This is a genomic window from Streptomyces sp. NPDC086080, assembly GCF_044540255.1.
Classification (GTDB): domain Bacteria; phylum Actinomycetota; class Actinomycetes; order Streptomycetales; family Streptomycetaceae; genus Streptomyces.
Window position 1 is genome coordinate 1 of record NZ_JBITRU010000015.1, and the last position, 114957, is coordinate 114957.

Here is a 114957-nt window from a genome sequence, read left to right on the forward strand (position 1 = left end):
GCGTCCGCTCGGGATACGTCTCACCAGCTATGTGCCCGCTCGCCACAAGATCAGGACCCTACCCGACCAAGATCACACTACGGAAGCGACGTTGACCGCCCTCCCCCTCGGCTCTCTCCCGGTCCGGGGGGTTACTGATCATGACAGTGACCTTCTGCTCGCGCTTGATCCAGTCCGCCTTGCGGGTGTTCTCGACCAGAGGATCGCCATCGGGCAGGAACGTGAAGAGCGTGGCCCTCTCGTAGGGGTCTGCGAGGGTGTCGGCGAGATGGAGCCGCAGATCGCCGAGTTGAGTGTCGGTGACTTGCTTACGGAGGGTCTGGGTGATTCTCATCTGGGCGACCGCGTAGGCGGCCATTTGACGCTCGAAGCCGATCAGCCGTCCCGCCAGCTGTTCCACCGCTTCGCCGCGGAAACCCTCCCCGCGGCGGGAGCGTTCTTCGGCGACCCTGTCGATAATCTCGCTGAGGAACGTGCCGGTGCCCATCGCAGGGTCGACGATCGTCACCTGCTCGTCGGCGAAGCCCTCCACACAGCCCAGGCGGGTACGCAGCACTGCGTCGGTGAAGCGAACCATCTCCTTCACCAGACGGGGCGGGGTGTAGTACGTGCCGGAGCGTTTACGCAGATCGCGGTCGTACTCCTGGAGGAAATCCTCGTAGAGATGAACGTGGGCGTCGGGCGTCCGTGCTCGGATCGCCTCCCAGTCGACAGCGTCGATGACCTGCACGAGCGTGTCGATTCGGCGGGCGAACTCGGCGTCCACCGTCTCCGTCAGCAACTGCAGGGCTCGACCCATGACCGTGTTCTCTGCCTTCAACTCATGTGCAACATCAACGAAGTTGCGGTCGGCGAGCGGTACGTTCTCGATACGGGCCAGCAGCAGGGCGAAGGCGATCGTCTGGGTGTAACGGTCGGCGAAGAGGTGATCGGGGTCTTGCCCATCGGTTGAGGGGAAGAGCACCTTGCTCCAGTGGTGTGCCAAGGCGGTGAACGGCTTGGGGACAAGTCGTCGGCTGCGAGTACCGTCTGGCGTTCTGCGTTCGAGGGCGAGCTGCTCCAGCACCTCCTCGCGCAAGTACTGACACAGCGGAGCGATAGACGACACCAACTGGCCAACAGTCGTGATGCGTCGGGGCTGCCACCCGAGAAATTCCCGCAACAGATCCCGAAACGCCCCTCCATCGGCTGCACTGATACGCAACCGGCTGCCGGACCGGTACAGATCACCTTCGAGCCGAACCGTGCGCAGAGGCCGCGACCCGCCTCGGTACAGGCACCAGGTGTGACCGTTGCTATACAGCACATTCGGCAGTCGGCGCATCAGCTCCCACTGCTCCCGGTCCCGCTTCGTGAAGCCGTCAGGCGTGACGTCGTGCCCCGGGGCCTTCAGCTCGAGGAACCCGGTGATGCGCCCCGATGTCTCCACCGCGTAATCCGGACGCACCCGGGCCTCGGGCAAGGAATACTCAGGATGAAGGCGAGGACGCAGCTTCCAGCGCGCCCCGAATGTCTCCACCAGCTTCGCCACCGGCAAGCTGATGGACGCCTCCGTGTCGCTGACCCGCAGACGCTCCCTGCACTCGGACCCAAAGTCCGACACGAGAGTCCGTATCCACTCCTCCGGCACCTTGTCCCCTCCAAGCTGTGGACGCGGACGGTGGATCACCGCAGACACAGCTTGTTGGAGGCGAAAGGACCGCCTCAGTGCGCACGGGGGGCGCGCGAGGGGCACGGACGGCGCGTTCCGTGACCGCTGGGAAAAGAGGGGCGGATGTTGGTCGGGAAGAGACCTCCAGAGCCCCCCTTGACCGCCCCTCAGGCGGGAAGGCGCTCTCGGGACGCCATTCCCGATTTACTACCGGGGTGCTGGAATCCTTCCTTCATTCCGTCATCGCAGCGATGCACAGTGTGCGAATCACCGAAGGCGAGCGGCCCCTCTGCCCCGCCTCTCGAAAGTCCTACAGATGCTTGCCGCCATACGCATTAACCCGCTGGACGGACGACCCCCAAGGACGGGACCAGCGCCCGGCGGACTGCCAGGAGTGAGCACCGCTCACGGAATAGCAGACTGCGGCAACCAGCTCACCAGGAGATCCGTCCCCGCTCGCTCCGGACGCCAGCTCGCTCATCATGACACTCGCAACGTCTCCGGCCGCCATAATGGAGTCATGCCCTCCAGCCCACAGCACCCCGCACCCACCCCAAGGAACGTCTCGGGAGCGGACGCCGAGGACCTCGCGCTGTACCGGGAGAAGTTCCGTCGCCGTCTGCCGGAGTCGCTGGACGAGCTGCGCGGGCCGACACACGGTGTCGTGGATCTGCCGCTGCACCTGGCCTGGTCCGGGATGACCTCGTACGACCTGGGCAAGCCGCGCCAGCGTATGGGCCTGTACCGCACCGTCTTGCACGAGGGCCTGCACGACGACCTGCCCCGCTACCTCGACCAGGACCTGCTCCTCCAGCTGTGGCCGGTGCTGCGCACCCTCGTCGGCCGCAGCGTGCGCGCCGTATGGGAAGACGCCTTCCCTCAGCTCGCGTCCCGCGCCCGGGCAGCCGCGTGACGGACATGCCGGAGCTGCACACGCGGCTCCTGGCGGATGTGCTCGCGCTCGGCTCCCCGTATCCCTTGGTTCTCACCGGCGGATACGCCGTGCGGGCACACCGCCTCGTGAACCGCCCCAGCCAGGACCTCGACGTCGCCACCGAGAACCCGGCGCCCATGGCCGACATCGCCGCCACGCTCCGCGCCGGACTGGAAGCCCGCGGCTGGAAGGTGCACGCGCTGGAGACCGCCCCGCTGTCCGCCCGCTTCACCGTGACCGACCCGGCCACCGGCCAAGAATGCGAAGTCGACATCCTCAAGGAGATCTTCTGGCGGCCGGTCGCCCAGAGCCCGTACGGGCCCGTCCTCGCGGAGGAGGACGTGATCGGGACCAAGGTCCGCGCCCTCGCCGACCGCGGAGCGCCCCGCGACCTGATCGACGTGTTCGCAGCCTCCCGCCGCTGGACCAGTGCCGAGCTCGAAGAGTTCGGCCGCCGCCACGCCCGCGGCCGCTTCGAGCGCGAGGATCTGCAGTCGAACCTCACGGGCGCCGAGTGGACCGACGATGAAGCCTTTGCCGCCTATGGGCTCGATGACGCCACCATCACCGCTCTCCGCTCCTGGGCCGTGGAGTGGGCCGACCACCTCGCGACCCGTCTCCTCGAAGAGTCCGATGATCCGCACATCGACTGATCACGTCCAAATGAGGGCTCGCGGTGAGGCGGGGCTTGCGCGCTGAAATCCGCCGTACCGTACAGTGCCAGAGTGGTCACCATGAGTGCCCACGGATGCAAGGTGCCCGCCGGGGCCGGCTACAGGTGCAGTCCCACATGGTTCACGATGAACCGCTTCTCCTCGGAGTCGAGGGCGAAGTAGATGCGTCCGACCTCATTGGGCGAGACGGCGTCCCGGACCTTGATGTGCGGCAGTCCGTCCCAACGCTTTCCGTTGAACATGAAGTAGCGCTTGTCCTTGTCCTTGCTGAGTTTCTCGTCGTTGGGCGCGAATTTCAGTCCGTGGTTGTCGTAAAACCACTGGGCCAGCCTGGGCATCCTGCCGGAATTGGAGTACAGGTCCGTCGCAGCCTGCGCAAGGGCGGTCAGCCGGTCGGTCATCTCCTGGGGGTACGGGTAGCGGGAGTCCTTCCAGGTGCGCGCCGCTCTCGCCGTGAACACGATGTGCTCCTCTGATGCCTTAACGAGAGCTTCGAAAGTGGGTACGGCGTCCGTTCCCAGAGGAGGGATCTCGCTCCACGCGTCCGATGTGGCCGCCTGCCCGCTCCCGCCCTTCGACAGGTTTAGGTACTCGTTCTTCCAGTAGTCCCGGTCCTGACGCAGGGCCTCAGCGGTGGCGGCATCGTCTCGCGCCTTGTCGCGTTCCTCCATGCAGCTCTGTGCCATGTCCTCCCAAGATGTGGCGTCCTCTTCGAGCTGCCGGACACGCTTCTGCAGCGCTTCGAGCTCGGCGGTCGTGTCTCCGGCGGCCTGGGCGCGCGACAACTGCTCCGCCGCCCTGCGGGCTCCCGCGCGGTACGACGCCTGTCGCGCACGCTCCCACGCCGTGTCACTGCCGCGGGCGATGACAGAGAGATGGGCGAGCGACGGCATCAGCCGCCGTTCCACGAAGGACGTCTGAGACACCTCCTCCCGTGAGTAGGCGGGGTGCTCCAGGCCGAGGTCGGGCCAGACCAGCCGGGCGCCACCGCTGGGTACGGCCACCTGCTCGTGGGCCCGGCGGACGGCCTGTGCGGTCACGTAGTTCAGGGTCACCACCTGGGCCAGGCCCGCGAGTTGCCCCGACGCATCGGCCGCCGCGCTCCATCCCGCCTGGTCCCTGGGGTGCATCAGGAGAATGGGGAGGCGCGTGCGCAGCGCCAGGACGTCGAGGAGTACGTCAGCGTGACTCTCCTCCCGGATCCTCTCGTATCGCCCCGTGGCGAGCTGGCTCAGCACCCGCACTTCAAGTTGCTCGTCGCCGAGCACCGCCCGCAACAGGTTGGGGCGCTTGAGCGGCGGATCCTGCACCGGCGCTATCCAGCCGTCGGGGATCTCCCTGCCCATGACGATCCTGAGCCCGCCGCCTTCCCCCGACTGGGAGACCGTGACCCGGGTGACAAACTGGGCCGGTCCCGTAGACAGCGGCTGGTGGATGGTCATGCGCAGGGCGCGGGTGAGTTCGTCGCCCGCCACGGTCCAGCTCACTGTGCGGTCACCGTGGCCGGGAATCTTGCCGGCGAGCACCGCCCGGCCATCCCTGTCGAGTTCGGTCGCCGACGGTGCCGGTACACGTCCGTGGTGGCCGAGCCAGTCGGCGAGATGGCCGCGAAGGCTCTCGTAGACGTGGCCCGGCTGCTCCTGGGCGGACCGGATGTCGAAACTGACGGCATACAGCGCCTGCACGGCGGCTCCCCTCACCCCCGATGCCCTGTGCGACGACCGTTTCCCCCTCGAAAGCGGTCAGGGCACCGCTCGGAGAGCAACCGTAATACCGCCACGCCCAGGTGCGTAATGCCCTGGGCGTGGCTTCGGGGCCGACCGTCCGGTCAACCGAACGCCATAGCTGCTGGCCCCGACGGGGCCGATGAAACGGGGCGCCGTCGTGCACTCCGCCAGACCGTCTTGCCGGGCCGGGGCTGTCGCGTACGCCCCAGTCGGCGGCGAGCGCATCGACAAGGCAGTCTGTGGCATCTGCCCTCGTCCGGATCGGGAGCCTGTCGCGCCAGCCGCGTGGGGTGAATGTCGGTCACCTCGATTCGGACGACGCCCAGACTCTCGTCGTGGGAAAGGGACGGGGCGAAGCCCCGCCCGGGACGCGGCCGTGGAGGACGGCGTTCGCGGCGAGTTCGGCGACGACCAGGACGACCGTGTCGTGTGCCTCGGTGCCGTGCGGGTGGCCCCACTCGGTTACTGACTTTCGCACTCCGAGAACTGAGCTGCCCGGTGTGGTGCAAGATACCGAGATCACCCCGCGATGGCCCCAGTAACGCCCAGAGCCCCGAAGCGAGCGTCAGCCGAGCGTCAAGATTCCTCGAAAGAACCCCTGAAAGCGCCGCCGAAGCGGCCGGCTCCCTCAAGAAGTCGCAGGTCAGGCAACCTTCAGGATCGATCCATCCATTCGACCCGCTGCATGGCGAGAAACAGGTCGGTCGACCCGCCTGCGCCACAAAGCCGCAGGTCAAGCACCCTTCACGGCAGGCTCAAGAACTGCCACGCACTCCACGTGCGACGTCATCGGAAAGATGTCGGCTTGGACACAGGCAGGAAAGCCGCAGGTCAGAGATGCATGTGGGTCCCGAATGAGGGCCGCCGGGCGCCCGGAGCGTCAAATGAGCGTCACGGCCCTACATCGATTCGGCGCCGACAATCTGGCGCGTCATGCCTACCTACGCAGCGCCTCCCCCGGTACGGAGCCTCACGTCGGTGGCGTCACGTCGGTGCGCCCAGTGCGTACGAGAGGCTCGCCGTTGAAGGGGCAGTGTGATCGAAATTCGCTGACGAGGCCGCTCCGGGCCTGGGAGGCTTGTCCCGCCTGCTGCACGCCGCCCGGGGACGGAGCCACCTACTTTGATCATCCTGGACACGAACATGCTGTGGGGTGTCTCTCCTGACAACGCGAGTGTCGACCTGCTCAAGACCATCCGGGCGACGGGGGTGCAAGGCGTCGCCGTCCCGTGGACGGTCATGGAGGAGCTGGCCGCGCAACGGGCGCTGAAGTACCAGGAGAAGTACGACGCCGCGTTCCACGCGCACAAGGCGTTGCGCTTGATCACGCCCTGGGAGACCAACGCCGTCATGCAGCCTCTCGAAACCGAGAAGGTGCGGCGGTACTGGCGGGATGCTTTCGCCGCCATCCTGGAGGTGCTGCCTCCGAGCGCGTCGGTACTGCAAGAGGCTGCCTACCGGGAGGCAAATGTCATCCCGCCATGCAAGCAGCTGGAGATGAAGGGGGTGAACAAGCCGGTGAAGACCGGCTCGCGTGATGCCGCGATATGGCTGACCGCCGTCGAGTACGCGCGCGAGCACCCAGACGAGACGGTGTACTTCGTCAGCAAGAACACGAACGACTTCGGTGACGGCTCCTCGTACAAGGGACGGGCGAGACTGTGGCGGGACATCCAGGAGTTGGGGGATCGTTTCAAGCACTATGCATCCCTCGACCCCGTCGTCGCCGAGTTCACTCAGCCCACCGAGGTGGACGATGCCTTGGTGCAGGAGCAGGTGGGTACTCCCGAGGTGGCATCGATCATCGCCCGGGAGGCGGGTGCCAAGTGGGGTGTCGACGTGGAGAGCATGCACGCGTTCGACGCACCCACCTTCCTGGGAACACTCTGGCCCGACTCGGACGACAGCGAACGCCCCCTTATGGGCGGTGCCGGCCCCTGGATTACGACGCCCTACGCCCAGGTGGACCTCGTCAGCGATGTAAGCGCCTACCGCATCGGCGACCACGTATGGTGCACAGCAACGGTGCGCTGGCTGCTCACCGGCCTGGCTCTACTTGGCAGGCAATCGGGGCTCGGACGAGTAGGATGCGCCTGGGAGACGCGCCTGCTGTTGAGCCCAACCAGGGCTGAGTCACAGCTCACTATCCTGCGCAGCAGCTCTCCAAGGCCCCTCACCGCAGATGACTTCCAACGGCTTTCGGTCCCTGCGGCATCCGCCTCTCTCCCCGGCTACTCGGCGGAGGTGTGGCAACAGCTCGCGAAGTGGCAGGAAGCCGAGAAGCCGACTCTCTTGCGGAGCGCTCTAATGGCTATGGCCTTGTGGGCCGGTAGCCGGCGTAAGGACGGGTAGGGCAGCCTCCGGCTGCTCGTCATCGGCCGCTGCACCTGCGGGCGGCCCGGGGGCCACGTCTAAGCGGATGACCTGAAGTTCTGCGTGGAATCGGCGGCGGCGGCGGCGTCGGCCGGGCGCGACGGCCCCGATGGCACGAAAACCTCGCCGGGTGTTGCATCGACGTTGACCAAAACGTGGCAAACCCGGCGAGGTCAAGGTCGGTATGCGTCCGGCATCCGTGTTCGCCAACCCTTCCGGTCCGGCGTACCAGCACCTGTACCACCTGCTGCATCACCGCTGGCGGGAGGCCGCCCGCGTCGTGATGGTGCTGCTGTCCGGGGCCGGCCTGACCGCGGACGAGATCGGCGAGCTGCTCGGCTGCCACCCGGCCACGGTGCGCCGCTGGATCCACCGCTACAACACCGACGGCGCCCCGGGCCTGGCCGACCACCCCCGGCCGGGACGACCCCGGCTCGGCGGGCCGAGACTGGGCGAGCGCATCAGACGGCTGCTGACCCACCCCGGCCCGTGGACGATCCGCCGGATTCACCACCGCCTGGGCCGGCCGAAGATCAGCTCGCGCACCGTCCACCGGCGCACTCGCGAGCAGGCCGCCTGGCGCCGGCCCCGCCTGACGGCCAGGGGCGACCCCGACCGGCGGCGCGTCCTGGCCGCCGTGCGCCGCCAACTGCGGGCCCTGCCGCCCGGGTCGGTGGCCCTGGCCGAGGACGAGACCCACCTGCACCTGCTGCCGCACATCCGGGCGAGCTGGATCCCGCGCGGGACGCGGCAGCAGGTGGCCTCCCCGGGAAAGAACCGGCAGACCACCGTCTTCGGCGCCCTGGAAGTGGCCACCGGCGCCTGGCTCTACACCCTCTCCCGCCGCAATACCGCCGCGTTCATCGCCTTCCTCCAGCTGCTGCTGACCGCCTACCCCGACGCCCCGGCCGTCGCGGTGCTCTGCGACAACGACAGCATCCACCACGCGAAGGCGGTGACCACCTACCTGGCCGACCACCCCCGCCTGCGCCTGCTGTTCGGCGCCCGCTACAGCCCGCACGACAACCCGGTCGAGCGTATCTGGGCCGCACTGAAGGCCCACCTCGCCAACACCGCCGTCACCTGGCCGGGCCGCCAGCGTCAGGTCCACGCCTTCTTCCGGCAGCGCTCACCCACCCAGATGCTGACCACCGCCGCACCCTGGGCCTCGCCCTGGCTACCGAAGCGTTACGCGCAGAACTTCAGGCAAGCCGCTTAGGTGCAGTGGGTGCGGGCTCCGGTCAGGAGATGGGCACGACCCAGCAGCGCGGGTGGACCGCACAGCACTTCACCGAAAGCCGAGCGTCGGTCCTCCAGGCGGACGGTGGGCCAGGGCCGGGCGCATCGGTATGCCCACTGCGGAGTGGACCCACCGCGGGTCAGTCGGCGGGTGACTCTGCCCCCGGCATGTCGTGCTCGATTCCGGCATGCAGGGTGCGGCCGCCCGACGGGATCACCTCGACGAGGCGTTCCTCCTCCTCGCGGGATAGATCCGTGAAGAGTCGGATGGACGTGTTCACGAGCTCCAGTAGTGGGACACTGCCGCGGGGCGGTTTTACCGAGGCGGTCCGGGTGGAGAAGTTGTACCTCACCGGTACGCCACTTGGCGGTAGGGCTTCGAGATTCTTGACCAGGGTTCCCGGTCCGAGGGATTCGCTGAGGTGGCGGAGCCGGTCCCCATGCAAAGCGCCCACCTCTCCTTCGTACGCCACCTTCCCGCCACCGTTGACCAGCGTGATGGCCTTGAGGCTCAGCTCTAGGAGCGGCAGACGATTGCCGACCTCGTCGAGGGCCGGCAGTTCGTACGCCGCCCGTGCCGCCGACGATGTCAGGTGGTCGACCTTCTGGGCGAGCGTGAGAACGAAGCCGGGCGCGTCGAAGCTGAGGGCTCCCTCGCCCTTAGTCCAGTGCAGGGGGGCTGCGCCACGGCGAGCGGCGACGGAGGAGGGGGCTACGCCGCAAACCCGGGCGTTCCATGTGCTCAGCGCGGCGCGCATGAGGTGCTGGAGATTGTCGGTGGCGGTGATCCTGCCGTGCCGCAGCAGATCGGTCAGAGTGATCTCACGGGCGATACGGCTCCAGAAGTTCCCATCAGGGATCTCCTGGCCTTCGAGGAGGTAATCGAGCGACGACTCGTCCAGTTGCTGCGGATACCTGGGAGCGCGTTCGAGCTCGGCTACCGGTGCACCACTAGCGCGCCACAAGGTACCCAAGAAGGCCGTCAGGCGGCGCGCGATCGGTGGGGACAGCGTGTCCGAGGCAAAGGCAAGCGCGTCCTCAGTCCCCCCACGCTCACCGCGGCGGGCTGCCTGCGCGCCGGTCGTCATGGCACGGGCCAGCCGGGACACGGAGCGCTCGTCAAGGAGACCCTGGCCACCTTCAATGACGGTGTTCGCGATCAGACGCCTCAACGCGGCGTCGGCCGACTCGCCAGAGGTCAGCTCCGCGAAAGCCGCCAGGTCCAACACCAGGGTGTGGTGGTCGATCGCGAGCGAATCCAGGGCGCGGGCGTCGAAGGACGGGCGGAGGGCGCCGAGCGCCAGAACAATGGGCCGGTCCTGGCGAGCAAGGCGCCTGATGTCGAATACGAGCTCGTCCGCGTCCGTCGTGCTGCGCAGGTAGACGTATCGGTCGCTGAGGTCGTCGTCGTGTGGCCATCGCATGACCAGGTCCGGCATGTGGGTGTGGTTGTAGTATCCGGTGCGCCTGGTCCGGATCTGCGGATTGATCTGCCGGAGGTGCTGTTCGAGGAGTCGTTTGATCTCGGCGAACGAGCGGTACGGGTCGTCCGCCTCGAGTGCCTCAGCGATCGACGATGCGACGGCGTTCACCACTCCCCCTTTAGGGTCAGCTCGTGCGCCAGGATGGCCCGCCACTCGGTGAGGGGTAGCAGGCCCTCTTGCTTTTCTGACAGGACGATGCGCCACACGCGCTCGGACACGCTCTGCACCGCGATCGCGTCGATCTTCTTCCTGGCCTCGTCCTCGGAGACGTCACCGAAGATGCGTTGCCGGTGCCGGACGACAGCGGACTCGATCCTTTGCGGATCGTGCAGTTGCGACCAATTGTTCACGTTGAACGGGGCCCAGGTGATCCACATGTAGTGATCGCCGAAGAGGTACTTCTCCTGGTGCGCGACGTAGCACTTGGCGAGGAACTCGACGAAGTGAGTGCCCTGGTCCGCCGGCCCCTGATAGTGCTTGACCTCCGCGCAGAACTGGTCGCCATGGTACGGGGCGCCCCGCATCGACCCGCCCAGGTCGAAGGAGAAGGTCTGTCCGCCCTCCGGCCAGGCGAGTGTCAGTTTCCTCGCCCAGGCGTCCGAGTCCGTGTTCGCGAAGGCCCCGCAGATCCGCATCGTGCCCTCGAGGTAGAGCTTGGCTCTCTTCGCTCCCGAGATTCCCTTTAAGTGGGCGTCCTCTCCTACCACGGTGAGAGTCTAAGCGCCGCGGAGGGGCGGCGGCTGATGGCCGTACTAGCGAGCGGTCCCTGATTCAGAGCAGGGGAGTGCTGTGCAGACAACCTGGCGGTGCCGCGAAGGAGCGGAGCGGACCACAGGATCCACGCAGGCAGGGCGACAGCCTCTGCTCAGGCGGCTCCTCCTCCCTGAGTCGTCAGGCGACAATCACACAGACGAGAAGGAGGGAGAGCCCGTACAGGGCTATAGCGAGGTGCAGCCCTACCCACAGGCGGTGAAGCCGAATGCGGTGCAGCCGGGGAAACTTGCGGTAGTGCGCCGCGCGTGCTCGGGCGAGCCCTTCATCGGACCCCAGCACGCCCCGGTCCGCCAGGTCTCGGGTCAACGCCCGTGCCTGGGTGAGGTGGTAGGAGGCCCGCTCGTAGTACTTGGCCACCGCCACAGCCCCGTAGACTCCAGTCGTCGCGACGAAGAGGCACAAAGGCATGACGTTCAGCGTGAACTTCTGCTGGACGATCAGACCGCTCAGGGCTGCCGTGACGATGAGCAGGAGGTTCGTCAATGTGGAGCGCTGGGTCTCACACTGCCGCAGTTGCTCCCGGTGCTCCTTCCAATAGGCGCGTATCGCCTCTTCCGACGTCTCGGCCATCAAACCCCCAGTTGAATGCCGGCACCAGCCACCCGGTTCGCCTCACAGCAGAACCCTCAGCAGTGGAGACACCGTAGCGTGAGGATCTTCATCAGCAGTGCCCGCAAGGGCCTGGAGGAGGAGCGTGACGCCCTTGACGGGCTGGTCCGCGCTCTCGGTCACACCCCGGTCCGGTTCGAGGACTTCTCAGCTCAGACCACGCCGAGCCGGGAAGCCTGCCTGAAAGCTCTGTCGACCGCCGACGCGTGCCTCTTTCTCCTAGGCCCGAACTACGGCCACGTGTTCCCCGAGACAGGGCAGTCAGCAACCCATGACGAGTGGGTAGCAGCCCAGCAAGCAGGTATGCCCCGCCTCGTCTATCGCAAGCTGGACGTGACCTTCGAGCCCAGTCAGCACGAGTTCGTACGCGTAGTGGAGGCGTACGCCACCGGCGTATTCCGCGACAGCTTCCGCACGGCCGCGGACCTGCTCCCTAAGGTCGCCGGGAAGATCCGGGAGCTGGAGTCGGGCCCGTCCCCCCTGGCCTTCGCCAAGCTGGCCCAGCCACCCGCCCTGCACTGGACCCTCGAGGAGGGTACAGGCGGCCTGCAGACCGCCGGCGTGACCACCCTTCTGGAACTGCACGTCCTACCACTGGACTCTGCTGGCTACTCGGCTAGGGAACTGGAGGCGCTCGGCCACTCGCTGCCGGGCCGTGTGCGCCTCACCGGTATGGTCGAGGACGATGTCCCCCTCAGCTCTTCCCGATCGCAGGACCATATGGCCGTCTCCGTCCCGGCCAGCCGCCCCCGTTCGTGGGACACGCCCCGTCCGGGCCAGCTCGTAGAGGTCCGCCTGTACAAGACGGGCCAGCTCTCCACCCGGGCCCTGCTCCCCCAGGACAGTATGGGGCCGATCCTCGATCCCAATGCCCTGCCCAAGCAAATCGCCGAACTGCTCAAGTTCACCGGCTCGTTGAACATCATCAGGCAGGACCGCATCGTGGTGGCTGCTGGCGTGTCGGAGCCCGCTATGACCAGCATCGATACCTTCGACCCACGTCAGTCACGGCGCACAGCCAGTCTGGCTGGCTTCGGCAGGTCATTCGCCCTGCGTACCGAGCCCGACGAGTCCGTCACCCTGGCGGCCCTGCAGGACGGAGCCGAGGAAGTCGCCGAACATCTCGCGCGGGCACTGATCGCGCACCACCCCTCCGCTGCCTGAGGCCGCTTCGACAGCAAGCGGGCACGGCCGCCGCCTGCTCTCGTTTGACGCTTGACAAGGTCCGAACCGGCTTGGCGATCGACGCCCTCTTCTGCCAGCGACTGAAGCGGACGGTCGACCTACTGAGCACACCACCCTGACCGGACCGTCCAGACGAGTTCCACCGCGTGAATCATGTACCGGACGGAAGGGTACAGGTCGAACGCCAGTGTCACTTCGTGTCTCCGGGGCCGCACGGGCCAATCGCGCCCCAGCCTCGACACCGGTGCCCGAGTCGAAGGCGCGGACCGGCCTCCGTACCCGTCGCGCCTCTGTTGGCAGGGCATGATCAGGCGCGATAGCCTGCCGGGCTGCCTTGTTGCGGAAGGCGGCAGAAGGGAGGGGAGCCCCATGCCGAATCACAGGTCCGACATCGCCGAGGTTCGTGCCGCGATGCGTGCCGTCGGCTACACGATTCTGCAGGTCGAACCGCGGCTTGAAAACTTGTCGAACCTTCGGCCGGATGTACTGGCGTGGGCGTCGAATGCCGACGGGGAACTCGTGCCGTGGGCGGTTGTCGAGTACAAGAACAAGAAGCTCCGGCAGCCCGAGCTCGTCCTTCCCTCCCTGGCGGGCAGCCGGGACCTGCTGGGTACGCTCGAGCACTACGCGGTGATCAATGGGCAGTGGTTCAAGGCCGACCGTGGTGTCCGTTCCTTGCAGCCGGTCGACGGCCCGACTCCGCCCGAGCACGGCTCGCAAGGCTTGGTCACCGACCGGTCGCTGGCTACCTCCCTCCTGGTGCAACGTCTGTGGTTCGAGGCGGACCGTCTCCGCAACTCCGGGGTCTCAGCCGACCGGTACTTTCCTTCCGGGGACGTCCTGACGTCTTCCCGAAATGGGAGGCCGGGTATCGAACTGCCCGACGGTGGGTTCGTGCCGGTTCGGGCAGACGTACTCTGGCGCGCGAAGCGGGACGCGTTGACCGAGTTCGCCTCTCGTGGCAGACACCGAGAGTTCAGCTCACCCCGAGTGGTTGCCTCCGCCGTTTCGGCGCTGGTTGAGAAGCATCTAGCTGGCACCGTCTTGGATCCGTTCTGCGGAACCGGATCGTTCCTCTGGACGGCCTTGGACCGTGCTGCGGAGCAAGGCGTCGCGGCGAAGTTCATCGGCTACGAGTTCGACGCACAGCTCGCCGAACTCGCGGCAGGGATCGGTCGGGACGCGCCGAGGCACGTGGTGATCGAGAAGGGCGACTCCTTCCAGAGGGACCTCGCGGATGCCGACGTCGTAGTCACGGCGCCGCCTGTCGGTCTCTCCCTGGCCGACCGCCACCTTCTCCTGGACGGATCGACCACGTCCGACGGCAATGTCGCAGCGCTGGACAAGTGTGTGCGGGCGCTGAAGCCCGGAGGACGCGCTGTCCTGCATATCGCTCACTCGTTCACCTTCGCGGACCGGTACGCGGCATACAGGATGTTCCTGGCCGAGAACTTCCACGTAGCCGCTCTTATCGGGCTTCCGGCAGGAGCGATCACGGGCACCGGTGTCCGTTCCGTTCTCGTCGTCATCGACCGCACTGAGCCCGCGGAGACGCTGGTCGCCCATCTCGGTGAGGACTGGGAGACGCAACTCGGCCCGGAAGGTCCCGGGCTGAATGCCGTCCTGGAGTTCGTCGACGCAGAAGACGACCGGCCACGTACCGCAGGACGGTCATGAGCAGCTTCTTGACAGTTGATCTGCGGGGCGAGGCCGACTGGGATCCAGGACGCCTGGTTGGTTCCACCTTCGCTTGGCCGACAGCGGCGTCGGTGGTCCCATTGCGTGAACTCGTTACCAGTGTCCGGGCGGGGAGTGTCGCGACCGCTGGTTCCCCAGTCATCACGCCCGCCGGCCTGGTGGCGCGGACCGGGGCGATTCGGCGGCGGAGCACCAAGTACCAAGGCAAGGCATTCACCGTCGGAACGCGCGGCCTTCGGCGTGGTGATGTCCTGGTGCCGCCCTCGCCGTCCGGGCCGGCCATTCTTGTCGACGACCGGCTGAACGGTGCGCTCCTCTCATCCCGGTTCACGGCCCTCCGGCCTCTCGATCCGGTGTTTTCCCGGTGGATCTGGGCCGTGTTGAACTCGCGGGCGGGACAGGCTCGTCGGGCGTCGCTCGCCACAGGTACCACTATGGCGTCCGTGAAGACGCCGGATCTGCTGGAGATGGGCGTGCCCCTGCCGCCCCTTGTGGAGGTCCAGCGGCTCGACAGAGTGCTGGCTTCGATCGAGGCGGGAACGCATCGCGAGGAGGAGCCGTCGGAGTCGACGTGGTGGGTCACGGCTGACCTTCGGCTCCGGGACGACTGGGGGATCATGCTCGCCACTCCTCGTCCCGAGCTCCTGGAGGACGGCGAACCGCTCGGTTCCTTCGTACGGGAGATGAAGCCGTCCCGCTCAACCCGCGGCTTCGAGGTGCCGACGGAACTGCCGGGCACGCTTCCGGTCGTGGACGTGAGTGTCCTGGGGGGCCGTCCGACCCGGCGATGGGCCGCGCCGCAGTCCACCACCGTCACCCTCATCGCCCCGGGCGACCTCCTGATCGCCCGCGTGGGCGAGTACTCGTACGCCACCATCGCGCAACGCCCGGCCGTCGCGGATCCGGGCATCTTCGTCCTCCGGCTGCATGACCAGTCACAAGGACCTGCGCTCGCGCACTTCCTAAACGGGCGCGAGGGGCAGACCAGGAGGCGCATGTTCTTGCGGGGCGTGACGGTTCCGTCCCTGCGGAGGACGGACATCGAGAGATTCCCGATCCCAGCAGAAGCCCTCGAGTTCGAAGGAGACGTCGAGCCGGACGTGGGGTTGGCGGATCAATTGGAGCAGGTCTTGTGGACGGTATGAGCTGCACGCTTTCGCCGCTCGTCTACGCCGAGCTGTACCGGTTGCTTGCCGCGGACAAGCAGCGGTACGACGACCTCGAAGAGCGGCTGAGCGAGATCGGGTACGCCCCCGCGTGGCTGAGTACCGCTGCCGACGCCTACGACGAGTACTGGGCGATGCAGCTGGAACTGGCCGGTGCGGAAGGCGTCGAGAACATCTCGGTCGAGAGTGTCGAGCATGCCCTCCTGGCTACCTGGGTGCTGGCCGGCCTTCGCAACACAGGCGACGACAACACGCTGAGTTCGGCGCTCAGGGCGAACGTCCATAGGCGTGCGGTCAGCGAGGTCCCCGATCTAAGAATGCCTCTGCCATCGGTCCTCAACCCGGTCATATACGGGTGGACTCTCGGCAAAGTCGTCAGTCTGAGTTCGACTGACGTACCAGTCGACCCCGTCGCTCCGGCGAGCATGCCTGACGACGATAACCTCGTCGCGGCGTACCTCGGGCTCGTCAACCACGTCCTCGCGCTGGAGGGCATGGCCGAGCCGTGGCCCGAGATGATGCAGACGTCCACTTACTGGCGCGGTTACGGGATCGCAGAGGCACTGAAACCGGGGGCCGGGGATGGCGGCCGAGCGCTCCTGGAACTGCTAGCGGAATCGCGGCCCTTGCTCTCACAGCCAGTCTTCTCCCAGCTCAACAACCACTTCAGCCGCTTCGGGGCGCGCCGGAACGCCCTGTCACACATCACGGACGATGCGCGTCGTCCAGAACAGTTCGTAAAAGTCATCGAGGATACGCACGGCTGGGAGCACCTGCGGGTGACCCTCCGTGGCCTCACGCAGTTCGTCTGCCAGGAGGTCTCTCGCCTGCTGTACGAGGAAGACCCACCACCGGCTCTTCGGAACGATCCGTGGAGCTACCTCGTGCGGGAGATGCCTACGGAGTGGTGGGCTTAGGGGCGTGCTACGAGAGTACGGAAACTGAATGCCCACGGCGTCAGAGAGCTGGGCAGTCCGAAGGGCGAGGGCGGCTGGGACAGGCTGTCCGCCGGGCTCGCAACCATCGCCCGTCAAAGCCTGCTCAACGGCACCACCTCCGATTCAAGGGCTGGGCGCCGACATGCCAAATCGCGAGCCGTCGCCGGGCTGCACACACGGCTCTTGGCGGATGTCATCGCCTCGGGCGCCACGTCTCGGATCGCCACGGCTGGCTGGCCTATCTATCCTCCTCGAGTTGGTACACCCGGCTGTGCGCCCCTCTGATGCCCGTGACCGTCACGCTGCTGCTCGGACGGCAAGTCAGCTGATGGAGCGGCTGCGGGATGATGCGTACGGAGACGGGACCGGTTCCGGCCTCCAGCCCCGAGACGATGACGAGGAAGAAATCGTCGCTCTCCGCTGCTCGCTGGAACTCCGCGGGCGTCAGCAGCACCGTGTCCGGCTCGGCGTCCTTATATGCCTTGAGTTCGTAGAATCGCGACAGTGCGTCCACCGCGTCGGCGCCGAGGCCGCGTTGGGCCCGCAGGTCGCGCAGCCAGTCGTCGTCGGTGGCGAGTGCCTTGCGTACCACGTCCAGCGCCACCTTTTCCTGCTCCGTACCCGTGTAGGGGCGCGGTGGCGTGTGCTGTTGAGGGATCGCCGATCCGGCGCGGGGCTGCGGCAGGCCGGACGTACCCGAGGTGTACCCGCTCGGCCGTGCGCTGGGCGCGCCCGCAGCCGAGGGCTTCGGCGGCGTGATGATGCCGCTCGGATCGACGAGTCGGAGCCTGCCGGGGTCGACGAGCCTCCTCGGTGGAGCGGCGGGGGGCACAGGCGGGGCTGCCGGCCCGGCGGGCGGTGGTGTGCTGGGAGCAGGCAGCAGGATCACTGCCGTCGGTGGGGTACCGGGCATTGTGCTGGCCTCCGCTTTGAACGCGGCACGGCGTTGGTCCACCTCGCTTCCGAGTTCCCGGAGCCGTCGTTCGCGTTCGGCCTCCGCCGCTTCCCGGTCGCGCCGCACCTGGTCGTCGGCAAGGCTCAGTTGTACGGCCGTACGGCCCTTCTCGGCCTGGTCACACGCCGCTCCCCAGGCGAGGGCCACCTCGCGGCGGCTGCCCGGAAACCGGGCGGCGATCGACCGGCCCACCCCGGATGTACGTTTCAGAGCGGCAGTGTCACGTACGTACAACGTGCCCGAGGACCAGTCGATCCCGGCGTCCACGGGCACGTGCACCGTCTCGCCCACGTCCGGAAGATCGAGGCAGCAGGCCAGGTGAGGGGCGATGCATACAGTCAGGTCAGCCAGCTGGTCCCACGAGCAGTCCAGGGACTGCGCAACGCTCGCGGCGTTGCGCTGCAGGTCCTCGCGGAGATGGGTGACGGCTGACCGGACCAGCGCTGTGGCGTCCGGGTCCGCCGGGGCCGGGCCAGGGCTGTACACGGAGACATGCTCTGCGGCGAGCTCGCTCACGCGCAGGGCTCCGATCAACGGTCGGAACTGCTCCAATTCGGCTCCCGGGCACCACACCGCACGTTCCCGGCCCAGCGCCTCGGCTACCACCGGGTCTTCGACGGCGTACACGGGCCGCTTGCTTCGCCAGCCCTGGGTCGTCCAAAGAGGGAGGCGTCCCAGGCGCTTGGCCGTCAACGCGCCGGGATGAGTACGGCCCAGAGCGGCGAGCATCTTCAGGGTCTCCAGGACGATGGACTGGGTCGTCCCGTCCGGCTCGTCCCGACCCTGCTTCCGGTCCCGCTGGGCCAGCTCCTTGATCACGGCCGTGGCGTCGTCCACAGTCGGCAGGCGCACTGCGAGCCGCTGCCAGAACTCCTCGCTGCCTGGAAACGTGGGAGCGAACGCACGGAGCGGACCGAAGAGCGGCGCTCCGCGCAGGCACTGGCTCGGCCGGCACCAGCCGGAGTCCGTGAGGACGAGGCCGCTCCCCTCGCCGAATGCCCGAAGGACCGAGCCCAGGGACATCTCCCCCGAGGCTCCCGCGCCACGGCCGAAGGCGCGCTCGGCCAGGGCTTGGTAGAGGATCAGCGCCGCGGGCACATCCCTGTCGCCGCCCTCTTCCTCCCGTCGGCGCAGGCGCTGCAGACATTCCACGAGGTCCTCGGTGCGGGCCTCCGCAGAAATGCCCAGGGCTCGCAGCACATCACTGCGTCTGCCGACCAGTTGCTGGATCTCGGGATGGAGGAATCGCTCGTCGTCCGCCCCGTACACCGCGACCGTGCCGGTGGTCCGCATGCGGAGTCGAGTCGGGGCGGAAGTTGCGCCGTTACCGGCGTCCAGCCATGGTGTGTCGCGCAACTGCCAGAGCCAGAAAGCTGCGGTCCTGCCCCGGTTCTGCCATGCGTAGTAGTCGTAGACAGCATCCACCTCGTCGTGGTCGGAAAAGCGGCTCCATGCCCGCCCGAGGACATGAAACAGCGCTGCCGCCCTGCGCCTGCGGAGCTGCGGGTCCTGCTCCGCCGCTATGCCAGAGGCGACGGCACGTAGGTCGGGGCTTTCGTAGTCGTCGAGCGTGAAGGTCGCTTCCAGAACGCGCAGGGCATCAGTGCGTGCTCGAGGTCCCGAGATAACTTCCGCCGGCACCCCCTTCGGGCTCTGCGTGAAGCGTTCCCGCGCCCCCGGGTGCCTGCGCAACCTGGGCGCGGTCTCCGCGCCCAGGAGCCTCAGGAACTTACGGGCGCCCATCCCAGCGCCGCCGCGCTGCAGGACCTCGGCATACCGAGGCCGCAGCCACACCAACCCGGCCGTGCGACCGGCGGCAAAGGCGAAGCTCTCCTCGCGTTCCGAACTGTCCAGTCGGGCGGGTAGGTACGCCCGGGCGGGAGCAACGTCGATGTCTTCACGCTTTCCGGCCCGGTCGTAGCGATGCCCCTGCAGCCGGATTGCATGGCCCACGTCCCGCCCCAAGGTCTCACGCTCGTGGTCCGGCACACGTGCGAACCCGTCGCGCAGTTCGATGAGCTGGTCATCTGTCAGCCGCAGTGCATTCGGGCCGCCGCTCCCCGCCGCGCCGATGGCCGCGAGGCGCCGGATCACGGCCACCGCGTCCGCGTCGGTCAGTAGCGCCTCCCGCTTACGGAGCCATGTCCTCACCGACCGCGCCTCGTCGGTGTCGGCGAGGAATGCCGGATGGACTTCCCGGGAGAATCCGAGACTGGCGCCGAGGCCCCGCGGGGCGTCGGTGAACACCGCTGGCTCCGCCGGCCGGGGCACACGGTGACGGCCCCCTGAGCTGTCCACGAGCCAGCGGCTCGACAGCAAGGAAGAGTAGATATTCGAGGCAAGTCCCACCGCGGCGAGGCGGATGTTCGCCTGCGGCGACCGGGTCTCGTCGTCGAGGAGGCGCAACGCGTCGTAAAGGTCCACCGTCACGGGAACCGCACTGTCGTGGTGCTCCCAGTCCGCCAGCACCTCCCGCCATCGACCGTCCTCGTCCCGCGCCACCTTGGGCAGCACGGCGGTCCGCTCGGCGACGCGGGAGATCTCTTCTTCGGTGACCACGCCCACCAGCGTCTCGTCCTCCACCGCGAGATCATCCAGGCCAAGCGGCCCGTACCCCGGGACGTCCAGAACGAGACCGTGGGACACGCCCGCCCTGGCACGGTCGAGGAGTAGTCGCTCCAGCGCGGCGACCGGGTCGCGGGAGTCGCGCACGTCGTCGGGGAGCGGCACGGCGCGCCAGGCCCGTGCCGGATCCCGCCGAAACTGCCACAGGGCGGCGGCCGTCCACAGGTCACCCACCAGTTCATGCAGTGCGCGGTTCCACGGGGTGTCGTCGAGCGCCTGACGGCTGGCGATCGGATCGAACTGGGCGCTGATACAGAGGGACAGAGCGGTGTCCGCGACCGGAAGACCGGCGTAGATCCGCCCAGCGTCATCGGGGCCGAGAGGAAGAGCCACAGCGATTGCGGTGGTGGACCCCACCGCCTTGTGAGACCGGGTGATCCCGAAGGGGCTGGGAACGGTCGTACGGCAGATCAACCACCGGGACCCGTCACCGGCGCGTGCCTCGCCGGTCTCCACCTCGGCGCTCTGCCCGCCCACCACGGCCTCGAACGGCTCGCCGGTCTCACGGTCGAGCGCCAGCCGGTGCCGGACACGACCTTGCTCGTCCAGGTGCGTGACGCTGCCGACACTGCCGAGGAAGAGCAGCGCGCTGTCTCCCCACGCGGCAAGCCACGCGTCCACCTCGTCCGCGCCGAGCACGCCCGGCTCTAGTGGAACCCGGAGAACCGTCCAGGTGTCGCCCGCGAACCAGTCAGGCAACGGGAACGGCCTGGCCACGGCGATGTCAGGATCGCCGACCCGGAACCGGTAATGCCCGCAGTGAACCTCCAGATGCGGGGAGAGGGACTGGAGGGTCATCAGGCCGATCCCGAACCTACCGGTGGATTCCGCCTGCTCTGCCTTGCTCGTCAGCCAGGGCATCGCCAGGGCCAAAACGTCCGGCAACCGTACGGGACTGCCGTTGTGGGCGACGAGGAGTTCACATCCCCACATCAGAATGCGTACGTCCGTGGCGCCGAGGTCCTCGGCGTTCTGCACGATCTCCGAGAGCCCCTGGAGACGGTCGCTCGACAAATTCCCCGCGTGATCTCGGGTACGTCTCAACGCGTGCCGTACTTGGCCGTCCAGTCGCGCGAACCGGCTGCCGAGTCGCTCGACCGCCGCCTCAGTCGCCGCCTCACCCTCCGGCTCCGGTACGACGGCTCCTTTTGGGATGCCCTCCATGGAGAAGAGCGCATCGGCGGACGCAATTGCCTGCTCCACCGCAGCCGTTCGACGCACCGCATCCCCCGTGCTCATCTGCGCCCCCACGTACCTCGACACTCCCTGCGACACAGGGTAACGAGGCCAGCGCAATCAGCACACGTCTATCCGAGACCTGTCGCTGTATAGCTCAAGTCCATAGAGCAGACCTAACGCGCTACTCGACGGGCTGAGCCCGAAAAGTCGATTGGCCCGCGCCATCCGGTCCTAGCACCTCAACCTCACACTCCGTCAGGAACAGCGTCGAACGAGCGTCAAGACATGCCTTGAACCCGTCCCTGACGGAGTTGAGCAGAGCGTTCTGGACTCACGCTCCCGTTGTGAAACCGCAGGTGAACCACGCGGCGACTACCTACAGCAGGCTCCACGCGGTGAACTTCGGAAAACAGGTCGAGCACCGTCGAGCACACCTGAAGAACCCGATAAAACCGCAGGTCAGAGCCCCTTCTGGGCAGGCTCAAGAATCGCCACGCACTCCACGTGCGACGTCATCGGGAACAGGTCGAACACCCGCAGTGTCCGCACCCGGTACCCCCCGTCCCGGAAGTACGCCAGGTCGCGGGCCAGGGCCGCCGGGTCGCAGGCGACGTAGGCGATGCGGCGGGCGCCCAGGGAGGACAGGTGCTCGACCGTCTTGCGGCCGGCGCCCGCGCGGGGCGGGTCGAGGACGACGAGGTCGACGTCGGTGATGCCGGTGCGGGGCAGGACCGACTCGACCTTGCCCTGTTCGATGCGGACGCGCGGGAAGTCCTCGAGGTTGTGCCGGGCGTCCTCGACGGCGCGCTTGCCGGACTCGATGCCGAGGACCGCGCCCGCCTCGCCGACCCGGTCGGCCAGGGCGCCCGCGAAGAGGCCGACACCGCAGTAGAGGTCGAGGGCCATGTCGCCCTTGCGGGGCAGCAGGCCCTGCATGACGGCGGTGACGAGGGTGTCGGCGGCCTTCGGGTGGACCTGCCAGAAGCCGCCGCCGGCGACGCGGTGGGTGCGGCCGTCGGCGCGTTCGCGGACGAAGGGGCGGCCGTGGACGCGGTGGAGCTGCCCGGAGCGTTCGTCGATGCGCATGACCGAGACGGGGCGGTCGAGTTCGACCAGGGGGAGGCGGGCGCCGGGCTTGGGGGTCAGGACGACCTGGCGGTCCTGGGAGCCGGTCGCGGCGATCGCCTCGACGGAGTCCATGCCCGTCCAGTCCCGCTTCTCGATGCCCAGCTCGCTGACACCCTCCGCGGCGATCATGCAGTGGTCGATCGGCTCGACCTCGTGCGACCGGTGCCGGCGCAGTCCCGCACGGCCGTCGGCGGTGACGGCGTACTGCACGCGTGTGCGCCACGCCGGGACCTGGCCGGCCGGGAGCTTGTCGCCCTCGGCCGGCAGCACGGTGCCGTCCCAGCCGGCCTCCTCGGGCGTGAGCCCGGCGAGGCGCCGCAACTGCTCGGCGACGACCTCGCCCTTGAGGCGCCGCTGGGCGCCGGGCTTGGCGTGCTGCCAGTCGCAGCCGCCGCAGCGGCCGGGGCCGGCGTAGGGGCAGGGGGCGTCGATGCGGTCCTTGGAGGCGTCCAGCACCCGCACCGCGTCCGCGCGCAGGAAGCGGGCCCCCTCCTCGCCCTCGGTGACCTGGGCGACGACCCGCTCGCCGGGCAGGGCGTGCCGGACGAAGAGGACCTGCCCCTCGGACGTACGGGCGATGCAGTGGCCGCCGTGGGCGACGGGGCCGATCTCGACCTCGTACTCCTCCCCCACCAGTGATTTCCTCGGTTCTGCCTGCATGGCGGGGTGACTCCACAACATCGGGAACGGGCGGGCCGTCGCGGCCCGGGGCAACAACAGCCCACCAGTCTACGTGTGCGGGGAGGAGTCCTTCGCCCGCTCCTTCGGGCCGCGGCGCACCGAGCCGGGCGCGGCCCAGTCCTGGCGCCTGCGGGCCCGCAGCTTGGCGGCCTCGGAGGATTCCAACTGGTAGGGCACCGAGGTCACCATCACTCCCGGGGTGAACAGCAGCCGGCCCTTGAGCCGCAGCGCGCTCTGGTTGTGCAGCAGGTGCTCGTACCAGTGGCCGACCACGTATTCGGGGATGATCACGGACACCACGGCGCGCGGTGCCTCGTTGCGCAGGCTCTTGACGTACTCGATGACGGGCCGGGTGACCTCCCGGTACGGCGAGTCGAGGATCTTGAGGGGGACGTCGATGCCGCGCCGTTCCCACTCCTCGCGCAGTGCCCTGGTCTCGGCCGGGTCCACGTTGACGCTGAGCGCCTCCAGGCTGTCGGAGCGCATCAGCCGGGCGTAGGCGAGGGCGCGCAGCGTGGGACGGTGGATCTTGGAGATGAGGACGAGGGAGTGGACCCGGGACGGCCGTGCGCTGTCGTCGGTCGGGGTGGCCGGGGCGGCGATCTCGTCGGCGACGCGGTCGTAGTGCCTGCGGATGGCCGTCATGATCGCGTAGAAGATGCACATCCCGAGGAGCGCGACCCAGGCGCCGTGGGTGAACTTGGTGACGAGGACGACGACCAGGACCAGGCCGGTGAAGAAGGCTCCGAAGGTGTTGATGGCCCGGGAGCGGATCATGTGGCGGCGCCTGTTCCGGTCCTTCTCGGTGGCCAGCAGACGGTTCCAGTGCCGGACCATGCCGGTCTGGCTGAGGGTGAAGGACACGAACACGCCGACGATGTAGAGCTGGATCAGCCGGGTGGAGTCGGCTCCGTAGAGCGCCACCAGCAGTCCGGCGGCGCCCGCGAGCAGCACGATGCCGTTGGAGAAGGCGAGGCGGTCGCCGCGCGTGTGCAACTGGCGGGGGAGGTAGCGGTCCTGGGCGAGGATCGAGCCGAGGAGCGGGAAGCCGTTGTAGGCGGTGTTGGCGGCGAGGAACAGCACCAGCGCGGTGGCGGCGGCGAGGATCATGAACAGGACGCTGCCGTGGCCGAACACGGCCTCGGCGACCTGGGAGATCACCGGGTGCTGGACGTAGTCCGGGCCGAGCGGGACGCCGTCGCGGGTCAGGTCCCTGGCCGGGTTCTCGGCCATGCGGACGTCGGTGGCGGCGGCCAGCGCGATGATGCCGCAGAACATGGTGACGGCGAGCAGGCCCATCATGGCGAGCGTGGTCGCCGCGTTGCGCGACTTGGGCTTGCGGAAGGCGGGGACGCCGTTGGAGATCGCCTCGACACCGGTGAGCGCCGCGCAGCCGGAGGAGAAGGCGCGCAGGAGCAGGAAGACCAGGGCGAAGCCGGCGAGGCCGGGGTGTTCGGGTTTGATCTCGAAGTCCGCGGTCGGTGCCCGCATGTCGTCGCCGAGCACGACCGCGCGGAAGGAGCCCCACGCGATCATGAGGAAGACGCCGGTGACGAAGACGTACGTGGGGATCGCGAAGAGTGTGCCCGACTCCCTGACCCCCCGCAGGTTCATCAGCGTCAGCAGCACGATCACGCCGATCGCGCAGGCCACCTTGTTCTCGACGACGAAGGGGACCGCCGAGCCCAGGTTCTCGATGCCGGCGGAGATCGACACGGCGACGGTGAGGACGTAGTCGACGAGCAGGGCGCTGGCGACGGTCAGGCCGGCCCGGGGGCCGAGGTTGGTGGTCGCCACCTCGTAGTCGCCGCCACCGCTCGGGTACTCACGGACGTTCTGCCGGTAGGAGGCGACCACGGTGAACATCAGCAGGACGACCGCCGCGGCGATCCAGGGGCTGAAGTGGTACGCCGACAGGCCCGCGATGGACAGGACCAGCAGCACCTCGCCGGGGGCGTAGGCGACGGAGGACAGCGGGTCGGAGGCGAAGACGGGGAGTGCGACGCGCTTCGGCAGAAGCGTTTCCCCCAGCCGGTCGCTGCGCAGTGCGCGCCCGATGAGGATCCGTTTGGGCACGTCGGTCAGTTTGGACACAAGAGTGGATCGTAAGGCGTCTGCCAGAAGGCGGCCCACCCGCCACCCACATCCATACGGGGTCCATACGGCCTCTGCCCTCCGGGTGAATTCACGCGGGCTCGGGGTGCGGATTCCGCAGGTCGCGGAAGTTCCATGCCTATATGACTGCCCCGGACGACCACACCCGGACGACCGACCCGGCCGCAGTCGCCACTCCACGTGGAGGTCTCATGCACACGACCGCAGAACTGATCGGCGCCGCGGCCGCGCTCGTCGTCCTCGGCATCCTCACCGTGGCGAGCGTGCGCAGCTTCACGCGTCGCTGACCGTGTCAGGGGGCGTACTCGGCGGCTCCGGCGAGCAGTTCCTCCGGTCCGATCGCGGCCACCCGCGTGGACGGCACCGTGCAGGCGTAGGCGCCCGCCACCGCCCCGAGCCGGGCGCAGCGCAGGGGCGGCTCACCGGCGAGGCGGCCGTGAAGGAACGCGGCCGCGAAGGCGTCGCCGGCCCCGTTGGAGTCCACGACGGGTGCCGGGGGCCCGGCGGCGGGGATGTGGGTCAGCTCGTCGTCGGCCAGCAGGTACGCGCCCTGCGCGCCCGCGGTGGCGACGACGATCCGGGCCCTGCCCCGTTCGGCGATCCTGCGCATCGTGGCCACCGGGTCGGTCAGGGCGGCGGCGGAGAGGAAGACGAGGTCCGCGGCGAGGGCGAAGGCCTCGTGATACGGGTTCACGCCGTCCCAGTCGTGCAGGTCGGTCGAGATCGGCACGCCCGCCTCACGCAGCAGCGGGAGGGCGTCCGCGCAGGGCTGGGTGATGACGACATGGGCGTGCCGGCTGACCGCGGCCAGTTCGCGCACCGTCGTCCCGGGCAGCCGGTCGGTCTCCGCCCAGCGGGTCGCGTCGTACAGGGAGACCCGCCTGCCGTCGGGGCCGACGAGGTTGACCGCGCGCTTGGTGCCGCGCGGCTGCGGTACGGCGGTGAGCGCGATGCCGTGGTCCCGGTGCAGGGCACGGACGAGGGCGCCCTCGTGGTCGTCGCCGAGCAGGTCGAGGTGATGGGTGCGCAGGCCCAGGGCGGTGGTGCCGAGGGCGACGAAATCGCCGCTCTGCCCCGCGCGGGTGACGATTCCCGGCTGGATCATATGACTGTCGGCGAGCGGTACGGGCAGTTCGGACACATGCACGATGGTGTCCACCCCGGCGCCTCCCAGGACGAGGACGTCGATCTCGGCGGTCATGGTCCGGCTTTCTCCTTGCCCCGCCCCCGGTGTTCCCCGGTGCAGCGGATACGTTGGTCGCGGGACGCGGACCCGGCGGCCCGGCCCCGGAGGGCGTCAGGATCGCGATCCCCCGGCATGATGTTGCCTGGCGGCCCGCTGTCAGGCCGCGATGTCCGCCGGGCGAGCCGAAAGAGAGACATGAGCACCAAGGTCATGAAGGTCGAAGGGCCTGCAGGAAGCGCGGGGTGACGTGATGCATGTTGTCATCATGGGCTGCGGACGGGTGGGTTCCGCCCTGGCCCAGGCCTTGGAGGAGCAGGGGCACACGGTCGCCGTGATCGACCGGGACCCCACCGCCTTCCGCCGGCTGGGATCCTCGTTCGGCGGCCGCCGGGTCACCGGCATCGGCTTCGACCAGGACACCCTGCGTGAGGCCGGTATCGAGGACGCGGGCGCCTTCGCCGCCGTCTCCAGCGGCGACAACTCCAACATCATCGCCGCGCGGGTGGCCCGGGAGATGTTCGGCATCGAGAACGTCGCCGCCCGCATCTACGACCCCCGCCGCGCGGAGGTGTACCAGCGCCTGGGCATCCCGACCGTGGCGACCGTGCGCTGGACGGCCGACCAGATGCTGCGCCGGCTGCTCCCCTCGGGCGCCGAGCCGCTGTGGCGCGATCCCACCGGTGGCGTCCAGCTCGCCGAGGTGCACACCTCCACGGCCTGGGTGGGGCACCGGATCAGCAGACTGCAGGACCGGACGGGCGTGCGGGTGGCCTTCCTGACCCGGCTCGGCGAGGCGATCCTGCCCAGTTCACAGACGGTGCTGCAGGAGGGGGACCTGGTGCACGTGATGATGCGCACCCATGAGATCGACCGGGTCGAGGCGGCGTTCGCCAAGGGTCCCGAAGAGGAGGGCGGTCACTGATGAGGGTCGCCATTGCCGGGGCCGGAGCCGTCGGCCGCTCGATCGCGGGCGAGCTGCTGGAGAACGGCCACGAGGTCCTGCTGATCGACAAGGCGCCCACCGCCATCTCGGTGGAACGCGTGCCTCAGGCGGAGTGGCTGCTGGCCGACGCCTGCGAGATCACCTCCCTGGACGAGGCGGCGCTCCAGCGCTGCAACGTCGTCATCGCCGCGACCGGCGACGACAAGGTCAACCTGGTCGTCTCCCTGCTCGCCAAGACCGAGTACGGCGTTCCGCGCGTCGTCGCCCGGGTGAACAACCCGAAGAACGAATGGCTGTTCAACGAGTCCTGGGGCGTGGACGTCGCGGTCTCCACCCCGCGTCTGATGTCGGCCCTGGTGGAGGAGGCGGTCAGCGTCGGCGACCTGGTCCGGCTGCTGCGCTTCAGCCACGGTGACGCCAACCTGGTGGAGCTGACCCTGCCGGAGGAGTCGGCGCTGGCCGGCACCCAGGTCGGGGACGTCGAGTGGCCGCAGGACACCTCACTGGTGACCATCATCCGCGGCACGCGGGTGCTGACGCCGACGCGGGAGGACTCCCTGGAGGCAGGCGACGAGCTGCTCTTCGTGGCCGCCCAGGCCCGCGAGGAACAGCTGGAGGACCTGCTCTCGGTCCGCAAGGAGTCGTAGGACCGGTACGCGAGGAGCGGCAGACATACGTGAGGTACCGCAGACGGCGGTACGTGAGGACGTAACGACGTGGGGCGCCCGGACACTCCGGGCGCCCCACGTCTCATACGGGCTAGGACGGGCGGCGGTGGCGGCCGGCCGTCGTCGACCCACCGCTCTCCGGCGCCGCGGCGGCGGCCTTCCGCTCCTCGTCGGCGCGCTCCTGCTCCGCACGCTCCTCGGCCTCCATCTCCGCGAAGACGTCGATCGGTGGCGGCGCCTTCGCCAGGAACACCCAGGTGAGATACACGGCCAGCAGGAACGGCGGGATCTTCAGCGCGACCAGCACCCAGCCCAGCTGGGTCGTGTCCGCCCACCAGTACAGCGGGAAGAGGATCGCGCTCTTGCCGAGGAGGATCAGTCCCCAGGCCCAGCTGGCCTTGGTGTAGGCCTTCTTGCGCCCGGGGTTGCGGTGCCGCCAGGAGAGGTTCTCCCGGAAGACCGGGCCCAGCATCAGTCCGATCAGCGGCACTCCCGCCATCGCCGTCACGATGTACGCCACGGCCAGACCCAGCGTGTAGAGCATGCCCGGGAGATAGAAGTCCTTGGCATTGCCGGTCATCATCGCGAAGACCACACCGAAGGCCACGCCGAAGACACCGCTGAAGGCGTGCTTGACGGTGTCCCTGCGCGCCAGTCGCACGACGACCATCACCAGCGCCACGGTGACCGCCGCGATCGCCGACATGTGCAGGTTCTTGTTGATGGTGTAGATGCTGACGAAGAGGAGCCCGGGCAGCACCGTCTCGACCATGCCCCGCACCCCGCCGAACGCCTCGAACAGGGCGGCCTCCGTCACCGCCCGGGCGTCGTCCGAGGGTGTGTCTTCGGTTGTCGGCTTGTCGAGCGACGTCACCGGCTACTCCCGTCCGAGGGGTCTCAGTTCGTATTTCGGGTTGAACAGCACCCGGCGGCCCCGGCTCATCGAGATCCGGCCCGATGCGATCAGTTTGCGCCCCGGCTCGATCCCGACGATGGAGCGCCGGCCGAGCCACACCACGTCCAGCGCGGCGGAGCCGTCGAAGAGCTCGGCCTCCAGGGCCGGAACTCCCGCGCGCGGCCGCAGCGTGACCGTGCGCAAGGTACCAGTAACGGTGACGATCTGCCGGTCGCGGCAGTCGCCTATCCGCGTACAGCCGGCGGTCTCGGCGTCCTCACGCAGCTCCTCGGACTCCAGGTCCTCCTGGGACGAGGAGAGCCGGTCGAGCATGCGCCGGAACCGGCCTGCCGGCTTCTCGGAACGAGGAACAGCACTCATATCTGAAGCGTACCGGGGTGCACTGACGGTTACGTACCCCCCGCGTCCCCGGTCCGAACCGGCCACCGCCGACCCCGTGGGGCGAACTCCCCCGGCCTTCACTTCTCGAAGCGGTATCCCATGCCCGGCTCGGTGATGAGGTGCCGGGGATGTGACGGATCCGTCTCCAGTTTCCGACGCAATTGCGCCATGTACACACGGAGGTAGTTGGTCTCCGTCCCGTACGACGGCCCCCACACCTCCCGCAGCAGCTGCTTCTGCGCCACGAGCCGGCCGCCGGCCCGCACCAGCACCTCCAGGAGATGCCATTCGGTGGGTGTCAGCCGTACGTCCCTGCCGTCGCGGTTGACCTTCTTGGCGGCCAGGTCGACGGTGAACCCGGCGGTCTGCACCACCGCGTCTCCCCCGTCACCGGCGGGCTCCGCGCGGCGAACGGCGGCCCGCAGCCGGGCCAGCAGTTCGTCCATGCCGAAGGGCTTGGTGACGTAGTCGTCGGCGCCCGCGTCCAGTGCCTGGACCTTCTCGCCGGAGGCGTGCCGGGCGGAGAGCACCAGGATCGGCACACGGGTCCAGCCGCGCAGCCGTCTGATCACCTCGACGCCGTCCATGTCGGGCAGGCCGAGGTCGAGGACGACCACGTCGGGGTGGTGCGCGGCTGCCGCGTGGAGGGCGGCCGCGCCGTCCTGGGCGGAGTTCACCTCGTAGGAGCGGGCCTTGAGGTTGATCACCAGGGCGCGCACGAGGGCCGGGTCGTCGTCGACCACCAGCACACGGGTCATGAGGGCCGCCTTTCCGGTTCTGCGGGGTGCGCGAGTGGAGCGGGTGGTGTGGCTGGAGCGGGGGACGCCGGTGGAGCGGGGGACGCCGGTGGTGCGGGGGACACCGGTGGTGCGGACGGTGCGGGCGGTGCGGTACGCGCGGTGGGAAGGGGCGCGTGGGGCGCTCCCGCGGCGTCCCGCCGCACTCCCGCGGCGCGCAGGGTGAGCGCCATGGTGAGGCCGCCGCCGGGGGTGTCCTCGGCGGCCAGGGTGCCGCCCATGGCCTCGGCGAAGCCCCGGGCGACCGCCAGGCCGAGGCCGACACCGGCTCCGCGCGGGGCGTCGCCGTGCCGCTGGAAGGGTTCGAAGATACGGTCCTTGGCCTCGTCGGGGACGCCCGGCCCGCGGTCGACGACCCGCACCTGGACCCGGTCGGCGAGGGCACTGGCGGCGACCAGGACGGGCCGGCCGGGGGGACCGTACGTGACGGCATTCTCGATCACGTTGGCCATCGCCCGCTCCAGCAGCCCCGGGTCGACGGCGACCATGGGCAAGGCCTCGGGGATGTCCAGGGCGACGCTGCCCTCGGGCACCCCGCCGAGTGCCATCGGCACCACCTCGTCCAGGTCGATCTCGCGGATCAGGGGGGTGACCGTGCCGGTGTGCAGCCGGGACATGTCGAGCAGATTGCCCACCAGGTGGTCCAGGCGGTCGGCACCGTCCTCGATGCCCTCCAGCAGGACGGCGCGGTCCTCCGGTGACCAGTCGACGTCCTCGGAGCGCAGTGAGGAGACGGCCGCCTTGATCCCGGCGAGCGGGGTGCGCAGATCGTGGCTGACGGCGGCCAGCAGGGCGGTGCGGATGCGGTTGCCCTCGGCGAGGGCGAGGGCGCGGCCGGCCTGCTCGCGCAGCCGCCGGCGGTCCAGGACGACGGCGGCCTGCGCGGCGAAGGCGCCCAGGACCCTGCGGTCCTCGGCGGGCGGCACCCGGCCGGTGAGGGCCAGCGCCATGTGGTCGCCGACCGGCACCTCCACGTCCGCGTCCTCGGGCCGTTCGACGGGCCGTCCCCGGCCCGCGTGGCCCGCGCAGGTCCACGGCTCGACGTCGCCCTCGCGTTCGAGCAGGGCGGCCGACTCCATACCGAAGGTTTCCCTGACCCTCTCCAGCAGGACCTCCAGGCCGGTCTCGCCGCGCAGTACGTTGCCGGCCAGGAAGGAGAGGATCTCCGACTCGGCGCGCAGCCGGGCCGCCTGGTGGGTGCGCCGGGCCGCGAGGTCGACCACGGACGCCACCGACGCGCCGACCCCGACGAAGATCACGATGGCGATGATGTTCCTCGGGTCGGCGACGCTCCAGGTGTGCAGGGGCGGGGTGTGGAAGTAGTTCAGCAGCAGGGAGCCGGCCGCGGCGGAGGCGAGCGCAGGCCACAGTCCGCCGAGCAGGGCGGCCGCCACCGTCAGCGTCAGGAACAGCAGCATGTCGTTGGCGAGCCCCAGGTCCACGGCGTTGAGCAGCGGCGCGAGTGCCGCCGGGCCGCCCACGCCGACCGCCCAGCCCCAGGCCAGCCGGGAGCGTCCGAGCCGCGCGCCCCGGGCGCCGGGCAGTCCGCGGCCCTTGGCGACCTCGTCGTGGGTGACGATGTGCACGTCCAGGTCGGGTCCGGAGTCCCGGGCGACGGTCGCGCCGACACCGGGGCCGAAGACGTACTGCCAGGCTCTGCGGCGCGAGGAGCCGAGGACGAGCTGGGTGGCGTTGGCGCCGCGCGCGAAGGCGAGCAGCGCGTCAGGTATGTCGTCTCCGACGACGTGGTGGAAGCTGCCGCCGAGGTCCTCGGCGAGGGTGCGCTGCTCGGCCAGCTCCTTGGGCGAGGCGGCGGTGAGCCCGTCGCTGCGGGAGATGTAGACGGCGAGCAGTTCGCCGCCGGCGCCCTTCTCCGCCAGCCGCGCGGCCCGCCGGATCAGGGTGCGGCCCTCGGGTCCGCCGGTCAGGCCGACGACGATCCGCTCACGCGAGCCCCAGATCGCCGAGACCTCGTGCTCGCTGCGGTAGCGCTGGAGATGTTCGTCGACCCGGTCCGCCACCCACAGCAGCGCCAGTTCCCTGAGCGCGGTGAGGCTGCCGGGGCGGAAGTAGTTCGCCAGGGCGGCGTCCACCCGGTCCGGCTGGTAGATGTTGCCGTGCGCCATACGGCGGCGCAGTGCCTCGGGGGTCATGTCGACCAGCTCCACCTGGTCCGCCCGCCGCACCACCTCGTCGGGTACGGTCTCCCGCTCCCGTACCCCGGTGATCGACTCCACGACGTCGCCCAGCGACTCCAGGTGCTGGATGTTCACGGTGGAGAGCACGTCGATCCCGGCGGCCAGCAGTTCCTCCACGTCCTGCCAGCGCTTGGCGTTGCGGGAGCCGGGCGCGTTGGTGTGGGCGAGCTCGTCGACCAGGGCCACCTGGGGGCGGCGGGCGAGGACGGCGTCCAGGTCCATGTCCGACACGGCGGTTCCGCCGTGCTCGGTCCGCCGGTACGGGATCCGTTCCAGGCCTTCCAGCAGCGCCTCGGTACGGGGCCGTCCGTGCGGCTGCGCGAAGGCGATCACGCAGTCGGTGCCGCGCTCCGCGCGCCGGTGCGCCTCGGCGAGCATCGCGTACGTCTTGCCGACGCCCGGTGCCGCGCCGAGGTGGATGCGAAGTCTGCCGCGTGCCATGGCCTCATTGTGCTGCGCCGCGGCGTCCGGTCGTGAGGCGGGCGCGGGCGGGCAGCACGACCGGGCGGTACAGCCGGGCGGTACAGCCGGGCGGTACGGCACGAGCGGTACGGCCGGGCGGTACGGCCGGGCGGTACGGCACGAGCGGGCGGGCGATACGACCGGGCGCCAGGACCGGTACAGGCGGGCGACGCGACGGCGCGGCGGCGTCCGTGGGCGTCATCGCCCGGCGATCCCGCCGTACGCCCGGCTCCGGCACGCGGTGGGCGAGGTCCGGCAGGGGGGCGTCGTACCGGGCGACGAGCGCGGTGACGTGCTCGCTGCGAAGGACCGCTCGGAGCAGTTCCATGACGGCGGGCCGTGGGTGAAGGCCCCACGACGAAGAGGCTGTCGGTGCCGGACGGGCGGATGCCTTTGGCCGGCAGCCGGGTGTCGGCCGTGGCGCGGCCGAAGTCGCGGCACGGCCGAAGTCGTCGCCCGGGCCGGGCACCGGGTCCCGGCCACGACGCCCGCCGCCGGGACCGCGCATGGGCAAGGGCCGCACCCCTGAAGGCATGCGGCCCTGTGAAGCTGCTGCCCCGTAGGCTCCGGCGGACGTCGGCGACCCGCCTCGGAGGGCTCAGCGGACCCGGGTGGCCTGTCGCCGCAGGCACAGCGCACCCTGATCCGCGCCGCAGGCCCTAGCGGACCTCGGTGATCTCCGGTCCGCGCTGGAGCTGGCCCATACCGCCGGCGAAGCGGGAGCCGCCCTCCTCCTGCTGCACGTTCTCGGGGACCATCTGGGCGTCGTTCGGCAGCTGCAGGACGATCGGGTCGCGCGGCGCCATCGGGCCCTCCCCACGCACGACGACCGTGTCCCGGAAGATCTGCTCGAGCAGTCCGGCGGCCTGCGGCTGCACCGCGCCCTGACCGGAGATCACCCCGCGCAGGAACCAGCGGGTACCGTCCACACCCACGAACCGCACGACCTGGTAGCCGCCGGTGCCGTCCGGCAGCTGCACCGGCACCTGGGCGCGCAGCTCCCAGCCCAGCGGGCCCTCGACCTCGTCGATGATGCCGCCCTGCTGGGTGATACCGGTCGCGATCTCCTCGCGCACCTCGCTCCAGATGCCCTCACGCTTGGGCGCGGCGAAGGCCTGCAACTGGATGGCGCTGTCGCGCAGCACGACGGTGGCCGCGACGATCGCGTCGCCCGCGACCTCCACCCGCAGCTCCATGCCGTCGACACCGGGCACGAACAGACCGCCCAGGTCGACCCGGCCCTCTCCGGGATCACGGACCTCGGAGCTGTCCCAGGGTCCGTCGGGCCGCGGCGCCGGCTCGAGCCTCAGCCGCTCGACCTCCTCGCCGCCCGCCTTCGCGTCGACACCGTCGACGACCTGCTCGGCCTCGCCGGCCGCACCGTCGGCGGCATCCTTCTTCTTGCGACGTCCGAACACGTCACTGTCCTTCCCGGTCGGATACGACCGAAGCGTATCGATTCCCACCCACTGCACCGCCCACGGCGGCCTGAACGCTTGTGCCGCTCTTACCTTCTTCCACCGCGGCATGGCCGCCTGTGGACCCGAAGCCCCCCTCGGCCCGGGCCGAGGAGGGGAGCTCCGCGACCGACACGAAGCGGACCCTCTCGACCTGCTGGACGACCAGTTGGGCAATCCGGTCGAACCGCTCGAACCGCACGGTCTCGCGCGGGTCGAGATTCACCACGATCACCTTGATCTCCCCACGGTACCCGGCATCAACCGTCCCCGGGGCATTCACCAGGGCGACGCCGCAGCGGGCGGCAAGACCGGATCGCGGGTGCACGAAGGCCGCGTACCCCTCGGGCAGCGCCACAGACACTCCGGTCGGCAGCACGGCCCGCTCGCCGGGGGCCAGTTCACAGGCCTCGGTGGTCCGCAGATCGGCCCCCGCGTCACCGGGGTGCTCGTACGCCGGAAGCGGTACGTCGGGGTCGACGCGCCTGATCAGCACATCGAGGGTGCCCCGGCCGGGATCGCTCACGGGTTCACCTCGAAGGCACGCGCCCGGCGGACCTGGTCGGGGTCGCTCATGGCGGCCTGGATCTCCTCCTCGCGGCCGTGGTCGATGAAGTGGTCGACCTTGACCTCGATGAACAGAGCGTCGGCGCGGACCGCGACGGGCCCCTCGGGGCCGCCAATACGGCCGGTGGCCGTGGAGTAGATCTTCCGTCCCGCCACCGCCGTCACCCGCGCCTCCAGGTGCAGCACGGTGTCGACCGGCACGGGCCGGACGAAGTCCGTCTCCAGCCTGCCGGTCACCGCGATGGTGCGCAGCAGCCAGTTGAGGGAGCCGAGTGCCTCGTCCAGGGCGGTGGCGAGCACCCCGCCGTGCGCGAGTCCCGGGGCGCCCTGGTGGGCGGGCCGCACGGTGAACTCGGCGGTGATCGACACGCCTTCGCCGGCGCGGGCCTGGAGGTGCAGCCCGTGGGGCTGCTCGTCACCACAGCCGAAACACTGGCCGTAGTGGGCGCCGAGGAGCTCGCCGGGTGCGGGGGCGTCGGGGTGCCGCACCGGCTGCGCGGCGTCGGCGGGGGGCTGAAGAGCTGCGGAAGTACCACTCACAGGCGCAGACCTTACCCGCGCGTGATTCCACTCCCGACACCGTGCCAAGCTTGGATTCATGCAGCTCTCCGCCGTCCCGTACGAAGAACGCCTCACCGCCCCCCGCTCCTGGTGGCTGCTCTCCTTCCTGGTGGGGGCCTCCTTGGCGCTGATCCTGCTGCCGTTCGGCACGCTGCCGATGCTCGGCGGCCTGGCCGGCGGCACCGCCGCCGCGGCCGTCGTGGCCAGCTCGTACGGCTCGGTGCGCATCCGGGTCGTGGGCGGTCATCTGATCGCGGGCGAGGCGAAGATCCCGGTGTCGGCGCTGGGCGAGGCGGAGATCCTGGACGCCGAGGAGGCGCGGGCCTGGCGCACGTACAAGGCCGACCCGCGCTGCTTCATGCTGCTGCGGGCGTACATCCCGGGCGCGCTGCGTGTGGACATCACCGACCCCGAGGACTCGACTCCCTACGCCTTCCTGTCGACGCGTGAGCCGGAGCGTCTGGCACAGGCGCTGCGGGCGGCCAAGGACGCGGCCGACGCCGCGTAGGGCCTGTCCGGCGGGGCATGCCGGGGACGGGTGAACGGGACCCCCACGGTCCCGAGGCGGGGCGTGCGAACGGCGGCGAGATGCCGTCGCGCCCCTGACGGCGGGAGGGCAGGCCCGCCGCCGATCCCGGGGACGATGGCCGCTGCCGCCGTTCTCCGCTGCCGGCGGAGTCCGGAAGTCGCGCTCCGAACCCGACGTGCGCCCGCCCGACAGGTGGGCGGCCCGGGCGTGGGAGCCGCCCCGCGCAGCGGTCGGTGTGGTCGCCGGTGGCCTGTTCCCTCACGCCCGGCCTCGTCCCCCCGCCGGGCCCCCGCGGCCGTCACCGCCCCGCTCGTCCGGTACGCCGGGCGGGACCACTCCCGCTCCGACGCTTCAGGGGCCCGCAGACAGGCCCCAGGGGCGCGCAGGGGGCACCTCGGGGAGGCATGGGGGTCGCGGGGACGGGAGACGGCTCTCAGGGCGCCTGCCGCTCCTCCGGCCTCAGGGCGCCTGCCGCCCCTCCGGCCTTCCCGGGTGACCGCCGAGTTCCGTGAGGGCGCGCTCGGGTAGGGCGTTCCCCGGGCGGTCGAGGGCGGGCAGCGCCGGCAGGGCGTCCCAGGGCACCTGGATTCTTCGCAGGTCGTCCCGGATGCGCGCGGCGAGCTTTCTGGTGTCCCGGCGGTTCATGACGGCGCCCACGGCGGCTCCGACCAGGAACGGCATCAGGTTGGGGAGGTTGCGGACCGTGCGCTTCATGATCCGCTGGCGCAGTTCGCGCTTCATACGGCTGTTCAGGGCCACGCTCACGGTCGAAGGTCTGGTGGCCTGCACCCCGCGCTCCTCCGACCAGGAGTTGAGGTACACGGTGCTGCGCTGACCGAGGGTGCCGGGCGGTCGTACGCCGTAGACCTCGTGGAGTTCGGCGATCAGCTTGAGCTCGATCGCGGCGACGCCGGTGATCTCGGCGGCCAGTTCCGTCGGCATCGCGGGCGGTACGGGCATCATCGCCGCCGCGCCGATTCCCGCCCCGACCGTCGCCGTGGCCTTCGCGGCACCGGCCACGAGCTTGTCCGCGAGTTCCTCGGGGCCGAGTCCGGGGAACTGCCGGCGCAGCGTCTCGAGGTCGCGTACGGGCACACGCGGGGCGATCTCGATGATCCGGTCCGCCAGGTGCGCCAGTCCGGCACGGGCGCGGGCACCGCCCTTTCGGGCGCCTTCCCGGGCTTTGTCGCGGAACGCGGCGGCCCTTCGGCGCGCCACGGGCGCGGTGACCTCCAGGGATTCCGGGAGGTCACCCCGGCCGGATACCGCTTCGAGTGAGGCCGCCCCGATACCGGTTGAGCCCCGCTCTTCGTCACGCGTGTCGTGCTGCGGGCCCTGTGGGGGCCCTGGGTCCGCTCCCTTCGCGAAGAAGCGGCGCTTCCGCGGAGGGGTCGAGCCGGTCACGGCCGACCCCGCCTCAGTCGCAGTCGCGGCAGATCGGCTGGCCGTTCTTCTCGCGGGCCAGCTGGCTGCGGTGATGCACCAGGAAGCAACTCATGCAGGTGAACTCGTCCTGCTGCTTCGGCAGAACCCGGACGGCCAGCTCCTCGTTCGAGAGGTCCGCTCCGGGCAGTTCGAGGCCTTCGGCGGCCTCGAACTCGTCGACGTCCACGGCCGAGGCGGACTTGTCGTTCCGCCGGGCCTTCAGTTCTTCAAGACTGTCCGAGTCGACGTCGTCGTCGGTCTTACGTGGAGTGTCGTAGTCGGTTGCCATAGTCGCTCTCCCCCTCTGGGTGTATGCGGTGTCTCCAGCGCACGTAACGCGTGAGAGGCCGGACTTGTGCCCGACCTGAGGCGGAGATTTTGCCTCACATCAAGGTCTGTTACTCAATCGACACCCAACCGGATCCCTCATGAGTGATCGGGTTGGATGGCGAGGGGGACCGTACACGGTCCCGAGGCCGTACATCAAAGGCGCCTCACCGTGTACTTCCCGTGATCAGGGCCCCTGAAAACCGGGACTTTCCCGACCTTCCGGTGCGATGCATGATCACGGAGAGTGGATGTCCGGGAAAACACCCCTGTGATCGATCACACAGGCGATTCCCGGAGGTGAGGTCCGAAAATTCCGCGCACAGCGAACACCCCGTTGTGTCGGGGACATGATCTCAGATCGGCAGGGTGACACGCATCACCAGCCCTCCCCCCTCCCTCGGCTGCGCGTAGATGTGCCCGCCGTGCGCCCGGGCGACCGACCGCACGATGGAGAGCCCGAGCCCGACGCCCTTGTCGCTGCCGGTGCGCTCGGTGCGCAGCCGGCGGAACGGCTCGAAAAGGTTGTCGATCTCGTACGCCGGCACGACGGGGCCCGTGTTGGACACCACCAGGACCGCCTGACCGTGCTGGACCTCGGTGGTGACCTCGACCCAGCCGTCCTCGGGCACGTTGTACCGCACGGCGTTCTGCACCAGGTTCAGGGCGATCCGTTCCAGCAGCACCCCGTTGCCCTGGACGACCGCCGGCTTGCGGGTGCCGCGGATCTCCACGTGCCGGGCCTCCGCCTCGGCGTGCACCTGGTCGATGGCCTGGCCCGCGACCTCGGCGAGGTCCACGGGCCCCCGCTCCACGATCTGGTTGTCGCTGCGGGCGAGCAGCAGCAGGCCCTCGACGAGCTGCTCGCTGCGCTCGTTGGTGGCCAGCAGCGTCTTTCCCAGTTGCTGGAGCTCCACCGGCGCAGCCGGGTCGGAGAGATGCACCTCGAGCAGTGTGCGGTTGATCGCCAGCGGGGTGCGCAGCTCGTGCGAGGCGTTGCCGACGAAGCGCTGCTGCGCCGTGAACGCCCGCTGGAGCCGCTCCAGCATGTCGTCGAAGGTGTCGGCCAGCTCCTTCAGCTCGTCGTCCGGGCCGTCCAGCTCGATCCGGCGGGACAGGTCCGAGCCCGCCACCGCGCGGGCGGTGCGGGTGATCCGGCCCAGCGGTGACAGGACCCGTCCCGCCATGGCGTAGCCGAAGGCGAAGGCGATGATCGCGAGACCGAGCAGGGCGAGCAGCGAGCGGCTGAGCAGATCGTCCAGGGCGTGCTGGCGCTGCTCGTTGACGCATTCGTTCAGCGCCCGGTTGAGGTCGTCCGCGGGCAGCGGGGAGCTGCGCAGGTTGCAGGCGTCGCTGGACACCTCGCCCGAGAGGATCCGGAACGGCAGGTCGCTGCCCACGTTGAGCGCGTTGGCGGCGAGCAGGTAGATGATCGACAGCAGCATGATCCCGGCGATCAGGAACATGCCGCCGTAGAGCAGGGTCAGCCTTATCCGGATGGTCGGGCGCAGCCAGGGGAAGGGCGGTACCGGCCTGCGGGGGTCCCAGGTGGGCTTCGGCGGGGCCTGCGGGGACGCCGGCGTGGGGGTGGCGGCCACGGGGATCAGATCCGGTAACCCGAGCCGGGCACCGTCACGATGACCGGCGGCTCGCCCAGCTTGCGGCGCAGGGTCATCACGGTCACCCGCACCACGTTGGTGAACGGGTCCGTGTTCTCGTCCCACGCCTTCTCCAGCAACTGCTCCGCGGAGACCACCGCCCCCTCGCTGCGCATGAGCACCTCCAGCACGGCGAACTCCTTCGGCGCCAGCTGGACCTCCTTGCCCTCGCGGAAGACCTCGCGGCGGTTGGGGTCGAGCTTGATCCCGGCGCGTTCCAGGACGGGCGGCAGCGGCACGCTGGTACGCCGCCCGAGAGCGCGCACGCGCGCGATGAGCTCGCTGAACGCGAAGGGCTTGGGCAGATAGTCGTCGGCGCCGATCTCCAGGCCCTCGACGCGGTCGCTGACATCGCCGGACGCGGTGAGCATCAGCACGCGGGTGGGCATGCCGAGCTCGACGATCCTGCGGCAGACGTCGTCGCCGTGCACGAGCGGGAGGTCACGGTCGAGGACGACCACGTCGTAGTCGTTGACGCCGATCCGCTCCAGGGCGGCCGCGCCGTCGTACACGACGTCGACGGCCATGGCCTCCCGGCGCAGGCCGGTGGCCACCGCATCGGCGAGCAGTTGCTCGTCCTCGACGACGAGTACGCGCACGTCGCTTGTCCTTCCTCATGTCCCGTGCCCGCGCAGCGCCGGAGGGCGCACGCGGGCGGGGGTGCTGGTGGGTGTGTTGCCTCCATCCTGCCCTTTTCGGCCGTAAGTCGGCTGTAAGGCGGGGGGAGGGCCCGTGGCGGGGCGGGGAAACGGCCCGTGGCCGACGGTCGCGCGACCGGGGAACGTCCGGGCGAACGGGGCGGGAATACGAGATTTTCTCGCCCGGTTAGGTTTCCGCGGGAGGGAGCTTGGGGAGGACGGGTTTACATCCCGCGATCACGCTCCGCATGTACCGCACCACCATGCGGTGCGACGCAGTCCGCTTCCGCAGAGCGGGCGTGGATGTCCGGACCGTCGCCGCCCGGCAGGGTGGCGCAGGGCATCCGCTCCGGGCGTGATCAACCCTTCCGAACGGCACACCCCCGTGCCACCGACCCATCCGACCCAGGACGAGGGGGCGCAGCATGGACGCATTCACCGCAGGACTTCTGCAGCGCATAAAGGCGACCGAGTCCGATCTGACGCGGGCTCGCGACGAGGGCGACGACTTCCTCGTCGATGTGGAGCAGGGCGAGCTCGACGACCTGCGCCGCCTCGCCGCCGAGCACGGCGTGGAGGTCGGCGCGTACAGCGTCTGATCGGCTTGTAGGTGAACGGGCCCCGGCGATCCAGCGCCGGGGCCCGTTCCTGTTCGTTCCACCGTCCGGCGCGGGTGAGGCACCACCCCGGGACCGACCGCCGCCGCCCGGGGACCGTCCGTCGCAGGGACACCGCCGGGACGACCCTCGCAGTTCGTGCGCCACGACGTGCCACGACGTGGTGTAGGGGATCATGCAGTGCGCGTTCCGTTTCAGGGCCCATGGCGATCTCCGTGGAGACGGCAGCCCGGGAAGCGTCCCGGTGAGGCGGGTCGGACGTCGGACGACGCATGGGCACCGCCCCTGGCCTGCGGATTCCGACGTCTCGCTCCGCTACACCACCGGGCGGGACGCCATCCCGTCACACGGACGGCCCGCCGCCCGGGGCCGGTCCCGGCGCGCCGACCATGGGGCGGCAAGGGCAGCGCATCGCCTGCCGGGCACGGCCGGACGCCACCGGCCACCTGCACAGGACCATCCGCCATCCGGCCACCGCCCAGGGACCGGCGCCGACCGGGGATCGGCCGTGACGCGCCCTTCGGCCACGGCCGGAGGCCACCGGCACCGCTGCACAAGACCCCGCAGGGGCGCCCGACCCGGCACTGGGTCGGGCGCCCCTGCGGGGACGGGCGGACGCCGGTCAGTCGTGCCAGGCGCCCAGGTCCTCCAGGAGCCTCTGGAGCGGCGCGAAGACGCCAGGACTGGCAGCGACGGTCAGCTCGCGGGAGGGGCCGTCCCCGGCTCGTCCACCGGTCATCGCGCCCGCCTCCCGCGCGATGAGGTCACCGGCGGCGAGGTCCCAGGGGTGCAGTCCGCGCTCGTAATAGCCGTCCAGCCTGCCCGCCGCGACATCGCACAGGTCGATCGCGGCCGAGCCGCCGCGGCGGATGTCCCGCAGCAGGGGAATCAGCCGTTGCACCACGTCGGCCTGGTGGGACCGGACCTCGGTGACGTAGTTGAAGCCGGTCGAGACCAGCGCCTGGTCCAGGGGCGGCGAGGGACGGCAGCGCAGCTCGCGCTCGCCCTCCCAGGCACCGGTGGCCCGCGCGCCGCCACCGCGCACCGCGTGGTACGCCTCGCCGCGCATGGGGGCCACCACGGCCCCGACGACGGTCTCGCCGTCCTGCTCCGCGGCGATGGAGACGGCCCAGGTCGGCAGGCCGTACAGATAGTTCACGGTGCCGTCGAGGGGATCGATCACCCAGCGGATGCCGCTGCTGCCCTCGGTGGAGGCGCCCTCCTCGCCGAGGAAGCCGTCCTCCGGGCGGCGCTCGGCGATCAGCGTGGTGATCAGCTTCTCGGCCGCGATGTCCATCTCGGTGACCACGTCGATCGGGCTGGACTTGGTCGCGGCGACGGCGAGGTCCGCCGGGCGGCCGTCCCGCAGCAGCGTGCCCGCGCGGTGGGCCGCGTCCCGGGCCAGCTCCAGCAGTTCCGCGTGCAGGGGGTCGGTCACGGGGCTCCTCATGCGTAGGGGCTGTCGACGCCCGCCGCGGCGGGACGCGGGGCGCGGGCCGGGCAGCAGCCCACCGGACAGAGGTTGTGGCTCGCGCCGAGCGCGCCCAGGGCGCACGGCGTGACGTCCTCCCCGCGTTCGCTCCCCGCGCGCTCCACGATCAGCTCGCGGATCGCGGCGGCGAACCGCGGGTCGGCGCCGACGGTCGCCGAGCGGCGTACCGGCAGTCCCAGCTCCTCCGCCTTGGCCGTGGCCTCCGTGTCGAGGTCGTAGATCACCTCCATGTGGTCGGAGACGAAGCCGATGGGCGCCATCACCACGGCCGGGGCCCCGGCGGCGTGCCGCTCCTCCAGGTGGTCGCAGATGTCGGGCTCCAGCCACGGGATGTGCGGGGCTCCCGAGCGGGACTGGTAGACCAGCTGCCACGGGTGGTCGACGCCGGTGCGCTCCCGGACCGCGTCGGCGATCAGCCGGGCCACGTCGAGGTGCTGGGCGACGTACGCCCCGCCGTCCCCGTGACCCTCGACGGGGCCGGAGGTGTCCGCGGCGGTTTCCGGGATGGAGTGGGTGCAGAAGGCGATGTGCGCGCCGTCCCGGACGTCCTCGGGGAGGTCGGCGAGCGAGCGGACCACCCCGTCGATCATGGGTTCGACGAAGCCGGGGTGGTTGAAGTAGTGCCGCAGCTTGTCGATCCTCGGCAGCTCCAGGCCCTCCGCCTCCAGGGCCGCGAGGGAGTCGGCGAGGTTCTCGCGGTACTGGCGGCAGCCGGAGTACGAGGCGTAGGCGCTGGTGGCGAGGACGAGGATGCGGCGGCGGCCGTCCCGGACCATCTCGCGCAGGGTGTCGGTGAGGTAGGGAGCCCAGTTGCGGTTGCCCCAGTAGACCGGCAGGTCCAGGCCGTTCCCGGCGAAGTCCTTCCGCAGCGCGTCCAGCAGGGCGCGGTTCTGGCCGTTGATGGGGCTGACCCCGCCGAAGAGGAAGTAGTGCTGCCCGACTTCCTTGAGGCGTTCCTTGGGGATACCTCGCCCGCGGGTCACGTTCTCCAGGAACGGGACCACGTCGTCCGGGCCTTCGGGGCCGCCGAAGGAGAGCAGCAGCAGGGCGTCGTAGGGGCTGGCATCGAGCACGTCAGGCATGCCCCGATCCTGCCACCCGGCAGCGCCGGCCGGGACACGGCGGGGGTGTCCCGGCCGCGCGGCGGTCGCCCCTGGTGCATTCGGGTGACCGCGCCCGTAATCTGTATCGACTGCGGTCGCACCTTACCGAGCCCTCCGGAGACCTCGTGGCCAGCCCTTACCGCGCCCTGTTCGCCGCACCCGGCACCAAGGCCTTCTCCGCCGCGGGGTTCCTCGGCCGGATGCCGCTGTCCATGATGGGCATCGGCGTGGTGACGATGATCTCCCAGCTCACCGGGCGGTACGGACTGGCCGGCGCCCTGACGGCGACGATCGCCCTCGCGGCGGCGGTGGCGGGTCCGCAGGTCTCGCGCCTGGTGGACCGGTACGGGCAGCGGCGGGTGTTGCGCCCGGCGACCCTGATCTCGCTGACCGCGGCGGCGGTGCTGCTGTTCGCCGCGCACTACGCGTGGCCGGAGTGGGTGCTGTTCGCCGCGTGTGTCGGCATCGGGTGCGTGCCGAGCGTCGGCGCGATGGTCCGGGCCCGCTGGGCGGCCCTGTACCGGGGTACTCCCCACCTGCACACCGCGTACTCCTTCGAGTCCGTGGTGGACGAGGTCTGCTTCATCTTCGGGCCGATCGTCTCCATCGGGCTGTCCACGGCCTGGTTCCCGGAGGCCGGCCCGCTGCTCGCGGCCTGCTTCCTGGCGGCCGGTGTCTTCTGGCTGACCTCGCAGCACGCCACCGAACCCGAGCCGCACCCGCGCGAGCACAAGGGGGGCGGTTCGGCGCTGCGTTCCGGGGGACTTCAGGTGCTGGTCGCGACGTTCGTGGCGACGGGGGCGATCTTCGGCGCCGTGGACGTGGTCACCGTGGCCTTCGCCGAGGAGCGGGGGCACAAGGCGGCCGCCAGCCTGGTGCTCTCCGTGTACGCGCTGGGCTCGTGCGTGGCGGGGGCCGTGTTCGGGCTGCTGCGGTTCGCCGGGGCACCGGAACGTCGTTGGCTCCTGGGCATCTGCGCCATGGCCGTGAGTATGATCCCACTCCTACTGGTCGGAAACTTGCCGTTTCTGGCCGTGGCGCTGTTCGTTGCGGGACTGGCCATCGCTCCGACGATGATCACGACGATGTCCCTCATCGAAGAGCACGTACCACGCGCGCAGCTCACCGAGGGCATGACCTGGGTGAGCACCGGGCTGGCTGCCGGGGTCGCGGCCGGCTCCTCCGTGGCCGGCTGGGTGATCGACGCGGCCGGGGCGCGTGCCGGGTACGGGGTTCCGGCGGTGGCCGGGGCCGTCGCGGTCGCGGTCGGTTTCCTCGGGCACCGCCGGCTCAAGCGGCCGGCTCCGGGTCGGGGAGGCTCCGTTGGGCAGCACAGCGAGCGCGAGGAACGGCACATGGCGTAACTGGGGAGGCACCGTCTCCGCGCGCCCCGCGCGGGAGGTCGCGCCCGCCTCGGTCGACGAGCTGACGGCCGCCGTGCGCCGGGCCGCCGAGGACGGCCTGCCGGTGAAACCGGTCGGCAGCGGCCACTCCTTCACGTCCATAGCCGCCACCGACGGGGTGCTGATCCGCCCCCACCTGCTGACCGGCATCCGTGACATCGACCGGGAGGCCGGCACGGTGACGGCCGAGGCCGGCACCCCGCTCAAGAGGCTCAACGTGGCCCTCGCGCGGGAGGGACTGTCGCTGACCAACATGGGCGACATCATGGAGCAGACGGTCTCCGGGGCCACCAGCACCGGCACGCACGGCACGGGCCGCGACTCCGCCTCCATCGCCGCGCAGATCAAGGGTCTGGAGCTGGTCACCGCCGACGGGTCGGTGCTCACCTGTTCCGAGAAGGAGAATCCGGACGTCTTCGCGGCCGCGCGGATCGGTCTCGGCGCCCTCGGCATCGTCACCGCGGTCACCTTCGCCGTGGAGCCGGTCTTTCTGCTCACGGCCCGTGAGGAGCCGATGCCCTTCGACCGGGTCTGCGCCGAGTTCGAACAACTGCACGCCGAGAACGAGCACTTCGAGTTCTACTGGTTTCCGCACACCGGCAACACCAACACCAAGCGGAACAACCGCAGTGCGGGTCCGGAGCGGCCGGTCCCGCAACTCAAGGGCTGGTTCGAGGACGAATTCCTCTCCAACGGCGTCTTCCAGGTGGCGAACTGGGTCGGCCGCGCCGTGCCCGCGACCATTCCGGCCCTCGCACAGATCTCCAGCAAGGCCCTGTCCTCGCGGACCTACACCGACATTCCCTACAAGGTGTTCACCTCGCCGCGCCGGGTGCGCTTCGTGGAAATGGAGTACGCCGTCCCGCGCGAGGCCCTGGTGGAGACGCTGCGGGAACTGAAGGCGATGATCGACCGCTCACCGCTGAAGGTCAGCTTCCCGGTCGAGGTGCGCACCGCGCCGGCCGACGACATCACGCTGTCCACGGCGTCCGGCCGCGACACCGCCTACGTCGCCGTCCACATGTTCAAGGGCACCCCCTATCGGGGGTATTTCACCGCCGCCGAGCGCATCTTCACCGCCCACGAAGGGCGGCCGCACTGGGGGAAGATCCACACCCGGGACGCCGAGTACTTCTCCCGGGTGTATCCGCGCTTCGAGGAATTCACGGCGCTCCGGGACCGCCTCGATCCGGAACGCCGGTTCCGGAACGACTACTTGCGGAGGGTCCTGGGGTCGTAGAAGATTCATTGCGCGGCGCGCCAATCCGCGCACGTGGCCCAAATGGAGTACTGTTGCGAGCCCTGGGTCCGGTCTCCCGTCAGGGTGCCCGGGACCGTAAAGGACCGCCGGGAGGGGGCTAGTTGCACACGCTGACGCAGTTGGTCACTGAGCGTTGCGAATAGATTACCGTGACATAACGGCGTTCCAGGGCCCGCGCCCGACACGCCGGGTAACTCGGCAAGGTTGTGGCAGGCTGCACCCGGGCAGGCCACACTCGACTAGCGGAAGCAGCGACGCACGTGACGTCGGCAGGCACCACCCGGGAGGTCCCCATGCCCGAACTGCGTGTCGTGGCCGTCTCGAATGACGGCACACGGCTGGTGCTGAAGGCTGCGGACAGCACGGAGTACACGCTTCCGATCGACGAGCGGCTCCGGGCCGCCGTGCGCGGCGACCGTCCGCGCCTCGGCCAGATCGAGATCGAGGTGGAGAGCCATCTCCGCCCCCGTGACATCCAGGCCCGTATAAGGGCCGGCGCGACCGCGGAAGAGGTCGCACAGATGGCCGGCATCCCCGTGGACCGCGTACGCCGGTTCGAGGGCCCCGTCCTGGCAGAGCGCGCGTTCATGGCCGAGCGCGCCCGCAAGACCTCGGTCCGCCGCCCCGGTGAGAACTCCGGTCCGCCGCTCGGTGAGGCCGTACAGGAGCGGCTGCTGCTGCGCGGCGCGGAGAAGGACACCATTCAGTGGGACTCCTGGCGCCGCGACGACGGCACCTGGGAAGTGCTGCTGGTCTACCTGGTCGCGGGTGAACCGCACTCGGCGAGCTGGACGTACGACCCGCCCCGGCGGCTCGTCCAGGCCGTCGACGACGAGGCCCGCTCACTCATCGGCGAGTCCGACGATCTCGCCGCGCCCGAGCCCAGCTTCCCGTTCGTCCCGCGGATCGCGCGGCTGCCGCGCGACCGTCCGCTGGACCGCCCCGGCGACCGCGAGCGGCCGGGCCTGCCCGCGCCGGTGTCCGATCCCGCGGAGGAGCCCACGACGGCCACGGCCTCCAGCGAACGGGACTCGCTGACCAGCCTCCTGGAAGCGGTGCCGAGCTTCCGGGGCGACCTGGTGGTGCCCGAGCGCACGCCCGAGCCCGCACCCGAGGAACCGGAGTCCGAGCCCGAGGCGGAGGAGCCACCGGCTCCCGCGGCGTCCGCCGGTTCCGCCTACGCGGACGTCCTCATGCCGCGTTCCGTCGGCAGCCACCGGGACCGTCTCATCGGCTCGACCGACCGTCAGGCCGAGGCGGACGGCGTCCGCCCGGGCCGCCGCGCGGCGGTACCGAGTTGGGACGAGATCGTGTTCGGGACCCGGCGGAAGAAGCAGGAGTAAGCCGTTCGGGCTGTCCGCGAGGGCAAGCGGTTGACGACGGATCGACCTCCGAGGGGCGCACGCCGGATGGCGGGCGCCCCCGGATTTCCCCTCCCGGCTACTGCGGGTCCGGGCCCACCGCCACCGGCCGGTCCGGGTCCGAGGACCACTCCGACCAGGAACCGACGTAGAGCTCCGCCGGGATGCCCGCGACCGCCAGCGCCAGCACCTCGTGCGCGCCGGAGACACCCGAGCCGCAGTACACGCCGACCGGCGCGCTCCCCGACACGCCCAGACCCTTGAAGCGGGCGGCCAGTTCGGCGGCCGGCCGGAATCGGCCGTCGGAGCCGACGTTCTCCGTGGTGGGCGCCGAGACCGCGCCCGGAATGTGCCCGCCGACCCGGTCGATCGGCTCCACCTCGCCGCGGTACCGCTCCCCCGCGCGGGCGTCCAGCAGTACTCCCGAACGCGCCAGCGCCGCCGCGCCGTCGGCGTCCAGCAGTCCGGTCTCCCCCGGCACCGGCGCGAAGTCCCCCTCGTCCGGCTGCGGCACCGACGTCTCCAACGGGCCCTCCCAGGACGGCAACCCGCCGTCGAGGACCCGCACGTCCGGGTGACCCGTCCAGCGCAGCAGCCACCACGCGCGGGCCGCACCCCAGCCCATGCCCCCGTCGTACACGACGACCGGCGTCGCGGACGACACGCCCGCCCGCCGCATCGCCGCACCGAACACCGCGAGGTCCGGCAGCGGATGGCGACCGTGCCCGCCCGGCGCGGACGCCAACTCCTCGTCCAGGTCGACGAAGACGGCACCGGGAAGATGCCCGGCCAGGTACGCGGCCCGCCCGTCGAACGGCGGTTCACCGGCCGCCCGGGACGTGCTGAGCTGCCAGCGGACGTCGAGCAGCACCGGCGGATTCCCGCCCATCAGTTCGCTCGCGAGTTCGGATGCGGAGAGGATGGCGTTCATGGTCACCATCCTCGCCCATGGGGTGGCCGAGTCGCCCGCGTCCCGCTACTCTGCACGGCCGGACAGGACCGGTCACGAGGCGTACGGGACCGGGCACATACGGTGTCGGCATCGGCGCGGAAACGATCCGCCGAGCGGACGGGACACGCCCCCAGGGGCCGAGAGGACACGGCCGCCGCCATGGGCGGCCGGGAAAAGAGCGACGATGACCGACGCATGGTGGAACGCCCGTCCGAACGGTGCGGCATCCGCCCGGCCCACACCCGGCACCCCCTGCTGGGCGAGCCTGATGGTGCACGGACTGGAGGCGACGGAGGAGTTCTACGGAGCTCTGTTCGGATGGGAGTTCCGTCCCGGCCCCAGGCAACTGGGGCCGTACGTACGCGCCTTACTGGACGGGCACGCGGTGGCCGGCATCGGTGTGCTGCCCCCGGACCACCGCCTGCCCCTCGCCTGGACGCCCTACTTCGCCTCGGACGACGTCGACGCGACGGCCGACGCGGTGCGCTCGTGCGGCGGCACGATCGGGGTGGGCCCGCTGGACGCCGCCGACGCCGGACGCCTGGCGATCGGCTCCGACCCCTGCGGCGCCGTCTTCGGCATCTGGCAGCCGGGCGCGCACACGGGCACCGCGGTCACCGGGGTACCCGGCACGCCCGCCTGGAACGAACTGACGACCTACGAGTCCACCCACGTACCCAAGTTCTACGAGACCGTGTTCGGCTACGACGAGGAGCGCACCGTCTCCGCCGACCGCGACCACGTCACCCTGCGCCTGAACGGCCGCCCCGTCGCCGCCGTCCACGGCCTGGGCGACTCCCTGCCCCGGGACCGGGGTCCGCACTGGACGACGTACTTCGCCGTGGCCGACGCCGAGGACGCGGTGGAGCGGGTCCTCCGCCTCGGCGGTCAGGTGCTCACCCCGCCCCACGACGCCGACCACGGCCGTGCCGCCCTGGTGGCCGACCCGCAGGGAGCACGGTTCGCGGTGACGCAGAACCCGCGCTGACGCGCGCCGCGCGGGCGGCCCGGCTCCTCCCGTCCGCCCGCGCCCCATGTACGCGGAGGTCCGTACGGCGGGCGGCGACCACTCCGTGCCGACCACCGTCCGGCCCCGGGTGACGCCCCGGGCTACTCCGCATCAGCCCGTTCCGGACGGGCCCACTGCCCCGTCGTGACGTCGCCGAGCAGTCGCCGACCGACGGCAGTGCAGGGGTGGTCGGTCCCTGGGCCGCGTTCGCGCCAGGTCCACCACGAGAGCCGTCGGCCGCCCGCGCCGCGAGATCCACATGCCATGTGCCGACAGCCCTCTGGGCTCAGGAAACGGCACGCCGGACGTCCACTCCCCCCGCCCTTCGCCCCGGCGGCGCGTCCGGGCGCCCTGTCGCACCCCGTTCCGGCTCCGTGGTCGGCGTTCCGGCGGTCTTGCGGAAAGCGTTGACACCCATGGGGGGCGTCAGTACATTTCCGCGAAACCGATCGATCGATCGATCGATCGGGCTGACGGTGTGACCCTGAGAGCCCTGGCGATACGGAGACCCGGATATGAGAAGTGCTGTCAGACGTGCGGTGATGGTTCTGGCGTGCTGCCTGGTGGCGGCCACGACGACTGCCTGCGGTGGGGGATCCTCCGAGCCCTCCGACTCGTCGGAGTACCAGCTCGTCGAGAACGGCAAGCTGACCTTCGGGATGAGCGGGCAGTACCGGCCGTTCAACTACTACGAGAAGGACGGCAAGCTGGCCGGATTCGACGTGGATCTCGGCGGTGAGGTCGCGGAGCGCCTGGGTCTCACCCCCAACCCCGTCACCGGCCCGTTCAACTCACTGGTCGCAGGACTGAAAGCCAAGCGCTACGACTTGATCATCGGATCGATGTCGCCGACTCCGGAGCGCAAGGAGCAGGTCGACTTCACCAACGACTACTACGTCTCCGGTGCGCAGCTGTTCGTGAGCGACGACTCCACGGTCACCTCGGTCGACGGACTGCGCAAGGCGACCGTCGGGGTGGTGCTCGGCACCACCTTCGAGGACTACGCCAAGAAGCAGTCCGGGATCACCGAGGTCAAGACGTACTCGAGTGACAGCGAGGTGCTGACCGACCTGGCCAATGGCCGGCTCGACGCGGCGATCACCACCAAGCTGCTCGGCCTGTACCAGATCAAGCAGGCGGACCTCAAGATCAAGGCGGTCGGCCCGATCCTGTTCCCGGACCCTGCGGCGATCGCCGGCCGCAAGGACAACTCCAAGCTCACCGCCAAGCTGGACGAGATCCTCGCGGAGATCAAGAACGACGGCACCTACGCCGAGCTCAGCGAGAAGTGGTTCGGGGTGGACATCAGTCAGGGCGACTCCTGATCGGCGCGGCACCATCCGATGTTGACTGCTGAGGAGGGATGCCATGTCCGTTCTGGACGGGTTCAAGAATTCCGCGCCGCTGATGCTCGAAGGGTTGAAGATCACCCTCGAACTGGCCGTGCTCGGAGTGGTGTTCGCCCTGGTCCTGGGGCTGCTGGTCGCCTGGATGCGGATGAGCCGGCTGGCCGTCCTGCGGCTGCCGGCGCAGGGCTACCTTGCACTGATCAGGGGCACACCCCTGGTGGCCCAGCTCTTTGTCATCTACTACGGGCTTGTCACGCTGGTCAACATCTCCGCGTTCTGGTCCGCGGTCATCGGTCTGGCCGTGCACAACGCGGCCTACCTGGCGGAGATCTTCCGGTCCGGTGTGCAATCGGTACCCCGAGGGCAGAGCGAGTCGGCACGCTCACTGGGCATGAGCAAGACTCAGGCCATGCGGATCGTGGTCGCCCCGCAGGCGTTCAGGGCGATCCTGCCCTCGCTGGGCAACCAGTTCATCATCGCGATCAAGGACACCGCGGTCGCCTCGTTCATCACGGTCCCGGAGCTGTTCATGCAAGCGCAGAAGCTTGCCGCGGCGACCTACGAGCCCCTGACGTACTACCTCATCTCGGCCGTCTACTACCTGGTCATCGTGCTGATCCTGACGGCGCTGCTGCGCCGGCTGGAGCGCAGACACACCCGATACGCGATCTGAGAGGCGCGAGGACATGAACAGTCCCGACAACGGGGCCACGGAACCGCTGGTGCGCATGCGGCAGATCCGCAAGGCATACGGCGCGCACACCGTGCTCGACGGCGTCGACCTGGAGGTGGACACCGGCGAAGTCGTCGTACTGATCGGACCGTCGGGGGCCGGCAAGAGCACACTGCTGCGCTGTATCAACGGACTGGAGCGGATCGACTCGGGTGAGATCCTCATCGACGGCCGGCCGCTGCGGTACGAGGAGAAGGCGCTCAACCTGGTGCGACGTCAGGTCGGCATGGTCTTCCAGCACTTCAACCTGTGGCCGCACAAGTCGGTCCTGGACAACGTCATGACCGCTCCCGTCCGGGTCGCCGGGCGGGAGCGGGAGGAGGCCCGGGCCACCGCCACACGGCTGCTGGAGCAGGTGGGGCTCGGGCAGTTCGCCGACCGCTATCCGGCGAGCCTGTCCGGTGGTCAGCAGCAGCGGGTGGCCATCGCACGCGCGCTGGCGATGCGGCCCATGGTCATGCTCTTCGACGAACCGACGAGCGCGCTGGATCCGGAGCTGGTGGGTGAGGTGCTCGCGGTGATGCGGGACCTGGCAGAGGCCGGGACGACGATGGCCGTGGTCACCCACGAGATGCGGTTCGCTCGCAGTGTCGCCGATCGCATCGTGCTCATGGCGGACGGCGGAATCGCCGAACAGGGCTCTCCGGCGCAGGTGCTGGACGAGCCGGGCAGCGAGCGGGGCCGGGCATTCCTCCGCCAGGTGGAAAGGGTCTGAGCCGTGACACACAAGCGGGTTGCCGTGCACGTATCGAACGGGCGAGACGGGGACGGGACGGGCACGGGGGCGGAGGCGGGCCAGGACCCCGAGCCCGTGCGGTGCGAGACACTCGGCTCGGTGGCTGTGATCGAGCTGAACCGCCCGCACCGCCTCAACGCGGTCACCGACACGGTGGCCCGCGCGGTGGCCGCCGCCGTACGGCGAGCCGTCGACGAGGGCGCCCGGGCCATCCTGCTCACCGGGGCCGGCCGGGCGTTCTGCAGCGGCCACGATCTCAAGGAGCCGGTCCCGAAGGAGAACGCGCTGTCGGCCAGAGAACGACTGGAGCGCCTTCAGGATGTCACCCGGGCGATCAAACGGGCCCCGGTGCCGGTCATCGCCGCGGTCCATGGCTGGGCGGTGGGCGCGGGGTGCGAGTGGGCCGTCGCCTGCGACCTGGTCGTGGCCGCGGAGGGCACCCGGTTCTCCTTTCCCGAAGTCGGCGCCGGGCTGGCCGTCACCAACGGCGTCTCCCAGCTCCTGGGCGCGGTACTCGGCCCGCAGCGGGCCAAGTACCTGCTCATGACGGGTGCGGTGTTCACCGCGGAGGAGGCCCACGGCTGGGGAATGGTGAACGAGGTGGTGCCGGAGGGCGAGGAACGCCGGCGGGCGCTCGCCCTGGCCGAGAGCCTGCTCGACAAGCCGTCCATACCGCTGGCACTCGCCAAGGAGGGGATCGACCGCGGTCTGGGCGCCGGGCTGGAGGAAGCACTCACCATGGAGGTGGATCTGTCCATGCGGGTCGTCGACACCGAGGATCCGGGGCGGGACGCGACCGCGCAGGACCGGAAGTGGGGTACCGCGTGACCGGCAACGCATCCGCCGCACGGCAGCCGCGGACACTGGGAGACCTGCTCTCCCGGGCGGCCGCTCAATACGGCGAACGGATCGCATGGGTCTTCCCGGACGCCGACCGGCCGATGTGGACGTTCACCCAGATCGACAGGGCGGTGGACCGTATCGCGGCCCTGCTGCGCCGGCACGGTTCCCCGGGCGACCGGGTGGCGGTGATGCTGCCGAATGTGCCGGAGTTCCCGCTGGTGTGGCTGGCCGCGGCACGTTCGCGGCGGGTGATCGTTCCGATCAACACACGGACCGGGAGCACCGACGCGGCACACCTGCTGAGCGATGCCGAACCGTCGCTCGTGGTGACCGTCCCCGAACACCTCGCGGTGATCGGTGCCGCCGCGGACGAGGCGGGCATCGAGGTCACCACCGTGCTCACGGACCGGCTGCCGCTGGACGGGGCCGACGACGCGCACGACACCGCCGCCGGGCCGGCGCCGTCCGCCGAGGACAACGGGGAACCGGGTGACCTGGTCAACGTCCAGTACACATCCGGAACGTCCGGGCTGCCCAAGGGGTGCATGCTCAACCACCGGTACTGGCTCACGATCGGGCACGCGCTACGGGAGAACTTCCCGGGACTCGGTGAGCAGGACGTTCTCTACACGGCCCAGCCGTTCAGCTACATGGACCCGCAGTGGAACGTCGTGGCCGCGCTGCTGTCGGGCGCCCGGCTGGTGGTGGCCGACCGTTTCCGTGCCAGCCGGATGTGGGACGACGTCCGGCAGCACGGGGTCACGGTGTTCTACTGCCTCGGCATGATGCCGGCCGCCCTGCTGGCGCAGCCGCCGCACCCCCGCGACCGGGAGCACAAGGTGCGGGCGATCCTGGCGTCCGGGATTCCCACCGACCTGCACCGAGCACTGGAGGACCGCTGGGGCGCGCCGTGGTACGAGGCGTTCGGCATGACCGAGTCCGGTGCCGACCTCATCGTCACCCCCCAGGACCACGACGAGGTGGTCGGCACCGGCTGCATCGGCCGGCCGCAGCCCGGTAAACGGGTGGCCGTCGTGGACGGCGAGGACCGGCCCGTCCCGGTGGGTGAAGTGGGCGAACTGGTGATCAGCGGCACCGGACTGATGGATGGTTACTGGCGCCGGCCGGAGGCCAGCGCCGAGATCTTCCGGTCCGGCTGGCTGCACACCGGCGACCGGGTCCGGATGGACGGCGCGGGCCGGGTCCACTACCTGGGCCGGGCGAAGGACATGGTGCGCCGGTCGGGAGAGAACATCTCGGCACGGGAGGTCGAGGCACTCCTGGAGTCCCACCCGTCGGTGCGGGTCGCCGCGGTGGTGCCCGAGCCGGATCCCATCCGGGGCGAGGAGGTCAAGGTCTTCCTGGTGCCCGACGGCGACACCGTGCCGGACCTGCCGGAACTGCGGGAGTTCTGCCGTCGGCGGCTGGCGCCGTTCAAGGTTCCCCGCTACTGGTGCGTGCGTACGGAGCTGCCCGCCACCCCGTCGGAGCGGGTGGCCAAAGCCCAACTGCGGGCGGACCGCGAGCCCTGCTGGGACGCGGCCGGCGTCGGCGCCTCGGCGGCGAACGATCCGGGAGGACGGCGGTGACGGCCGTCGGGCGCGGCACGGCCGGCCCGGCGACCGACATCACCGGCCGGTACCGCACCACGACCGTCGTCGCCTGGGACGAGCTGGACGCCCTCGGCGTCCTGCACCACGCGCGGTTCGTCGTGCACGCCGAACGCGCCTTCAGCCGGCTCCTCGACGCCATGGGATACGCCTACCACTGCGACCCCGCGGTCCGGCCGGAACGCCATCACGTCGTGGCCGCGGTACGGCTCGCCTTCCGCCGTCCGGTCGAAGGGCCCGGCCCGCTCGACATCGAGCAGCGGGTGGAACACCTCGGGTGTACCAGCCTGGCCATGGCCTTCACCGTCACGGCGGCCGGCACCGGAGCCACCGTCGCCGAAGGAACCCGAACCGTGGTCCACGTCGACTGGGGCACCCGTCGGCCCCAACCCTGGAGCCCGGAGTTCCGGCAACGGCTGCACACCCTCTTCTCCGAGCACGACCTGGAGGCCCGCCCGTGAAGGTCGATGCCGTGTACCGCAATGCCCGCGTCCTCACCATGGACCGCGGCCGGCCGCGGGCGACCGCCTTCGCCACCCTGGCGGACCGGGTGGTCGCGGTCGGGGAGGAGGAGGTGACGGGCCTGTCCGCGAAGCGCACCGTCGACCTCGCGGGACGGTGCGTACTGCCGGGATTCCACGACGCGCACAACCACATGGCCTGGTACGGGCTCAGCCTCGGCGAACTCGACCTCGGCCCGGGACGGATGCGCAGTGTCGACGACATCTGCGCCGCGGTGGCCCGGGAGGCCGCCCGGCGGCCGCCGGGAGAGTGGATCATCGGGGCGGGTTACGACCAGAACCAGCTGGCCGGGGGGCACCCGACCGCGGAGAGCCTGGACAGGGCGGCACCGGACCACCCGGTGTGGCTCAAACACGCCAGTGGACACATGTGCGTGGTCAACTCGCTGGTGCTCGCCAGGTCCGGTGCCGCGACCGCCCCTGACCCCGACGGCGGATGCATCGTGCGCGACGCCTCGGGACGGCCCACCGGTCTCCTCCAGGAACGTGCCCAGGAACTGGTGCGCAGCCAGGTCTTCCCGTTCTCCGCGGACGTGCTGGCAGGCGCGATCGGAGCCGCCGCCCGCCGCTATGTTGCGGAGGGGATCACCTCCGTGCAGGAAGCGGGTATCGGAGGCGGCTGGATCGGCCACAGCGGCGTCGAGGTCGCGGCCTACCAGCAGGCACGGGACGAACGGCTGCTGCCCCTGCGGGTGACGCTCATGGTCGCCTCGGACGTACTGCATCCGCTGGACGCCCATGCCGACGATCCCTACCGGCTCGGACTCGACCTGGGGATGCGGACCGGTTTCGGTGACGACTGGCTCCGCCTCGGCGCGGTCAAGGTGTTCTCGGACGGTTCGCTGATCGGCCGCACAGCGGCGATGTGCCACGACTACACCGACGATCCCGGCAACCGGGGCTTCCTGCAGGCCGACGAGGACCGGCTGACCGCGACCGTCATCGCGGCCCACCGGGCCGGCTGGCAGGTCGCCACCCACGCGATCGGCGACCGGGCGGTGGACGTCGTACTGGCGGCGTACGCGGAGGCGCAACGCCGGTACCCGAGGAAGGATCCCAGGCACCGCATCGAACACTGCGCGATCACCTCGCCGGAGCAGGTGGAGCGGGTCGCCGGGCTCGGGGTGATCCCGGTACCGCAGGGCGCCCTGGTGCGCGAGGCAGGCGACGGCATGGCCGCTGCTCTGGGAGCGGACCGAGCGGACTGGTGCTACCGGGTCCGCAGCTTCCTCGACCACGGAGTGGTGGTGCCCGGCAGTTCGGACCGCCCGGTGGTCACCGGCGCGCCGCTGGCCAATGTGCACGCGCTGGTCACCCGGCGCACCGTCGGCGGGCGGTCACTGGCCCCGGACGAAGGGATCGACGTGGAGACCGCGCTGCGCAGCTACACGGTGGGATCGGCCTACGCGATGCGCGCCGAGCGGTCGCGTGGTCTGATCGCCCCGGGTTACCTCGCCGACTTCGTGGTGCTCGCGAAGGATCCGACGCAGGTGCCCGTGGACGAGCTCCCGGAGATCGAGGTCCTGGCAACGGTGGTGGGCGGGCGAACCGTTCACGACCTCGGCGTTCTGGCTTAGGGTGGGTGCATGTCCTCGTATGCGCGTCTGCGGTCCACGGCCCTGGAGCTGTTCGCCTCCCGTGGCTTCCAGGCCACCGGCATCCGGGAACTCGCCGCCGCCTCGGGCATCTCCCTGGCCACCCTCTACCACTACATGGACGGCAAGGAAGATCTGCTCGTCCGGCTGATGCGCGAGAGCCTCGGTCGGCTGATCGACGACGCGCGTACGGTACTGGCCAAGGTCAACTCGCCGGTCGAGGGCCTTGCCGCACTGACGATCATGCACGTGCTCGCCCACGGACTCCGCCGGACGCAGACCGTCGTCGTCGACACCGAACTGCGGTCGCTCGGCAAGGAGAACCGCGACATCATCGTCGCGTTGCGGGACGAGTACGAGGAACTGTGGCGACTGCAGCTCGCCGGCGGATCGGCGTCCGGCACCATGACGGTGCCGGACGCCAGGGTGACGCGGCTCGCACTGCTCGAAATGTGCACCGGCGTCGCCTACTGGTACTCGGACACGGGTGAGCTGGGCCTCGACCAGGTCGCGACCATCCACGCCGACCTCGTCCTCGCGCAGGTGGAGGCCAGGCAGGAGCAGGGCCGTATCCGGCTGACCGACCTGGACCTGCCGCCGATCACCTGGTTCAGGGAACTGGTCCTCTGCGAGGAGTGACCGGCCCGGGCGGGATGGGGCCGACAGGCCCGGCCGGTCCGCGGACGACTCCCGTGCGGGCTACTTGACGACGTACAGCGTCTTCGGCCAGCCGTAGCGCTTGGCCTTGGCGAAGAGGTCCTTGATGTCGGCCGGCTTCAGCTTGATGCAGCCGTTGGAGTAGTAGTCCCTCACTCCGTCCCAGCGCTCGGACTCGATGGTGCCCTGCTTGCCGTTCGGCTTCATCTCGCTGTGCACGAACAACTCCGTGCGCTTGGTGCCCTTGTTGCACTTCTTGTCCGACAGCTTGATGACGTAGCCGTTGATGATGCCGTCGAAGTTCGTGCGGTGGAACTCGATCTTGTACTTGCCGTTCTTCGTGTTGGTCCCCGGCAGCCATCCCTTGCTGAGGGCGCACTCGTTCTTGCTGCCGTTGCCGGAGCCGGCGCGGTACTTGGCGACGACCTTGTCCTTGGCGTTGGCCACGCTCTTCATCAGGTACAGCTTGGAGTTGATCGGGTTGGACGCGTTCTTCTTGAAGTACAGGTAGTAACTGCCGCCCGCCGCATGGGCTTCCGGGGCGGTCGCGGTCGTCGTGGCGACCAGACCGCCGACGAGGGCCGTGGCGAGGGCGAGCGGGGCAAGACAGGTACGCAGACCGAGCGTGGTCATGGGACGTGTTCCTTCCGTCGGGACGAATTGAGTTGCGTGGCCGCGCGGTCTCCGGTCCACCCCCGTGGGCTCGGTGTGCGGCGGCAGCACCTGAGTCTTGGCCGCGGGGATCTTGTCCGGCAACGGTTCCCGGTGTCCGGGACAGACGACGCCTGTCCGGCCTGGTCAGCGGCATACCCGGACAGCGCCTCCCCGCTGTCCGACAACGTCCGGTAATCGCTTGCCCGTTGTGACGAGCGTGACGACAATGACCGCATGGTGGTCTCGGGGGGCGTGAACCCCGCGGATGCGCGGTCGGCGGGCGAGTACGTCGCCCTGCTGCGGACGCTGAAGGAACGCAGTGGGCTGACCCTGCGTCAGCTTGAGCAACGGGCCGCCGAGCGCAACGACGTGCTGGCGCGCAGCACTCTGGCGGACATGCTGCGGCGAGACGCCCTGCCGCGCGCGGAACTGGTCACCGCACTGGTCCGGGCGTGCGGTGCCGAGCAGGAGCTACCGGAATGGCTCGCGGCCCGGGAGCGGCTGGCGGCCGGGGAGGTCCCCTCCCCCGACGGGACGGACACGGATCCGGAGACGGACTCTCCCGGCCCGCCGCCGGAGTCCCCGGTCCACGGCCGTAGAAGAACCGCCTACTCGGCGGCGATGGCCTCACTCGGCACGGTCGCGTTGCTCGCCATCGGCACGATCGTGCTGCTGCCGGAGAACGAGGGGGACGACCCGACCGCGAACAGGGCGGCGACATCGCCGACTTCGGGACCGGCCCCAGGATTCTCACGCGTCCGCCCGGCGCGCGCTCCCGACCTGTGCCTGACCGACGGGGACGTCCGCATGGATGGCACCGGCGAGTCGAAACTGCTCGCGGTGCAGCGCCCCTGCGCGGAGGCCGTTCCGCCGCGCACCTACCTCCGGCGGGCGGCCGACGGCCGCTACCAGATCCAGTTCCACCACCCGCGGTTCGGCCCCGGCTGCCTCACCGTCCTGAGCGACGGCCCGTTCCAGGGCACGCTCGAACCCTGGGACGACTGCGGCGCCGGCGGGGCCTCCCAGTGGTTCCACATCGACGAGGCCGACGGCAAGGACCGGTGGCGTCTGCGATCGGCACGGGACGGCAGGCTGTGCGTGGGCATCGACGGGGGTGCGAAGGAGACGGGCGCGGCGCTCAAGGCGGAACCCTGCGCCAAGCCCGCGGGCGACGATCAAATGTTCCTGATCACCCGGGAGGACTGACGGGGCTCCGGGGACCGGGACGGAAGCGTGTGCTGCGCCCAGACGGTCTTGCCCGGGCCGTCCGGGCGCGGGTGCCAGCCCCAGCGGGTCGCGAGCAGCGACACGAGGAGCAGGCCGCGGCCGGCCTCAGCGGTCGCGGCCTGCTCCTCCCTGGCGACGGGGCGGCAGGGGTGGCGTTCGGTGCGGGTGTCGGTGACCTCCACGCGTACGGTGCGGCCGTCGGGGGCCACCTGGAGGAGGAAGTGGAAGTCCCGGCCGGGGACATGGCCGTGTTGCACGGCGTTCGCGGTGAGTTCCCCGACGATCAGCACGATCGCGTCGTGCGGGTCGGTGCCGTACGGGATGCCCCAGGCGTCCAGACGTGCGGCCGCGAGGTGGCGGGCGAGGCGGGCGCCTCTGGGGGTGGAGGTGAAGCGCATCGCGAAGGATCGGGCAGGGGGTGGGGGCATCTCCAAGGGGGTGCAGGGAGGGGCGTATTGCTCGGTTTCCGTGTTTTCGGCGCTTTCCGTGGTTCCGGTGATGTCGGCGGGATTGATGGGTTTCGTCGTCACACCCTCCACCGTCCCGCCGGTCGCGTAGCGTGAACAGTGGTGACGCAGTGACAGGGGGCGGCTGTACCCGTGTTGTACGCACGAGTCGGAGCTGCGCGCCGTGACGGCGTCCCTTGTGGGGGCGTTGAACGGAAGAGGCGGTGGTGACATGGCGGAGCGCGAAGGCGTTGAGGCCGGGGCAGTACCCGGGCAGCGTGAGAACGGTGACGACGGCGGCTCGGGAGCCGCGGCGGCGGTCGTGAGTCTCGGGGACGGGTGGGACAACGACGACGGGACCGGGCAGCGGCCGGAGGACCAGGCGACGCGGGGTGTCGTGGTCGCGTTCGGGCAGACCATGAAGACGCTGCGCATGCGGGAAGGGCTGGAGCGCGAGGAGTTCGGGCGGCGGCTCGGGTACTCCGCCTCCACCATCGCCTCGTTCGAGCAGGGGCGGAGGATTCCGACACCCCGGGCGATCGAGCGGGCGGATGAGGTGCTGGGGGCGGGCGGGTTGTTGTGCCTGTGGAAGGAGCAGGTGGAGCGGGCTCAGTACCCGGTGTTCTTTCAGGGGATGGCGAGGCTGGAGAAGGAGGCCGTTGAGCTGGTCGCCTACGACACCCTGGTGGTCAAAGGGCTACTTCAGACTGAGGAGTACATGAGGGCGCTGCTCGCCATGAGGCGGCCTCCCCTGGACGAGGAAACCGTCGAGCAGCGAGTGACGGCACGGCTGGCTCGGCGGGACATCTTTGATCGTCGGCCCGCCCCGCTGCTGAGCTTCGTACTCGACGAGGCGATCCTGCGGCGACCTTACGGAGGCAAGTCCGTGCTGCGTGGGCAGTTGGAGCACCTGGTGTTGATCGGTCAGAAGCGCAACGTCGAGATTCAGGTCATGCCGATCGACCGCGAGGACAATGCTGGTGTGAACGGGCCGTTCACTGTCGTCACGCGCAAGGACGGCAAGAAGTTCGTGTACGCCGAGGCACAGGGGGTCGGCTCTCTGCAGACCGACCCGGAGCAAGGGGTTCTGGCTGCCGCCCGCTATGGGATTATCCGATCGCAGGCTCTCAGTCCGCGAGAGTCGCTGGAGCTCATCGAAGGGGTGCTGGGATCGCTATGAACAACGCTGAGTCCTCGACCGTCGCCTCCCGCCTGGCCTGGTTCAAGAGCAGCTACAGCGGAACCGAGGGCGGTGATTGTGTAGAGGTCGCGCCCACTACGGCAGTTGTGCACGTCCGAGACTCGAAGGCCGTCGCCGGGCCCATGCTCACGGTGTCGCGTGACGCATGGGCGGGATTCGTCGGGCCGGCCTCGTCGGAGCGGTTCGTCTGACGCTCGTACGGTCATGAGAGCCCTGTCGGCCGAGCCCTCGGTCGGCAGGGCTCTCAGGTCGGTTCTCCGGAATCCCCTTCACGGGAAACAGGCGTGAACAACGGTCTGCGGGGTCCGCCGGTTCGCCGGGTGATCTGTGATTTTCCTCCGCTTCCCAAGGGTGAGCCCGCCGGGTGCCCGGGACGTTCTCAGTGCGTCAGAGCACACGCCGGGAAGCAGATCCAGGAGGGAACACATGTCGAGAGGCATCCGTGCCCGACGCGGAAAGATCGGAGCGGGGCTCATCGGCGTCGCCGTGACGGCCGGGCTGAGCCTGACGGTCCTGCCGCAGATGGCCCATGCCAGCCTCGGGGACGAGGAGAAGGCCACCGAGGTCCGGGCGGAGCAAGCGAGGGGCGGTGACAAGCACCGTGGCCCAGGCCGACCGGGCGGCCCTCGCTCGACCGGGAAGGAGATCCACGCGCGCGTGATCACCGGCAGCCAGATCTACCGGTGCGCCGAGCAGGACGACGGCAGCTTCGCGTACGCCCAGGACAATGTGACGGCCCGGCTCGCCCGCGGTATCAAGCACTCGTTCGTGACGCCGTCCGCGGGTCCGCCCCAGTGGATCGCCCGTGACGGCAGCGCCGTCACCGGCACGGTCGTCAGCAGGACGCCCAACGGTGAGGGGAACATCCCCCTGCTGGAACTCACCGCCACGCAGAGCGGTGAGTCCGAGGGGCTTCTGGCGGGCGTCACCCGGATCCTGCGTCTCAAGACGGTCGGCGGTGTCGCCCCCGCCGGGACGTGCGACCGCGAGGCGAACCCCACGGCATCGGTTCCCTACAAGGCCGAGTACGTGTTCATCAAGGAATAGACACAGGTGCGGAACAAGCGTGGTGGGGTCCCGGTCGGGGCCCCACCGCGTCGCGCTTCCGAGAGCCGTTCGGCACGGTCCGCGGCTGCCCGGTCGAGTGGCATCGCGGTCCCGCCGTGCTGGGCTGACCCCCGTCAGGGTCCGGTGGTCCGCGTCATCCGCGCGTCGAGGCGGTAGCGGGACTGGACCGCGAGGGCTGCCGCCATCAGGAGGGCGGGCAGGACCGTGAAGCCCAGGAGGATGGCGGTGTGGGCGGCGCCGGTCTGCGTGACGTCCTCACCGGCCCGCGCGGCGGCGTATCCGCCGAGGGCGAGGGCGGCCGAGTACAGGTAGGGGCCGGCCGCGGCGCCCGTGGACTCCGTCGCGGTCCACACTCCCGTGTAGGCGCCGGTCCGTTCGATCTCGCTGGTGCCCGCTGAGCGGACGGTGTCCGGGACCATCGAGAACGGGAAGAGCTGAAGGCCCGCGAAGCTCACCCCGAGGAGCAGGGTGCAGAGCAGCGGGAGCGCGATGCCCGCCACGTCCCCGGCGGCCAGGCCGAGTGCTCCGGCGATGAAGAAGGCCTGGCACAGCAGCAGGCAGCGCTGTTTGCCCCAGCCGCGCGAGAGGCGGAACCACAGGGGGGTGGTGAGCAGGGCGGGGGCCACGAACGCGGCCATCAGGACGGTGGTGAAGCCGGGGCGGCCCAGTTCGTGCCGCGCGTAATAGGGCAGGCCGGCGAGGACGAGGTGGGTCGTGGTGGAGACGAGGAGGTAGGCGAGGACCAGGACGCGGAAGGACGGGTTGGCGCGCAGGACGTCCCGTACCTGGGCCAGGGCCGACCCGTGTGCCGTCCGCTCCGACTCCGGGCCGCCCGGAGCTTCACGCCGCGGCTCGGTGGGCAGGAGGTCGCGGACGCCACCGATACCGACTATCTGGAAGACCACCATGAAGGCGCCGAGGACGAGGGCCATGACCGCGTACCGGATGACCGAGTCGCCCTCCCCCGCCAGGAGCGGGGCCAGTGCGCCGCCGACCAGGATGCCCACGGTGAGGACCACCATGCGGAAGGAGAGCACACGGGTGCGGCCGTGGTACCCGACCGTCATGTCGGTGGGCGTGGCCAGGTACGGGACCTGGTAGGCGGCGAAGAGGGCGTTGGCGACCACGAACCAGCCGGCGACCCAGATGGCGGCCGCCCAGGGGTGGTCGGCGACGGGCCCCGGCACCGCGAAGAGCGCGACGAACGCCGGGGCGAGGGCGCAGCCCGCCGCCAGGAGCCGCAGCCTGGTGCCCCGCCGGGCGCGTTCCCGGTCGGAGAGGGAGCCGACGAAGGGGTGGAGGACGATGTCCACGGCCTTCGGCAGTAGCAGCGCCAGTCCGGCCAGCCAGGGGGTCACACCGAGGGTGTCGGTGAGGAAGTACAGGAGCAGCAGGCCGGGGACGGTGACGTAGACGCCCATGCCGGCCGAGCCGAGGGCATAGCGCAGGAGCGCGGGACGGGGCACATCGGTGCCGTCACCGTCGGCCCCGTCGGCGGCGGGGGCCCGGTGTCCGGGGGGAGGGGCTTCGGATCCTGTGACGGCGTTCATGAATCCCTCAGGTGCTTGATTGCGAGGTCTGCGGATCCTAGCCAGACTGTGCCGAATGAGGAAGAACGGTCGGACACCCGAGGAACGGCCCGCCCGGCGCGGTCCGGGCAGGCCCAGGCGCGCGGAGCGGGAGGGGCCCTCCACGCGTGAGCTGATCCTGCGGGAGGCGACGGCGTTGTTCGCCGCGCGAGGGCCGGAGGGGACCTCGCTGCGGGACATCGCGGCGCGGGTGGGCATCGACGTGTCGAGCCTGCACCACCATTTCCCGGCGAAGGACGCCCTGTACGACGCCTGCTTCGAGCGGGTGCACGAGGCGGAACGGGCGGCGCTCGCCCCGCTGGTGGCGGAGCTTCGGAGGGCGGCGACGGGCGACGGGACGGATTTGGCCGCTGCACTGCGGGCCCTCGCGGAGGGCTTCGTGGACTTCCTGGAGGAACATCCGCACACCACCTTCCTGTGGCTGCGCCGCTGGCTCGACCCCACGCGCGGTACGGGCCTGGACCGGGCCTACGCGCTGCCGCTGTACGGCGAGGTCGAGCGCGCCCTGCTGGAGGCCGCCCACGCGGGGACGGTGCGGGAGACGACCCCGCATGTCACGGTGCGCAGCCTGGTGTGGGCGGCGCACGGCCATGTCACCGCGCTGGCGGCGGCCTCCCCCGCCGAGCGGGAGCGTGAGCGGTACGAGTTCCGCCTCTGGGTGCGCCGATTCCTGGACGCCCTCTACGGCCCGCCGCCGGCCGGCGGGGAGCAGGGGCTGGTGCCGGCGCCGGAAGTGACGTAATAATCCGTCGCACGTTGGATTAGCTCGATGGACATGTTCGGCTGGCGGAAGGGCGCGGGCGATGGGCGCAGGGCGGGACACGGCGCTGCCGGGGCGGGTGGCCGTCGTCGGGGGCGGGGTCGCGGGCATCGCGGCGGTCAAGGCGCTGCTGGAGGCGGGCGTCGAGGTGGTCGGCCTGGAACGCGCCGAGGAGCTGGGCGGACTGTGGCGGCTCTCCGACGACACCGCCGCGTACGAGGGACTGCGGCTCAACACGTCGAAGCCGCGTACCGAGTTCAGCGACCACCCGATGCCGCCGGAGTGGCCCGACTACCCCTCCCGCGCCCAACTCCTGTCGTACGTGCGGGGGTACGCGGAGCGTTTCGGCGTCACGCCGCACTACCGCATGGGCACGGAACTCGTCGCCGCGCGGCGCACCGAGGAGGGCTGGCTGCTCGAACTGGAAGGCCCCGACGGCCCGTACGAGGAGTCCGTCGCGCACCTGGTGGTCGCGAACGGGCACAACCACACGCCGCGCCTGCCCGAACCGCCGTACCCGGGAACCTTCGAGGGCACGTCCTCGCACGCGCACACGTACCGGGAGCCCGCCGAGTTCGCCGGGCGCCGGGTGCTCGTCGTGGGCACCGGCAACTCCGCGATGGACATCGCGACGGAACTGGTCGGGCAGGCGGGCGAGGTGCTGATATCGGCCCGGCGCGGGGTGTGGGTGCTGCCCAAGCGGCTGCTGGGCCGGCCCACCGACCAGTGGAACGGCGCGCTCGCCGCCGTACTGCCGTGGCGGCTGCGCCAGCGGGTCTCCCAGGCGATGCTGCGGCTGGCCGGCCGGGGCGGCGAGGGGCCGGCGCTGCCGCCCTCCCCCGAAGGGGTGCTCCAGGACCACCCGACGCTGAGCGACACGGTTCCGGCGCTGGTGGCGGCCGGGAGGATCGGCGTACGGGCGGGCATCGAACGCTTCGAGGGGCGCCGGGTGTGCTTCACGGACGGGCGCGAGGACGAGGTGGACCACGTCCTGTGGTGTACGGGGTACCGGGCGACCGTTCCCTTCCTCGACCCGGAGCTGGTCCCCGACCCGGCGCGGCTGCCGCTGTACCGGCATGTGTTCCCGCTCGACGAGCCCGCGCTCTCCTTCGTGGGGCTCATGCAGTCGACGGGCTCGGCGCTGCCGGTCGTAGAGGCGCAGGGACGGCTGCTGGCCGCGTACCTGTCCGGGCGGCTGCGCAGGCCGCACCGGGACCGGATGCTGACTGCGGTCACCTCGGAACTGCACGCCGCGCGGGAGCGGTGGGGCGCCAGGCGTCCGCACATGCGGATCGACGTGGACCGCTACCTGCGCCAGGTGGCGCGGGATCTCGCGCACAGGCGGGGCGCCGCGCGCTCCCTCGCGGGGCGGCGGGTGATCGTGACGGGGGCCGCGGGGACCTTCGGGCGGGCGCTCGGGGCGCGCTTCGGCGAACTCGGCGCCGAGGTGGTCGGGCTGGACCTGGTGGCGGACGAGACGGGGCCGGTGCCCGTCGTCGGCTGCGACCTGACCGACCCCGAGTCCGTGAGCAAGGGCATCGAGGAGGCGGTGCGGCTGCTCGGCGGTGGCGTGGACATCCTGATCAACAATGCCGGCCGGGGCGGTCCCGCGCCCGCGGAACTGCGGCCGTCCGAGGAGGTGCACACCCAGCTACGGCTCAATCTGCTCGGTGCCTGGGAGGTGACGGCGGCGGCGCTGCCGCATCTCGAACGGGCCCGGGGGCGGGTGGTGTTCATCGCCTCGCGGATGGCGCTGCTGCCGCTGCCGCTGGCGGCCGCCTACGGAGTCTCCAAGCGGGCGCTCGCCGCCTACGCGGACACGCTGCGGCTGGAGGTCGGCACCCATGTCGGGGTGACGACCGTGTACCCGAGCATGGTGCGCAGTCCGATCCACGACAGCACCCGCGAGGCCGGTCTGTCGCTCGACGGGGTGTCCAGGCCCGAGCCGCTCGACGGGGTGGTGTCGGCGGTCGTCTCCGCCGTCACGGCCCGGCACGCGCCGCGCGACGTGGCGACGACCCGGCGGGGCCGGACCGAGATGGCACTGGCCCGGCACGCGCCGGCGCTGACGGACCGGATCGTACGGCGGACGGTCGCGTCCCGGCTCGCGGCGGGCGCGTTCGCGAAGGCGCCGCTCGCCGAGGGGCTGCGGCGCAGGCACGAAGGCGCGGACTGAGCGGAGCCGCCGACCGTCTCCGGCGCACCGGACGACGCACCGCCGGTCTCGATGCGCGCCTCGGGCGGCCCCCGGGGCCGTACCGGCCTCAGTGCCTCCCGACCCGCCGGTGGAGCAGCGCGGGCGCGAGGCGTCGGCGGCCGTCCTGCCGGGGACCGCTCTGTTCCTGCCTGCCGGTACCGCTTCCCGGGTGACCGTACGGGCTCATGGCTGCGTACAGTGCGTTCGGTCTCGATGGGAGAAGACGTTGGACGCGATGGAGTTCCCTCTCAGCGCCCGGGTGCGCGCGGCCCGGCGATGGCTCGTGTCGACGAGTGCGGCGGGTGCCGTGGTCGCGGGAGCCGCCGTGGGGTGCGTGGTCGGCGACGCCGCGGGCTGGGTGTCGGTGCCGCGGACGGTTCAGGCGGTCCTGGTGCTGGTGACGCTGTTCGTGCTGCCCGTCGTGTGGGTGGGAGCGCACGCCGTGTGGGCGCTGCGCGGGCGCGCCGAGCTGTTCGCGGTCGCCGGAGAGCACCCACGGCGGCGTCCCACCGACCGTCAGCTGGCCGACCACCTGCGCGACGAGCATCCGCTCACGCCCCTGTGGTGGATGGTTTCCATCCTCGGCGGACTCTGCGCGCTCTGCCTCGGGTTCGCTCTCCCGTTCGCCGTGGCCGACGGCGCCGTACTCGCCGGTGTGCTCCTCGGGGCCGGGCTCGCCCTGTCCCTGGCCGCCCTGGCGGTGGCCGTGCCCGGGATCCGCCGCACCGAACGCCAGGGCTCGGAGGACCGGAGGCGGCGTACCGAGCTGTGGTCGGCCCTGCCCAGCGCCGTCGAACGCCGGCTCGCGGTTCCTCTCCTCGGCACGGGCGACGGAGGGCATCTCGGTGCCTGAGACACCCCGCCCGGGCCGGGCAGCGGGAACAGCCGGGGCCCACCTCATGTTGGCGGAGGCATGACCACGCATCCGCCGCGGCCCGAGGTGCTGCGCTACACCGCCTTCTCCAGCTCCCCCGACGGCGGGAACCCCGCCGGTGTCGTGCTGGACGCCACCGGCCTTGACGAGGCCGACATGCTGGCCATCGCCGCCGAACTCGGGTACTCGGAGTCCGCGTTCCTGACCGCGCCCCCGGAGGGACTCGGCGGCGGGGAGGGGCGGGAGTACGGCATTCGCTACTTCAGTCCGAAGGCCGAGGTGCCGTTCTGCGGCCACGCCACCGTGGCGACCGCCGTCGCGCTGGCCGAGCGGATCGGGCCAGGGGAGCTGGTGTTCTCGACGCGCGCCGGCACCGTGCCGGTGGAGGTGACCGAGGAGGGCGGGACGGTCAGGGCCACGCTCACCAGCGTCGAACCGCACATCGAGGAGATCGCCGACGCCGACCTGGCGGAGGCGCTGACCGCGCTCGGCTGGCCGGCCGGCGATCTCGACCCCGCCTTCCCGCCCCGGATCGCGTTCGCCGGCGCCCGCCATCTCGTGCTCGCGGCGGCGACGCGCGCCCGTCTCGCGGACCTCGCGTACGACTTCGCGCGCCTCGAAGCCCTGATGCACCGCCTGGACCTGACCACGGTCCAGTTGGTGTGGCGGGAGTCGGCCGCCGTCTTCCACGTCCGTGACCCGTTCCCCGTCGGCGGTGTCGTCGAGGACCCGGCGACCGGCGCCGCGGCCGCCGCGTTCGGTGCCTACGTCCGTGAGTTCGGCCTGGTCCCCGAGGACGCCGTCCTCACCCTGCGCCAGGGCGAGGACATGGGCCGGCCGGGGGAGCTCACGGTGACGCTGCGCGCGGGTGACCGGCGGGTCCGGGTCGGCGGCGCGGGAGTCCGCATCGGGTGACGCACCGGTCGTGACGGCCGTGCGGGGCACGGACGTCGCCGGCAGCGGGAGAGCCAGGGTCGCGTGGCAGCCGGTGTCCGCTCTTCCGTCTGCGCCTCCCGGCTGCCCCCGACGGAAGCGTCGGCGTAGGCCCGGCCCCGGGCGACGGGCTCGACGAGGCTGTCCGTCAGTGAGTGACGGGCAGCACGTCCGGGGACAGTGCCGCCGCGCGGGCCGTCGCGGCCGTCATGCGGCGGCTGTGGTGGCGGCGGCACAGGACCTCGTAGCCGATCTCGTCCGCGGAGCCGGTGACATCGCCGACGACCACCTGGGCGCCCTCGACGACCATGACCCCGCCGACTGTGCGGGCGTTGTGCGTGGCGCGGGCGCCGCACCAGCACAGGGCCTCGACCTGGAGCACCTCGACACGGTCGGCGAGTTCGACCAGGCGCTGGGAGCCGGGGAAGAGCTTGGAGCGGAAGTCGGTGGTGATGCCGAAGGCGTAGACGTCGAGTTCCAGGTCGTCGACCACGCGGGCGAGCTGGTCGACCTGCTCCGGCGCCAGGAACTGTGCCTCGTCCGCGATGACGTAGTCCGCGCGCCGGCCCCGTGAGAGATGGTCGACGAGGTACGCGTACAGGTCGGCGCTGTCGCCGACCTCCACGCGTCCGTAACCAGGCCGAGGCGGGAGGAGAGCCTGCCCTCGCCGGCCCGGTCGTCGCGGGTGAAGATCATGCCGATCAGGCCGCGTGCCGAACGGTTGTGCTCGATCTGGAGAGCCAGCGTCTTTTTGCTTGACCATCCACCATGCAGGGCTCCGTCGTTCTCGCGGTCGCCCCGGAGTCGCGGGTGTGGACTCAATACCCCACGTCGGCGGTCACATCCCGGCAACAGCAGCCGTAGATCGTGAACCGGAAGGTCCGCCTCAGACAACGTCGACGTGACGGCAGGGGCCTCAACCCAGACCCGCAGGAGCGCCTCAGATCAGAACGACGCGATCTTCCCAGCCGTTGCCCGTCACCTTCTCGAATTTCCGCCCCAGCCGGGCCGGCTCATCGCGTTCGTCGCTGGTCAGGCCATCCTGCTCGCCCGCGTCGACCTCGGCCTGCTTGACCCGGTCCCGCACTGCGGTCCCGGTCAGGTCGAAGTCCTCGGCAACCTGACCGGCCGAGCGGTCACCGCGTCGGGGCGGCTCGACGACCTCGGCCTTGAACTCCGGCGTGAACGAGCGGCGGGGACAGCCGTGAGATGGATGGCCTTCGTGCTGTGATCCCCGTGGGTCGCAGCACGAGGACCGCCGCCCGGCGGATCGACGACCTCGCCTGGGTCCCTGTCCAGTGCCGTCGTGATGCACTCACGGGCCGCTTCGAGGTCGCCGGACTCAGGTCTCGATCTCTTTGCGGCTGAGGCCCGACGGGGAATGACACGCCATCGGCGGGAGCCGCGGGCGAAGGCTGCTCGCGCTGTACCCGGCGTACAGCCCGACTCGTCTGCCTTTACGGCTCTGACCTGGGGATTTCCCTGGGGCGGGGCCGTTTTACGTGCGGGACGACTTCCCGCTTCGACCTGCGGGTTCCCGGGAGTTCCCGCGCGATTGTGCACGGGATGTGCACGCTGGCGGGCGTGCCGGGGTGCCGTGTGTCGTGCGGGGGTCGCGCGCGGGCGGGAGTCCTCGGTGGTGCAGCGGTCGACTCCAGCCACATCCGCGCGAGGAAGGGCGGGCCTGCCACCGGTCCGTCCTCGGTGGACCGGGGCAAGGCCGGCAGCAATCACCACTGGCGGCAACCGCAACGACGTCAGGAGGCCGATCTCGTCGTAGTGATGCAGCGTGCGGACGCTCACCCCGGCCAGCTCGGCCACGCGTCCCACGGTCAGGTGCTCCTCGATGAACTCCACCCTCGTCTCGTCCAGCTCCTCCACGGCACCGATCATGCGGTATCACGTCACCGTGAGGGTCAAGTACGTTGGGCGGGACGAGGGATGACGGTAGAGGGCCGCACGTGGGCAAGCTGTGGGACAGGTTGACGGGGACCGCCCGTCCCGGTGACGGTGTCGAGGCATGGCCTCGCGAGGAGGTGCGGGCCGCGCTGCTCGCGGTCGGCGAGACCGGAACGGTGTACCGCGTCCGCCACGCGCGGCCCGACGAGAAGGCGGACCTGGTAACGGAGTGCGACCTTCCGGGGATGGGCGTGCGGCTGAAGTCCTCGATGCGTCTGGACGCGGACCGGCGGGAGGTCCGGGTCCTTCACGAGAGCTGGCACAGGCATGGGTTCGGCGAGCACGAGTGCGAGTACGGGCGCGGTTACGCGTCCGCCGTGTACGTGGAGTGGAGGACCGAGCGGGGTCCCGACGGCAGGCACCGCCGGGTCAAGGTCACCTTCCACACACGGGAGATGACGGACCCGATCCGGGATACGGTCCTCGGCGCCGGCCGGCCCCTGCGCGGGGTCCTCCGACTGTAGGGGCTCATGGGGCCGAGGCCTCGCTGGGCGCTCGAAGTCGCCCCGGCGAACGCCGTCGCCTTCGAGGACTCGGCCACCAGCGTCGCCACCGCGCGGACCGCCGGACTCCACGTGGCGGTCGCACCGTCCCTTCCGGGGCCCCGGCTCGACCACGACCGGCCGGGCGCCAGCCTGGACGAGCCCGAACTCGTCGCGTGGGCGCGCGCGTCGGGACGCGTCCTCGGCACCTCCACCCCTCGGCGCTGTCGTGTCCCGGCAGAACGTTCCGGGAGTTCCGCTCAGGCGCTCTCCGCAGGTCTGACCGACAACGACCAACGGGGTGAGGTCAACGGTTCCTGATGCCCATGTGGTTCAGCAGGATCGCGTCGCGGACCCTGGTCGGCAGGTGCTGGTTGAGGAAGAAGAAGAGCGAACTCATCCGGTCGACCTGGTTGAACAGTTTCGGCTTCTTCGCGAGGACCACGGCGGCGATCTTCGCGGCCGCCTGCTCGGGGGTGGTCGCCTTGCTGACGAGTTCGTTGTCGCGCTCGATGAAACGCATCGCCCGCTCGTAGTAGGGGGACGTCTCGGACGGCAGCTTGAGGGCCTTCTTCGCGAACCCCGTGGACACCTGGGCCGGTTCGATGAGGGCGACCTGGATACCGTACGGCTCCACCTCGAACTTCAGGGACTGCACCAGGCCTTCGACGGCGAACTTGGTGGAGGAGTAGATCGACTCGAAGGGGAACGGGATCCGTCCGACGAGCGAGGCGACCGCGACCAGCTTGCCCTGGCGGCGTTCGCGCATGCCGGGGACGAACGACTGGAAGAGGGCCGCGGCGCCGATCACGTTGATCTCGAAGGCGCGCAGGGCTGCGTCGAGGTCGACCTCCTCGAACGGGCCGAAGAAGGGGACGCCGACGTTGGACATCACCGTGTCGACGTGCCCCCACTTCTCCAGGACGTCGTCGCGGAACGCCCGGACCGCCGCCCGGTCGCGGATGTCCAGGGGCACCAGGTGGTGGTCGACGCCCTTGGCGTCGAGTTCCTTGCCCAGGGATTCGAGCCCTGCCTGGTCCACGTCGAAGCCGGCGATCGACACGCCCTGGTCGGCGAGGAGCAGGGCGGTCCGGCGGCCCATGCCGTCGGCGAGCCCGCTGATCACAACGCGCTGGGTCATCCGGTGCCTCCTGAGGTGCGGGTGAGAGAGTCGGGGGTGGTCATCTTCCGTGGAAGACGGGGTCACGGCGTTCCAACGACGCCGTGATGCCGGTGGCGGCGTCCTCGGTGCGCCAGAGCCGCTCCTGTTCGTCGAGCTCGTGCTCCAGCGCGGACTCGAGCCGGTCCAGGAGACCGGCGCGCATCGTCGCCCGCATCGAGCGGACCGCCAGCGGGGCGGCGCTCGCCAGGTCGCGGGCCAGTTCCAGGGCGACGGCGCGTTCCTCGCCGAGTTCCGTCAGCCGGTCGGCCAGACCGGCGTCGTACGCCTCCGCGCCGCGCACCGGCCGGCCGGTGTACAGCATCAGTTCCGCGCGGGTCTGCCCGACGATCCTTGGCAGGGTCAGGCTCAGCGCGAAACCGCAGTGGAAGCCCAGGCGGGCGAAGTTGGCCTCGAAGCGCGCCTTCAGTCCAGCGACCCGGAAGTCGGCCGCGCAGGCGAGACCGAGTCCGCCGCCCACGGCCGCACCCTGCACGGCCGCGACCACCGGGATCTCCCACCGGAAGATACGGACCGCCTGCTCGTAGACGGCGGCGGCCGAGGCCCGCGGGTCCAGGGCACCGGTGGCGTCGGCCAGCCGTGCCCCCGCACAGAAGTGGCGGCCCTCCGAGCAGAGCACGATCGCCCGCGCCCCTTCGGAGGCGGCCCGCTCACCGGCGTCCGCGACCGCCGCGAGGACGTCGCGGTCGAAGAAGTTCGCGGGCGGGTCGTGCGTCTCCACGACGGCGACATGGCCGTCGAGGAGATCCACAGTGACCGCGCCGGTCATGTCGTTCATCGGGTCACCTCGTTCACGTCGTGCTCCCGGTCACCTCGTCCATACGGCATCCCGTTCATACGGACAGCGCTCCCTCGTCCGTGACGAGCGTCGCGATGCGTCCCGCGCGGGCGACCGCCGCGCCGATGCGGTCCGCCAGTGCGTGCTCGGTGCCCCAGTCACCGCGCCAGGCGTTGAGCCGGCGGGTGTAGTCCTGGAGGGCGTACTCCCGGGTCATACCGATCGCGCCGTGCGCCTGGTGTCCGGCCTTGATGCTCACGGCCGCGTTCTGGTCGGCCAGCAGCTTGGCGGCGTACGCGGCGAAGGACGCGTCGCGGCCCGATGCCGACCCGTGGGCCGCCTCCAGCGCGGCCGCCGCGCGGTCCACGCTCACCTGCGTCATCACCGCCATCTGGGCCAGGTGGACCAGATGCGTCCGCACCGACTGGAACTTCCCGATCGGTCGGCCGAACTGCTCGCGCTCGGCGGTGTACCGCTGGGTCAGCCCGTGGACCGCGGTCATCGCGCCGGCCATCTGGGCTGCCCGCAACACCGCGCCTCGCTGGGCGAGTTCGTCCACCGTGACCGGGCAGGGCAGGATGTCGGCGGGGACCTCCTCGAAGGTCAGCACATCGCGGGGCTGGCCCGCGATGTCGTGGCCGTGCGTGACCGTGGCGTCGGCCGGGTCCAGCACCAGCGCCTTCGTCCCGTCGTCGGTCACCAGGAGGGCGACGACACACTCCGCCGAACGCCCCCACGCGACATCGCGCAGGGTGCCGGTCACGGTGGTCCCCGTAAGGGCCAGCCCCGCCGCGGGGCACGCCCCGGCGGGCGGCGCGACCGTCCAGGCGCCGGTGCCCTCGACCCGTCCGCCGGACACCGTGACCAGCCACAGGGCCAGATGGTGCTCGAGCAGCGGCAGCGGTACGGCGTGCCGTCCGGCGGCCGTGAGGAGCGTGACCACGTCGGTGAGCGAGCCTCCCGACCCGCCCGCGGCTTCGTCGATGCCGATCCACGGCAGACCCGGGCCCGCGACCGCGTCCCAGAGCGTCTTCGACAGCGGCGCGTTCTCGGCGGCGAGCACGACGTCGTGGCCCGCCTTGTCGGCGAAGAGCCGGTCCACCAGGTCGGCCACGTGGTTCGCGGCGGCCATGGCGGCATCGACCTCGGCGTCCTTCGAGGCGTCCGCCCCGGCCGCCGCGGCTGTGTTCTGCACGGCGTCGCTCACCGGCTCAGCTCCCTCGCGATCAGAGTGTGCAGGATCTCCGTGGTGCCGCCGCGGATGGTCCAGGACGGCTTGTCCAGCACCGCGGTGGCGAGGAGTGCCTCGAAGGGGTCGTCGGACCCCAGGTCGGGCATGCGCCCGAGGTGCCGTACGACGATCTCCACGCACTCCTGCTCGAACCGGGTGGCCATGTCCTTGACCAGCGCCGCCTCCGTCTTCGGGAGCTGACCGGCGTCCACCATCCGGGCCACCGCGAGCGACATGCCGTGGAAGGCCCAGCAGCGGGCGGTGATGCCGGCGATGTCGGCCCGCAGCAGCGTCGAGTCGTTGTCCAACTCGCGCCGGACCCACCGTTCGAGCACCGGCATCGCCGACATCCAGCGGTCCACGCCACCGCGTTCGAGGACCAGTTCCTCCTGGTTCTGCATCCAGCCCCAGCCGACCTCGCCGAGCCGCCGCGAGTCCGGTACGAAGACGTCCTCGAAGGTCAGCAGGCAGAAGTGGTCCTCGCCGTCGATGAACGTGATCGGTGAGACGGTCAGTCCCTCGGTCTGCCGGTCGATGATGAACTGCGTGAGGCCGGCGTGCTTGTCGTCGCCCGTGCGGAACAACCCCAGGACGTAGTCGGCCAGATGGGCGCCCGACGTCCAGATCTTACTTCCCTTGATCACCCAACCGCCGTCCACGGGCTCCGCCTTGGACTTGATCGAGGCGAGGTCGGAACCGGAGTCCGGCTCGGACATGCCGATCGCGAAGGAGACCTCCCCGGCGGCGATGCGCGGCAGGAACTCGTGCTTCTGTTCCTCCGTGCCGTGCAGGGCGATGCTCGGCCCGGACTGCCGGTCAGCCACCCAGTGGAACCCGACCGGCGCTCCGCGTGCCAGCAACTCCTCGACGACCACCAGGCGTTCGACCGCCGTGCGGCCGCCTCCGCCGTACTCCTTCGGCAGGTTCATCCCGAGCCAGCCCCTGGCGCCCAGGTCGCGGGAGAACTCCGGGTCGAAGGCGCCGACCATGCCGAGCCCGACCGGGTGACTCCCCTCCGGCAGACGCTCGTCCAGCCACTCGCGAACCTCACGCTGCAACGCGCGTTCGGACGCGGTGAGTTCGGTCGCCGTCAGTTGGATGCGGCTCATGCGGGGTTCCTTACGTCGGTCCAGACCGGCCCGCCGACCAGCGCCTCCTGGGTGTGCTCGCCGACGGCGGGCGCGGGACGGCGCACGGTCGCGGGCGTGCGGGAGAAGTTCGCCATGGGCGGCAGCAGGCGGTACGTGCCCGCGACGGGGTGCTCGGCCGACGGCAGGTCGTCGACGAGGTCCTGCAGCGTCGCCATCCGCACGGCCGGGATCCCGGCTCCCCGGCAGAAGTCCAGCCACTCCCGGGTCGTACGCCGCTTCACGATCTCCCGCATCAGGGGATACAGCTCCGGCGCGTGCCTGATCGCCGAGGCGAGGTCCGCGAACCGCGGGTCCTTCAGCAGATGGGTCTCGCCGGCCTCGGTGAAGATGGCGAAGAAGTGCTTCGGGTGGTAGGGAAGGATCTGGATCCAGCCGTCGGCGGTCTGCTGCGGCCTGCGCTCCGGGGTCATCACCCTCGGGTAGCCGGTCGCGGGCAGGTCGCCCTGCGGGGTCGGTGGCTCGGGAATCGCGCCCGCGCCGTGCTCGGCGAGCATGAACGCGGTCATCGTCTGCACCATCGGCACCTCGACGTGCTGGCCCTGCCCGGTGCGGGCACGGTGGAGGAGAGCGGCGGTCACCGCCTGAGCGATCGCGAGACCGCACACCTTGTCCGCGAGGATCGTCGGCAGCAACGTCGGTTCCCCGGCGGCCCGGTGCATCATGTCGCCGACCCCGACGGCCGACTGGATGATGTCGTCGTACGCGGGGAAGTCCTCCGCCTCCGAACCCAGCGGCCAGCCCTGCGCCTGGCAGTACACGATCTCCGGGTTGAGTTCCCGTACCGCGTCGTAGGACAGGCCGAGGCGGCGCAGTGTGCCGGGCAGCATGGTGGCGACCACCACATCCGCACCGGCGATCAACTCCCGGACGACCGCAGCCTGTTCGGGGGCCTTGAGGTCCACCGACACGGAGCGCTTGTTGCGCAGGATGTTGAGCGCCAGCCCGGAGAACTGCGGTGCGGGGCCCGGGCCCATCACCCGGTTGGTGTCCCCGCCGGCCGCCTCGATCATCACCACGTCGGCGCCCTGGTCGGCGAGGATCTGGGTCGCCAGCGGCCCCATCACCACCCGGGTCAGGTCGACGACCCGCACCCCGGCCAGCGGTCCGGCCGGCCGGTCCTGCGCTTGCCCGTCCTGTACCTGCCGGTCCTGCTGGTCGTGCGTCCGCTGGTCGTGCGTCTGCCGGTCGTGCGTCTGCCGGTCGTGCGTCTGCCGGTCGTGCGTCCGCTGGTCGTGCGTCCGCTGGTCGTGCGTCTGCCGGTCATGCATGGACGGCCTCCAGATAGCGTGTGGTCTCCAGGGCGGCGGCGCACCCCGCGCCGGCCGCGGTGACGGCCTGCCGGAACCGGGCGTCGGCGACGTCACCGGCGACGAAGACGCCGGGCAGGCAGGTGGCCCCGCCGGGGCCGGTGGTGTGCAGGTGGCCGGAGGCCGTCGACGGCAGGACCCCCTCGGCCAGGCGGATCCTCGGAGTGTGCCCGATCGCCACGAACAGTCCCTGGACGGGGAGTTCGGTGACCTCCCCGGTCGCCGTGCGCTCGACGCCCACCCCGGACAGGTGACCGTCGGCGCCCCGCCGCAGCTCGCGGACGACGCAGCCGGTGGTGATCTCGACGTTGGGGAGGGCCCGTACCCGCCGCAGCAGCACCGGGGCGGCCCGGAACCGTTCGCCGCGGTGGATCAGACGGACCCGCCGGGCGTACCTGGCAAGTGCCAGCACCTCCTCCATCGCACTGTCCCCGCCGCCGACGACCGCGACGTCCCGGCCCTTGAACAGCGGGGCCTCGCACACCGCGCAATAGGCGATGCCGCGGTTGCCGCCCAACTCGCCCTCGCCGGGCAGTCCGAGGCGGCGCGGCCGCGACCCGGTCGCCAGGACGACCGTACGGGTGCGGACGGTGCCCTCGGCGGTGACGATCTCGTGCACGGCGTCACGTACGTTCTCGTGTTCGGCCTCACGCGCGCCCTCGTGCGAGGGCGAGCCGTCCGTCCCGTACCGGACCGTCGCGTACCGGATCTCCTCGGCGTCCAGGCCGAAGACCCTCGCCCCCGCCCGTTCGGCCTGTTCCCGCATCCTGGCCATCAGTTCGGGGCCGTCGATGCCGTCCGGGAAACCGGGGAAGTTCTCGACCACCCCGGTGTCCATCAGCTGTCCGCCGGGTGCCGTGCCGGTGAGGACGAGCGGTTCGGCGCACGCCCGCGCCAGGTAGATCGCGGCGGTCCAGCCGGCCGGGCCCGCTCCGACCACCACCGAGTCGACGATGCCCGTGGGGAGTTGGGGCACGGCGGCCACGTTGGCCCAGATGCTCACCGGACCCTCATTCCGATTCCATGTCGTTCGACCAGCTCGCCGCCTCGTTCAGCGGGGCGACCACGAAGTCGCCGCCCGCGTCGCGCGGCAGCCGTACGGTCTGGCTCCAGGTCGCGCCGAACGTCGGCATCCAGGCGGAGTGCTTGCCCGTTCCGCCCGCGACGACGATCCGGATGTCCTCCGGTGCCCGCGCGATCGGCACCCGGTGGCCCCACTCCTCCAGCCTCAGCCGGTAGCCGCCCCACAGGCTGGCCTCCTCCAGCTTCTCCCGGCCGACCCGGGTCGCGTCGACGCGGGCGTGCTCGTACAGGTACTGCTGGACGTCGCGCCGCGACAGACCCGAGTCGGCGAGGACCCGCGCGTGCTCGGGGCCGATCGCGAGGAACTGGTCACCGCCGCGGTACGCCGTGTTGGCGCCCGGTGTCGACATGGTCGCCGCCATCGTCATCAGCAGGTTCTCGCCGGTCGACGACTGGTGGTCGTTGATGTTGTGCGGCCCCTCCACGGCGGCCACCGTCACCAGGTTGTCGGCGGGGTCGAAGCCGTCCTCCCCGGTCCACGGCAGCTGAGAGGCGAACGACGGCCACGGGCTGTCCGCCTGGTTCTCGGCGAAGCAGAACGACCACTTGGCGGGTGTGCCCTGGGTCGCCCGGTCGATGTCACCGGCGACCTCGCCCTCGCCGGGCCGGGCGCCGCCGATGTTCATGGCGACGAGACGGACCGCGCGGCCGATCGAGCCGTTGGCGCGGAACCCGGAACCCATGCAGCCGGCGCCGGACGCGATGCCCAGTTCGCCCGCGAGGGGGCCCTGGACGAGGACCATCAGCGCGCACGGGTGCGTGGTCATCTGCATGCCGTACAGGTTGAAGTCGGGCTGCCGCATGGCGACCACGGCTGCCTCCAGGACCGGCATGTACGCGGGCAGAGCACCGGCCATCACCGCGTTCGCGGCCAGCGCGCGCAGCGTGAGGTCCGCGCCGCGCGGCGCGATCGGTCCGAGGGAGGCGTCCGGGTCGTGGGTCGCGGCGGCGAGGAAGCGTTCCACCCGCTCGGGGGTCGGTACGACGACGGGCAGCCCGTCGGTCCAGCCCCACCTGTGCAGTTGTTCGGCGGCGGCGTCCTCGTCGTGGGCGTCGGCGATCTCGATGAGGTCCGTCGCTTCGGTGGCGGTCACGCGGGGCTCTCCTTGACGATCTCGGTGGTGAGGGCGAAGACGACGTCGCCGACGACCAGGGGGTTGACGCGCTCGAAGGCCTCCTGCGGGGGGATCCCGCCGACCGGGTGGGCGACGACGGCCAGCCCGAGCGCGTCCGCGCCCTGGATGGCGAGGACCTGGCGGGAGAAGCCCTCGAACTGGGTGGACGCCGTGCCGCACACCGGAAGTCCCCGGGCCGCCAGCGCGGCCATGTCCGCCACCGCCCAGGACGCGCAGGAGCCACAGTCGAGCATCGCCACCACGGCGGCGTCGCACTCCTCGGCGACCTGGTCGAGGAGCTCGTCGGTCGCCGCGATCGACGGCACCCGCTTCGCGTAGAGCCGGGGCGTGATCCCGTACCGGCCGACCAGGGCCGTGGCCACACCCTCGAGTACCTTGTCGGCGTTCATCTTGCTGTTGCTGAGGAAGCCCACGGTCAGCCCGTTCAGGTCGGGGACCGTGACCCGGGGGACCGAGCGAGGGGCCGCCTCGTAACTGGTCGGGTTGACGATCGTGACGCCCATCGCATCCTCCCTTGACGCCGCATACAGTGACGCGGATCATATGCATCCCGGAAGTTACGTACAAGAGACCTTACGAGACAAGGAATATCCGATGGGCTCTCTCCGTGCCGCCGGTGCCGAGATCTCCCCCGACGGCACGTGGACGAACTTCTCGAGACGTCACAGCGTGCGTCCGAGGCGCGTCGCCGCCCCGTCCGACCTGGACGGTCTGCGCCGTGTCCTGAAGGAGGCGGCGGCCGAGGGCTCACGGGTCCGGGTCGTCGGCAGCGGTCACTCGTACAACGACGTGGCGATCGCGCCGGAGACCCAGGTCTCCCTGCGCCACCTCAACCGGATTCTCGAAGTCGACCTGGACCGGGCGCGGTTGACGGTTCAGGGCGGTGCCTCGCTGCGTGAGATCCGCACCGAACTGCACCGGCACCAGCTGGCCTTCGCCAACATGGGCGACATCGACCACCAGTCCATCGCGGGTGCCCTGTCCACCGGTACCCACGGCACCGGCCTCACCGCGCCCGCGTTCGCCTCGCAGGTCGTCGCCCTGGAGCTGATGCTCGCCGACGGCAGTGTCGTACGCTGCGGTGCCGGGGACGGTGAGGACGCGCGCGGCCAGGAGGAGGCGGACCTCTTCGACGCGGCCCGGGTGAGCCTCGGCGCCCTGGGGATCATCGTCTCCGTCACGATCCAGGCGGTCCCCGCCTACAACCTGCGCAGGACGGACGCGGTCATCAGCCGCGACCAGGCCCTCACCCTGCTCGCGGACCCACCGCCCACCGGCCATGTCGGCCTCTACTTCATGCCCTACATCGACCAGGTGCTGATGTGGACCGCCGAGCGCACCGGCGACCCGGTCGACAAGCCGTCCGCGCTCGGCGAGTGGTTCCGCGACGTGGTGAAGGTGAACCACGGCCTCCAGGCGATGGGGGTGGTGGCGCGCCGGGCACCGCGGCTGGTGCCCGCACTGAGCCGGGCGTTCGCCCGCGGCGTCCGGCCCGAGACCACCGTCGACACCTGGGACAAGGTCTTCCTGCGCCCGCTGTTCGTACGGCACGACGCCTTCGAGTTCGCCGTGGGGCAGGCCGACGGGCCCGACTGCGTACGCCAGCTGATGTCCGCCGTCGAGGACGCGAAGGTACCCGCCGCGTTCCCCTGCGAGACCCGGATCGCGCCCGCCGAGTCGGCCTGGCTGCACCCGTCGTACGGGAGGACCTCGACCTGGGTCGGCGCCGCGATCCAGGCGCCCGGCATCGACGTCGACGGCGCCTGGGTGGAGGCCCAGCGGGCGTGCGTCGCCGTGGGCGGGCGGCCGCACTGGGGCAAGTGGCACACCCTCGGGGCGGACGAACTGCGCCGACTCTACCCACGCTGGGACGACTTCACCGCGCTGCGGGCCGCGCTCGATCCGGACGGCCGCTTCGGCAGTCCCGCGATCGACCGGATCCTCGGCCGTATCTAAGTAAGATCCTTCCATGGCCAAGCAGGAGTCCGGGGCGACCGACCGGGAGATCGAGGCGCTGATGCGCCTGGTCCATGTGATCGAGGCCGAGCACCGGGCGCGTCCGACGTCGGCGCTGGACCTGCGCGCCCGGATGCTCATCCAGGAGCTCGGCCTCAACGGCGAGTCCGCGATCCTCTCCGTCCGCCGCAGTCTGCGCCTCTCCCCGTCGACGCTGACCAGCCTCGCGGACCGGCTGGAGCGTGACGGTTACCTGGAGCGCCGCCGGCATCCCACCGACCGCCGCACGGTGGTCCTGGCGCTGACCGCCACCGGCAGGCGCGCCTACATGGCGGAGAAGGAGTTCTACCGCCACCTCATCGACGACTCCCTCCAGTCGCTCGACGCGGCCGCGCGGTCACATGTGCTCGCGGCCCTGGCCGGTATGGCACCCAACCGGCCCGCAGATCACACATAGGCGTCAACTTCGTGGCCGGACCGGTCGTTGTCGACCTGGTGTAAGAAAATGCCGTGCGGGCCGGTTCGGAAGGACCCCGGCCCGCGTTGGGCGCGGGGTGGTCGGTCGGGCACGGTGTGCCGGGCCTCGGGCACGGTCGCCGGGCAGGAGGGCGGCCGACGCGCACGGGGCACAGGCATGGCCTGCCGGGCAGGGCGCGGTTATGGGCACGGGCGTCGAGTACGGGTATCGGACAGGGGACGGGCATGGGGCAGGTCACACCCTTGAGAAGATGACTCACGGGTAACTGAAGTGCGGTATGGGCTGCGGTTTTCACCAGTTCTCTTTATTTTTCTTCGGTTCTCCGCGATTCCTTGCGTTTCTTTGAACGGACCACCGGGGTGACTCATCGGACGGGAAGAGGTTGGCGTGGCTGAGTCGGCGGTCGAAGGTACGCGCGGCGCACCGCGGTCGCGGTCCGGGCGCGGAGCCGGCAGCAAGGTCGCCGACACCAAGGCGGGCGGCGCCACGGCGGAGGGCAAGGTCGGCGACTCGGAGCTGCGGTAGCTCCTGGCCGGTCTGACGGCCGTGCGGGACGGGGACTTCGGTACCCGGCTGCCCGACGAGGGGGACGGGCTGATCGGGGAGATCGCCACCGTCTTCAACGGCATGGTCGACCAACTCGACCTCTTCACCTCCGAGGTCACCCGGGTCGCCCGCGAGGTCGGCACCGAGGGAACGCTCGGCGGACAGGCCGACGTGCCCGGCGTCTCCGGAACCTCTGCGGACCTCACCGGCTCCGTCAACGCCATGGCGGGCAACCTGACCACGCAGGTCCGTGACATCGCCCAGGTCGCCACGGCCGCGGCCAGGGGCGACCTGTCGCAGAAGATCGACGTCGATGCCCGGGGCGAGATCCTGGAGTTGAAGAACACCGTCAACACGATGGTGGACCAGCTCTCCGCCTTTGCCGACGAGGTCACCCGCGTGGCACGGGAGGTCGGCAGCGAGGGACGGCTCGGCGGACAGGCCGAGGTCCCCAAAGTCGCCGGTGTCTGGCGTGACCTGACCGACTCCGTCAACTTCATGGCCGGCAACCTGACCGACCAGGTCCGCAACATCGCGTAGGTCACCACCGCGGTGGCCAAGGGCGCCTTGCAGTTTGCTTCTGGCTCCACGACCTTGGCCAGTTCGTCGAAGTTCCGCGCTGTGGCGAGGTCGTCCACACGGGCCTGCATCTCGTCGAATCCGTCCAGAATCAATACGAGGCTGTCGTGGCGGTTGAGGAGCTGGAAGGTTTGATGGGTCTTCAAAGTTGAGCGGTGTGCTGGTTCGGTTGCTGACGCGACGTCACGCTCCGTCTTGGCTTGGGCGGCGGCTTGGCCCTGGACGCAGGGTACCCGTGGTCCTGCGTGATCATTTCTGTTCTCTACGCAGAACGAACTTCCTGCGCCTATCCAGTTGCCAGCCATCAGTCGCACGGCCCCATCGCAGCCCCCTGTCCGCCGTCCACGCAACGACACCGCCACACGCCCACCCGACCCCCACGCCACCGACAACGGCCCGCGCACCCCAGCGGCAACGAGATCCGTCCCGCCCGGAACACCGCTCACCTGACGGCCTGTCAGCTCTATCCAGCTCCGATCCAGCAGCAGTACGGATAATCAGGAATGACGACAGGTGACGAGACGTCAAGATATCCAGCACGAATCCAGCGGCGGATGCAGCGACGGGGGCGACCCCGGATGGGGCCGACCCTGCCTGACCTGCGCATTTGCTACATCGGTCGCGTCGATGCTAAGACGCCCGCTAAACGTTGAAGCGGAACTCCACCACGTCGCGCCCGCCCGTCCATCCGTTGACGAGGGTCTCGGCCATCGACCCTGCCCCCACGAGGTCCTCAGCCCACACAGGACGACAAGTCAGCCACGCGTCGCTCTACAAGGGAAGCGTCAACACCGAGAAGATTCCGTTCCGCCGCCCCACGCCGCAGCACATGCCTCACCCCCAGCCCAACGGGATTCGAGTTCGAACACTTCCCGCAGGACCACCGTGGACCTCCCCCAGGACTCGAACTTGCGGCCAAAGCCGCCCTCCCGAGCCCACGGCCCAGAGCCTCCCGCCCACACAGCCGGCGCGGCTGGCAAGCAAGCCGACGCGCTTCTCGTCGACCAGAGGTCACGTGGCAGTGACCGGCAGCACGTCCGGCGACAGCGCCGCCGCCCTCGCCGAGGCGCTCGTCATGCGCCTGCGGTGATGGCGGCGACACAAGACCTCGTAGCCGACCTCGTCCTCGACCCGGTCCACGTCGCCCACCACGACCTGCTTCCCCTCGAGCACCATCTCCCCACCCACGGTCCGGGCGTTGTGCGTGGCCCGCGCCCCACACCAGCACATGGCCTCGACCTGCAACGTCTCGATACGGTCCGCCAGTTCGATCAGCCGCTGCGAACCCGGGAAGAGCCGGGTGCGGAAGTCGGTGGTGATGCCGAACGCGAAGACATCCAAGTCGAGGTCGTCAACCACCCGCGCCAACTGGTCGATCTGTTCCGGGGCCAGGAACTGCGCCTCGTCCACAATCACGTAGTCGACCTTGCCGCCCTGTGACAACTCTTCGACCACGTACCCGTACAGATCGAGCCCTGGGAGCGCCTCCACCGCATCCGTCACCAGACCCAGCCGCGACGACAGCTGCCCCTCACCCGCGCGGTCGTCCCGCGTGAAAATGAGGCCCTGAAGTCCACGCGCGGAACGATTGTGTGAAATTTGCAGCGCCAAAGTTGACTTTCCACAGTCCATCGTCCCGGAGAAAAACACCAACTCGGACATCACGAACGCGGGCCCCTCCCAAGCTGGCCAAGACGGACAGCACCGCCAGGACGAGCAACAACATCAAACCCGACAGCCCCGGCCACCGCCCGACGAGAACATGGCGAATACCCAAGACAGTCGGTCGACTTCCCGCAGTCCATCGTTCCGCAGAAGAACACCAGTTCGGGCATGGGAGGGCGGACACCTTTCGGCAGGGGGCGACGGGGGGCGTGGCCTCAGGAGCGTACTTCGAGCAGGGGGACGAGTTGCTCGGCAGAGGTCATCGAGCCATGGTTGCCGGCCATCTCCGACTCCCTCGGCTCCCGTTCGGAGGCGATCAGCAGGACGTCGTCCCGCGCGGCGGCGACCACGTCGCCGATGCGGTGGTACACCCGCTCGTCGACGGTCGGCCCGAACCAGCCCGCCGCGATTGCCTCGTCGCGCGAGGCGACCCAGAACTGCTCGCCGAGGACCTCGCGCCAGCAGGTCAGTACGTCGTTCGCCGCGCCGGGGACCGCGTACACGTGCCGGGCGCGGCCCTCGCCGCCGAGGAGGGCGACGCCCGCCTTCAGCTCCCAGTCCTCGTCGAAGTCGATGCGGTGGTCCTCGTCGAAGGGGACGTCGATCATTCCGTGGTCGGCGGTGACGTAGAGGGCGCTGCGCGGCGGCAGTTGCTCGGCGAGGCGCTGGACGAGCCGGTCCACGTGGGCGAGCTGGCCGCGCCAGGTGTCGGAGTCGACGCCGAAGCGGTGACCGGCACCGTCGACCTCGGCGTAGTAGGTGTAGACGAGCGCGCGGTCGGCGCCGGCCAGTTGCGCGGCGGCCGTGTCCATACGGTCCTCGCCGGAGAGCCGTCCGTGGAAGACGCCGCCGCTCAGCGCGACCTTGGTCAGCGGAGTGTTCGAGAAGGTCGGTGAGGACACCTGGGCGGCGTGCACCCCCGCGCGGTGGGCCAGCTCGAAGACGGTGGGGTACGGCTGCCAGGCGCCGGGCGGGGACCAGGGCTGCCAGCGCAGCTGGTTCATCAGCTCGCCGGTGTCCGGGTTGCGGACGGTGTAGCCGGGCAGGCCGTGGGCGCCGGGCGGCAAACCGGTGCCGACGGAGGCGAGGGAGGTCGCGGTGGTCGCCGGGTAGCCCGCGGTGATCGGGCGGCCGGTGCCGCCGCGCGAGCTGCCGAGCAGCGACGTCATGAAGGGGGCGTCCTCGGGATGGGCGCGCAGTTGCTCCCAGCCGAGGCCGTCGATCAGGAACACGCAGTTCCGGTCCGCGGCGGTCAGCTCCGCCAGGCCGGCGGTCATGCCGGGGACGCCGAGGCCCGCGGCGAGGGTCGGCAGCAGATCGGCGAGCGATCCGGTGCCGTACTCGGGCACGGGGGCGGAGTGGACGGGGATCGGTTCCGGGTGCTCCGGGTGGGGGTCCCAGACGGTGGACTGCGCCATCAGCGGGTGGTGTCCGCGGTCGCCTCGGAGAGGGCCTGCGCGAAGAGCAGCGCCTGGCGCACCGTCTCCGGCCCGTCGCCTGCCTCGCTGACGCGCAGGCTCAGGTCGTCGGCCGTCGAGCTGCCCGTGTAGCCGTGGTCGGCGTCGCAGTTGGGGTCGCCGCAAGCGGCCGGCTCCAGGTCGATGCGGGAGACGGCGCCCCAGCCGATGGTGAGCACGATCTCGCGCGGCAGCGTGCCCGGCTTGTACGACTCCGGGTTGGCGACCACGCGGCTGACCACGATCGAGGAGATCCGGTCGAGCTTGACCGACTCCGTGGACGTGGTGGCGTACGGCGTCGGGGAGGTGGTGTCCGCGGCCTGCTCGTCGGTGTGGCTGACGATGAAGCGGTTGCCGGTGAGGACGAGCACGGTCACATGCCGCCGCACCTCGTTCTGGTCGAACGTCGTCTCCTGGTGGACCAGGTACGACCGGACGGGCTCGCCGCCCACCGCGGCCTCCACCGCCTCGGCCACGAGGGCCGGGTAGTAGCCGCTGCGCTCGATCGCCGCCCGCAGCCCCTGGGTCGTCGTACTGGTCTTGGCCATGCTGCCCATCCTAAGGGTGGCCACCGACTGCGAGGCACCGCTCACCCTTCTCCGCTCCCCCGGCGCCCTCAGTACGCCGGCAGGGTGCGCGGGCCGAGGTCGTCGCGGGCCGGCGGCGGGGCCAGGCGTACGGAGGCGCCGAGGACGCTCACGCCGTGCGGGGCGACGACGACCGGCTCCAGGGTGACCGCGACGACCTCCGGATGGTCGTGGACCAGCCGAGACACCCTCAGCATCAGCTCCTCGAGGGCGGGGGTGTCCACGGGTGCCGAGCCGCGCCAGCCGAACAGGAGCGGGGCGGTCCGGATCGATCGCACCAGTGCGGTCGCGTCCCGGTCCGTGACCGGGATCAGCCGGTGCGCCATGTCCCCGAGCAGTTGCGAGGGGGCCCCGGCGAGCCCGAAGGACAGCACGGCGCCGGCGGCGGGGTCGATGACCGCGCGGACGATGGTGTCCACACCGCGTGGTGCCATGCGCTGCACCACGGGACGCAGCTCCGCCGGGGCGCCGAACAGCTCCGTCAACTCGGCGTACGTCCGGCGCAGTTGTTCCTCGTCCGCCAGGTCCAGGCGGACGCCGCCCAGATCGGCCCGGTGCCTGAGGTGCGGGGCGGTCGCCTTGAGGACCACCGGGTAGCCGAGGGTGCGCGCGGCTTCGGCGGCGGCATCGGGCGTGGGGGCGGACAGGGCGCGGTGCACCTCGACGCCGTACGTGCCGAGCAGGTCGCAGGTCTCCTCGCTGCCGAGGGTGAGGTCCTCTCCGCGCGAGAGCAGCCGGTCGATGAGCGCGGCGGCGGCGCGCTCGTCGATGTTCTCGTACCCGGGCACCTTGCCGGGCTCGGCGGCCTCCCGCCGCCACCGCGCGTACGCGACGGCATGCGCGAGGGCGCGGACGGCGCGCTCGGAGGCGGGGTAGGCGGGGATGAGGTGAGTGCCTTCGGGGGGTACGACGGGGGTGAGCGGACCGGCGCCGGCGCCGGCGGGGGCGGGCTGTTCCCGGCCGGGCAGGTGGGGGGCGGCGGGCGGCGGGGTCGCCGGTGATGCGCTGCCGGAGGGCCGAGGGGCGGAGCCGGGTGACGTCCGCGGCGCGGGCGTCACGTCCGCCGGGGACACGGCGGCGGCTTCCGCCCGGGGCGTGGGCCCCGTTTCCGGGCGGGCCGCCGGGCCGTTGCCCGCCGGTGTGCCGGGAGTAGCCGGTGTGCCGGGAGTAGCCGGTTCCGTCCCAGGCGGCGTGCCGCGCACCGTCTCCGCTCCGGCGGCCGGCTCCGTGCGCTGTCCCGGCCGCGTCCCGGCGGCCTGCTCCACCACCGCCGGGTGGGCGGCTTCCGCCCGCGTCGGCGCGCCCGCGCCCGCCTGCGGGATACGGCCCTCGCCCGACTGCGGCACGGCGCCCGGTTCCGCCTGTGTCCCCGGGTCTCCCGCGGGTCGCGACGCGGCGCCCGCCGGGTCCCGTACGGTGTCCGCTCCCGCGCGCGGCGGGGTGCCCGGCGGCGTGCCGGTCGTCGGCTGGGGTGCCGTGCTGGTCGCGGCCGACAGGGCCGCGGCCAGGCCGCCGAGTTCGACGTGGACCACGAGGACCGGCTTGGTCGGGGTCGCGGCGGCGGCCGAGCGCAGCGCCTCCGCCAGCGCCGCGTCCCCCACCGAGCCCTCCCCCACCGCCGGGATCGCGGTCACGACCACCGCGTCGCTCGTGTCGTCGGCCAGCGCGTGCGAGAGCGCCGCGTGGAAGTCCGCCGCCGACGCCGCCATGGTGAGGTCGAGCGGAGGGTGCGGGCGCAGCCCTTCGGCGAGGCAGGCCTCGTAGGTGAGCACGCCCAGGGACTCGGAGTTGCCGAGAATCGCCACCCGGGGGCCGGACGGCAGGGGCTGGCGGGCGAGCAACAGGCCCGCGTCGACCATGTCGGTGATGGTGTCCACCCGGATCACCCCGGCCTGCCGCAACAGCGCGGACACCGTTTCGTGCGGCAGCCGCGTCGCCCGTACGGCATGGCCCCGGGGTCCGGCGCCATGGCGGGCGCCCTGGACCACGACCAGCGGTTTCGCCGCCGCGGTCCGGCGGGCGAGGCGGGTGAACTTGCGGGGGTTGCCGATGGATTCCAGGTACATCAGGACGACGTCGGTGTCGGGGTCCTCGTACCAGTACTGCAGCAGGTCGTTGCCGGACACGTCGGCCCGGTTGCCCGACGAGACGAAGGTGGAGACGCCGGTCACCCCGGTGACGCCGCCGCCCCGCCGGTGCAGGCGGGAGAGCAGGGCGACGCCGATCGCGCCGGACTGGGCGAACAGTCCGATCCGGCCCGCGCGGGGCGGCTCGGGGGCGAGCGAGGCGTTCAGCCGTATGTCCGGGGACGTGTTGATGATGCCGAACGCGTTCGGACCGATGATCCGCATACCGTAGGAACGCGCCTGCCGGACAAGGGCGCGCTGGCGTTCGCGACCGTCGGGACCGGACTCGGCGTAGCCGGCGGAGATGACGACGAGCCCCTGTACGCCGTGCTCACCGCACTCGGCGACCACCTCGGGGACGTGCTCGGCGGGCACCGTGACGACGGCGAGGTCGAGGGGAGCGTCGATGGCGCGGACGGACCGGTACGCGGGGACCCCGTCGAGATCCTTCCGGTCCTCCTCGAACGCCTTGTTGACGGCGTAGAGCCGCCCGGTGAAGCCGGCGTTCCGGATGTTGTCGAGGATGCTGCGCCCCACCCCGCCGGGTGTGCGTCCGGCGCCGACGACGGCCACCGAGCCGGGAGTGAGCAGCCGCTGCACCGAGCGCGCCTCCGCGCGCTGTTCGCGCGCCTGCTGCACGGCCAGGGAGCGGTCGGTGGGTTCGAGGTCGAACTCCAGACGGACGACGCCGTCCTCGAAGTGGCGCTTCTGGGTGTACCCGGCGTCGGTGAACACCTTGATCATCTTGGTGTTGGCGGGCAGCACCTCGGCGGCGAACCGGCGGATTCCGCGCTCCCGCGCGACGGCTCCGATGTGTTCGAGCAGGGCGGAGGCGACTCCCCGGCCCTGGTGGGCGTCCTGGACGAGGAAGGCGACCTCGGCCTCGTCGGAGACGGGCGGGGCGGGCGCGGAAGGCCCTCCGGCGGGGGTGGCGGGCGACGGGTGGGAGGACGCGGGCGCCCCGTCGGCGCCGATCCGGTCGTACCGTACGGTGGCGATGAACTCGCCGCCGATCGTGGCCGCGAGTCCCACCCGGTCCACGAAGTCGTGGTGCGTGAAGCGGTGGACGTCCTTGGCGGACAGGCGCGGGTAGGGCGCGAAGAAGCGGTAGTACTTCGACTCGTCCGACACCTGCTCGTAGAAGCTGACCAGGCGTTCGGCGTCATCGACGGTGATGGGGCGGATACGCGCGGTGCCGCCGTCTCGCAGCACCACGTCGGCTTCCCAGTGGGCGGGATACTCGTGCCGGTCCGACGAGATCTGCATGGGCCCCAGACTACGGCTCGCGTACGACAGGGGCGCAAGGCAGTCTGTGGTGGACGACAGCCGGACCGAGGCCGCGGTCCGGCTGCCACCGGAGCGGGCCCAGGGGTGCCGCTCCGGGCATGCTTCACGATATGGGAAACTGGTCTAGACAACCCTGAACTGCGAAGGGCAGCAACACATGGCTGAGCGCCGCGTCAACGTCGGCTGGGCCGAGGGTCTCCATGCCCGCCCCGCCTCCATCTTCGTCCGAGCCGCCACGGCCACAGGCGTCCCGGTGACGATCGCCAAGGCCGGGGGCGACCCCGTCAACGCGGCCTCCATGCTCGCCGTACTGGGCCTGGGCGCCCAGGGCGGCGAGGAGATCGTCCTCGCTTCCGACGCCGAGGGGGCGGATGCCGCCCTGGACCGGCTGGCGAAGCTGGTCGCCGAAGGGCTCGAGGAGCTTCCCGAGACCGTCTGAATGGTCATGGGCGGGAAAACCGTCTTCTCGCAGACGCCCCGCCCACGGAAAGGCCCGCCCGGACCACCGGGCGGGCCTTTCACATTTCCCGCACTTCCCTTTTTGCGGGCAGCGGAAATAGCCCCCATGAATTACGCACTCTTTGTATACGGCACTCGTGTTAAGGGCGCAGACTCGGTGTGTTTACGGGATGTTGCGAGTTCCTCACACGGTCCACGCGGCCGACCCGGTCGGTGCCCGCGCCGGAGCCGAACCGCAGGCGGTGCCCGGTGCTCGCGCGTTCGGTGTGCAGCGCCGTGACGGCCCGCGCCCGGTCGCCGTCCCCGCGCGCCACCGCGTCCACGATCGCGCCGTGCTCCGCCCAGTACTCGACCGGGTCGGACGGCCCGTCGGTGGTGTACATCCAGGTGATCTTGTGCCGCAGCTGGGCCAGCGTCGACGTCAGCGCCGGGCTGCCGGAGGCCTGGGCGAGCGTCTCGTGGAACCAGCCGCTCAGGGAGCGCAGGTCGTCACTGTTGCCCTGGCGGGCGCGTTCCTGTCCCAGCCGGACCAGACCGCGCAGCACCTTCAGGTGGGCCTCCGTGCGCCGCTGGGCCGCGCGCGCGGCGCCGAGCGGCTCGAGGAGCACGCGCATCTCCAGCAGATCGGCGGCTTCCTGCTCCGTGGGTTCCGCGACACACGCGCCCGCGTGCCGGCGGGTGACGACGAAGCCCTCCGCCTCCAGCGTGCGCAGCGCCTCCCGGACGGGGACGCGGGAGACTCCGTACCGACGGGCGAGGAGTTCCTCGGTGAGCCGGCTGCCGCGCTCGTGAACACCCGCGACGATGTCGTCCCGGATCGCCGTGCACACCGACTGCGCGGGAATGCGCATGACCGACCTCCGGCTTAATCCCCGTGAAACGCCGACGATTGACGTCTGTTCCGTGACTCTATTGCAATCGGCGGGAATTTCCGACGGCGATCCGGAATCCATGTGTATTTTTTGGTCAAGTCGCGTGCCGAAACGCCGAATGCCCCGGCTCGGGGGCCGGGGCATCGCGGGAAGCGGAGGCGCGGGAGACGGATCGCCGGGTGCGGACGTGTCAGAGGTTCACACCGTGCGCGCGGAGGTAGGCGACGGGATCGAGGTCGGAGCCGTAGTCGGAGCCCGTGCGCGCCTCGAAGTGCAGATGCGCGCCGGTGACGTTACCGGTCGCGCCGGAGAGGCCGATCTGCTGCCCCGCGGCGACCTGCTGGCCCACGGAGACGGCGATGGACGACAGGTGCCCGTACTGGGTGTACGTTCCGTCGTTCATCCGGATCACGACCTGGTTGCCGTACGCGCCGCCCCAGCCGGCCTCGACGACGGTGCCGATGCCGACCGACTGGACGGGGGTGCCGCTCGCGGCGTGGAAGTCGACACCGGTGTGGCTGCCGGAGGACCACACGGCGCCACCGCTCTTGTAGCCGGTCGACACGTACGAGCCGGGGATCGGGGAGACGAAGGTGTTGAGGCGCTTGCGCTCGGCCTCACGCGCGGCGCGCTCCTTCTCCGCGCGGGCCTGCTCGGCCTCCTCGGCCGCCCGCTCGCGCGCCTGCTCCTCAGCGGCCTTGCGCGCCGCCGCCTCGGCCGCCTCGCGCGCGGCCTCGTGCTGGGCGGCCGCCTGGGCGTCGACGCGGTCGGCGACCGCGTCGCCCAGGGTGACGACGGGGGTGAGGCCGGTCTGCGCGGCGGCGGGTTCGGCGGCGAGTGCGGGAGCCGCGAGGGAGCCGACGACGCCGGTGCCGGCGAGGGCCGCGACGCCCGCCGCGCGGACGGTGCCGCGCTGCGTCCTGCTGGGACGACGATGCTTGCCCGGGGCGCGGGTGAACGCCATGTACAGGCTGGTCCTTTCCTTCCCTCTCGCCTACCGGGTTAGCTGACGGGTTCGGAGCAGGAAGGTCTCCTACGGACCCCCTCGCGACACGCGCGGGCGTCCGATTCACCCCAGGGACTGGATGGGTCCCCGGCTCCCCTGGCTCGCGCCGTACGGGGACTCGGCGATGACTGTCCGGTGCCGCGGTTGCGGCGCACTGCCCGACGAACAGCCCGGACGAAGCTAAGCGGGAGGTCTCGCGTTCCTCAAACGGATCGCGGTTTTTGTAGCGTATCCCACAGGGCAGACAGGCAACCTCCGCCCCAATTCGGGCACAATCGGGCTCTGGTGGCCTCCTTGCCACCAGGGCCCGACGCGCGCGTGCCTCGTGGCGGCCCGCTACTCGGCCGTCACGACGGTGACTTCGCCGATCCCGAGGGCCTCCACCGGCTCCTTGATCTGCGCCGCGTCACCGACGAGGACGGTCACCAGCCGGTCCACCGGGAAGGCGTTCACCACCGCCGCGGTGGCCTCCACGGTGCCGGTCGCGGCCAACTGCCGGTACAGATCGGCCTGGTAGTGGTCCGGCAGGTGCTGCTCGACCTGGTCGGCCAGGGTGCCGGCGACGGCCGCCGCGGTCTCGAACTTCAGCGGCGCCACGCCCACGAGGTTCTGCACGGCGACGTCGCGTTCGGCGTCGGTGAGCCCTTCCGCGGCGAGGGTGCGCAGGACCTTCCACAGGTCGTCGAGGGCCGGGCCGGTGTGCGGGGTGTCGACGGAGCCGCTGATGGCCAGCATCGCCGCGCCCGTGCCGTCCGGGGTGGACCTGAGGATCTGGCCGAAGGACCGTACGCCGTAGGTGTACCCCTTCTCCTCGCGCAGGACGCGGTCCAGGCGGGAGGTGAGGGTGCCGCCGAGGCAGTAGGTGCCGAGCACCTGCGCGGGCCACACCCGGTCGTGCCGGTCCGGGCCGATACGGCCGATCAGCAGCTGCGTCTGCACGGCGCCGGGGCGGTCCACGATGACGACCCGGCCGGTGTCGTCGGCCACCACCGGCGGGACGGGCCGCGGCTGGGCCGAGGAGCCGGTCCAGGCGCCCAGCGTGTCGTCGAGCAGCGCGTCCAGGTCGACACCGGTGAGGTCGCCGACGATCACCGCGGTCGCCGTGGCGGGGCGTACGTGCTTCTCGTGGAAGGCGCGCACGGCCACGGAGTCGATGCCGGAGACGGTCTCCTCGCTGCCCTGACGCGGGCGCGACATGCGCGAACTCGCGGGGAACAGCTCCTTGGCGAGCTCCTTCGCGGCACGGCGCGAGGGGTTCGCCAGCTCGTGCGGGATCTCGTCCAGCCGGTTGCGGACGAGCCGCTCCACCTCACTGTCGGCGAACGCGGGCGCCCTCAGGGCGTCGGCGAGCAGCCCGAGCGCCTTGGGCAGCCGGGAGGCCGGGACCTCCAGGCTGAGGCGGACACCGGGGTGGTCGGCGTGCGCGTCCAGGGTGGCGCCGCAGCGCTCCAGTTCGGCGGCGAACTCCTCGGCGGAGTGCTTGTCGGTGCCCTCGGAGAAGGCGCGCGCCATGATCGTGGCGACACCGTCGAGACCGGCGGGCTCCGCCTCCAGGGGCGCGTCCAGGATCACCTCGACGGCGACGACCTGCTGGCCGGGGCGGTGGCAGCGCAGGACGGTCAGGCCGTTGCCGAGGGTGCCGCGCTCGGGGGCCGGGAAGGCCCAGGGCTTGGCCTCGCCGGCCTGCGGCTGCGGGTGGAAGTCCATCGTGGCGAGCTCGGTCACTTCGCCGCCTCCTCGTTCTCGTCGGTGCCGGCGGCTGCGGCGGCTTCCTCGGTGTCGTCGCCCTCGGCGGCTTCCTCGGCGGCGAGGGGCTCGTAGACGAGCACCGCGCGGTTGTCGGGACGCAGCCGGCTCCTGGCGGCCTCCCGCACCTCTTCCGCCGTCACCTCCAGGACGCGCTGGACCGCGGTCAGGGCGAGCTGCGGGTCACCGAACAGGACGGCGTACCGGCACAGTTCGTCGGCGCGGCCCGCGACCGTGCTCAGCCGGTCGAGCCATTCGCGCTCCAACTGGGCCTGGGCGCCCTCCATCTCCTCGGCCGTGGGGCCCTGCTCGGCGAACCGGGCGAGTTCCTCGTCGATGGCGGCCTCGATGACCGGCACCTCCACGTCGCCGGACGCCTTCACGTCCAGCCAGCCCAGGGAGGGCGCCCCGGCCAGCCGCAGCAGGCCGAAACCGGCGGCCACGGCCGTACGGTCGCGCCGTACGAGACGGTTGTAGAGCCGCGAGGACTCGCCGCCGCCGAGGATCGTCAGCGCCAGATCGATGGCGTCGCACGCGCGCGTGCCGTCCTCCGGCAGCCGGTAGGCGGCCATCAGCGCACGCGCGGGGACCTCCTCCTCCACGATCTCGCGCACCTGCTCCCCGATGACGTCGGGCAGCGCGCCGTCGCGCGGGGCGGACTTGCCGTCGTGGGCGGGGATGGAGCCGAAGTACTTCTCGATCCAGGCGAGCGTCCGCTCCGGGTCGATGTCACCGACGACGGAGAGCACCGCGTTGTTCGGCGCGTAGTACATACGGAAGAACTGCCGCGCGTCCTCCAGGGTGGCCGCGTCCAGGTCCGCCATCGAGCCGATGGGCGTGTGGTGGTACGGATGGCCCTCCGGGTACGACAGGGCGGTCAGCTTCTCGAACGCCGTGCCGTAGGGCACGTTGTCGTAGCGCTGGCGGCGCTCGTTCTTGACGACGTCCCGCTGGTTCTCCATGGACTCCTCGTCCAGGGCGGTCAGCAGGGAGCCCATCCGGTCGGCCTCCAGCCAGAGGGCGAGCTCCAGCTGGTGGGCGGGCATGGTCTCGAAGTAGTTGGTGCGCTCGAAGCTGGTGGTGCCGTTGAGGGAGCCGCCGGCGCCCTGGACCAGTTCGAAGTGACCGTTGCCCTTCACCTGGGCGGAGCCCTGGAACATCAGGTGCTCGAAAAGGTGAGCCAGACCGGTACGTCCCTCGACTTCGTGGCGTGAACCCACGTCGTACCAGAGGCACACCGCGGCGACCGGGGTCAGGTGGTCCTCGGAGAGCACCACGCGCAGGCCGTTGGCCAGGCGGTGCTCGGTCGCTGTCAGGCCGCCGGAGCCTGCCTGAGCTGTGGCCGTGTGACCCATGGGCATGTACGTCCCTTCGATCGCGGAGGCGGTCGTCGAAACCGCCGTTTCTGCCGGTCCTGCCACTGTATGCAAGCGTGCGCACGGCCGGAGAAGTTCCCGCGGCGGGCTGCTACGCCGAGAGCGAGAACCCGTGGGCGGGGTCGGAGGCGGCCGGCCCCCGCCCTGCGCCCTGGCGGACACCCCCTGCCCCACCCCGGACAGCCCCTCCCCGCGCCCGCGGCCCGCCGCACCACGCCCGCGGCCACACCCCGCCCGCGCACCGCACTCGCGGACCGCCGCACCATGCCCGCGGCCCGCCGCACCTCACCCGCGGCCCGCCGCACCACGCCCGCGGCCCGCCCCGTACCCCACACCCCACGCCGGCTGTGATGCGGGCCGGCACGGGTGGGCGGTGGGGGTGCCTCCCGCTCGACTGCGGCCGAGGGGCCGGGAAGGCGTCCGCGAGCGACGGGCCGCGCCACCCGCCCCGGGCCACCCCGCCCCGATCACCGGGAACCCCGCGCGGGAGCGGACCGCACATGCGCCGTACGCTGCCCTCCCCGGGGCCGCCACGACCGGGTCCTGGTCCCACCTGTCAGTGCGACAGTCCACAATGGTCCGCGTCAGATCCCGTCCAAACGCTTCAGCAAGGAGCCGGCAGCGATGGCCCGCCGCAGCACGAAGACCCCGCCGCCCGACGACTCGTACGAGGAGAAGATCCTCGACATCGACGTCGTCGACGAGATGCAGGGCTCCTTTCTCGAGTACGCCTACTCGGTCATCTACTCCCGCGCCCTGCCGGACGCGCGCGACGGCCTGAAGCCGGTGCACCGCCGCATCGTCTACCAGATGAACGAGATGGGGCTGCGCCCGGAGCGCGGTTACGTGAAGTGCGCCCGTGTCGTCGGCGAGGTCATGGGCAAGCTGCACCCCCATGGCGACGCCTCGATCTACGACGCCCTGGTGCGCATGGCCCAGTCGTTCTCGATGCGCGTCCCCCTGGTCGACGGCCATGGAAACTTCGGCTCGCTGGGCAACGACGACCCGCCCGCCGCGATGCGGTACACCGAGTGCCGGATGGCCGAGGCCACCAGTCTGATGACCGAGTCCATCGACGAGGACACGGTCGATTTCGCGCCCAACTACGACGGCCAGGAGCAGGAACCGGTGGCACTGCCCGCCGCTTTCCCGAACCTGCTGGTCAACGGCGCGTCGGGCATCGCCGTCGGTATGGCCACCAACATGCCGCCGCACAACCTGCGCGAGGTCATCGCGGCCGCGCGGCACCTGATCAGGTACCCCAACGCGGACCTCGACGCCCTGATGAAGCACGTCCCCGGCCCCGACCTGCCGACCGGCGGCCGGATCGTCGGCCTCTCCGGCGTCCGCGACGCCTACGAGAAGGGCCGCGGCACGTTCAAGATCCGGGCGACGGTCACGGTGGAGGACGTCACGGCCCGCCGCAAGGGCCTGGTCGTCACCGAGCTGCCCTTCACGGTCGGCCCGGAGAAGGTGATCGCCAAGATCAAGGACCTGGTCGGCTCGAAGAAGGTCCAGGGCATCGCCGACGTCAAGGACCTCACCGACCGCGCGCACGGGCTCCGCCTGGTCATCGAGATCAAGAACGGCTTCGTGCCGGAAGCGGTGCTGGAGCAGCTGTACAAGCTGACGCCGATGGAGGAGTCCTTCGGCATCAACAACGTGGCCCTGGTGGACGGCCAGCCGCTCACCCTCGGTCTGAAGGAACTCCTGGAGGTCTACCTCGACCACCGGTTCAACGTCGTACGCCGGCGTTCGGAGTTCCGGCGCGGCAAGCGGCGCGACCGCCTCCACCTGGTCGAGGGTCTGCTCACCGCCCTGGTGGACATCGACGAGGTCATCCGTCTCATCCGCTCCAGCGACAACTCTGCCCAGGCCAAGCAGCGCCTGATGGAGCGCTTCTCGCTCAGCGACATCCAGACCCAGTACATCCTGGACACGCCGCTGCGCCGCCTCACCAAGTACGACCGGATCGAGCTCGAGGCCGAGAAGGACCGGCTGAACACGGAGATCGAGGAACTGACCCGGATCCTGGACTCGGACGCGGAGCTGCGCAAGCTGGTCTCCGCCGAACTGGCCGCGGTGGCGAAGAAGTTCGGCAACGACCGCCGTACGCTTCTGCTGGAGTCCGGCGGCGCCCCGGCCGTGGCCGTGCCGCTGCAGGTGGCGGACGACCCGTGCCGCGTCCTGCTGTCCGCCACGGGGCTGCTCGCCCGTACGGCGAACGACGCGCCGCTCGCGGACGGCGCGGGCGCCAAGCGGGTCAAGCACGACGTGATCGTCTCGGCGGTACCGGCGACGGCCCGCGGCAAGATCGGCGTCGTCCTGTCGTCCGGCCGTCTGCTCCGGCTGAACGTCGTGGACCTGCCGCAGCTCCCGGAGACGATGCCGACGCCGAACCTCGCGGGCGGGGCGCCGCTGGCCGAGTTCGTGTCCCTGGAGGCCGACGAGCGGGTGGTGTGCCTGACCACCCTCGACGAGTCGTCGCCCGGCCTGGCGCTGGGCACGGAACAGGGCGTCGTCAAGCGGGTGGTGCCCGACTACCCCTCCCACAAGGAGGAGCTGGAGGTCATCACGCTCAAGGAGGGCGACCGGATCGTCGGGGCGGTGGAACTGCGCACGGGCGAGGAGGACCTGGTCTTCATCAGCGACGACGCGCAGCTGCTGCGCTATCCGGCGGCGCAGGTCCGTCCGCAGGGCCGCCCCGCGGGCGGCGTGGCGGGCATCAAGCTCACCGAGGGTGCGAAGGTCATCTGCTTCACGGCGGTCGACCCGGCCGTGGACGCCGCGGTGTTCACGGTCGCGGGCTCGCGCGGCACGCTGGACGACTCCGTCCAGACCACGGCCAAGCTGACCCCGTTCGACCAGTATCCGCGCAAGGGGCGGGCCACCGGCGGTGTGCGCTGCCAGCGGTTCCTGAAGGGCGAGGACTGTCTGTCCCTGGCCTGGGCGGGCCCGACCCCGGCCCGTGCCGCCCAGAAGAGCGGCGCACCGGTGGACCTGCCGGAGCCGGATCCGCGCCGGGACGGTTCGGGTGTGTCCCTGGCGAAGACGGTGTCGGTGGTGGCGGGCCCGGTCTGAGGACCCGTCCGGCGGATCACGCCGGAGCCCCCTGGGCCGCCGGTTCCTCCGCCGTTCCCCGCACATAGCGCAGAACGCCCCACATGCCTTGCTCGTCGGCGTGTGGGGCGCCGTCGTTCACACACGCCTCCAGCTCCTCACGGAGGGAGCCGGCGTCGATGTCCGCCCCGATGAGGACGAGCTGGGTGAGCCGTTCCGCGCCGGCCGTCCAGGATTCGGGGTAGAACCGCAGGAACCTCCCCACGGCGTGCACGGCGTACCGGTTGCCGGTGTCGTAGGCCCCGAAGTCGACGTACCCCTTGATCCGGTACAGCCCTTCGGGGCGGCCGTCCAGGAACCGGATCAGCCGCCGCGGATCGAGTGGGTGCCGTGAGACGAAGGAGAGGCTGTCGTACGCGGTGTGCAGATGTCCGGTGTGCTCGTGGTCGTGGTCGTGGTCGTGGTGGTGCAGATCGTCGAACGACAACTGCCCGACGCGCTCCTCCCTCGGCCGGCAGTCGAAGAGGAACTCGGGGTCGACACGGCCGTGGGTGGCGGGCACCACGGCCGCACGGTCGACCAGTGACCGCACGAGCCCCACCACCCGCCCGGCGTCCGCGGCCCGGTCGGTCTTGTTGACGACCACCAGATCGGCGAGCGCGAGGTGCCGGTCGATCTCCGGGTGCCTGGCCCGGGTGTCGTCGAACTCGGCGGCGTCCACCACCTCGACGAGTCCGCCGTAGACGATCCCCGGATGCTCACTGGCGAGCACCATCCGGACGAGCTCCTGCGGTTCGGCGAGCCCGCTGGCCTCGATGACGATGACATCGATGCGCGCCTCGGGCCGGGCGAGCCGTTCCAGGTAGACATCCAGCTCGCTGCCGTCGACGGCACAGCACAGACACCCGTTGCCGAGCGAGACCGTCGAGTCGCCGAGAGCCCCGGCGACAGCCATGGCGTCGATCTCGATGGCCCCGAAGTCGTTGACGACCGCCCCGATACGGCTGCCGCCGCTGTGGTGGAGGAGGTGATTGAGCAGAGTGGTCTTCCCCGAGCCGAGGAAGCCGGCCAGCACCACGACCGGAATCTGCCGCCCGCCACTGCGCACCACTGCGCGACCCCTCTCATACCTGCGCATACGCCGGCTCACTCACGGCATGCACACCGAAGATGGACTGGCGTACCAGGGTACGGAAGCGCGGCCCGGCACCTGCTCCGAAACCGAACCAAGCTGCGGTCACAGCGGGAGAAACCGGCGCCGCGCGCCCCCGGGGCCGGGCGACGAGCCATGCCTGCACAGATCAGGTTAGGCTCACCTGTGTGAGTAGAACGTGCTCAAGCGCCTCCCGCGAGCTCGACGAGCCGATCGCGGGAACCGCGGCCACCGCGCGGACCTGGCTGCTGCTGGAGCAGCCCGGCCCCTGGGGTGCCGAGGCGCTCACGTCGAGCCATCTCGATCCCTCGCTGGGCCGGGCCCTGAAGGCCGCCGCGAAGGGCACCGGGGTGCGGATCGCGCTCATACGCCGCGCGGGGCGCCACGCGGACAGCGGAGCGTCTGCCGCGCGCCGGGTGTACGCGGCCCACACCGTTCCGGGAAACGTGTGGCTGCACGCCGCCACGGTCGCGGACCCCGAGCACCTGCTCGATCTCGATTTCGCCGCGCTGGGCCGGGGTGAACCCGAGACCTTCGGCACCGCGCTGGGCGGAGGGCCCCATACAGGCGACCCGCTCGCCCTCGTCTGCACCAACGGCAAGCGGGACCGCTGCTGTGCCCTCCTCGGCCGGCCCCTGGCGGCGGAGCTCGCCGCGTCCGGTACCGAGGGTGTGTGGGAGGTCACCCACCTCGGCGGTCACCGCTTCTCGCCGACGGTGCTGGTGCTGCCGTACGGCTACGCGTACGGCAGGGCCGAGGCCCATGCTGTCAAGGAGGTGCTGCACGGCGCGCAGGAGGGCCGGATCGTCGTCGAGGGGTGCCGGGGCGGTTCCGCCTGGGAGCGGCCCGGTCAGGCGGCCGAGCTGGCCGTCCGGCGCGCGGTGGGCGAGTACACGGCCGAGGCCTTGAGCGTCGTGACGACGGACGGCGCGGCGCCCCGCTGGTCGGTGACCGTCGCCCACGCCGACGGGCGCCGGTGGCAGGTGACGGTCGCGCAGGGCGCGTCGCTTCCACCCCGTCCGGAGAGCTGCGGATCCGTACTCGGCTCCCCCGCGCGGATGGACGTCGTGGGCATCCGCGAGACGACGATGGCGGCGTCGGCGAGCTGACCGCCCCCGCGTGCGGCGCCCGCGGGTCCGCCGTGCCGCAGGCCGCCGTCCCGCGGACACGCCGTGTCCCGGGGCGTACCCGCGGGCTGACCGCCCCGCGGTCGCGGCGTCCCGCGGGTCCGGAGATCGATGACGTCCCGCCCGCTGGTGTAGCGGATCAAGGAGCCGGAATCCGCAGGCCAGGCGCGGTGGCCGCACGCCGTCCGACGTCCGGCCCGCCTCACCGTGACGCTTCCCGGGCTGCCGTCGCCACGGAGATCACCATGGGCCCACGCCGCCCCTCGGACGCGGGACGCGGGCCGCCCGGAACGCCGTTGCGTGAGGGCGACCCGCGCCTGAGGACACGGCCCCGTGGGGGCGGGGGAAGGAACCGTGCCCTCCCTCCATACGGATGGCGGGGCGTTCCGTCTCCGCCGAGCTACACCGCCCCCGCACCGGTCAGTGAACGCACCTCGGTCTCCGCGTGCCGGGACTCGTCCGGAACCTCGGTCGAGGTCACCGTGCCGAGCCAGCCCGCGAGGAAGCCCAGCGGGATGGAGACCAGCCCGGGGTTCTGCAGCGGGAAGAGCTGGAAGTCGACGCCGGGGAAGAGGGATTCGGGGCTTCCGGACACCACGGGGGACAGCAGGACCAGTACCACGGCCGGAACCAGACCTCCGTAGACGGACCACACGGCACCGCGGGTGGTGAAGCCGCGCCAGAACAGGGAGTAGAGCAGCACGGGCAGATTGGCGGAGGCGGCCACGGCGAAGGCCAGGCCCACCAGGAACGCGACGTTGAGGTCGCGGGCCAGCAGGCCGAGGGCGATCGCGAGCAGACCGATGCCCACCGCGGCGACGCGGGCCACGGACACCTCGCTGCGCGGCTTTCCGCCCCGGCGCCGCAGGGACGCGTACAGGTCGTGCGCGACGGACGCGGAGGAGGCGAGGGTGATTCCGGCGACCACGGCGAGGATCGTGGCGAAGGCGATGGCGGCGACGATCGCGAACAGGACCGTGCCGCCCGTGGAGCCCGCGCCGCCACCCAGGTCGAGCGCGAGCAGGGGCACCGCGGTGTTCCCGGAGGCGTTGGAAGCGCGGACGGCGTCCGGTCCGACGAGGGCGGCGGCGCCGAAGCCGAGCACGATCGTCATCAGGTAGAAGCCGCCGATGAGTCCGATCGACCAGACGACCGAACGCCGTGCCGCCCGCGCGGTGGGCACCGTGTAGAAGCGGGACAGGATGTGCGGCAGCCCCGCCGTACCGAGCACCAGCGCGAGCCCCAGGCTGATGAAGTCGAACCGAGCGATCAGGTCCCCGCCGTACGAGAGCCCCGGCGCCAGGAACGCGTCCCCGTGACCGCTGCGTTCGGCCGCCGTGTGCAGCAGCCGGTTGATGTCGCCGTGGAACCGCAGCAGGACCAGGACGGTCAGGGCGACGGTGCCGCCGAGGAGCAGGACCGCCTTGACGATCTGGATCCACGTGGTCGCCCGCATCCCTCCCAACGACACATAGATCACCATGAGGACGCCCACGCCGACCACGGTCCAGGCCCGCGCCGCCTCGCCGGTGCCGCCGAGCAGCAGCGCGACGAGACTGCCGGCGCCCACCATCTGCGCCACCAGATACAGCACGGACACGGTGACCGAGGAGGTCCCCGCCGCGATCCGGACCGGCCGCTCCCGCATGCGCGCCGCGACCACGTCGGCGAGGGTGAACCGCCCGCAGTTGCGCACCAGTTCCGCGACCAGGAAGAGAACCACCAGCCATGCCACCAGGAAGCCCACCGAGTAGAGCATCCCGTCGTAGCCGACGAGGCAGATGAGTCCGGAGATGCCGAGGAAGGACGCCGCCGACATGTAGTCGCCCGCGATGGCAAAACCATTCTCCATCGGGGAGAAGAGCCGGCCACCCGCGTAGAACTCCTCGGGCGAGCCCTGCCGGTGGCGGCTCACCCAGGTCGTGATGCCCAGGGTGACCGCGACGAACACGCCGAACAGCAGCAGCGCCGTCGTCTGGTGATCGGCCGTCATGACGGACCGCCCCGGCCTCGCGCCAGTTCCTGGGTGTCCCAGCGCAGTTCCAGCGCCGCGCGGTCCCTGCGCAACCGTGCGTGACGCACATAGGCCCAGGTGAGCAGGAAGGTGGTGAGGAACTGGCCGAGTCCCGCCAGCATCCCCAGGTTCACCGCGCCGGCGACGGGTCGCGCCATCAGGCCGGGCGAGGTCGTGGCGGTCACGAGGTAGGCCACGTACCAGGTGAGGAAGATGACGACCGCCGGGACCACGAACCGCCGGTACCTGCTGCGCACTTCCCGGAAGGCCGGGCTGCGCTGTACTTCGAGGTAGACGTCGGCGGCCGTCACGGTGTCCTGCTCGCGTGGCCCCGACGGCACGCGCGCGTCGGCCGACTCGCCCCAGCCCGAGGCCAGGGCGTCGTACCAGGGATCGTCGTAGCCGACGTCCCCCGAATTGCTTGGCTGCATACCCAAGGATGGACAGAACGGGAAGATCCCTGACTCTCTTCCCGTTCCGCTTCACCCCATCAGGTGACCGGGCCGTGCTCGCGCCCGGTGGAACCGCTACGCGTCGATGCGGGACCGGTCCAGTGTGGCCGCGGAGCTGGAGATGAACTCCTTGCGCGGGGCGACGTCGTTGCCCATGAGGAGGTCGAAGACCTGCTCGGCTGCCTCCAGGTCGGTGAGGTTGATCCGGCGCAGGGTGCGGTGGCGCGGGTCCATGGTGGTCTCGGCCAGCTGGTCGGCGTCCATCTCACCGAGGCCCTTGTACCGCTGGATCGAGTCCTTGTAGCGGACGTTCTTGCTCTGGAACTCCATGAGCTTGTCGCGCAGTTCCCGGTCCGAGTACGTGTAGACGTACTTGTCCTGGCCCTTCTTGGGCTGGATCAGCTCGATACGGTGCAGCGGCGGCACCGCGGCGAACACCCGGCCCGCCTCCACCATGGGCCGCATGTAGCGGTGGAACAGCGTCAGCAGCAGCGTGCGGATGTGGGAGCCGTCGACATCGGCGTCGGTCATCATGATGATCTTGCCGTAGCGGGCCGTGTCGATGTCGAAGGTCCGGCCCGAGCCGGCTCCTATGACCTGGATGATCGCGCCGCACTCGGCGTTCTTCAGCATGTCCGTCACGGACGACTTCTGGACGTTGAGGATCTTTCCACGGATCGGCAGAAGCGCCTGGAACTCGGAGTTCCGGGCGAGCTTCGCCGTGCCGAGCGCGGAGTCTCCCTCGACGATGAACAGCTCGCTGCGGTCGACGTCGTCGCTGCGGCAGTCGGCGAGCTTGGCCGGCAGCGAGGAGGACTCCAGGGCCGTCTTGCGGCGCTGCGCGTCCTTGTGCTGGCGGGCCGCGATACGGGTCCGGGCCGCGGCGACGGCCTTCTCCAGGACGACGCGGGCCTGCTGGGCCGCGTCACGCTTGGTCGAGGTCAGGAACGCCTTGAGTTCCTTGGCGATCACGGCGTTCACGATGCGGCGGGCCGCCGAGGTGCCGAGGACCTCCTTGGTCTGGCCCTCGAACTGCGGCTCGGCCAGACGGACCGTGACCACCGCGGTGAGGCCTTCCAGGGCGTCGTCCTTGACGATGTCGTCCTCGGCCACACGCAGCATCTTCTTCGCGCGCAGCACCTCGTTCATCGTCTTGGCGACCGCCTGCTCGAAGCCGGCGACATGGGTGCCGCCCTTGGGGGTGGCGATGATGTTGACGAAGGACCTGAGGGTGGTGTCGTAGCCCGTTCCCCAGCGCATCGCGACATCGACGCCGAGTTCGCGGGTGACCTCGGTGGGCGTCATCTGGCCGTGCTCGTCGAGGACGGGGACGGTCTCCTTGAAGGTGCCCTGCCCGGTGAGCCGGAGAGTGTCGCAGACCGGCCTGTCGGTGGCCAGGAACTCGCAGAACTCGCTGATGCCGCCATCGAAGCGGAAGGACTCCTCACCCTTGCTGCCGCCGTCACCGAGCCCGTACTCGTCGCGGACGACGATGGTCAGGCCGGGCACCAGGAACGCGGTCTGGCGGGCGCGCTGGTGCAGCGTCTCCAGGGCGAGCTTGGCGTCCTTGAGGAAGATCTGGCGGTCGGCCCAGTAGCGCACACGCGTGCCGCTGCGGGTCTTGGGGATCTTCTTGGTCTTGCGCAGCCCGGTCCTGGCCTCGAACTTCGCGTCCGGGCCCAGGGCGGCGAAGGCGCCGGGGACGCCGCGCCGGAAGCTGATCGCATGGGTGTGTCCGCCGCGGTCCACCTCCACGTCGAGCCGCGCGGAGAGCGCGTTGACGACGGAGGCGCCCACGCCGTGCAGACCGCCGGAGGCGGCGTACGAGCCGCCGCCGAACTTGCCGCCGGCGTGCAGCTTGGTCATGACGACCTCGACCCCGGAGAGGCCGGTCTTGGGCTCGACATCGACCGGGATGCCCCGGCCGTTGTCCCGTACCTCCACCGAGCCGTCGTCGTGGAGGACCACCTCGATGTGGTCGCAGTAGCTTCCGAGTGCCTCGTCGACGGAGTTGTCGATGATCTCCCAGAGGCAGTGCATCAGACCACGGCTGTCGGTGGATCCGATGTACATACCGGGGCGCTTCCGCACGGCCTCGAGCCCTTCGAGGACGAGCAGGTGCCGCGCGGTGTAGTTGGAACCGTCCCGGTCTGCTCCTGCCAGCAGCGCTGTGGACGGCACGGACGTCTCGGCGGTCACGCGGTTCGCTCCTCGCTGAATTTCAGATGGGGCCCTCATGGGTAAGGGCGCGGCTTGAGTCACCGGTGAGAGGGTACCGAGGCCTGGTAGAGCCGTTGTCACGCCACCCTCGTCTCCGTCACACCCTAGTCGACTGTCGTATACCTGTTCGATCCCTCGATGGAGTGAAGCACACATCACGTTCCCTTCCAGGCATGAACCATTTAGGCTCCGGGCACGTCCTCATGAACAACCGGCAACCCAGCCGGGAGGGCCGACCACCGAGACGAACGCGAATCCGTACGGCACATCAGACACGCACTACGGCACATTCGCCGCCAACCGGCAACAGCCACCCACCTCGGAAAGATTTTTTCGGGAAAAGCCACGAGCGGGAACGTTTTGGGGCTGGTTGGATGTTGACCCTGGTACGACAGCTCGTCGAGCTAGAGAAGAGGCGACGTGACTACTGTTCTGACCCCCGCGAGCCCACTGACGGCCGCCGATCGCTGCGACCGCTGCGGCGCCCAGGCATACCTGCGCGTCGTCCTGCTGAGCGGCGGAGAACTGCTCTTCTGCGCCCACCACGGCCGCAAGTTCGAGCCGGAACTCAAGAAGATCGCCGCCGAGATACAGGACGAGACGGAGCGGCTGACCGCTCCGGCGACCACCCCCGACGAAGAGCGCTGACGCCTCACGTCCAACGACGAGCAGACCGGCACAGGCCGGAGAACGGGCGGTTGCCTCGGGCTTCCGAGGCAACCGCCCGTTCTCTCGTGCCGACAGGCGCCCGGGGCTGCCCGGAGGAAGGCCTCAGGCACCCTGGAGCGCCGGCTCAGGCCCTGCGGGCCCGGCTCGGGCCTACGACCAGCCCAGCGTCCGCAGAACGTCGGAGATCCGCGTATAGACGCCCGGGCTGCCCGCCCAGCCGCAGCCGGCGCCCCAGGACACGAGGCCTATCAGACGGCCCTGCGCCACCAGCGGTCCACCGCTGTCCCCCTGGCAGGCATCGGGGCCCCCTGCCGTCTCGCCCGCGCACAGCATCGTCTCGGCGCGGTAGGTGCCCTCGGCTCCTCCGGGATAGGCGCGCTCGCACCGCGCGTCCGGCTGTACCCGTACGCGCGCCGCGTGCAGGCTGCCGGCGTAGCTGCCGGAGCCCGTGGTGTCCCCCCATCCGTAGACCGTGGCCGCCGTACCCGCGCGGTAGGCGGGATCTCCGGCCCCGGCCATGCCTATGACGGAGCTCGACGGCAGCGGCTCGGCCAGGCTGAGCACGGCGAAGTCCCCGGAATTGGTGGCGCCGTCATAGCCGGGGTTCACCCAGCTGTCACGCACGGCGATCTCCTGGCCACGATCCGACAGCAACTCGGTACGCCCGGCGATGACCCTGAGATCCGGCACCCGCTCCGGCGATGTCCCCAGCACCTCCTCGTCCATGCAGTGGGCCGCGGTGAGCACGGTGGTCCGGCCGACCGCCACACCCCCGCAGAACTGTCCCGCTCGCGTACCTCCGAACCGGTCACGGCTGGACAGCGCCACGGTCCACGGACCCTGCGAGACATCGACGGGAAATCCCCCGACGACGATGCTGTCGGCAGCCGCCGGAACGGCCGAGGCCAGCGGTATCACGCTCCCCGCGGCCGCGAGGGCCAGCGGGCGGGCCAGGGCCCGGGCAAGACGACGTCGCATGCGCGCTCCTCACTCTGGGTGCTCCTGAAGCACCCAGAGTGATCGCCCGCACCACGGCCCGCACCCGCGCGGCAGCGTGAAGGCCCGGTTCCCGAGAACGGGAACCGGGCCTTCACGGACGCGGCGCGCCACGACGCGTCGTGGCGGTACGTCCTAGTCGAGGTAGTCGCGCAGCACCTGGGAGCGCGACGGGTGGCGCAGTTTCGACATGGTCTTGGACTCGATCTGACGGATGCGCTCGCGCGTGACGCCGTACACCTTGCCGATCTCGTCGAGGGTCTTCGGCTGACCGTCGGTGAGACCGAAACGCATCGAGACGACTCCCGCCTCGCGCTCGGACAGGGTGTCGAGCACCGAGTGCAGCTGCTCCTGCAGCAGCGTGAAGCTGACCGCGTCGGCCGGGACGACCGCCTCGGAGTCCTCGATGAGGTCACCGAACTCGCTGTCGCCGTCCTCGCCCAGCGGGGTGTGCAGGGAGATGGGCTCGCGGCCGTACTTCTGGACCTCGATGACCTTCTCCGGGGTCATGTCGAGTTCCTTGGCGAGCTCCTCCGGGGTGGGCTCGCGGCCCAGGTCCTGGAGCATCTGGCGCTGCACACGCGCGAGCTTGTTGATGACCTCGACCATGTGCACCGGGATACGGATGGTGCGGGCCTGGTCGGCCATCGCGCGGGTGATCGCCTGACGGATCCACCAGGTGGCGTACGTGGAGAACTTGTAGCCCTTGGTGTAGTCGAACTTCTCCACCGCGCGGATCAGACCGAGGTTGCCCTCCTGGATGAGGTCCAGGAAGAGCATGCCGCGACCGGTGTAGCGCTTGGCCAGGGAGACCACCAGACGGAGGTTGGCCTCCAGGAGGTGGTTCTTGGCCCGGCGCCCGTCCTCCGCGATGATCTCCAGCTCGCGCTTGAGCTTCGGCGCCAGCTTGTCGGAGTTCGCCAGCTTGTCCTCGGCGAACAGTCCCGCCTCGATGCGCTTGGCGAGCTCGACCTCCTGCTCGGCGTTGAGCAGGGGGACCTTGCCGATCTGCTTGAGGTAGTCCTTGACCGGGTCGGCGGTGGCGCCGGCGGCGGCGACCTGCTGGGCGGGCGCGTCGTCCTCGTCCTCGTCGGAGAGCACGAAACCGGCGTTCTCGGTGCCCTCGGGCTCCTCCGCCTTGGCGTCCTCGGCGGTCTCCTCGTCGACCGGCTCGGCGTCGTCCTTCTTGGCCGCGGTCTTCTTGGCGGCCGTCTTCTTGGCCGTGGCCTTCTTCGCGGTCGCCTTCTTGGCGGTGGTCTTCTTGGCAGCCGCCTTCTTGGCGGGTGCCTCCTCCTCGACGGCGGGGTCGTCGTCGGGCGCCGCCGGGGTGGCGGTGGCGGTGGCCTTGCGGGTGGTCGTCGCCTTGGCCGCGACCGTCTTGGTGGCGGTGCGCTTGGCGGGACTCTTCGCTGCGACGCTCTTTCGGGTGCGCTTGGGTTCTGCGGCACTGACCATCAGCGTCACACCCTCTTCCTCGAGGATCTGGTTGAGGCTGCGCAGTACGTTCTTCCACTGAGTGGCCGGAATCTGGTCAGCTTCGAAGGCCCGACGCACGTCGTCGCCGGCGATCTGCCCCTCAGCCTTTCCCCGCTCGATGAGCGCCATGACAGAGATGGACTCGGCGATCTCCGGCGGGAGCGTACGGGATGTGCTGGCCGACACGAACAACCTCTCGGAACGTTGGAAAACGGCTTCCGGCCCCGTCCACAGGGGAACAGGGGCCGACCGCCGGCTTGGGGATGGGCCGACGGCGCGGGCGTGGGCCGGGAAGATGCACAGCGCCATGACTGGCGTCCGTATTCCTTCCACGGCTGTCACCTCTTAGGTCATCGCGTTCTCCCCAGGAGCGTTACGCCCAATTCGCGTGGCCCGAGTCACACCCCGTAAATAATCATAAGCGCCCATACAAGGACAGAAGTGTTCACTCAGGGGCGAGGAGGTCGTCCCCGCGGGCCTCTCCGGACCTCCATGGGCCTCTATGGGCCTCTATGGGCCTCTGCGCCCTTCTCGCCGTCGGACCCTGGGGGATCGGTCGACGATCCCACAGGGCCCGGCGGGGGACGACGCGACGGCGAGACGCTGCCACAGGAGGGGGTGGCACGCCGCACCGGGCCGTCCGTGGAACGCGGTCAGTGCTCGCGCGGGGCGGGCACCACCCGTTCCACCTCGGGATGGACGGTGAGGAGCTGCCGCATGGCCGCCTCGGCCGCCGCGCCGTCGCCGCTCGCGAGGGCGTCGAGGATCCGGCCGTGGTGCGCCGGGGAGGTCTCGTTCGGCCGCTCACAGCCCGTGACCGGGCCACCGGACACATGCAGGGCGGCGGAGACGATCCCGGAGAGGTGCTCCAGCATCCGGTTGCCCGCCACCTGGATGAGCAGGGAGTGGAACTCGGAGTCGGCACGGGCGAACGTCAGCGCGTCCCCCTGTCCCATCGCGTGCCCCATGATCTCCACCATGTCGGACAGGCGCTGCTGGACGTCCTCCCGCCCGTGACCGGCCGCGAGGCGGGCAGCGAGCGGCTCGATCGTCCAGCGCAGCTCGCTGAGCTCACGGCGCTGGTCGTCGCGCTGCGGCCCGTAGGCCCGCCACTCGATGATGTCCGGATCGAGGAGGTTCCAGTCACTGACGGGGCGCACGCGCGTGCCGACGTTCGGCCGGGCGCTGACCAGGCCCTTGGCCTCCAGGACACGGAGCGACTCGCGGACGACGGTGCGGGAGACCTCGAAGCGCTGGCCGATCTCCTCCGGCACCAGCGGGCGGTCAGCGCCCAGGTCTCCCGAAACGATCATCTGCCCCAACTGCTGGACGAGTTGGCCGTGCAGTCCGCGTCCGCGGCTGCCCCCGGCGCGCCGACCCACACGGCCGAGCTCCGGGTCCGCGGCGTCCCAGACGGGGGCCCCGGCACGGTCGGCGGGGGGCGCTTCGCCGTAGGGGTAGCGGTCGATTTCGCCCGGGCTCGCGAGGCCGGAGTCTGCGGAGCGGGCGGCGGTCATCATGGTGTGCGCAAGGGTACTCACGCATCCTTTGTCGGCGTCGTTTCCAACTCCCTTGAGGTCTTTGGTGAAAAGCACACGAAAGGGTGATCGCTCACCTCGTCGCAATTGACGCCTTATCGTAAAGAAGTGGGCTTTTCGCGATAAGTTGTGGGCATGAGCGGGCTGATATGCGCAGGGACGGTCGTCATCGGACTCTGCTGCGCAGGTTGGTGATCAGGTACGCGCAGAGCAGCACCGCCAGTGACAACGCCAGTGCTCCGCCCACGGGTTGGGCGATCACACGCAGCACCGCGTCCAGCCGGTGCTCTCCCCCGAAGGGCCACCTGAGCGGCAGCCCCTCGCGCAGCCGCTCCGAAAGGGGGGCCGGGGTACGCACCGACGGGCCTTCGAAGACCTTGCGCACGAGCGGTACGACGAGGAGGGGTACGGCGACAACCGCCGCCACCCCGGCGGTGGTGGACCGGAAGACGCCCGCGGCCAGTACGCCGGCGCAGGCGCACCCCGTCACCAGGCCGAGCCACGCCGCACTCAGCGGGAGCCAGTCGGCGGGAACCCGGACGACCTCCGCTCCGTAGACGAGGTAGAGCAGTTCGGCGTCGCATCCGACGGTCAGGACGGCCAGCACCAGCGCGGTGGCCGAGGCGACGAGGAGTTTCGCGGTCAGCAGCCCCAGGCGCCGGGGGACGGTGCCGCGGTCCGCCGCCAGCGCGGGGTGCCGGAACTCGTCGCCGAAGGCCAGCGCGCCGAGCAGTCCCGCCCCGAGGGCCGCGGGCGGCAGCGGCAACTCCTGCGGCCAGGCGGCCAGCAGTCGCGGCTGCGGGGTGTGCCCGACGCGCGCCAGCAGTACGGCGGTGAGCGCGGACACGAGGAGCACCACGGCCCCGACGAGGTATCCCGTGCCGACACCGGTGGCACGGCGGATCTCGTAGCGGACGGGACGCAGCGGCCGGGGCGCGGGACGTACGGAGACGGGTGGGGGCAAGGCGGCCCCGCCGTCGGACGCGTGGCCGGCGTGGAGCGTGCGGCGGCCGGTCCGGCGCGGGCCGCGCGGGGAGGCCTGCCCGGAGCCCTCGGCACCGGCTTCCCCGGGCGCGGTCCGGTCGCCGGGCACGGGCGTGAGGGTGGCTTCTTCGGCCGGGGCGGCGGCCACTGCCTGCCGGGGGGCGTCCGCCGCGGGCTCCACAGCGTCCGCGGCCTGTTCCACCGCCCCCGCGCCGGGGCCCATGTCGCCCACCTCGTCGGCCAGTTGGTGCACGACGATACCGTTGCGGAACGCTGTCTCACCGATGGCCGCGCAGCTACTGCCGTAGACGCAGAGGCGGTTGCCGCCCTCCCGCACGACCTCGACGGACCGCTGCGTGGTGCGTGCCTCCTGCGCCAGCAGAACCGAAAGGCGTGCGGCGTGCGGGCTGCGGACCGCCACACGGGGGCGCAGCCGGGTGCGGCGGAACTCCGCGGCCTCCTGGTCGGCGACGAGCCTTCCCCCTTCCAGCGTGACCACGTGGTCCGCGATCCGCGCGGCCTCCTTCGGGTCCGCCGTCGTGCACAGCACCGTGCCGCCCTGGGCCGCGTGCGTCCGGAGCAGCCCGTGCAGCCACTGTTTCTCCCCGGGGGAGAGCCCCCGCGCGGGGTCGTCCAGCACGAGCGTATGGGGGTCCGGCAGGAGCGCGCAGGCCAGGCCCAGGCGGCGGTCCATGCCGCGCGACAGGGTGCCGAGGCGTTCGTCGCGCAGACTCACGAGCCCCACCGCTTCGAGGACTTCGTCGGCACGGCGGCCCGGAACACCCGAGGCCGCGCAGAGCATGCGGAGATGTCCACGTACCGTGCGCGCGGGGTGCCCCGGTACCTCGCCCAGCAGGACGCCGACCTCGCGGGCGGGGTGAGGGATGCGGTGGAGCGGGCGGCCTCTGAAGTAGGTGATGCCACGCCCGCGTTGGAGTTCGAGCATCAGCCCGAGCGCCGCCGTCTTGCCGGCTCCCGGCGCTCCGAGCAACGCGGTGACGCGTCCCGCGTGCGCCTCGAAGGAGACGTCGTCGACGGCGGGAGGGAGCTCTTTACGGGGGCTGCTGGTCAGTCCGATGGCCTGGATCACCCGATGCAAGATAGCGCGCCAATGGGGATTTTTCGGGCATCACGCGGCTCGCTGCGCAGGGACGTACGTGCCGCCGGGGCCCGCCGACGGCCGGCCCGGGCCTTCGCGTCAGACCTCGGGGCGCAGCATCGGGGGGTTGAGCAGAGTGGCGCCGCCGGCCCGGAAGAGCTGGGCGGGGCGGCCACCCTGCCGGGTGGTCGTGCCTCCGGTCGGGACCAGGAAGCCGGGCGTGCCCGTCACCTTGCGGTGGAAGTTGCGCGGGTCCAGCGCCACGCCCCAGACCGCCTCGTAGACCCGGCGCAGCTCGCCGACGGTGAACTCGGGCGGACAGAAGGCCGTCGCCAGCGAGGAGTACTCGATCTTGGAACGGGCGCGCTCCACCCCGTCCGACAGGATCTGCGCGTGGTCGAAGGCGAGCGGTGCCACCGGCTCACCGTCCCGGCCGTGACCTCCTTGCTGCAGCAGTTCGTCGACGGGCGCCCAGCGTGCGTTGCTGGCGTCACCGCCGGCCCGGGGCGCGGGCAGGTCGGGGGCCAGCGCGAGATGCGCGACACTGACGACACGCATCCGTGGATCGCGTTCGGGATCACCGTAGGTGGCGAGCTGTTCCAGGTGAGCGCCGTGGTCCTGGGCGGGGACGGCCGGGTCGTGCACCTGCAGCCCCGTTTCCTCGGCCAGTTCCCGGGCCGCCGCCTGCGCCAGATCCTCGTCGGCCCGTACGAAGCCGCCCGGGAGCGCCCAGCGCCCCTGGAACGGCGGTTCGCCCCTGCGTACCGCCAGCGCGCACAGCGCATGACGGCGCACGGTCAGCACGACCAGGTCCACGGTGACGGCGAAGGGCGGAAAGGCTGACGGGTCGTAAGGCATGCGGTGATCATAGTCGTCTGCCTGACGATAAACACTCCCTTCGCCGGTCGCACCGGAAAGCTCCGCCCGCGGGCGGGTCGGGTTTCCCCGCAGCGGCCTCCCCGGGAACCAAGCGCGGTCGGCGGCGCTGTTCCGACCGCACCGGGAGCGGCTTTCCGCCCGGCCAACGGACCCGGCACCGGGCCCAGTCGCCGTCAGGCACGGTGGAGACCCCTTCGCCTGCCGCTGGTTTGTTGCGCGTGTTCGCCGCCCCGCGGCCGTCGCGCCCGCGTGCGCGCCTGCCGTGTGGGGCAGAGCGTAGAGGTCTTCCGCCTGGGGCCCGGCGCAGCCGGGAGCCGTGGCAGGCCCACCGGCCGGCCGGTGGGAGGGAGGCCTTCTCCGTACCCGCAGCGCCTGGGGCGGGCACGACCCGAGAGCACGTTCGGCCGGACAGGTGCGGTGGGTGCGCACGCTGTCCAGGCGGTCCCCGCTCAGGTGAACGGCACCGGTCTGGTCCTGGTCACGTCCCAGGCCGCGCCCACCGCCCCCCTGTCCGCCGTGCCTCCCTTCCGGACATGGTCGTCATCTCTCATTCCTCGCCGTCACCGATCTGACGACCGGTCTGCGGCCTTTCCTGCCGGACACCGTTTCGTGCGCCCGGAACCGCCGGGCCCGGACGCGCGCCGCCGGGCCGCTTCCCGCGCCCTTCCCCACCGCCAGGGCGCGCGCCGCCTGCCGCGCCCGCGCCGGGGCGGGTGCTCCCCGCCGCCGCCCGCGGACGCGGTAGGCGTCCTCCCGGCCGGCCGTCCTCCGCGCGCACCCGCCGGGACGCACCACCGCCCTGCCCGGACGCGCGTGTGCGGTGCCCGCGGGGCAGAGCGGGCACATCCGGGCCGGCAGCCCCTGGTCCCGCGCCCGGTGCCCGCACCCGGCCATGGTCCGCCCCGGACGCTGCCGGGCCAGAATCGAGGGGGGACGGCAAGGACCCGTGGCCGGTCCGCCCGCCCGGGTCCGTGTCCACGGCCGGCGCGTCGGGGGGCGTGTCTTCATGGCTCTCGCGTTCGGTGCGCAGACAGCGGCGGACCGACTCCGGGTCGAGGCCCTCGTTGCACGCCTGATGCAGCAGACGGGCGAAGAGGTAGTCGGGGTCGGCCCCGAGCGCCATGGCGAGTGCCTCGCGGGCCTCCAGTTCGTCACCGGTGGACCAGGCGACCCACCCGGCGAGGGTGAGGGGCGCCGCGGCGTGCTCGCCGTACGGTCCGACGCAGCGGCGCGCCAGTGCGCGCCACAGACGGAGAGCGGCACCCGCCTCGACGCCCTCCATCCACTCGGCCGCACGGTCGCGGGTCGTGCGGTCCTGCAGGCCGAGGATCAGCGTCGCGGCCTCGTCGTGCCCGAGCAGATCGTCGTCCCGCAGATCCGCGGGAAGCGTGCCGGACACGGGCGGGGCGGCGGCGAGGCGGTCCATGACCCGCTCGGCCAGGCTCAGCGTCCGAGCGGCCACCTCCTGGCGGCTCGCCGCGTCGAGGATCCTGGGGACCAGCGCCATTCCGGCGGCGTCCAGCGCCTTCTGCTGTTCGAGGGACGCCGGGGTCTCCCAGGGCAGGAACCTGGCGCGCAGTTCGCCCAGAGTGCCGCGAACCTGGAGTCCGGCGTAGGCCGCGGCGGCGGCCAGCACCGAGGTGCCGGGCAGGCCCAGCGGTGTCCCCTCGGCCGGACAGCATGCCTCCACGTCACAGCAGTACGACCAGAAGCGGCCGCCCGAGACGCACAGGGCCTCCACGACCGGGATGTCCAGGGCACCGCACTCCAGACGCAGGGTGCGGGCGAGCGGACCCAGTCGCTCCTTGACCTGCCGGCCGGATTCGTCCCGGCCCGGCTCGCGGCAGAGGAAGACGACCATCTGTTCGGGCCGGGCGCCCCGGCGCTCGCTGCCCGTCACCAGGCCGTGGACCAGCTGACGGGCGGCGGCGGGCCAGTCGTCCGCGTTGCCGGGGATACCGAGCCTGGCACGGCCGCCGAAGCGGCCGCGGCCGTCCCTGTCGTGCAGGGCGACCAGCACGATGCTGTCCTCGGGGCGGTAGCCGAGGAGGTAGGGCAGGGCGTCGGCGAGCTCGGACGGGCTGCGCAGCGTGACCTGCTGTACATCGCCATGGCCGTCGTACGCGGTGCGGCCGATGTCCTCGGGGGTCGGAGTGCCGTGCTCCGTGCCGTCGTCCGGCCGGTCCCGCGGCGGAAGGCCGGCGTGCGCACGCCTGTCATGCCCTGAAATGTCACCGTTCTCGGGGGATCCAGTGGTTTCGCTGTGATTCGTCATGCCCAGACGATCTCGCGGATTACGAGATTCCGGTTCCCCTGTGGATAACTCGCGCCGGCGCCTGTCGCCCGTCCCACCGCTGCGGGGTGTTCCACCTGAACCCAGCAGCGCCCGACCGCATGTCGGTGCCGTCCTGTTGTATGGGTCCCATGGAGCACACGAGCAACGCGGATCTCCGGGCGGACGCCGACACGGTCCTCGCCCGACTCGTCGGGGACACCTCGGGCGAGGCCCGGCTTCGCGAGGACCAGTGGCGGGCCATCGAGGCGCTGGTCGCCGACAAGCGACGGGCCCTGGTCGTCCAGCGCACGGGCTGGGGCAAGTCCGCCGTCTACTTCGTGGCCACGTCACTGCTGCGGGCTCGGGGCAGCGGCCCCACCGTGATCGTCTCCCCGCTCCTGGCGCTCATGCGCAACCAGGTGGAGGCGGCGGCCAGAGCCGGCATCCGCGCCCGGACCATCAACTCCTCCAACAGCGAGGAATGGGAATCGGTCCAGCAAGAGATCGCCGCGGGCGATGTGGATGTGCT

96 protein-coding genes, 3 pseudogenes and 1 riboswitch (1 of these 100 only partly in view) are annotated in these 114957 nt (G+C 70.9%); of the genes and pseudogenes, 42 read left to right on the top strand and 57 right to left on the bottom strand.

Going from position 1 to position 114957, the window contains the following annotated elements:
- Positions 1-58 precede the first annotated feature (58 nt).
- A complete protein-coding gene (locus ACIF9R_RS18930; RefSeq protein ID WP_399981166.1) occupies positions 59-1531 on the bottom strand; it encodes an N-6 DNA methylase in 1473 nt (490 codons plus the stop codon).
- 640 nt (positions 1532-2171) lie between these two features.
- On the opposite strand from ACIF9R_RS18930, the gene ACIF9R_RS18935 reads away from it, so the two are divergent.
- Both ACIF9R_RS18935 and ACIF9R_RS18940 read left to right on the top strand, forming a co-directional pair.
- Positions 2172-2564 (top strand): hypothetical protein, encoded by a 393-nt coding sequence (locus tag ACIF9R_RS18935; protein ID WP_205077499.1) that lies wholly within the window; start codon positions 2172-2174, stop codon positions 2562-2564.
- 5 nt (positions 2565-2569) lie between these two features.
- Positions 2570-3238, top strand: a complete 669-nt coding sequence (locus ACIF9R_RS18940) for a nucleotidyl transferase AbiEii/AbiGii toxin family protein (RefSeq protein WP_205077501.1) — start codon at positions 2570-2572, stop codon at positions 3236-3238.
- 119 nt (positions 3239-3357) lie between these two features.
- Here ACIF9R_RS18940 and ACIF9R_RS18945 read toward each other — a convergent pair whose 3' ends face one another.
- Positions 3358-4944: a hypothetical protein gene (locus ACIF9R_RS18945; RefSeq protein WP_205077503.1), complete on the bottom strand. Its 1587-nt coding sequence runs from the start codon at positions 4942-4944 to the stop codon at positions 3358-3360.
- Positions 4945-5287: 343 nt separating this feature from the next.
- Complete coding sequence (locus ACIF9R_RS18950; RefSeq protein WP_399981170.1) at positions 5288-5464, bottom strand: hypothetical protein; 177 nt, start codon at positions 5462-5464, stop codon at positions 5288-5290.
- 644 nt (positions 5465-6108) lie between these two features.
- On the opposite strand from ACIF9R_RS18950, the gene ACIF9R_RS18955 reads away from it, so the two are divergent.
- Positions 6109-7338, top strand: coding sequence for a PIN domain-containing protein (locus tag ACIF9R_RS18955; RefSeq protein WP_332056080.1), 1230 nt, complete (start codon positions 6109-6111; stop codon positions 7336-7338).
- 205 nt (positions 7339-7543) lie between these two features.
- A complete protein-coding gene (locus ACIF9R_RS18960; RefSeq protein WP_381310077.1) occupies positions 7544-8578 on the top strand; it encodes an IS630 family transposase in 1035 nt (344 codons plus the stop codon).
- Positions 8579-8738: 160 nt separating this feature from the next.
- Here ACIF9R_RS18960 and ACIF9R_RS18965 read toward each other — a convergent pair whose 3' ends face one another.
- From ACIF9R_RS18965 to ACIF9R_RS18975, 3 genes are all read right to left on the bottom strand, one after another.
- Positions 8739-10190, bottom strand: coding sequence for a hypothetical protein (locus ACIF9R_RS18965; protein WP_332056082.1), 1452 nt, complete (start codon positions 10188-10190; stop codon positions 8739-8741).
- Positions 10187-10789, bottom strand: a complete 603-nt coding sequence (locus ACIF9R_RS18970; protein ID WP_332056083.1) for a hypothetical protein — start codon at positions 10787-10789, stop codon at positions 10187-10189. Before ACIF9R_RS18970 ends, ACIF9R_RS18965 begins: the two co-directional genes overlap by 4 nt.
- A 184-nt stretch (positions 10790-10973) precedes the next feature.
- Positions 10974-11339, bottom strand: a complete 366-nt coding sequence (locus tag ACIF9R_RS18975; RefSeq protein ID WP_399981174.1) for a hypothetical protein — start codon at positions 11337-11339, stop codon at positions 10974-10976.
- Positions 11340-11504: 165 nt separating this feature from the next.
- On the opposite strand from ACIF9R_RS18975, the gene ACIF9R_RS18980 reads away from it, so the two are divergent.
- From ACIF9R_RS18980 to ACIF9R_RS18995, 4 genes are all read left to right on the top strand, one after another.
- Positions 11505-12629, top strand: a complete 1125-nt coding sequence (locus ACIF9R_RS18980) for a DUF4062 domain-containing protein (protein WP_381310079.1) — start codon at positions 11505-11507, stop codon at positions 12627-12629.
- A 390-nt stretch (positions 12630-13019) separates the two neighbouring features.
- Positions 13020-14327 carry a class I SAM-dependent DNA methyltransferase gene (locus ACIF9R_RS18985; RefSeq protein ID WP_332056086.1) on the top strand — a complete coding sequence of 436 codons (1308 nt, stop codon included), beginning with the start codon at positions 13020-13022 and terminating at the stop codon, positions 14325-14327.
- Entirely contained in the window at positions 14324-15493 is a 1170-nt protein-coding gene (locus ACIF9R_RS18990) for a hypothetical protein (RefSeq protein ID WP_332056087.1), read from the top strand. Before ACIF9R_RS18985 ends, ACIF9R_RS18990 begins: the two co-directional genes overlap by 4 nt.
- Positions 15481-16431 carry a hypothetical protein gene (locus ACIF9R_RS18995; protein WP_332056088.1) on the top strand — a complete coding sequence of 317 codons (951 nt, stop codon included), beginning with the start codon at positions 15481-15483 and terminating at the stop codon, positions 16429-16431. The genes ACIF9R_RS18990 and ACIF9R_RS18995 overlap by 13 nt, the downstream gene beginning before the upstream one ends.
- A gap of 259 nt (positions 16432-16690) precedes the next feature.
- Here ACIF9R_RS18995 and ACIF9R_RS19000 read toward each other — a convergent pair whose 3' ends face one another.
- From ACIF9R_RS19000 to ACIF9R_RS19015, 4 genes are all read right to left on the bottom strand, one after another.
- Positions 16691-21235, bottom strand: a complete 4545-nt coding sequence (locus tag ACIF9R_RS19000; protein ID WP_399981179.1) for a sacsin N-terminal ATP-binding-like domain-containing protein — start codon at positions 21233-21235, stop codon at positions 16691-16693.
- 435 nt (positions 21236-21670) lie between these two features.
- Positions 21671-22999, bottom strand: a complete 1329-nt coding sequence (locus tag ACIF9R_RS19005; protein ID WP_399981181.1) for a class I SAM-dependent RNA methyltransferase — start codon at positions 22997-22999, stop codon at positions 21671-21673.
- Positions 23000-23068: 69 nt separating this feature from the next.
- A complete protein-coding gene (locus ACIF9R_RS19010; protein ID WP_399981184.1) occupies positions 23069-25114 on the bottom strand; it encodes an APC family permease in 2046 nt (681 codons plus the stop codon).
- 313 nt (positions 25115-25427) lie between these two features.
- Positions 25428-26336 (bottom strand): adenosine kinase, encoded by a 909-nt coding sequence (locus tag ACIF9R_RS19015; RefSeq protein WP_399981186.1) that lies wholly within the window; start codon positions 26334-26336, stop codon positions 25428-25430.
- A gap of 235 nt (positions 26337-26571) precedes the next feature.
- On the opposite strand from ACIF9R_RS19015, the gene ACIF9R_RS19020 reads away from it, so the two are divergent.
- Together ACIF9R_RS19020 and ACIF9R_RS19025 are read left to right on the top strand one after the other, a co-directional pair.
- A complete protein-coding gene (locus ACIF9R_RS19020) occupies positions 26572-27243 on the top strand; it encodes a potassium channel family protein (RefSeq protein WP_399981189.1) in 672 nt (223 codons plus the stop codon).
- Positions 27243-27911, top strand: coding sequence for a TrkA family potassium uptake protein (locus tag ACIF9R_RS19025; protein ID WP_037930094.1), 669 nt, complete (start codon positions 27243-27245; stop codon positions 27909-27911). The genes ACIF9R_RS19020 and ACIF9R_RS19025 overlap by 1 nt, the downstream gene beginning before the upstream one ends.
- 112 nt (positions 27912-28023) lie before the next feature.
- Here ACIF9R_RS19025 and ACIF9R_RS19030 read toward each other — a convergent pair whose 3' ends face one another.
- The 8 genes from ACIF9R_RS19030 to ACIF9R_RS19065 form a co-directional block, all read right to left on the bottom strand.
- Positions 28024-28806 (bottom strand): DUF3159 domain-containing protein, encoded by a 783-nt coding sequence (locus ACIF9R_RS19030; RefSeq protein ID WP_399981191.1) that lies wholly within the window; start codon positions 28804-28806, stop codon positions 28024-28026.
- Positions 28807-28809: 3 nt separating this feature from the next.
- Positions 28810-29208, bottom strand: coding sequence for an OB-fold nucleic acid binding domain-containing protein (locus tag ACIF9R_RS19035; RefSeq protein WP_073930701.1), 399 nt, complete (start codon positions 29206-29208; stop codon positions 28810-28812).
- A 98-nt stretch (positions 29209-29306) separates the two neighbouring features.
- Positions 29307-29987: a response regulator gene (locus ACIF9R_RS19040; RefSeq protein WP_399981194.1), complete on the bottom strand. Its 681-nt coding sequence runs from the start codon at positions 29985-29987 to the stop codon at positions 29307-29309.
- A complete protein-coding gene (locus tag ACIF9R_RS19045) occupies positions 29984-32665 on the bottom strand; it encodes an ATP-binding protein (RefSeq protein WP_399981197.1) in 2682 nt (893 codons plus the stop codon). Before ACIF9R_RS19045 ends, ACIF9R_RS19040 begins: the two co-directional genes overlap by 4 nt.
- Positions 32666-32669: 4 nt before the next feature.
- Positions 32670-33014, bottom strand: coding sequence for a hypothetical protein (locus tag ACIF9R_RS19050; RefSeq protein ID WP_399981199.1), 345 nt, complete (start codon positions 33012-33014; stop codon positions 32670-32672).
- Positions 33015-33345: 331 nt separating this feature from the next.
- Positions 33346-34104 carry a DUF3710 domain-containing protein gene (locus ACIF9R_RS19055; protein WP_399981202.1) on the bottom strand — a complete coding sequence of 253 codons (759 nt, stop codon included), beginning with the start codon at positions 34102-34104 and terminating at the stop codon, positions 33346-33348.
- Between the two features lies 1 nt (position 34105).
- A complete protein-coding gene (dut, locus tag ACIF9R_RS19060) occupies positions 34106-34669 on the bottom strand; it encodes a dUTP diphosphatase (RefSeq protein ID WP_399981205.1) in 564 nt (187 codons plus the stop codon).
- Positions 34666-35250: a PaaI family thioesterase gene (locus ACIF9R_RS19065; protein WP_399981208.1), complete on the bottom strand. Its 585-nt coding sequence runs from the start codon at positions 35248-35250 to the stop codon at positions 34666-34668. Before ACIF9R_RS19065 ends, dut begins: the two co-directional genes overlap by 4 nt.
- A gap of 58 nt (positions 35251-35308) precedes the next feature.
- On the opposite strand from ACIF9R_RS19065, the gene ACIF9R_RS19070 reads away from it, so the two are divergent.
- Positions 35309-35779: a DUF3093 domain-containing protein gene (locus ACIF9R_RS19070; RefSeq protein WP_399981212.1), complete on the top strand. Its 471-nt coding sequence runs from the start codon at positions 35309-35311 to the stop codon at positions 35777-35779.
- A 480-nt stretch (positions 35780-36259) separates the two neighbouring features.
- On the opposite strand, the gene ACIF9R_RS19075 is transcribed toward ACIF9R_RS19070, so the two are convergent.
- From ACIF9R_RS19075 to ACIF9R_RS19090, 4 genes are all read right to left on the bottom strand, one after another.
- Entirely contained in the window at positions 36260-37204 is a 945-nt protein-coding gene (locus ACIF9R_RS19075; RefSeq protein WP_399981214.1) for a hypothetical protein, read from the bottom strand.
- A gap of 13 nt (positions 37205-37217) precedes the next feature.
- Positions 37218-37514: a DUF4193 domain-containing protein gene (locus ACIF9R_RS19080; RefSeq protein WP_003993510.1), complete on the bottom strand. Its 297-nt coding sequence runs from the start codon at positions 37512-37514 to the stop codon at positions 37218-37220.
- A 394-nt stretch (positions 37515-37908) separates the two neighbouring features.
- Positions 37909-39150, bottom strand: a complete 1242-nt coding sequence (locus ACIF9R_RS19085; protein ID WP_399981217.1) for a sensor histidine kinase — start codon at positions 39148-39150, stop codon at positions 37909-37911.
- A 5-nt stretch (positions 39151-39155) separates the two neighbouring features.
- A complete protein-coding gene (locus ACIF9R_RS19090; protein WP_266726523.1) occupies positions 39156-39809 on the bottom strand; it encodes a response regulator transcription factor in 654 nt (217 codons plus the stop codon).
- Between the two features lie 464 nt (positions 39810-40273).
- Between ACIF9R_RS19090 and ACIF9R_RS19095 the strand changes: the two genes are divergently transcribed.
- On the top strand, positions 40274-40447 hold the full coding sequence (locus tag ACIF9R_RS19095; RefSeq protein WP_399981220.1) for a hypothetical protein: 174 nt from the start codon (positions 40274-40276) through the stop codon (positions 40445-40447).
- A gap of 640 nt (positions 40448-41087) precedes the next feature.
- Here the strand turns inward: ACIF9R_RS19095 and ACIF9R_RS19100 are convergent.
- Both ACIF9R_RS19100 and ACIF9R_RS19105 read right to left on the bottom strand, forming a co-directional pair.
- Entirely contained in the window at positions 41088-41903 is an 816-nt protein-coding gene (locus tag ACIF9R_RS19100; RefSeq protein ID WP_399981222.1) for an inositol monophosphatase family protein, read from the bottom strand.
- A gap of 8 nt (positions 41904-41911) precedes the next feature.
- Positions 41912-43039 (bottom strand): ferrochelatase, encoded by a 1128-nt coding sequence (locus tag ACIF9R_RS19105; RefSeq protein ID WP_399981225.1) that lies wholly within the window; start codon positions 43037-43039, stop codon positions 41912-41914.
- Positions 43040-43185: 146 nt separating this feature from the next.
- Between ACIF9R_RS19105 and ACIF9R_RS19110 the strand changes: the two genes are divergently transcribed.
- From ACIF9R_RS19110 to sepH, 3 genes are all read left to right on the top strand, one after another.
- On the top strand, positions 43186-44424 hold the full coding sequence (locus ACIF9R_RS19110) for an MFS transporter (RefSeq protein WP_399981227.1): 1239 nt from the start codon (positions 43186-43188) through the stop codon (positions 44422-44424).
- The gene (locus ACIF9R_RS19115; protein ID WP_399981230.1) at positions 44384-45703 is read left to right on the top strand and encodes a D-arabinono-1,4-lactone oxidase; all 1320 of its coding nucleotides are present in this window, start codon (positions 44384-44386) and stop codon (positions 45701-45703) included. Before ACIF9R_RS19110 ends, ACIF9R_RS19115 begins: the two co-directional genes overlap by 41 nt.
- 314 nt (positions 45704-46017) lie before the next feature.
- Positions 46018-47067, top strand: a complete 1050-nt coding sequence (gene sepH / locus ACIF9R_RS19120) for a septation protein SepH (RefSeq protein WP_399981233.1) — start codon at positions 46018-46020, stop codon at positions 47065-47067.
- 97 nt (positions 47068-47164) lie between these two features.
- Here sepH and ACIF9R_RS19125 read toward each other — a convergent pair whose 3' ends face one another.
- The gene (locus ACIF9R_RS19125) at positions 47165-48016 is read right to left on the bottom strand and encodes a sulfurtransferase (protein WP_399981236.1); all 852 of its coding nucleotides are present in this window, start codon (positions 48014-48016) and stop codon (positions 47165-47167) included.
- A gap of 205 nt (positions 48017-48221) precedes the next feature.
- Here ACIF9R_RS19125 and ACIF9R_RS19130 point away from each other — a divergent pair, with 205 nt between their 5' ends.
- The 9 genes from ACIF9R_RS19130 to ACIF9R_RS19170 all read left to right on the top strand — a co-directional run bounded on the left by ACIF9R_RS19130 (position 48222) and on the right by ACIF9R_RS19170 (position 57072).
- Positions 48222-49025, top strand: a complete 804-nt coding sequence (locus tag ACIF9R_RS19130) for a VOC family protein (protein ID WP_399981239.1) — start codon at positions 48222-48224, stop codon at positions 49023-49025.
- A 536-nt stretch (positions 49026-49561) separates the two neighbouring features.
- A complete protein-coding gene (locus tag ACIF9R_RS19135) occupies positions 49562-50371 on the top strand; it encodes an ABC transporter substrate-binding protein (RefSeq protein WP_399981241.1) in 810 nt (269 codons plus the stop codon).
- A gap of 43 nt (positions 50372-50414) precedes the next feature.
- The gene (locus tag ACIF9R_RS19140; protein ID WP_399981243.1) at positions 50415-51068 is read left to right on the top strand and encodes an amino acid ABC transporter permease; all 654 of its coding nucleotides are present in this window, start codon (positions 50415-50417) and stop codon (positions 51066-51068) included.
- A 13-nt stretch (positions 51069-51081) separates the two neighbouring features.
- Positions 51082-51843 (top strand): amino acid ABC transporter ATP-binding protein, encoded by a 762-nt coding sequence (locus tag ACIF9R_RS19145; RefSeq protein WP_399981245.1) that lies wholly within the window; start codon positions 51082-51084, stop codon positions 51841-51843.
- Positions 51844-51963: 120 nt separating this feature from the next.
- Positions 51964-52692: an enoyl-CoA hydratase/isomerase family protein gene (locus ACIF9R_RS19150; protein WP_399981248.1), complete on the top strand. Its 729-nt coding sequence runs from the start codon at positions 51964-51966 to the stop codon at positions 52690-52692.
- The gene (locus ACIF9R_RS19155) at positions 52689-54296 is read left to right on the top strand and encodes an AMP-binding protein (RefSeq protein WP_399981251.1); all 1608 of its coding nucleotides are present in this window, start codon (positions 52689-52691) and stop codon (positions 54294-54296) included. The genes ACIF9R_RS19150 and ACIF9R_RS19155 overlap by 4 nt, the downstream gene beginning before the upstream one ends.
- Complete coding sequence (locus tag ACIF9R_RS19160) at positions 54293-54778, top strand: acyl-CoA thioesterase (RefSeq protein WP_399981254.1); 486 nt, start codon at positions 54293-54295, stop codon at positions 54776-54778. The genes ACIF9R_RS19155 and ACIF9R_RS19160 overlap by 4 nt, the downstream gene beginning before the upstream one ends.
- Positions 54775-56415, top strand: a complete 1641-nt coding sequence (locus ACIF9R_RS19165; protein WP_399981256.1) for an amidohydrolase — start codon at positions 54775-54777, stop codon at positions 56413-56415. The genes ACIF9R_RS19160 and ACIF9R_RS19165 overlap by 4 nt, the downstream gene beginning before the upstream one ends.
- A gap of 9 nt (positions 56416-56424) precedes the next feature.
- Positions 56425-57072, top strand: coding sequence for a TetR/AcrR family transcriptional regulator (locus tag ACIF9R_RS19170; RefSeq protein ID WP_399981258.1), 648 nt, complete (start codon positions 56425-56427; stop codon positions 57070-57072).
- 60 nt (positions 57073-57132) lie between these two features.
- Here the strand turns inward: ACIF9R_RS19170 and ACIF9R_RS19175 are convergent, their stop codons facing one another.
- The gene (locus ACIF9R_RS19175) at positions 57133-57723 is read right to left on the bottom strand and encodes a L,D-transpeptidase family protein (RefSeq protein WP_399981261.1); all 591 of its coding nucleotides are present in this window, start codon (positions 57721-57723) and stop codon (positions 57133-57135) included.
- 255 nt (positions 57724-57978) lie between these two features.
- Between ACIF9R_RS19175 and ACIF9R_RS19180 the strand changes: the two genes are divergently transcribed.
- Positions 57979-58950 (top strand): helix-turn-helix domain-containing protein, encoded by a 972-nt coding sequence (locus ACIF9R_RS19180; RefSeq protein ID WP_399981263.1) that lies wholly within the window; start codon positions 57979-57981, stop codon positions 58948-58950.
- Here the strand turns inward: ACIF9R_RS19180 and ACIF9R_RS19185 are convergent.
- Complete coding sequence (locus ACIF9R_RS19185; protein WP_399981266.1) at positions 58920-59369, bottom strand: ATP-binding protein; 450 nt, start codon at positions 59367-59369, stop codon at positions 58920-58922. The two genes, ACIF9R_RS19180 and ACIF9R_RS19185, sit on opposite strands and share 31 nt — an antisense overlap.
- 280 nt (positions 59370-59649) lie before the next feature.
- Between ACIF9R_RS19185 and ACIF9R_RS19190 the strand changes: the two genes are divergently transcribed.
- From ACIF9R_RS19190 to ACIF9R_RS19200, 3 genes are all read left to right on the top strand, one after another.
- The gene (locus tag ACIF9R_RS19190; protein WP_399981268.1) at positions 59650-60597 is read left to right on the top strand and encodes a helix-turn-helix domain-containing protein; all 948 of its coding nucleotides are present in this window, start codon (positions 59650-59652) and stop codon (positions 60595-60597) included.
- The gene (locus ACIF9R_RS19195) at positions 60594-60809 is read left to right on the top strand and encodes a DUF397 domain-containing protein (protein WP_399981271.1); all 216 of its coding nucleotides are present in this window, start codon (positions 60594-60596) and stop codon (positions 60807-60809) included. The genes ACIF9R_RS19190 and ACIF9R_RS19195 overlap by 4 nt, the downstream gene beginning before the upstream one ends.
- A gap of 235 nt (positions 60810-61044) precedes the next feature.
- A complete protein-coding gene (locus tag ACIF9R_RS19200; protein ID WP_399981274.1) occupies positions 61045-61665 on the top strand; it encodes a DUF3455 domain-containing protein in 621 nt (206 codons plus the stop codon).
- A 134-nt stretch (positions 61666-61799) separates the two neighbouring features.
- On the opposite strand, the gene ACIF9R_RS19205 is transcribed toward ACIF9R_RS19200, so the two are convergent.
- The gene (locus tag ACIF9R_RS19205) at positions 61800-63236 is read right to left on the bottom strand and encodes an MFS transporter (RefSeq protein WP_399981276.1); all 1437 of its coding nucleotides are present in this window, start codon (positions 63234-63236) and stop codon (positions 61800-61802) included.
- 55 nt (positions 63237-63291) lie between these two features.
- Between ACIF9R_RS19205 and ACIF9R_RS19210 the strand changes: the two genes are divergently transcribed.
- The 4 genes from ACIF9R_RS19210 to ACIF9R_RS19225 all read left to right on the top strand — a co-directional run bounded on the left by ACIF9R_RS19210 (position 63292) and on the right by ACIF9R_RS19225 (position 68021).
- Positions 63292-64017: a TetR/AcrR family transcriptional regulator gene (locus ACIF9R_RS19210; protein WP_399981278.1), complete on the top strand. Its 726-nt coding sequence runs from the start codon at positions 63292-63294 to the stop codon at positions 64015-64017.
- A 61-nt stretch (positions 64018-64078) separates the two neighbouring features.
- Positions 64079-66211: an SDR family NAD(P)-dependent oxidoreductase gene (locus tag ACIF9R_RS19215; RefSeq protein ID WP_399981281.1), complete on the top strand. Its 2133-nt coding sequence runs from the start codon at positions 64079-64081 to the stop codon at positions 66209-66211.
- 256 nt (positions 66212-66467) lie between these two features.
- Positions 66468-67085, top strand: coding sequence for a hypothetical protein (locus tag ACIF9R_RS19220; protein WP_399981283.1), 618 nt, complete (start codon positions 66468-66470; stop codon positions 67083-67085).
- 60 nt (positions 67086-67145) lie between these two features.
- Entirely contained in the window at positions 67146-68021 is an 876-nt protein-coding gene (locus tag ACIF9R_RS19225; RefSeq protein WP_399981286.1) for a PhzF family phenazine biosynthesis protein, read from the top strand.
- Positions 68022-68187: 166 nt separating this feature from the next.
- Here the strand turns inward: ACIF9R_RS19225 and ACIF9R_RS19230 are convergent.
- The 3 genes and pseudogenes from ACIF9R_RS19230 to ACIF9R_RS19240 form a co-directional block, all read right to left on the bottom strand.
- Positions 68188-68813 (bottom strand): annotated as a pseudogene (locus tag ACIF9R_RS19230) (thymidine kinase).
- Between the two features lie 166 nt (positions 68814-68979).
- Positions 68980-69126 (bottom strand): hypothetical protein, encoded by a 147-nt coding sequence (locus ACIF9R_RS19235; protein WP_399981288.1) that lies wholly within the window; start codon positions 69124-69126, stop codon positions 68980-68982.
- Between the two features lie 671 nt (positions 69127-69797).
- Positions 69798-69932: pseudogene (locus ACIF9R_RS19240) on the bottom strand (MerR family DNA-binding transcriptional regulator); the annotation flags it as partial.
- 68 nt (positions 69933-70000) lie between these two features.
- On the opposite strand from ACIF9R_RS19240, the gene ACIF9R_RS19245 reads away from it, so the two are divergent.
- Positions 70001-70462: a hypothetical protein gene (locus ACIF9R_RS19245; RefSeq protein ID WP_399981290.1), complete on the top strand. Its 462-nt coding sequence runs from the start codon at positions 70001-70003 to the stop codon at positions 70460-70462.
- A gap of 6 nt (positions 70463-70468) precedes the next feature.
- Complete coding sequence (locus ACIF9R_RS19250) at positions 70469-70801, top strand: hypothetical protein (protein ID WP_399981292.1); 333 nt, start codon at positions 70469-70471, stop codon at positions 70799-70801.
- On the opposite strand, the gene ACIF9R_RS19255 is transcribed toward ACIF9R_RS19250, so the two are convergent.
- Genes ACIF9R_RS19255 through ACIF9R_RS19290 form a run of 8 tightly spaced genes read right to left on the bottom strand, consistent with a single transcriptional unit; the run spans position 70788 to position 78849 of the window.
- Complete coding sequence (locus ACIF9R_RS19255; protein ID WP_399981295.1) at positions 70788-71621, bottom strand: SDR family NAD(P)-dependent oxidoreductase; 834 nt, start codon at positions 71619-71621, stop codon at positions 70788-70790. The genes ACIF9R_RS19250 and ACIF9R_RS19255 overlap by 14 nt on opposite strands.
- A gap of 40 nt (positions 71622-71661) precedes the next feature.
- Positions 71662-72438, bottom strand: coding sequence for an enoyl-CoA hydratase/isomerase family protein (locus ACIF9R_RS19260; RefSeq protein ID WP_399981297.1), 777 nt, complete (start codon positions 72436-72438; stop codon positions 71662-71664).
- A 55-nt stretch (positions 72439-72493) separates the two neighbouring features.
- Positions 72494-73645, bottom strand: coding sequence for an acyl-CoA dehydrogenase family protein (locus tag ACIF9R_RS19265; protein WP_399981299.1), 1152 nt, complete (start codon positions 73643-73645; stop codon positions 72494-72496).
- Positions 73642-74778, bottom strand: coding sequence for an acyl-CoA dehydrogenase family protein (locus ACIF9R_RS19270; RefSeq protein WP_399981302.1), 1137 nt, complete (start codon positions 74776-74778; stop codon positions 73642-73644). The genes ACIF9R_RS19265 and ACIF9R_RS19270 overlap by 4 nt, the downstream gene beginning before the upstream one ends.
- Positions 74775-76088, bottom strand: a complete 1314-nt coding sequence (locus ACIF9R_RS19275; RefSeq protein ID WP_399981304.1) for a CaiB/BaiF CoA transferase family protein — start codon at positions 76086-76088, stop codon at positions 74775-74777. Before ACIF9R_RS19275 ends, ACIF9R_RS19270 begins: the two co-directional genes overlap by 4 nt.
- Positions 76081-77130, bottom strand: a complete 1050-nt coding sequence (locus ACIF9R_RS19280; RefSeq protein WP_399981307.1) for an NAD(P)/FAD-dependent oxidoreductase — start codon at positions 77128-77130, stop codon at positions 76081-76083. Before ACIF9R_RS19280 ends, ACIF9R_RS19275 begins: the two co-directional genes overlap by 8 nt.
- Positions 77131-77137: 7 nt before the next feature.
- Complete coding sequence (locus ACIF9R_RS19285) at positions 77138-78304, bottom strand: hypothetical protein (RefSeq protein ID WP_399981310.1); 1167 nt, start codon at positions 78302-78304, stop codon at positions 77138-77140.
- Positions 78301-78849, bottom strand: a complete 549-nt coding sequence (locus ACIF9R_RS19290) for a hypothetical protein (RefSeq protein WP_399981312.1) — start codon at positions 78847-78849, stop codon at positions 78301-78303. Before ACIF9R_RS19290 ends, ACIF9R_RS19285 begins: the two co-directional genes overlap by 4 nt.
- 91 nt (positions 78850-78940) lie before the next feature.
- Between ACIF9R_RS19290 and ACIF9R_RS19295 the strand changes: the two genes are divergently transcribed.
- From ACIF9R_RS19295 to ACIF9R_RS19305, 3 genes and pseudogenes are all read left to right on the top strand, one after another.
- Positions 78941-80302, top strand: coding sequence for a D-arabinono-1,4-lactone oxidase (locus tag ACIF9R_RS19295; RefSeq protein WP_399981314.1), 1362 nt, complete (start codon positions 78941-78943; stop codon positions 80300-80302).
- Between the two features lie 13 nt (positions 80303-80315).
- Positions 80316-80759 carry a MarR family winged helix-turn-helix transcriptional regulator gene (locus tag ACIF9R_RS19300; protein ID WP_399981316.1) on the top strand — a complete coding sequence of 148 codons (444 nt, stop codon included), beginning with the start codon at positions 80316-80318 and terminating at the stop codon, positions 80757-80759.
- Between the two features lie 537 nt (positions 80760-81296).
- Positions 81297-81863, top strand: a pseudogene (locus ACIF9R_RS19305) (HAMP domain-containing protein); the annotation flags it as partial.
- A gap of 1053 nt (positions 81864-82916) precedes the next feature.
- On the opposite strand, the gene ACIF9R_RS19310 reads toward ACIF9R_RS19305, so the two are convergent.
- The 4 genes from ACIF9R_RS19310 to ACIF9R_RS19325 form a co-directional block, all read right to left on the bottom strand.
- On the bottom strand, positions 82917-83567 hold the full coding sequence (locus ACIF9R_RS19310) for a thymidine kinase (RefSeq protein WP_399981319.1): 651 nt from the start codon (positions 83565-83567) through the stop codon (positions 82917-82919).
- 218 nt (positions 83568-83785) lie between these two features.
- Positions 83786-84988 (bottom strand): alkaline phosphatase family protein, encoded by a 1203-nt coding sequence (locus ACIF9R_RS19315; protein ID WP_399981322.1) that lies wholly within the window; start codon positions 84986-84988, stop codon positions 83786-83788.
- The gene (locus ACIF9R_RS19320; RefSeq protein WP_399981325.1) at positions 84988-85575 is read right to left on the bottom strand and encodes a DUF5998 family protein; all 588 of its coding nucleotides are present in this window, start codon (positions 85573-85575) and stop codon (positions 84988-84990) included. The genes ACIF9R_RS19315 and ACIF9R_RS19320 overlap by 1 nt, the downstream gene beginning before the upstream one ends.
- A gap of 68 nt (positions 85576-85643) precedes the next feature.
- A complete protein-coding gene (locus tag ACIF9R_RS19325; protein WP_399981327.1) occupies positions 85644-89006 on the bottom strand; it encodes a GNAT family N-acetyltransferase in 3363 nt (1120 codons plus the stop codon).
- Between the two features lie 178 nt (positions 89007-89184).
- Between ACIF9R_RS19325 and ACIF9R_RS19330 the strand changes: the two genes are divergently transcribed.
- On the top strand, positions 89185-89466 hold the full coding sequence (locus ACIF9R_RS19330) for an HPr family phosphocarrier protein (protein ID WP_362096304.1): 282 nt from the start codon (positions 89185-89187) through the stop codon (positions 89464-89466).
- Positions 89467-89626: 160 nt separating this feature from the next.
- On the opposite strand, the gene ACIF9R_RS19335 is transcribed toward ACIF9R_RS19330, so the two are convergent.
- The 4 genes from ACIF9R_RS19335 to ACIF9R_RS19350 form a co-directional block, all read right to left on the bottom strand.
- Positions 89627-90337, bottom strand: a complete 711-nt coding sequence (locus ACIF9R_RS19335; RefSeq protein WP_399981329.1) for a GntR family transcriptional regulator — start codon at positions 90335-90337, stop codon at positions 89627-89629.
- Positions 90338-90548: 211 nt separating this feature from the next.
- Positions 90549-91322 (bottom strand): M23 family metallopeptidase, encoded by a 774-nt coding sequence (locus tag ACIF9R_RS19340; protein WP_399981332.1) that lies wholly within the window; start codon positions 91320-91322, stop codon positions 90549-90551.
- A gap of 12 nt (positions 91323-91334) precedes the next feature.
- Positions 91335-91498: riboswitch (cyclic di-AMP (ydaO/yuaA leader) on the bottom strand.
- Between the two features lie 202 nt (positions 91499-91700).
- Positions 91701-93089, bottom strand: coding sequence for a M16 family metallopeptidase (locus ACIF9R_RS19345; protein WP_399981335.1), 1389 nt, complete (start codon positions 93087-93089; stop codon positions 91701-91703).
- Positions 93086-94471, bottom strand: a complete 1386-nt coding sequence (locus ACIF9R_RS19350; protein ID WP_399981337.1) for a M16 family metallopeptidase — start codon at positions 94469-94471, stop codon at positions 93086-93088. The genes ACIF9R_RS19345 and ACIF9R_RS19350 overlap by 4 nt, the downstream gene beginning before the upstream one ends.
- Before the next feature lie 639 nt (positions 94472-95110).
- Here ACIF9R_RS19350 and ACIF9R_RS19355 point away from each other — a divergent pair.
- On the top strand, positions 95111-97567 hold the full coding sequence (locus ACIF9R_RS19355; RefSeq protein WP_399981340.1) for a DNA topoisomerase (ATP-hydrolyzing) subunit A: 2457 nt from the start codon (positions 95111-95113) through the stop codon (positions 97565-97567).
- Between the two features lie 16 nt (positions 97568-97583).
- Here ACIF9R_RS19355 and ACIF9R_RS19360 read toward each other — a convergent pair whose 3' ends face one another.
- Positions 97584-98684, bottom strand: a complete 1101-nt coding sequence (locus ACIF9R_RS19360) for a CobW family GTP-binding protein (RefSeq protein WP_399981343.1) — start codon at positions 98682-98684, stop codon at positions 97584-97586.
- A gap of 182 nt (positions 98685-98866) precedes the next feature.
- Here ACIF9R_RS19360 and ACIF9R_RS19365 point away from each other — a divergent pair, with 182 nt between their 5' ends.
- Positions 98867-99808 carry a sucrase ferredoxin gene (locus tag ACIF9R_RS19365; RefSeq protein ID WP_399981345.1) on the top strand — a complete coding sequence of 314 codons (942 nt, stop codon included), beginning with the start codon at positions 98867-98869 and terminating at the stop codon, positions 99806-99808.
- A gap of 418 nt (positions 99809-100226) precedes the next feature.
- On the opposite strand, the gene ACIF9R_RS19370 is transcribed toward ACIF9R_RS19365, so the two are convergent.
- From ACIF9R_RS19370 to ACIF9R_RS19380, 3 genes are all read right to left on the bottom strand, one after another.
- Entirely contained in the window at positions 100227-101819 is a 1593-nt protein-coding gene (locus ACIF9R_RS19370) for a cation acetate symporter (protein WP_399981347.1), read from the bottom strand.
- Positions 101816-102271: a DUF485 domain-containing protein gene (locus ACIF9R_RS19375; protein ID WP_399981350.1), complete on the bottom strand. Its 456-nt coding sequence runs from the start codon at positions 102269-102271 to the stop codon at positions 101816-101818. The genes ACIF9R_RS19370 and ACIF9R_RS19375 overlap by 4 nt, the downstream gene beginning before the upstream one ends.
- A 96-nt stretch (positions 102272-102367) precedes the next feature.
- Positions 102368-104491, bottom strand: coding sequence for a type IIA DNA topoisomerase subunit B (locus tag ACIF9R_RS19380; RefSeq protein WP_399981352.1), 2124 nt, complete (start codon positions 104489-104491; stop codon positions 102368-102370).
- A gap of 441 nt (positions 104492-104932) precedes the next feature.
- On the opposite strand from ACIF9R_RS19380, the gene ACIF9R_RS19385 reads away from it, so the two are divergent.
- Complete coding sequence (locus tag ACIF9R_RS19385) at positions 104933-105160, top strand: hypothetical protein (protein WP_103541389.1); 228 nt, start codon at positions 104933-104935, stop codon at positions 105158-105160.
- A 171-nt stretch (positions 105161-105331) separates the two neighbouring features.
- Here the strand turns inward: ACIF9R_RS19385 and ACIF9R_RS19390 are convergent, their stop codons facing one another.
- The 6 genes from ACIF9R_RS19390 to ACIF9R_RS19415 all read right to left on the bottom strand — a co-directional run bounded on the left by ACIF9R_RS19390 (position 105332) and on the right by ACIF9R_RS19415 (position 114428).
- Positions 105332-106159: a S1 family peptidase gene (locus ACIF9R_RS19390; RefSeq protein ID WP_399981355.1), complete on the bottom strand. Its 828-nt coding sequence runs from the start codon at positions 106157-106159 to the stop codon at positions 105332-105334.
- A gap of 153 nt (positions 106160-106312) precedes the next feature.
- Positions 106313-107839: an RNA polymerase sigma factor gene (locus ACIF9R_RS19395; protein ID WP_399981357.1), complete on the bottom strand. Its 1527-nt coding sequence runs from the start codon at positions 107837-107839 to the stop codon at positions 106313-106315.
- A gap of 467 nt (positions 107840-108306) precedes the next feature.
- The gene (locus tag ACIF9R_RS19400) at positions 108307-109194 is read right to left on the bottom strand and encodes a FadR/GntR family transcriptional regulator (RefSeq protein ID WP_399981359.1); all 888 of its coding nucleotides are present in this window, start codon (positions 109192-109194) and stop codon (positions 108307-108309) included.
- A gap of 163 nt (positions 109195-109357) precedes the next feature.
- Positions 109358-111265, bottom strand: coding sequence for an ATP-binding cassette domain-containing protein (locus tag ACIF9R_RS19405; protein WP_399981361.1), 1908 nt, complete (start codon positions 111263-111265; stop codon positions 109358-109360).
- Positions 111266-111373: 108 nt separating this feature from the next.
- Positions 111374-112132: an NUDIX domain-containing protein gene (locus tag ACIF9R_RS19410; protein WP_399981363.1), complete on the bottom strand. Its 759-nt coding sequence runs from the start codon at positions 112130-112132 to the stop codon at positions 111374-111376.
- Between the two features lie 568 nt (positions 112133-112700).
- Complete coding sequence (locus ACIF9R_RS19415) at positions 112701-114428, bottom strand: DUF4192 domain-containing protein (protein WP_399981366.1); 1728 nt, start codon at positions 114426-114428, stop codon at positions 112701-112703.
- 149 nt (positions 114429-114577) lie between these two features.
- Between ACIF9R_RS19415 and ACIF9R_RS19420 the strand changes: the two genes are divergently transcribed.
- Positions 114578-114957, top strand: the 5' end (the start) of a protein-coding gene (locus ACIF9R_RS19420) for a RecQ family ATP-dependent DNA helicase (RefSeq protein ID WP_399981369.1). The gene runs 1786 nt beyond the window's last position; only the first 380 of its 2166 coding nucleotides appear in the window; its start codon is at positions 114578-114580; its stop codon lies beyond the right edge, outside the window.

Excerpts from the sequence above, each read along its gene's own strand:
- ACIF9R_RS19300 (WP_399981316.1), top strand. The coding sequence starts at position 80,316 with ATGGCCAAGCAGGAGTCCGGGGCGACCGACCGGGAGATCGAGGCGCTG.
- ACIF9R_RS19175 (WP_399981261.1), bottom strand. The coding sequence starts at position 57,723 with ATGACCACGCTCGGTCTGCGTACCTGTCTTGCCCCGCTCGCCCTCGCC.
- ACIF9R_RS19040 (WP_399981194.1), bottom strand. The coding sequence starts at position 29,987 with ATGACCCGTGTGCTGGTGGTCGACGACGACCCGGCCCTCGTGCGCGCC.
- ACIF9R_RS19275 (WP_399981304.1), bottom strand. The coding sequence starts at position 76,088 with ATGCATGACCGGCAGACGCACGACCAGCGGACGCACGACCAGCGGACG.
- ACIF9R_RS19185 (WP_399981266.1), bottom strand. The coding sequence starts at position 59,369 with ATGCGCTTCACCTCCACCCCCAGAGGCGCCCGCCTCGCCCGCCACCTC.
- ACIF9R_RS19310 (WP_399981319.1), bottom strand. The coding sequence starts at position 83,567 with ATGTCCGAGTTGGTGTTTTTCTCCGGGACGATGGACTGTGGAAAGTCA.
- ACIF9R_RS19035 (WP_073930701.1), bottom strand. The coding sequence starts at position 29,208 with ATGAGTGCTGTTCCTCGTTCCGAGAAGCCGGCAGGCCGGTTCCGGCGC.
- ACIF9R_RS19295 (WP_399981314.1), top strand. The coding sequence starts at position 78,941 with ATGGGCTCTCTCCGTGCCGCCGGTGCCGAGATCTCCCCCGACGGCACG.
- ACIF9R_RS19180 (WP_399981263.1), top strand. The coding sequence starts at position 57,979 with ATGGTGGTCTCGGGGGGCGTGAACCCCGCGGATGCGCGGTCGGCGGGC.
- ACIF9R_RS18940 (WP_205077501.1), top strand. The coding sequence starts at position 2,570 with ATGCCGGAGCTGCACACGCGGCTCCTGGCGGATGTGCTCGCGCTCGGC.
- ACIF9R_RS19355 (WP_399981340.1), top strand. The coding sequence starts at position 95,111 with ATGGCCCGCCGCAGCACGAAGACCCCGCCGCCCGACGACTCGTACGAG.
- ACIF9R_RS19170 (WP_399981258.1), top strand. The coding sequence starts at position 56,425 with ATGTCCTCGTATGCGCGTCTGCGGTCCACGGCCCTGGAGCTGTTCGCC.
- ACIF9R_RS19375 (WP_399981350.1), bottom strand. The coding sequence starts at position 102,271 with ATGCAGCCAAGCAATTCGGGGGACGTCGGCTACGACGATCCCTGGTAC.
- ACIF9R_RS19255 (WP_399981295.1), bottom strand. The coding sequence starts at position 71,621 with ATGACCCAGCGCGTTGTGATCAGCGGGCTCGCCGACGGCATGGGCCGC.
- ACIF9R_RS19215 (WP_399981281.1), top strand. The coding sequence starts at position 64,079 with ATGGGCGCAGGGCGGGACACGGCGCTGCCGGGGCGGGTGGCCGTCGTC.
- ACIF9R_RS19145 (WP_399981245.1), top strand. The coding sequence starts at position 51,082 with ATGAACAGTCCCGACAACGGGGCCACGGAACCGCTGGTGCGCATGCGG.
- ACIF9R_RS19360 (WP_399981343.1), bottom strand. The coding sequence starts at position 98,684 with ATGCGCAGGTATGAGAGGGGTCGCGCAGTGGTGCGCAGTGGCGGGCGG.
- ACIF9R_RS19225 (WP_399981286.1), top strand. The coding sequence starts at position 67,146 with ATGACCACGCATCCGCCGCGGCCCGAGGTGCTGCGCTACACCGCCTTC.
- ACIF9R_RS19195 (WP_399981271.1), top strand. The coding sequence starts at position 60,594 with ATGAACAACGCTGAGTCCTCGACCGTCGCCTCCCGCCTGGCCTGGTTC.
- ACIF9R_RS18990 (WP_332056087.1), top strand. The coding sequence starts at position 14,324 with ATGAGCAGCTTCTTGACAGTTGATCTGCGGGGCGAGGCCGACTGGGAT.
- ACIF9R_RS19135 (WP_399981241.1), top strand. The coding sequence starts at position 49,562 with ATGAGAAGTGCTGTCAGACGTGCGGTGATGGTTCTGGCGTGCTGCCTG.
- ACIF9R_RS19070 (WP_399981212.1), top strand. The coding sequence starts at position 35,309 with ATGCAGCTCTCCGCCGTCCCGTACGAAGAACGCCTCACCGCCCCCCGC.
- ACIF9R_RS19415 (WP_399981366.1), bottom strand. The coding sequence starts at position 114,428 with ATGACGAATCACAGCGAAACCACTGGATCCCCCGAGAACGGTGACATT.
- ACIF9R_RS19025 (WP_037930094.1), top strand. The coding sequence starts at position 27,243 with ATGAGGGTCGCCATTGCCGGGGCCGGAGCCGTCGGCCGCTCGATCGCG.
- ACIF9R_RS19140 (WP_399981243.1), top strand. The coding sequence starts at position 50,415 with ATGTCCGTTCTGGACGGGTTCAAGAATTCCGCGCCGCTGATGCTCGAA.
- ACIF9R_RS19020 (WP_399981189.1), top strand. The coding sequence starts at position 26,572 with ATGCATGTTGTCATCATGGGCTGCGGACGGGTGGGTTCCGCCCTGGCC.
- ACIF9R_RS18935 (WP_205077499.1), top strand. The coding sequence starts at position 2,172 with ATGCCCTCCAGCCCACAGCACCCCGCACCCACCCCAAGGAACGTCTCG.
- ACIF9R_RS19290 (WP_399981312.1), bottom strand. The coding sequence starts at position 78,849 with ATGGGCGTCACGATCGTCAACCCGACCAGTTACGAGGCGGCCCCTCGC.
- ACIF9R_RS19015 (WP_399981186.1), bottom strand. The coding sequence starts at position 26,336 with ATGACCGCCGAGATCGACGTCCTCGTCCTGGGAGGCGCCGGGGTGGAC.
- ACIF9R_RS19130 (WP_399981239.1), top strand. The coding sequence starts at position 48,222 with ATGACCGACGCATGGTGGAACGCCCGTCCGAACGGTGCGGCATCCGCC.
- ACIF9R_RS19105 (WP_399981225.1), bottom strand. The coding sequence starts at position 43,039 with ATGCCTGACGTGCTCGATGCCAGCCCCTACGACGCCCTGCTGCTGCTC.
- ACIF9R_RS19270 (WP_399981302.1), bottom strand. The coding sequence starts at position 74,778 with ATGAGCCGCATCCAACTGACGGCGACCGAACTCACCGCGTCCGAACGC.
- ACIF9R_RS19080 (WP_003993510.1), bottom strand. The coding sequence starts at position 37,514 with ATGGCAACCGACTACGACACTCCACGTAAGACCGACGACGACGTCGAC.
- sepH (WP_399981233.1), top strand. The coding sequence starts at position 46,018 with ATGCCCGAACTGCGTGTCGTGGCCGTCTCGAATGACGGCACACGGCTG.
- ACIF9R_RS19410 (WP_399981363.1), bottom strand. The coding sequence starts at position 112,132 with ATGCCTTACGACCCGTCAGCCTTTCCGCCCTTCGCCGTCACCGTGGAC.
- ACIF9R_RS19125 (WP_399981236.1), bottom strand. The coding sequence starts at position 48,016 with ATGAACGCCATCCTCTCCGCATCCGAACTCGCGAGCGAACTGATGGGC.
- ACIF9R_RS19220 (WP_399981283.1), top strand. The coding sequence starts at position 66,468 with ATGGAGTTCCCTCTCAGCGCCCGGGTGCGCGCGGCCCGGCGATGGCTC.
- ACIF9R_RS19260 (WP_399981297.1), bottom strand. The coding sequence starts at position 72,438 with ATGAACGACATGACCGGCGCGGTCACTGTGGATCTCCTCGACGGCCAT.
- ACIF9R_RS19315 (WP_399981322.1), bottom strand. The coding sequence starts at position 84,988 with ATGGCGCAGTCCACCGTCTGGGACCCCCACCCGGAGCACCCGGAACCG.
- ACIF9R_RS19190 (WP_399981268.1), top strand. The coding sequence starts at position 59,650 with ATGGCGGAGCGCGAAGGCGTTGAGGCCGGGGCAGTACCCGGGCAGCGT.
- ACIF9R_RS19340 (WP_399981332.1), bottom strand. The coding sequence starts at position 91,322 with ATGGCGTTCACCCGCGCCCCGGGCAAGCATCGTCGTCCCAGCAGGACG.
- ACIF9R_RS19200 (WP_399981274.1), top strand. The coding sequence starts at position 61,045 with ATGTCGAGAGGCATCCGTGCCCGACGCGGAAAGATCGGAGCGGGGCTC.
- ACIF9R_RS19210 (WP_399981278.1), top strand. The coding sequence starts at position 63,292 with ATGAGGAAGAACGGTCGGACACCCGAGGAACGGCCCGCCCGGCGCGGT.
- ACIF9R_RS19045 (WP_399981197.1), bottom strand. The coding sequence starts at position 32,665 with ATGGCACGCGGCAGACTTCGCATCCACCTCGGCGCGGCACCGGGCGTC.
- ACIF9R_RS19250 (WP_399981292.1), top strand. The coding sequence starts at position 70,469 with ATGGGGCCGAGGCCTCGCTGGGCGCTCGAAGTCGCCCCGGCGAACGCC.
- ACIF9R_RS19320 (WP_399981325.1), bottom strand. The coding sequence starts at position 85,575 with ATGGCCAAGACCAGTACGACGACCCAGGGGCTGCGGGCGGCGATCGAG.
- ACIF9R_RS19335 (WP_399981329.1), bottom strand. The coding sequence starts at position 90,337 with ATGCGCATTCCCGCGCAGTCGGTGTGCACGGCGATCCGGGACGACATC.
- ACIF9R_RS18960 (WP_381310077.1), top strand. The coding sequence starts at position 7,544 with ATGCGTCCGGCATCCGTGTTCGCCAACCCTTCCGGTCCGGCGTACCAG.
- ACIF9R_RS19205 (WP_399981276.1), bottom strand. The coding sequence starts at position 63,236 with ATGAACGCCGTCACAGGATCCGAAGCCCCTCCCCCCGGACACCGGGCC.
- ACIF9R_RS18985 (WP_332056086.1), top strand. The coding sequence starts at position 13,020 with ATGCCGAATCACAGGTCCGACATCGCCGAGGTTCGTGCCGCGATGCGT.
- ACIF9R_RS19330 (WP_362096304.1), top strand. The coding sequence starts at position 89,185 with ATGGCTGAGCGCCGCGTCAACGTCGGCTGGGCCGAGGGTCTCCATGCC.
- ACIF9R_RS19325 (WP_399981327.1), bottom strand. The coding sequence starts at position 89,006 with ATGCAGATCTCGTCGGACCGGCACGAGTATCCCGCCCACTGGGAAGCC.
- ACIF9R_RS19370 (WP_399981347.1), bottom strand. The coding sequence starts at position 101,819 with ATGACGGCCGATCACCAGACGACGGCGCTGCTGCTGTTCGGCGTGTTC.
- ACIF9R_RS19390 (WP_399981355.1), bottom strand. The coding sequence starts at position 106,159 with ATGCGACGTCGTCTTGCCCGGGCCCTGGCCCGCCCGCTGGCCCTCGCG.
- ACIF9R_RS19005 (WP_399981181.1), bottom strand. The coding sequence starts at position 22,999 with ATGCAGGCAGAACCGAGGAAATCACTGGTGGGGGAGGAGTACGAGGTC.
- ACIF9R_RS19350 (WP_399981337.1), bottom strand. The coding sequence starts at position 94,471 with ATGCCCATGGGTCACACGGCCACAGCTCAGGCAGGCTCCGGCGGCCTG.
- ACIF9R_RS19095 (WP_399981220.1), top strand. The coding sequence starts at position 40,274 with ATGGACGCATTCACCGCAGGACTTCTGCAGCGCATAAAGGCGACCGAG.
- ACIF9R_RS19050 (WP_399981199.1), bottom strand. The coding sequence starts at position 33,014 with ATGGAACTGCTCCGAGCGGTCCTTCGCAGCGAGCACGTCACCGCGCTC.